At 67.2% G+C, this 115,343-nt stretch carries 94 protein-coding genes and 1 pseudogene (2 of these 95 running past the window's edge); 53 read left to right on the forward strand and 42 right to left on the reverse strand.

All coding sequences use genetic code 11. The features are described 5' to 3' along the window. Nucleotides 1-252 carry the beginning of a phospholipase D-like domain-containing protein gene (locus ACSFA8_RS15320; RefSeq protein ID WP_435480356.1) on the reverse strand. It extends 1,374 nt beyond the left edge of the window, so 252 of the gene's 1,626 nt are visible here — the first part of the coding sequence; its start codon is at nucleotides 250-252; its stop codon lies beyond the left edge, outside the window. A 223-nt stretch (nucleotides 253-475) separates the two neighbouring features. Between ACSFA8_RS15320 and ACSFA8_RS15325 the strand changes: the two genes are divergently transcribed. Genes ACSFA8_RS15325 through ACSFA8_RS15335 form a run of 3 tightly spaced genes read left to right on the forward strand, consistent with a single transcriptional unit; the run spans nucleotide 476 to nucleotide 8,483 of the window. Then, nucleotides 476-1,159 carry a response regulator gene (locus ACSFA8_RS15325; protein WP_286620555.1) on the forward strand — a complete coding sequence of 228 codons (684 nt, stop codon included), beginning with the start codon at nucleotides 476-478 and terminating at the stop codon, nucleotides 1,157-1,159. Beyond that, entirely contained in the window at nucleotides 1,156-2,955 is a 1,800-nt protein-coding gene (locus tag ACSFA8_RS15330; RefSeq protein WP_435480357.1) for an ATP-binding response regulator, read from the forward strand. The genes ACSFA8_RS15325 and ACSFA8_RS15330 overlap by 4 nt, the downstream gene beginning before the upstream one ends. Further along, the gene (locus ACSFA8_RS15335; protein WP_435480358.1) at nucleotides 2,952-8,483 is read left to right on the forward strand and encodes an alpha/beta fold hydrolase; all 5,532 of its coding nucleotides are present in this window, start codon (nucleotides 2,952-2,954) and stop codon (nucleotides 8,481-8,483) included. Before ACSFA8_RS15330 ends, ACSFA8_RS15335 begins: the two co-directional genes overlap by 4 nt. Before the next feature lie 61 nt (nucleotides 8,484-8,544). Here ACSFA8_RS15335 and panE read toward each other — a convergent pair whose 3' ends face one another. Beyond that, entirely contained in the window at nucleotides 8,545-9,489 is a 945-nt protein-coding gene (gene panE / locus ACSFA8_RS15340) for a 2-dehydropantoate 2-reductase (protein WP_435480359.1), read from the reverse strand. A gap of 127 nt (nucleotides 9,490-9,616) precedes the next feature. Next, nucleotides 9,617-10,264 carry an FMN-dependent NADH-azoreductase gene (locus tag ACSFA8_RS15345; RefSeq protein ID WP_435480360.1) on the reverse strand — a complete coding sequence of 216 codons (648 nt, stop codon included), beginning with the start codon at nucleotides 10,262-10,264 and terminating at the stop codon, nucleotides 9,617-9,619. Between the two features lie 129 nt (nucleotides 10,265-10,393). On the opposite strand from ACSFA8_RS15345, the gene ACSFA8_RS15350 reads away from it, so the two are divergent. The 8 genes from ACSFA8_RS15350 (at nucleotide 10,394) to ACSFA8_RS15385 (ending at nucleotide 17,289) form a co-directional block, all read left to right on the forward strand. Beyond that, nucleotides 10,394-11,311 (forward strand): LysR family transcriptional regulator, encoded by a 918-nt coding sequence (locus ACSFA8_RS15350; protein WP_435480361.1) that lies wholly within the window; start codon nucleotides 10,394-10,396, stop codon nucleotides 11,309-11,311. A 104-nt stretch (nucleotides 11,312-11,415) separates the two neighbouring features. Beyond that, nucleotides 11,416-12,057, forward strand: a complete 642-nt coding sequence (locus tag ACSFA8_RS15355; RefSeq protein WP_435480362.1) for a peroxiredoxin — start codon at nucleotides 11,416-11,418, stop codon at nucleotides 12,055-12,057. Nucleotides 12,058-12,139: 82 nt separating this feature from the next. Then, nucleotides 12,140-12,715, forward strand: a complete 576-nt coding sequence (locus ACSFA8_RS15360; protein WP_435480476.1) for an RBBP9/YdeN family alpha/beta hydrolase — start codon at nucleotides 12,140-12,142, stop codon at nucleotides 12,713-12,715. Next, the gene (locus tag ACSFA8_RS15365; protein WP_435480363.1) at nucleotides 12,712-13,716 is read left to right on the forward strand and encodes a sulfate ABC transporter substrate-binding protein; all 1,005 of its coding nucleotides are present in this window, start codon (nucleotides 12,712-12,714) and stop codon (nucleotides 13,714-13,716) included. The genes ACSFA8_RS15360 and ACSFA8_RS15365 overlap by 4 nt, the downstream gene beginning before the upstream one ends. 6 nt (nucleotides 13,717-13,722) lie before the next feature. Beyond that, nucleotides 13,723-14,613 (forward strand): sulfate ABC transporter permease subunit CysT, encoded by an 891-nt coding sequence (gene cysT, locus ACSFA8_RS15370; protein ID WP_435480364.1) that lies wholly within the window; start codon nucleotides 13,723-13,725, stop codon nucleotides 14,611-14,613. A 141-nt stretch (nucleotides 14,614-14,754) separates the two neighbouring features. Beyond that, nucleotides 14,755-15,648, forward strand: coding sequence for a sulfate ABC transporter permease subunit CysW (cysW, locus tag ACSFA8_RS15375; RefSeq protein WP_435480365.1), 894 nt, complete (start codon nucleotides 14,755-14,757; stop codon nucleotides 15,646-15,648). A 13-nt stretch (nucleotides 15,649-15,661) separates the two neighbouring features. Next, nucleotides 15,662-16,759 carry a sulfate/molybdate ABC transporter ATP-binding protein gene (locus ACSFA8_RS15380; RefSeq protein WP_435480366.1) on the forward strand — a complete coding sequence of 366 codons (1,098 nt, stop codon included), beginning with the start codon at nucleotides 15,662-15,664 and terminating at the stop codon, nucleotides 16,757-16,759. Then, nucleotides 16,756-17,289 carry a disulfide bond formation protein B gene (locus ACSFA8_RS15385; RefSeq protein WP_435480367.1) on the forward strand — a complete coding sequence of 178 codons (534 nt, stop codon included), beginning with the start codon at nucleotides 16,756-16,758 and terminating at the stop codon, nucleotides 17,287-17,289. The genes ACSFA8_RS15380 and ACSFA8_RS15385 overlap by 4 nt, the downstream gene beginning before the upstream one ends. Nucleotides 17,290-17,296: 7 nt before the next feature. Here the strand turns inward: ACSFA8_RS15385 and ACSFA8_RS15390 are convergent, their stop codons facing one another. The 4 genes from ACSFA8_RS15390 to ACSFA8_RS15405 are packed head-to-tail and all read right to left on the reverse strand — an operon-like array spanning nucleotide 17,297 to nucleotide 22,308. Beyond that, entirely contained in the window at nucleotides 17,297-18,817 is a 1,521-nt protein-coding gene (locus ACSFA8_RS15390; RefSeq protein WP_435480368.1) for an amidase, read from the reverse strand. Nucleotides 18,818-18,819: 2 nt separating this feature from the next. Next, the gene (locus ACSFA8_RS15395; protein WP_435480369.1) at nucleotides 18,820-19,803 is read right to left on the reverse strand and encodes a Bug family tripartite tricarboxylate transporter substrate binding protein; all 984 of its coding nucleotides are present in this window, start codon (nucleotides 19,801-19,803) and stop codon (nucleotides 18,820-18,822) included. A 34-nt stretch (nucleotides 19,804-19,837) separates the two neighbouring features. Then, nucleotides 19,838-21,163: an aspartate aminotransferase family protein gene (locus ACSFA8_RS15400; RefSeq protein ID WP_435480370.1), complete on the reverse strand. Its 1,326-nt coding sequence runs from the start codon at nucleotides 21,161-21,163 to the stop codon at nucleotides 19,838-19,840. 17 nt (nucleotides 21,164-21,180) lie between these two features. After that, complete coding sequence (locus ACSFA8_RS15405; RefSeq protein ID WP_435480371.1) at nucleotides 21,181-22,308, reverse strand: NAD(P)/FAD-dependent oxidoreductase; 1,128 nt, start codon at nucleotides 22,306-22,308, stop codon at nucleotides 21,181-21,183. A gap of 46 nt (nucleotides 22,309-22,354) precedes the next feature. Here ACSFA8_RS15405 and ACSFA8_RS15410 point away from each other — a divergent pair, with 46 nt between their 5' ends. Then, nucleotides 22,355-22,969, forward strand: a complete 615-nt coding sequence (locus ACSFA8_RS15410; RefSeq protein ID WP_435480372.1) for a helix-turn-helix domain-containing protein — start codon at nucleotides 22,355-22,357, stop codon at nucleotides 22,967-22,969. 3 nt (nucleotides 22,970-22,972) lie between these two features. Here ACSFA8_RS15410 and ACSFA8_RS15415 read toward each other — a convergent pair whose 3' ends face one another. Beyond that, a complete protein-coding gene (locus ACSFA8_RS15415) occupies nucleotides 22,973-23,665 on the reverse strand; it encodes a P-loop NTPase family protein (protein ID WP_435480373.1) in 693 nt (230 codons plus the stop codon). 156 nt (nucleotides 23,666-23,821) lie between these two features. Next, nucleotides 23,822-24,583 carry a hypothetical protein gene (locus tag ACSFA8_RS15420; protein WP_435480374.1) on the reverse strand — a complete coding sequence of 254 codons (762 nt, stop codon included), beginning with the start codon at nucleotides 24,581-24,583 and terminating at the stop codon, nucleotides 23,822-23,824. Between the two features lie 104 nt (nucleotides 24,584-24,687). On the opposite strand from ACSFA8_RS15420, the gene smc reads away from it, so the two are divergent. The 4 genes from smc (at nucleotide 24,688) to def (ending at nucleotide 32,573) form a co-directional block, all read left to right on the forward strand. Continuing rightward, the gene (gene smc, locus ACSFA8_RS15425) at nucleotides 24,688-28,203 is read left to right on the forward strand and encodes a chromosome segregation protein SMC (protein WP_435480375.1); all 3,516 of its coding nucleotides are present in this window, start codon (nucleotides 24,688-24,690) and stop codon (nucleotides 28,201-28,203) included. Nucleotides 28,204-28,264: 61 nt separating this feature from the next. Beyond that, the gene (locus ACSFA8_RS15430; RefSeq protein ID WP_435480376.1) at nucleotides 28,265-29,356 is read left to right on the forward strand and encodes a cell division protein ZipA C-terminal FtsZ-binding domain-containing protein; all 1,092 of its coding nucleotides are present in this window, start codon (nucleotides 28,265-28,267) and stop codon (nucleotides 29,354-29,356) included. 20 nt (nucleotides 29,357-29,376) lie between these two features. Beyond that, the gene (gene ligA, locus ACSFA8_RS15435; protein ID WP_435480377.1) at nucleotides 29,377-31,455 is read left to right on the forward strand and encodes an NAD-dependent DNA ligase LigA; all 2,079 of its coding nucleotides are present in this window, start codon (nucleotides 29,377-29,379) and stop codon (nucleotides 31,453-31,455) included. Nucleotides 31,456-32,033: 578 nt separating this feature from the next. Next, a complete protein-coding gene (gene def / locus ACSFA8_RS15440) occupies nucleotides 32,034-32,573 on the forward strand; it encodes a peptide deformylase (RefSeq protein ID WP_435480378.1) in 540 nt (179 codons plus the stop codon). 12 nt (nucleotides 32,574-32,585) lie between these two features. Here the strand turns inward: def and ACSFA8_RS15445 are convergent, their stop codons facing one another. From ACSFA8_RS15445 to map, 3 genes are all read right to left on the reverse strand, one after another. Continuing rightward, nucleotides 32,586-32,990, reverse strand: coding sequence for a DoxX family protein (locus ACSFA8_RS15445; RefSeq protein WP_435480379.1), 405 nt, complete (start codon nucleotides 32,988-32,990; stop codon nucleotides 32,586-32,588). Nucleotides 32,991-33,101: 111 nt separating this feature from the next. Beyond that, nucleotides 33,102-35,705 carry a [protein-PII] uridylyltransferase gene (locus ACSFA8_RS15450; protein ID WP_435480380.1) on the reverse strand — a complete coding sequence of 868 codons (2,604 nt, stop codon included), beginning with the start codon at nucleotides 35,703-35,705 and terminating at the stop codon, nucleotides 33,102-33,104. Nucleotides 35,706-35,721: 16 nt separating this feature from the next. Continuing rightward, nucleotides 35,722-36,546 (reverse strand): type I methionyl aminopeptidase, encoded by an 825-nt coding sequence (map, locus tag ACSFA8_RS15455; RefSeq protein ID WP_435480381.1) that lies wholly within the window; start codon nucleotides 36,544-36,546, stop codon nucleotides 35,722-35,724. Between the two features lie 164 nt (nucleotides 36,547-36,710). On the opposite strand from map, the gene purL reads away from it, so the two are divergent. Next, a complete protein-coding gene (purL, locus tag ACSFA8_RS15460; RefSeq protein WP_435480382.1) occupies nucleotides 36,711-40,685 on the forward strand; it encodes a phosphoribosylformylglycinamidine synthase in 3,975 nt (1,324 codons plus the stop codon). Then, on the forward strand, nucleotides 40,685-41,587 hold the full coding sequence (gene ygiD / locus ACSFA8_RS15465; RefSeq protein ID WP_435480383.1) for a 4,5-DOPA-extradiol-dioxygenase: 903 nt from the start codon (nucleotides 40,685-40,687) through the stop codon (nucleotides 41,585-41,587). Before purL ends, ygiD begins: the two co-directional genes overlap by 1 nt. A gap of 85 nt (nucleotides 41,588-41,672) precedes the next feature. On the opposite strand, the gene ACSFA8_RS15470 is transcribed toward ygiD, so the two are convergent. After that, nucleotides 41,673-42,485, reverse strand: a complete 813-nt coding sequence (locus ACSFA8_RS15470) for an IclR family transcriptional regulator (protein ID WP_435480384.1) — start codon at nucleotides 42,483-42,485, stop codon at nucleotides 41,673-41,675. A gap of 144 nt (nucleotides 42,486-42,629) precedes the next feature. On the opposite strand from ACSFA8_RS15470, the gene ACSFA8_RS15475 reads away from it, so the two are divergent. The 9 genes from ACSFA8_RS15475 (at nucleotide 42,630) to ACSFA8_RS15515 (ending at nucleotide 52,806) form a co-directional block, all read left to right on the forward strand. After that, complete coding sequence (locus ACSFA8_RS15475; protein WP_435480385.1) at nucleotides 42,630-43,505, forward strand: amidohydrolase family protein; 876 nt, start codon at nucleotides 42,630-42,632, stop codon at nucleotides 43,503-43,505. A gap of 7 nt (nucleotides 43,506-43,512) precedes the next feature. After that, the gene (locus ACSFA8_RS15480; protein ID WP_435480386.1) at nucleotides 43,513-45,024 is read left to right on the forward strand and encodes a sugar ABC transporter ATP-binding protein; all 1,512 of its coding nucleotides are present in this window, start codon (nucleotides 43,513-43,515) and stop codon (nucleotides 45,022-45,024) included. Between the two features lie 17 nt (nucleotides 45,025-45,041). Next, nucleotides 45,042-46,070, forward strand: coding sequence for an ABC transporter permease (locus tag ACSFA8_RS15485; protein ID WP_435480387.1), 1,029 nt, complete (start codon nucleotides 45,042-45,044; stop codon nucleotides 46,068-46,070). A 31-nt stretch (nucleotides 46,071-46,101) separates the two neighbouring features. Continuing rightward, a complete protein-coding gene (locus tag ACSFA8_RS15490) occupies nucleotides 46,102-47,061 on the forward strand; it encodes an ABC transporter substrate-binding protein (protein ID WP_435480388.1) in 960 nt (319 codons plus the stop codon). A gap of 78 nt (nucleotides 47,062-47,139) precedes the next feature. Next, entirely contained in the window at nucleotides 47,140-47,916 is a 777-nt protein-coding gene (locus ACSFA8_RS15495; RefSeq protein WP_435480389.1) for an SDR family oxidoreductase, read from the forward strand. A gap of 45 nt (nucleotides 47,917-47,961) precedes the next feature. Then, nucleotides 47,962-48,291, forward strand: a complete 330-nt coding sequence (locus tag ACSFA8_RS15500) for an L-rhamnose mutarotase (protein WP_435480390.1) — start codon at nucleotides 47,962-47,964, stop codon at nucleotides 48,289-48,291. A 420-nt stretch (nucleotides 48,292-48,711) separates the two neighbouring features. Beyond that, nucleotides 48,712-49,539: an arylamine N-acetyltransferase family protein gene (locus ACSFA8_RS15505; RefSeq protein WP_435480391.1), complete on the forward strand. Its 828-nt coding sequence runs from the start codon at nucleotides 48,712-48,714 to the stop codon at nucleotides 49,537-49,539. A gap of 197 nt (nucleotides 49,540-49,736) precedes the next feature. Then, nucleotides 49,737-51,512 (forward strand): alkaline phosphatase D family protein, encoded by a 1,776-nt coding sequence (locus ACSFA8_RS15510; RefSeq protein ID WP_435480392.1) that lies wholly within the window; start codon nucleotides 49,737-49,739, stop codon nucleotides 51,510-51,512. 19 nt (nucleotides 51,513-51,531) lie between these two features. Further along, complete coding sequence (locus ACSFA8_RS15515; RefSeq protein WP_435480393.1) at nucleotides 51,532-52,806, forward strand: phospholipase D-like domain-containing protein; 1,275 nt, start codon at nucleotides 51,532-51,534, stop codon at nucleotides 52,804-52,806. A gap of 26 nt (nucleotides 52,807-52,832) precedes the next feature. Here the strand turns inward: ACSFA8_RS15515 and ACSFA8_RS15520 are convergent, their stop codons facing one another. Both ACSFA8_RS15520 and ACSFA8_RS15525 read right to left on the reverse strand, forming a co-directional pair. Continuing rightward, a complete protein-coding gene (locus tag ACSFA8_RS15520; RefSeq protein ID WP_435480394.1) occupies nucleotides 52,833-55,169 on the reverse strand; it encodes an ATP-dependent DNA helicase in 2,337 nt (778 codons plus the stop codon). A gap of 85 nt (nucleotides 55,170-55,254) precedes the next feature. Further along, a complete protein-coding gene (locus ACSFA8_RS15525) occupies nucleotides 55,255-56,271 on the reverse strand; it encodes a LacI family DNA-binding transcriptional regulator (RefSeq protein WP_435480395.1) in 1,017 nt (338 codons plus the stop codon). A gap of 190 nt (nucleotides 56,272-56,461) precedes the next feature. Between ACSFA8_RS15525 and ACSFA8_RS15530 the strand changes: the two genes are divergently transcribed. The 8 genes and pseudogenes from ACSFA8_RS15530 to ACSFA8_RS15565 all read left to right on the forward strand — a co-directional run bounded on the left by ACSFA8_RS15530 (nucleotide 56,462) and on the right by ACSFA8_RS15565 (nucleotide 65,342). Further along, nucleotides 56,462-57,775, forward strand: a complete 1,314-nt coding sequence (locus ACSFA8_RS15530; RefSeq protein ID WP_435480396.1) for an MFS transporter — start codon at nucleotides 56,462-56,464, stop codon at nucleotides 57,773-57,775. After that, nucleotides 57,772-58,677 carry an L-threonate dehydrogenase gene (gene ltnD / locus ACSFA8_RS15535; protein ID WP_435480397.1) on the forward strand — a complete coding sequence of 302 codons (906 nt, stop codon included), beginning with the start codon at nucleotides 57,772-57,774 and terminating at the stop codon, nucleotides 58,675-58,677. Before ACSFA8_RS15530 ends, ltnD begins: the two co-directional genes overlap by 4 nt. Further along, nucleotides 58,674-59,990, forward strand: coding sequence for a 3-oxo-tetronate kinase (gene otnK, locus ACSFA8_RS15540; protein WP_435480398.1), 1,317 nt, complete (start codon nucleotides 58,674-58,676; stop codon nucleotides 59,988-59,990). The genes ltnD and otnK overlap by 4 nt, the downstream gene beginning before the upstream one ends. Continuing rightward, a complete protein-coding gene (locus ACSFA8_RS15545; protein ID WP_435480399.1) occupies nucleotides 59,987-60,634 on the forward strand; it encodes a class II aldolase/adducin family protein in 648 nt (215 codons plus the stop codon). Before otnK ends, ACSFA8_RS15545 begins: the two co-directional genes overlap by 4 nt. Nucleotides 60,635-60,680: 46 nt before the next feature. After that, on the forward strand, nucleotides 60,681-61,757 hold the full coding sequence (locus ACSFA8_RS15550; protein ID WP_435480477.1) for an alpha/beta fold hydrolase: 1,077 nt from the start codon (nucleotides 60,681-60,683) through the stop codon (nucleotides 61,755-61,757). Between the two features lie 36 nt (nucleotides 61,758-61,793). Next, the gene (gene otnI / locus ACSFA8_RS15555) at nucleotides 61,794-62,636 is read left to right on the forward strand and encodes a 2-oxo-tetronate isomerase (protein WP_435480400.1); all 843 of its coding nucleotides are present in this window, start codon (nucleotides 61,794-61,796) and stop codon (nucleotides 62,634-62,636) included. A gap of 172 nt (nucleotides 62,637-62,808) precedes the next feature. Then, nucleotides 62,809-63,936 carry an ABC transporter substrate-binding protein gene (locus tag ACSFA8_RS15560; protein ID WP_435480401.1) on the forward strand — a complete coding sequence of 376 codons (1,128 nt, stop codon included), beginning with the start codon at nucleotides 62,809-62,811 and terminating at the stop codon, nucleotides 63,934-63,936. Nucleotides 63,937-64,032: 96 nt separating this feature from the next. Continuing rightward, nucleotides 64,033-65,342: pseudogene (locus ACSFA8_RS15565) on the forward strand (lytic murein transglycosylase). Here ACSFA8_RS15565 and ACSFA8_RS15570 read toward each other — a convergent pair. From ACSFA8_RS15570 to ACSFA8_RS15585, 4 genes are all read right to left on the reverse strand, one after another. Continuing rightward, nucleotides 65,339-66,448, reverse strand: coding sequence for an ATP-binding protein (locus ACSFA8_RS15570; RefSeq protein ID WP_435480402.1), 1,110 nt, complete (start codon nucleotides 66,446-66,448; stop codon nucleotides 65,339-65,341). The pseudogene ACSFA8_RS15565 and the gene ACSFA8_RS15570 overlap by 4 nt on opposite strands. Before the next feature lie 106 nt (nucleotides 66,449-66,554). After that, nucleotides 66,555-69,227 carry a PAS domain S-box protein gene (locus ACSFA8_RS15575; RefSeq protein ID WP_435480403.1) on the reverse strand — a complete coding sequence of 891 codons (2,673 nt, stop codon included), beginning with the start codon at nucleotides 69,225-69,227 and terminating at the stop codon, nucleotides 66,555-66,557. Then, nucleotides 69,224-70,210 (reverse strand): ABC transporter substrate-binding protein, encoded by a 987-nt coding sequence (locus ACSFA8_RS15580; RefSeq protein WP_435480404.1) that lies wholly within the window; start codon nucleotides 70,208-70,210, stop codon nucleotides 69,224-69,226. Before ACSFA8_RS15580 ends, ACSFA8_RS15575 begins: the two co-directional genes overlap by 4 nt. A gap of 4 nt (nucleotides 70,211-70,214) precedes the next feature. Next, on the reverse strand, nucleotides 70,215-70,943 hold the full coding sequence (locus ACSFA8_RS15585) for a response regulator (protein ID WP_435480405.1): 729 nt from the start codon (nucleotides 70,941-70,943) through the stop codon (nucleotides 70,215-70,217). 270 nt (nucleotides 70,944-71,213) lie between these two features. On the opposite strand from ACSFA8_RS15585, the gene ACSFA8_RS15590 reads away from it, so the two are divergent. The 4 genes from ACSFA8_RS15590 to ACSFA8_RS15605 are packed head-to-tail and all read left to right on the forward strand — an operon-like array spanning nucleotide 71,214 to nucleotide 75,860. Beyond that, nucleotides 71,214-72,641 (forward strand): FAD-binding oxidoreductase, encoded by a 1,428-nt coding sequence (locus ACSFA8_RS15590; RefSeq protein ID WP_435480478.1) that lies wholly within the window; start codon nucleotides 71,214-71,216, stop codon nucleotides 72,639-72,641. After that, entirely contained in the window at nucleotides 72,638-73,954 is a 1,317-nt protein-coding gene (locus ACSFA8_RS15595; RefSeq protein WP_435480406.1) for a tetratricopeptide repeat protein, read from the forward strand. Before ACSFA8_RS15590 ends, ACSFA8_RS15595 begins: the two co-directional genes overlap by 4 nt. A 41-nt stretch (nucleotides 73,955-73,995) precedes the next feature. Continuing rightward, on the forward strand, nucleotides 73,996-74,130 hold the full coding sequence (locus tag ACSFA8_RS15600; RefSeq protein ID WP_435480407.1) for a hypothetical protein: 135 nt from the start codon (nucleotides 73,996-73,998) through the stop codon (nucleotides 74,128-74,130). Continuing rightward, a complete protein-coding gene (locus ACSFA8_RS15605) occupies nucleotides 74,127-75,860 on the forward strand; it encodes a phospholipase D-like domain-containing protein (RefSeq protein ID WP_435480408.1) in 1,734 nt (577 codons plus the stop codon). The genes ACSFA8_RS15600 and ACSFA8_RS15605 overlap by 4 nt, the downstream gene beginning before the upstream one ends. Before the next feature lie 13 nt (nucleotides 75,861-75,873). On the opposite strand, the gene ACSFA8_RS15610 is transcribed toward ACSFA8_RS15605, so the two are convergent. From ACSFA8_RS15610 to mltG, 6 genes are read right to left on the reverse strand one after another with little or no spacing between them, the layout of a single operon-like run. After that, nucleotides 75,874-76,539: an ankyrin repeat domain-containing protein gene (locus tag ACSFA8_RS15610; protein ID WP_435480409.1), complete on the reverse strand. Its 666-nt coding sequence runs from the start codon at nucleotides 76,537-76,539 to the stop codon at nucleotides 75,874-75,876. Continuing rightward, on the reverse strand, nucleotides 76,536-77,342 hold the full coding sequence (locus tag ACSFA8_RS15615) for a TatD family hydrolase (RefSeq protein ID WP_435480410.1): 807 nt from the start codon (nucleotides 77,340-77,342) through the stop codon (nucleotides 76,536-76,538). The genes ACSFA8_RS15610 and ACSFA8_RS15615 overlap by 4 nt, the downstream gene beginning before the upstream one ends. 49 nt (nucleotides 77,343-77,391) lie before the next feature. Further along, nucleotides 77,392-77,766: a PilZ domain-containing protein gene (locus ACSFA8_RS15620; RefSeq protein ID WP_286544272.1), complete on the reverse strand. Its 375-nt coding sequence runs from the start codon at nucleotides 77,764-77,766 to the stop codon at nucleotides 77,392-77,394. Continuing rightward, nucleotides 77,763-78,767, reverse strand: a complete 1,005-nt coding sequence (locus ACSFA8_RS15625) for a DNA polymerase III subunit delta' (protein WP_435480411.1) — start codon at nucleotides 78,765-78,767, stop codon at nucleotides 77,763-77,765. Before ACSFA8_RS15625 ends, ACSFA8_RS15620 begins: the two co-directional genes overlap by 4 nt. Further along, complete coding sequence (gene tmk / locus ACSFA8_RS15630) at nucleotides 78,764-79,402, reverse strand: dTMP kinase (protein WP_435480412.1); 639 nt, start codon at nucleotides 79,400-79,402, stop codon at nucleotides 78,764-78,766. Before tmk ends, ACSFA8_RS15625 begins: the two co-directional genes overlap by 4 nt. Continuing rightward, nucleotides 79,399-80,397, reverse strand: a complete 999-nt coding sequence (gene mltG / locus ACSFA8_RS15635; protein ID WP_435480413.1) for an endolytic transglycosylase MltG — start codon at nucleotides 80,395-80,397, stop codon at nucleotides 79,399-79,401. The genes tmk and mltG overlap by 4 nt, the downstream gene beginning before the upstream one ends. A gap of 97 nt (nucleotides 80,398-80,494) precedes the next feature. Here mltG and ygfZ point away from each other — a divergent pair, with 97 nt between their 5' ends. Then, nucleotides 80,495-81,412: a CAF17-like 4Fe-4S cluster assembly/insertion protein YgfZ gene (gene ygfZ / locus ACSFA8_RS15640; protein WP_435480414.1), complete on the forward strand. Its 918-nt coding sequence runs from the start codon at nucleotides 80,495-80,497 to the stop codon at nucleotides 81,410-81,412. Here ygfZ and ACSFA8_RS15645 read toward each other — a convergent pair. Then, complete coding sequence (locus tag ACSFA8_RS15645; RefSeq protein WP_435480415.1) at nucleotides 81,409-82,278, reverse strand: YbgC/FadM family acyl-CoA thioesterase; 870 nt, start codon at nucleotides 82,276-82,278, stop codon at nucleotides 81,409-81,411. The genes ygfZ and ACSFA8_RS15645 overlap by 4 nt on opposite strands. Before the next feature lie 89 nt (nucleotides 82,279-82,367). On the opposite strand from ACSFA8_RS15645, the gene ACSFA8_RS15650 reads away from it, so the two are divergent. After that, nucleotides 82,368-83,477 (forward strand): SMP-30/gluconolactonase/LRE family protein, encoded by a 1,110-nt coding sequence (locus ACSFA8_RS15650; RefSeq protein WP_435480416.1) that lies wholly within the window; start codon nucleotides 82,368-82,370, stop codon nucleotides 83,475-83,477. A 37-nt stretch (nucleotides 83,478-83,514) separates the two neighbouring features. On the opposite strand, the gene ACSFA8_RS15655 is transcribed toward ACSFA8_RS15650, so the two are convergent. After that, a complete protein-coding gene (locus ACSFA8_RS15655) occupies nucleotides 83,515-84,429 on the reverse strand; it encodes a LysR family transcriptional regulator (RefSeq protein WP_435480417.1) in 915 nt (304 codons plus the stop codon). Nucleotides 84,430-84,542: 113 nt separating this feature from the next. On the opposite strand from ACSFA8_RS15655, the gene mdlC reads away from it, so the two are divergent. From mdlC to ACSFA8_RS15685, 6 genes are all read left to right on the forward strand, one after another. After that, nucleotides 84,543-86,159: a benzoylformate decarboxylase gene (gene mdlC, locus ACSFA8_RS15660; RefSeq protein WP_435480418.1), complete on the forward strand. Its 1,617-nt coding sequence runs from the start codon at nucleotides 84,543-84,545 to the stop codon at nucleotides 86,157-86,159. Nucleotides 86,160-86,204: 45 nt separating this feature from the next. Next, the gene (locus tag ACSFA8_RS15665; protein WP_435480419.1) at nucleotides 86,205-87,665 is read left to right on the forward strand and encodes an aldehyde dehydrogenase; all 1,461 of its coding nucleotides are present in this window, start codon (nucleotides 86,205-86,207) and stop codon (nucleotides 87,663-87,665) included. 10 nt (nucleotides 87,666-87,675) lie between these two features. Further along, on the forward strand, nucleotides 87,676-88,623 hold the full coding sequence (locus ACSFA8_RS15670) for a ketopantoate reductase family protein (RefSeq protein WP_435480420.1): 948 nt from the start codon (nucleotides 87,676-87,678) through the stop codon (nucleotides 88,621-88,623). 66 nt (nucleotides 88,624-88,689) lie between these two features. Continuing rightward, complete coding sequence (locus tag ACSFA8_RS15675; protein ID WP_435480421.1) at nucleotides 88,690-89,664, forward strand: Bug family tripartite tricarboxylate transporter substrate binding protein; 975 nt, start codon at nucleotides 88,690-88,692, stop codon at nucleotides 89,662-89,664. Between the two features lie 39 nt (nucleotides 89,665-89,703). Beyond that, nucleotides 89,704-90,852: an alpha-hydroxy acid oxidase gene (locus ACSFA8_RS15680; protein WP_435480422.1), complete on the forward strand. Its 1,149-nt coding sequence runs from the start codon at nucleotides 89,704-89,706 to the stop codon at nucleotides 90,850-90,852. 29 nt (nucleotides 90,853-90,881) lie between these two features. Beyond that, nucleotides 90,882-91,883, forward strand: coding sequence for a Bug family tripartite tricarboxylate transporter substrate binding protein (locus tag ACSFA8_RS15685; protein WP_435480423.1), 1,002 nt, complete (start codon nucleotides 90,882-90,884; stop codon nucleotides 91,881-91,883). An 18-nt stretch (nucleotides 91,884-91,901) separates the two neighbouring features. On the opposite strand, the gene ACSFA8_RS15690 is transcribed toward ACSFA8_RS15685, so the two are convergent. Then, nucleotides 91,902-92,816: an alpha/beta hydrolase gene (locus tag ACSFA8_RS15690; RefSeq protein ID WP_435480479.1), complete on the reverse strand. Its 915-nt coding sequence runs from the start codon at nucleotides 92,814-92,816 to the stop codon at nucleotides 91,902-91,904. A gap of 29 nt (nucleotides 92,817-92,845) precedes the next feature. Then, nucleotides 92,846-93,721 (reverse strand): 2-keto-4-pentenoate hydratase, encoded by an 876-nt coding sequence (locus ACSFA8_RS15695; protein WP_435480424.1) that lies wholly within the window; start codon nucleotides 93,719-93,721, stop codon nucleotides 92,846-92,848. Between the two features lie 67 nt (nucleotides 93,722-93,788). Here ACSFA8_RS15695 and ACSFA8_RS15700 point away from each other — a divergent pair, with 67 nt between their 5' ends. Next, the gene (locus tag ACSFA8_RS15700) at nucleotides 93,789-94,925 is read left to right on the forward strand and encodes an iron-containing alcohol dehydrogenase (RefSeq protein WP_435480425.1); all 1,137 of its coding nucleotides are present in this window, start codon (nucleotides 93,789-93,791) and stop codon (nucleotides 94,923-94,925) included. Nucleotides 94,926-94,929: 4 nt separating this feature from the next. Here the strand turns inward: ACSFA8_RS15700 and ACSFA8_RS15705 are convergent, their stop codons facing one another. From ACSFA8_RS15705 to ACSFA8_RS15720, 4 genes are all read right to left on the reverse strand, one after another. Beyond that, a complete protein-coding gene (locus ACSFA8_RS15705) occupies nucleotides 94,930-95,514 on the reverse strand; it encodes a hemerythrin domain-containing protein (protein ID WP_435480426.1) in 585 nt (194 codons plus the stop codon). Between the two features lie 147 nt (nucleotides 95,515-95,661). Beyond that, nucleotides 95,662-96,408 carry an MHYT domain-containing protein gene (locus tag ACSFA8_RS15710; protein WP_435480427.1) on the reverse strand — a complete coding sequence of 249 codons (747 nt, stop codon included), beginning with the start codon at nucleotides 96,406-96,408 and terminating at the stop codon, nucleotides 95,662-95,664. Nucleotides 96,409-96,566: 158 nt separating this feature from the next. Then, nucleotides 96,567-97,637 (reverse strand): phospholipase, encoded by a 1,071-nt coding sequence (locus ACSFA8_RS15715; RefSeq protein WP_435480428.1) that lies wholly within the window; start codon nucleotides 97,635-97,637, stop codon nucleotides 96,567-96,569. A 62-nt stretch (nucleotides 97,638-97,699) separates the two neighbouring features. After that, a complete protein-coding gene (locus tag ACSFA8_RS15720; protein ID WP_435480429.1) occupies nucleotides 97,700-100,078 on the reverse strand; it encodes a Tex family protein in 2,379 nt (792 codons plus the stop codon). 171 nt (nucleotides 100,079-100,249) lie between these two features. Here ACSFA8_RS15720 and ACSFA8_RS15725 point away from each other — a divergent pair, with 171 nt between their 5' ends. The 5 genes from ACSFA8_RS15725 (at nucleotide 100,250) to ACSFA8_RS15745 (ending at nucleotide 107,332) form a co-directional block, all read left to right on the forward strand. Then, nucleotides 100,250-101,533 carry an OmpA family protein gene (locus ACSFA8_RS15725; protein WP_435480430.1) on the forward strand — a complete coding sequence of 428 codons (1,284 nt, stop codon included), beginning with the start codon at nucleotides 100,250-100,252 and terminating at the stop codon, nucleotides 101,531-101,533. 1 nt (nucleotide 101,534) lies between these two features. Continuing rightward, a complete protein-coding gene (locus tag ACSFA8_RS15730) occupies nucleotides 101,535-104,669 on the forward strand; it encodes a caspase family protein (protein ID WP_435480431.1) in 3,135 nt (1,044 codons plus the stop codon). A gap of 91 nt (nucleotides 104,670-104,760) precedes the next feature. Further along, nucleotides 104,761-105,276 carry a hypothetical protein gene (locus tag ACSFA8_RS15735; RefSeq protein ID WP_435480432.1) on the forward strand — a complete coding sequence of 172 codons (516 nt, stop codon included), beginning with the start codon at nucleotides 104,761-104,763 and terminating at the stop codon, nucleotides 105,274-105,276. Between the two features lie 68 nt (nucleotides 105,277-105,344). Beyond that, nucleotides 105,345-105,908, forward strand: coding sequence for a DUF2239 family protein (locus tag ACSFA8_RS15740; protein ID WP_435480433.1), 564 nt, complete (start codon nucleotides 105,345-105,347; stop codon nucleotides 105,906-105,908). 125 nt (nucleotides 105,909-106,033) lie between these two features. Continuing rightward, nucleotides 106,034-107,332: an MATE family efflux transporter gene (locus ACSFA8_RS15745; RefSeq protein ID WP_435480480.1), complete on the forward strand. Its 1,299-nt coding sequence runs from the start codon at nucleotides 106,034-106,036 to the stop codon at nucleotides 107,330-107,332. A gap of 72 nt (nucleotides 107,333-107,404) precedes the next feature. On the opposite strand, the gene ACSFA8_RS15750 is transcribed toward ACSFA8_RS15745, so the two are convergent. From ACSFA8_RS15750 to ACSFA8_RS15790, 9 genes are all read right to left on the reverse strand, one after another. Next, on the reverse strand, nucleotides 107,405-107,638 hold the full coding sequence (locus ACSFA8_RS15750; RefSeq protein ID WP_435480434.1) for a hypothetical protein: 234 nt from the start codon (nucleotides 107,636-107,638) through the stop codon (nucleotides 107,405-107,407). Then, nucleotides 107,625-107,972: a hypothetical protein gene (locus ACSFA8_RS15755; protein WP_435480435.1), complete on the reverse strand. Its 348-nt coding sequence runs from the start codon at nucleotides 107,970-107,972 to the stop codon at nucleotides 107,625-107,627. Before ACSFA8_RS15755 ends, ACSFA8_RS15750 begins: the two co-directional genes overlap by 14 nt. A gap of 71 nt (nucleotides 107,973-108,043) precedes the next feature. Further along, nucleotides 108,044-109,627 (reverse strand): MFS transporter, encoded by a 1,584-nt coding sequence (locus ACSFA8_RS15760; RefSeq protein ID WP_435480436.1) that lies wholly within the window; start codon nucleotides 109,625-109,627, stop codon nucleotides 108,044-108,046. Between the two features lie 65 nt (nucleotides 109,628-109,692). Continuing rightward, nucleotides 109,693-110,325 (reverse strand): PqiC family protein, encoded by a 633-nt coding sequence (locus ACSFA8_RS15765; protein WP_435480437.1) that lies wholly within the window; start codon nucleotides 110,323-110,325, stop codon nucleotides 109,693-109,695. Continuing rightward, nucleotides 110,322-111,965, reverse strand: a complete 1,644-nt coding sequence (locus tag ACSFA8_RS15770) for a PqiB family protein (RefSeq protein WP_435480438.1) — start codon at nucleotides 111,963-111,965, stop codon at nucleotides 110,322-110,324. Before ACSFA8_RS15770 ends, ACSFA8_RS15765 begins: the two co-directional genes overlap by 4 nt. After that, the gene (locus ACSFA8_RS15775) at nucleotides 111,962-112,648 is read right to left on the reverse strand and encodes a paraquat-inducible protein A (protein ID WP_435480439.1); all 687 of its coding nucleotides are present in this window, start codon (nucleotides 112,646-112,648) and stop codon (nucleotides 111,962-111,964) included. Before ACSFA8_RS15775 ends, ACSFA8_RS15770 begins: the two co-directional genes overlap by 4 nt. Then, nucleotides 112,645-113,262, reverse strand: coding sequence for a paraquat-inducible protein A (locus tag ACSFA8_RS15780; RefSeq protein ID WP_435480440.1), 618 nt, complete (start codon nucleotides 113,260-113,262; stop codon nucleotides 112,645-112,647). Before ACSFA8_RS15780 ends, ACSFA8_RS15775 begins: the two co-directional genes overlap by 4 nt. Beyond that, the gene (locus ACSFA8_RS15785; RefSeq protein WP_435480441.1) at nucleotides 113,255-114,694 is read right to left on the reverse strand and encodes an MFS transporter; all 1,440 of its coding nucleotides are present in this window, start codon (nucleotides 114,692-114,694) and stop codon (nucleotides 113,255-113,257) included. The genes ACSFA8_RS15780 and ACSFA8_RS15785 overlap by 8 nt, the downstream gene beginning before the upstream one ends. Before the next feature lie 14 nt (nucleotides 114,695-114,708). Next, on the reverse strand, nucleotides 114,709-115,343 hold the 3' portion of the coding sequence (locus tag ACSFA8_RS15790; protein ID WP_435480481.1) for a multidrug effflux MFS transporter. 547 nt of this gene lie beyond the right edge of the window; 635 of the gene's 1,182 nt are visible here — the last part of the coding sequence; the start codon falls outside the window, past its right edge; its stop codon occupies nucleotides 114,709-114,711.

The following is a 115,343-nucleotide window of genomic DNA, read 5'->3' on the forward strand; positions in this document are numbered from 1 at the left end:
GCCGGCCGGCAGCAGGCGCAGGGCGGACGACTGCGGTCCGGCCGCCAGCGAGGCGGCGGCGACGCGCGCGAGCGTGCTCTGCTCGACATCCGTGCGGGCCTGCGATGCCGTCCGGAGCACGTCCTGCGGCAGCACGGCGCATCCGGTGAGCAGGGAGGCAAGGAGCAAGGCAAGCGCCAGGATCGCGCCGCAGCACCGGCGCGCGGCGCGGCGCCATGCCATGCAAAAGGGAGAGAGAGGCTTGGTCGTCATGGCGCTGTCCTTGCATCGAATGGCCTGCGTGAGCCGATGCCAGGGAGTCTTCCGCGTTGCCCGCGAAGCAACCATTGCGCGCCACGGCTAGGCGGCGCCGGACATCGCAGCGGCCGTCGGACTAGGCCTTCGGCGTAGGTCGCCGCCATCGCTTGTTCGGCGGCTTTGCGCTAACCTGCCGTTGAAGGCAAGGGGGTTCGCGCTGCGATGTCTGGAGCACCCTATGAAGGTTCTGCTGGTCGATGACCACGAGATCGTTTGGAACGGCACTCGCCTTCTGCTGGAACGGATGGCTGCCGAGATCGAGCCCGGTCGGCCCTTCGTGTTCGACGCCGTGCGCGATGTCGAGGCTGCGTGCAAGCTCGCGGCAACCGACCTCGATCTGGTTCTGCTCGACTACCACCTGCCGCAGCTCTCGGGCGTTGCCGCGCTGCGCGCGATCAAGGCGCAGTACGAGGCCACGCCGGTGTGCATGCAATCGGCCGAGAGTTCGCCGCAGCGCGTGCGCGAAGTGATCGAGGCAGGCGCTGCCGGCTTCGTCCCCAAGTCGTACCGCCTCGAGGACATGGAGGCCGCGTTGCGCGTCGTGCTGCGCCATCGCGTCTACCTGCCGGCGGAGTTCGTGCTGGCCGACGACGTGACGCGGGCCCGTGACCAGGACGAGCTGCCGCGCGAAGACCTCGCCCGCTTCCTGCGGGTCGAGCTTTCGCCGCGCCAGCGCGAGGTGCTGGCGCTGGCGATCCGCGGAACGCCGGTCAAGCTGATCGCAAGGCAGCTGTCGATCGCGGAAGGCACGGTCAAGGTGCACCTGTCGATGGTCTATCGCGCGCTGGGCGCGCGCAACCGCACCGATGCCCTGTGCCGCGTGTTCGACGCGCAGGCCGCCTGGGCGCTCGAGCCGGCATGAACGCCCCGGCCGCGCTGCTCGTAGAGGCGTCCGCCGAGCTGGACGAGCGTCGCCTCCAGGTGGTGGCAGAGCAGGCTGTGGGCTTGCGCTGGCAGATCCTGCTGACTGCGACCGTCGTCGCCGCGATCGCCTGGCAGGCCGTGCCCGCGCCGTTGGTGGCCGGCTGGTTCGTGGCGGTGATCGCGAGCCGGGAGTGGCGCGCCGCTGCGCTGGCGCGCATGGCGCGAGACCGTGCACAGCCGATCGCCCGGCGCCTGCGCGCCACCGTGCACTGGAACGTGCTGATCGGCGCCTGCAACGGGTCGGCGGCGTTCTTCATGGCCTGGCTCGATCCGGCGCTCGACGCGGTGCTCACCATGATTCTCGTTTCCTGGGGCGCGGGTGCCGTGTCCACCAGCGCGACGGTGATGCCGGCTTTCCTCGCCTATGCGGGCTTGCTCTTCGTGCCGACCGCCGCGATGTGGATGCTGGCCGGCGGCTGGCTCGGCTGGCTCGGCTGGGGGGTCGGGGCGCTGGTGCTGATGTTCTTTGGCGTGCAGATCCGTTTCGCGAAGCGCAACCTGCAGACCTTCGACGAGTCGTTCGGCATCCGGCTCGAGAACCAGGCGCTGGCCACCACACTGGAGTTCGAACGGGCGCAACTGGCCATCGCGCGCGATGCCGCGGTGCAGGCCAACAACGACAAGAGCCGCTTCCTGGCTGCCGCCAGCCACGACCTGCGGCAACCGCTGCAGGCGATGGCGCTCAACGTCGGGGCGCTGCGCCATGTGCCCATGGCGCCGGACGCGCAGGCGATCGTCGAGGTCGTGGACATCAGCCTGGAGCAGCTGCGCAGCATGCTCGACGCGCTGCTCGATGTGTCGAAGCTCGACGCCGGCGTGGTGGTTCCCCAGCCGAAGCGGGTGCGGCTGGACCGGCTCGTTGCCGCCGTGACGGGCGGCTTTGGCGCCACCGCGGCAGCACGCCGGATCGAGGTGCAGACAGCATGCCCGGCCGGCCTGGCCGTACAAACCGACCCCGACCTGCTGCGCCGGATGCTCGCCAACCTGGTCGACAACGCGATCAAGTTCACGCCCGAAGGCGGCAAGGTCGAGGTGCAGGTCGACGAGCGCGACGCCGAGGTCGGTGTCACGGTGCGCGACAGTGGTCCGGGCATCGCACCCGAACACCACCGGCTCGTGTTCGAAGACCTGGTTCAGTTGCAGGGCCGTGGCGCTGCCCCGGCCGCGGGGCACGGCCTGGGCCTCGGCATCGTGCGCCGCATGGCAGAGCTGCTGAAGGTGTCGGTCGCGCTCGAATCAAGCCCGGGCATGGGCGCCAGCTTTCGCCTCGGCTTGCCGCGCGCCTCGGGCGCCGACGCGGAGGGCGAAGACGCGCGCCTGCCGTGGAGCCTGGCCGGACGTTGCGTGCTGGTGCTCGAAGACGACCCGATGGTGCGCGGCGCCTACCTCAACGCGCTCGGCGCGATGGGCTGCCGCGTGCTGTCGGCCGCCACGATCGCAGAGGCGCTGCGCCACCTGGGCGAAAGCCGGCCCGACGTTGCGGTGGTCGACCACCGGCTGGGCGAAGGACGCTCTGGCTTCGAGGCGGTCGAGTCGCTGCGCGCGGCGCGGGCCGGGCTGCCGGTGGTCATCGTCACGGCCGACACCGATCAGGCGGTGGTCGAGACGGCCCGGCGGCAGGCGTTGCCGCTGCTGCGGAAGCCCGTCGACGACAACGCGCTGGGCCGTGCACTCGTTGCGGAGATCGATCGGGGCCTGAGGGCGCCCGGCCAACCCGTTGGGAGCTGCGCGTGACAAGCGGCAACGGCCACGCCGATGGTGGGCATCGGTGGATTTCGGAGGCGGCCGAAGTGCTCGTCCAGGAGGTCGAGGCGGCACCACCCGGCGCACTGCATTGCGAGGTGCTGGTGATCGGAAGCGGTTACGGCGGTGCGGTCGCGGCGGCGCGGCTGGCGGGCGCACGTCCCAGCGGCGCCCCGGCCGACGAAACCCCGAAGCCGCCGATCCGGGTCTATGTGCTGGAGCGCGGCAACGAATACCTGCCGGGCGAGTTTCCGGCCACCTTCGGCGAACTGCCGGGGCACGTGCGGTTCAGCCGCGGGGACGGACAACCGGCGCGCGGCAATGCCTCGGGGTTGTTCGACGTCCGGCTTGGTGGCAAGGTCAACGCGCTGCTGGGCAACGGGCTGGGCGGAGGCTCGCTGATCAATGCGGCGGTGATGGAGCGTGCGACCACGGACGCATTCGCCGGATCGGCATGGCCCGCCGGCATCGACCGGGGGTCGCTCGCGCCGCACTATGCCTGCGCCGAAGCCATGCTGGGCATCGAGCAGATTCCCGGCAGCGTCTCCAAGCTGGATTCGCTGCTCGCGGCCGGTCGGCAGATGCGCGCCAGAACCCGGCGCAAGGCATGGGTTGCCATTGCCTTCAAGGAGCACACGCGCACGGCCGCCAACGTGGCGATGCATCCCTGCCTGCAATGCGGCGACTGCGTGAGCGGCTGCAACCACCGGGCCAAGAAGTCGCTCGACACCAACTACCTGGCGCTGGCCCGGGCCCGCGGCGCGCGCCTGTTCTGCGGCGCCACCGTGCACCGGATCCTGCCGCTGCCCGCGGACGGCGGCTACGCGGTCGAGTTCTTCTTCACCGACCGGCGCAAGGCGCGCACCGACAACGCGAAACCCTATGTGCTGCGCGCGCAGTGGGTGATTCTGGCCGCGGGGACGTTGGGCTCCACCGAGATCCTGCTGCGCTCGAACAAGCAGGGCGGCTTGGCCGTCGCCGCAAAGGCGCTCGGCGCGGGTTTCTCGACCAACGGCGACATGATCGCCGTGGCCTGCGACCAGAAGCAGGAGGCGCTGTCGAGCGCGCTGGAGGGCGACGCGCCCGCGGAACGCCACATCGGGCCGACCATTACCGGCCTGTTGCGGACAGCTCCGGCGAAAGGGGAGCGTCCGCTGGTGATCGAAGAGTTCGCGATCCCGGCGCCGCTGCGGCGCCTGCTCGCCGAAGTGGTGGCAACGACCGACGCCCTGCAGGGCCTGGCGCGCATGGATTTCGACCTCCATGCGCCGCACGAGCAGAAGCCCGACCCGCTCTGCGTGGACGACGAGGTTCTGCGCCGCACGCCGGTCTACGGAATGATGGGGGACGACGGTGCCGGTGGCACGATCCACTTCACCGGCGACGACATGCCGATGGCCGATGCGCAGGTTCGCATCGAATGGGACGCGGTCGCGGAGCAGCCGGTGTTCCAGGCACAGATGAACGCCCTGCATGCCGCGCACGACGCCTTTCACGGGCTGGGCGGACGCGTGTTGCCGAATCCGTTGTGGAGCCCGCTGCCGCCGTTCCAGGTGCTGGGCGATCCGCCGCCGGCGGTGGGCGCGGTGACGACGGTTCATCCGTTGGGTGGATGCCGTATGTCGGATTGCCGCGAAACCGGCGTGGTGGATGGCTGGGGCCGTGTCTACAGCAGTGAGGGCGCCACGCAGGCCCTGCTGTGCGGGCTGGCCGTGCTCGACGGCTCGATCGTGCCAGTTTCGCTCGGCATCAACCCTTCGCTGACCATCGCGGCGCTGGCCGAGCGCGCGATCCCGGTGCTGGCTGACGACTGGGGCCTGGAACTGCTCGAGGCGACGCAGCCGGCCGCGTCGGAACGCCCCTTGCGGCGCGACCTGACCCGCCCGCGCGCGCCGGCGAAGACGGTCGTCTCGATGCAGGAGCGAATGACGGGCCGCGTCCGCATCGATGGCAGCGACTTCGATCTTTCCGCCGAGGTTGTCTTCGAGCCGGCCGAGATCCAGTCGCTTCGCACCCTGCCGAGGGCACTGAAGCAGACCGCGGTCGTGCGCTTCGGCCGGGGTGACGACGCGCCCGAGGCGCAGTGCGAAGGCATGGCCTCGATTCTCGTGCGCGAGAAGTGCGACGCCATCGTGCGCATCCTTCGCACGCAGCAACTCGCGCGCAGCAAGCTGGGCAAGCTGATCGGCAACGGCGACCTTTCGGGCGCGAGCACCAGCGACTTGCTTGCGCTGTGCTCGCATCTGGGCGCGGTGCGCCTGATCCAGTACGACTGGACGGTGTTGGCTGCCCCGGACGGCTCGCCGCTGCGGCCAGGCGATCGCCTGCGCCTGACCAAGCGCATCGAATTCGTCGAAGGCGGCAACCCGTGGCGGCAGTTGAGCGAGGGCGAGCTCGAACTGGTACGCCCCGCCGGGCCGGAAAGGCTCGGCCGGCTGGTGCTCGATCCCTCCTATTTCGTCGAGAAGCTGCAACCGCTGCTGCGCGTCGAGCGTCAGGAAGATCAGCCGAACCAACTCGGAGATCTGATCGAACTCGCGCTGTGGGTGCTGCGCACCGTGCTGCAGATCCACCTGCTCGATTTCCTGCCGCCGCTTGACCAGTCCAAGCGCGTTGACCAGCGGCTGCCGGGAGCGGTCGGCGCGGTGGTGCCGGATCGGCTGCCGGTCGAGCCGGCCGCAGCCGCGTACGCCGGTCCGCCGGCGCAGCGCCTGCTGTCGCGCTACCGGCCGCCATCGCGCCGCGCCGGCACCCGGCCCGTGCTGCTGATCCACGGCTACGGCGCGAGCGGCTCGACCTTCGCGCACGAGAGCATCCCGGGCAACCTGGTGGCGGCCCTGCTCGGTGCGGGGCGCGAGGTGTGGGTGCTCGACCTGCGAACCAGCATCGGGTTCACGGGCCCGCGGCGCTACTGGTCGTTCGACGAGGTCGCGATGGCCGACATTCCCGATGCCATCGAGACCCTGCGCCGGGCCTATGCGGATTCCGGCGACGGCAAGGTCGACGTGGTGGCCCATTGCATCGGGGCGGCCATGTTCAGCGTGGCCGTGCTGCGTTCGCCGGATCTGCACCAACGCATCGGCGCGGTCGTGCTCTCGCAGGTCGGGCCGCTGGTTCGGGCGACCGGCTTCAACCGCTTCCGCGGTTTTGTCGCCAGCTACCTGCAGCAGTACATCGGCGTCGAGCAGTTCGACACGCGGCCGGCCGGCCTCGGCGCGTCGATGAGTTTCCTCATCGACGGGTTGCTCGCGACCTTTCCCTATCCCGACGGCGACGGCGAGGCCGAGCGCCTCCAGACCGTGCCCGGCTTCGCCGTCGTGCGGCACCGCGCCGACGCCATCTTCGGCCAGACCATGCGGTTGCGAAACGTCGGCGACGCAACGTTGCAGGCGCTGGACGCGATCTATGGCTTCGTGATGGTGCGGGGTCTGGCGCAGGTGGCCCACTACGCGCGCGAGCAGGTTCTGACCGATGCCGGTGGCCAGAACCAGGCGGTCGCCTTCGAGCGCCTGGGCGAACGCTTCGGTTTTCCGTTGCTGCTGCTGCACGGGCGGCAGAACGCCGTGTTCGACTGGCGCGGTTCGTACGACAGCTTCTGGCTGCTCAAGCGTGTCTTCGGCAAGGACGGCGGCCTGCCCCAGAAGCCGCCCGAGCCGCCCGAGGGCGACCTCGCGCTGGGGCAGGGCACGCCGCGCCAGTTGCTGGTGCTCGGCGAGTACGGCCACCAGGACACGCTGATCGGCGAGAAGGCCTGCGACGACGTGTTCCCGCGCATCGTCGGGTTCCTGGACGAGTTCCGCACGTTGCCCGGCTCCGGCAGCCCGAACCCGCCCGATTGGGTCGCGCGCTTGCCCGCGACCGGCCCCTGGCTCGGCCATGTGGCCCGGCGTGCCGACCAGCCGGGCAAGCTCCACTGCCGGCTGGCGCTGCGTCCGCCGCCGGCCCATGCCACCGCCCGCTGCGTGGTGTTCGTACCGGCACGACGCCAGGGCGAACGATGGAGCTTCGATGCCGCGTCGATGGTGGCGATCGAGACCACGCGTGAGACGCTGCTGCACGAAGCGCTGCAGGTCGAACTGTTCGATGCACGGCTGGGCGACTACCAGGGCTTTGCCGTGCTCACCGCGCACGACGACCTGCCGGTCGATCGCAGCGCGGTCGACATCCTGGGTGCCAGGCTGGCCGGCACGCTGTTCGCGCAGCCGGATCGCGCGCCGATCGACGAGATCCGCGTGCAGGTCGAGCGCACGCTCGCCGGCGCGAACGCGCAGCAGCTTGCGTTTGCGGTGATCCGCCTCGATGCCGCATGGATCGGTGCGGCACAGCCGGCCGAAAGCCCCGCGCAGGCGTCGCTGTGCTTCGCGCTAGCGAGTTGCCAGTACGTGCCCGGGCTGGTCGACCGGCTGCCCGCGCAGGCCTCCATGGCACGGCTGGCCAGGCGGCTTGAGGCCTCGTCCTCGTCGGCAAAGCCGCAACTGCTGCTGCTCGCCGGAGATCAGGTCTACGTGGACCAGACCGCGGGACTGTTCGTGCCTGCAGGCGGCGACGACGTCGGCCAGGCGTATGCACTGAACTTCGGGCTGCAGGCGCTGCGCGAGGTGGCGGCGTCTATGCCTTGCTATCCGCTGCTCGACGACCACGAGGTCATGGACGATTGGGAGCCGGGCGCCGATCCCTACGGCGAGCCCGGAACCGCCGCCGCGCTCGGCGCCTATGCCGCGCAGCAGCACAAGCTCGTGCACGGCGCGAGGCCGGACTCGATCGACCAGCGCCCGTTCGACTACCGGATCGCGCCCGCCGGCTTTCCGTTTTTCATGCTCGACACGCGCAGCCTGCGCGAGCGCCGCGCGCTGCGAGACACGGGCAGCGCAAAGCTGCTGGATCAGGCGGCCATCCGTGCCCCATCCGGCATGGACGACCTCCGGAAGTGGCTGGAGGCGTCGCCTGCGGACTTGCCGAAGTTCGTGGTCTCGCCAGTGGCGTTGTTCCCGCTGCCGCGGGCGGCCGCATTCGGCGACCCCGCGGAACGGCTCGGGCTGGACGACTGGAGCGGCTACCCCGCGTCGCAACAGGCCCTGCTGGAGCTGCTGCGCGACAGCAGCGCGCGCAACGTCGTGATCCTTTCGGGGGATCGGCACATGTCGAGCGTTTCGAGCCTGTGGCTCGAAGGCCCGTCCGGCCCGGTGGAGGTGATCTCGATCGTGTCTTCGGGCCTGTATGCGCCCTGGCCCTTCGTCAACGCGCGGCCCGACGAGTTCTGGCTCGACGGCCCGCTCGAACTGCGCTTCCCGACCGCCACGCTGCAGGCCACGATGGCGACCGCGGCGGTTGGCACGCGGGATGGCTATGCGGTCGTCCTTGTCAACCGTGATCCGGGCGGGCACTGGCAGATCAGCGTCACGCTCGACCTCGACGGCGGCACGACCCGATGCACGCGCAGTCTCGATCCGGCCGGCGATCGAAGCTGGAAAGTCGAGGGGCCTGCCCGTTTTGCGCGCGCGCCATCAGCGCGGCAGTAACGCGCCGCCATCGGCGCGGCCGTGGCGCAACACCTTCACGGGCGCAAGGCGCTCCCGCCCGTCAGGCGGCGCGGGCGGCTTCTTCGCGCGAGCGCCGCGCCTCGTAGGTCTTGAGGTGCGCATACGCAATCCGCAGCATCGGCCGGTCTGGCTGCTCGGCCTGCGCGCCCCGGCTCAGCAGGTCGCCGAGGATGTGGTCGGCTTCGGTCGGCGCGCCGCGCTCGATGTCCTTGAACATCGATGCCGTGAGCGGCGAAGCCGGTGCGCTCACCATCGCGCGGCCCCGCTCGAGCGACGCTGCGCTCGGCGCAAAGCCGTTGTGCGTGGCGATGGCCGCGCATTCGTCCAGCAGCGCCAGCGCCAAGTCTTTGCCGCCCGCGCTCACGATGTCACCGACGCACGAGCGCATCAGGGTCGTGATGCCTGCGAGCGAGGCGATGAACATCCATTTTTCCCACATCGCCTGCAAAATGCTGTCGCTCGCGGTGCTGCTGAAATTGGCGGTGGCAAACGCCGCGGCGATCGCGTCGACACGCGCTGAGCGGCCGCCGTCGAGTTCGCCGAAGTTCAGCGCGTGCATGTCGTTCAGGTGCAAAACGGTGCCGGCATCGTCGAGCACCGCCGAGATCAGGCACAGCCCGCCGAGCACCCGCGCGCGGCCGAAGCGTTCGGCCAGCGCGTCGAGATGTTGCATGCCATTGAGCAGGGGGATGATCACGGTGTCGGGCCCGACGGCGGCGGCAAAGGAGTCGATGGTCTGCGCGAGGTCGTAGGCCTTGCAGCCGACGATGACGACGTCGAAGGGTGCGTCGATGTCGTCGGACAGCACATGGGGCGGCGCGGGGATATGGGCATTGCCCGCGGGGCTCTTGATGACGAGCCCGTTCGCGGCCAGTTGGGCAGCCCGGCGAGGGCGCAGCAGAAAGCTCACGTCCTGCCCGGCCTGCAGCAGGCGGCCGCCGAAGTAGCCACCGAGTGCGCCCGCGCCCACGACAAGAAATCTCATCTTCATTGCTCCTGCGGGCGTTGCGCTGCCCATTCAGTGCCGTTGTAGTCGATCGGCGCGAACGGTGCAGAAGCACCAAGGCAAAAGCCCGCATGCGCGGGCTTTTGCGGGAGCGGGCGGACGACGCTCAGGCGGCGAGGGCGGCCACGTCCTGGTTGGCGGCCTTGTCGACTGCCGCATTGATGTCGCTGCGCGCAGCGGCCAGCGCCGCGGTCTTGGGCGCGTCGCCCATGGACAAGCCTTCAGCGCGCACGAAGCGCACGTCGGTGATGCCGAAGAAGCCGAAGACCACCTGGAGGTAGCTTTCCTGGTGTTCCATCGCACGGCCGCCTTCGCTGGTCGAGTAAGCGCCGCCGCGGGTCGACACCACGATCACTGTCTTGCCGCCGGCCAGGCCGACCGGGCCCTTGTCGGTGTACTTGAAGGTGCGGCCGATCTGGGCCAGGCGGTCGATCCAGGCCTTGAGCTGGCTCGGCACGCTGAAGTTGTAGAGCGGGGCGCCGACCACGATCACGTCGGCCGCGAGGAACTGGGTCACCAGCTTTTCCGACACGCTGTTTTCAAAGCGCTGCGCTTCGGTCGGTTCGGCTTGCACGCCGACCTTGATGCCGAGCGCATCGGCGCTGAAATGGTTGGGGGTGTCGACCGCGAGATCGAGATAGTCGACCGTGGTGTCGGGATGGCTGTTGCGCCATTCGGCGACCACTTCGGCCGTCAGCAGGCGGGAAACGGAATTGGTGCCCAGGACACTGGAATCGACGTGCAGCAGTTTCATGATCTTTCGCTCTCTTTCGATGAAGGTGCCGGCAAAGACGTCGGCTCGGGGTCAATTCTATTTTTGTAGCGATTGATCGATAAGTAGGCAAAAATAGGCCACATCGTTCCACTGATAGGACAACGATCCGTGCAAGATCTCAACGACATGGTTCTTTTTGCCGAAGTCGCCGAGCACGGCGGCTTTGCCGCGGCAGGCCGCTCGCTCGGCGTGCCGAAATCACGCCTCTCGCGCCGTGTGGCCGATCTTGAGGCCCGGCTGGGGGTGCAGCTGCTGCAGCGCAGCACCCGCAGCCTCTCGCTGACGCCGGCCGGCACGATCTATTTACGGCATTGCGCCGCCATGCGCGACGCGGCGCAGGCAGCGGCCGAGGCGGTGGCCCAGATCCAGACGGAGCCGCGCGGCACGGTGCGCATCAGCTGCCCGGTGACGCTCGCGCACAGCAGCGTGGGCCCGATGCTGCCGACCTTCCTGAAACGCTTTCCGCTGGTGCGGCTCGAGATGTGGGTGCTGAACCGGCCGGTCGATCCGATCGAGGAGGGCATCGACATCGCACTGCGGGTGCGGCAAGTCATCGAGGACAGCACAACGCTGGCAGCGCGCAGCTTCGGCGAAAGCCGCGCCCTGCTGGTTGCAAGCCCGGACTTGCTGCGGCGCCACCCGGCGCCTCGGACGGTGGACGATTTGCCCAAGCTCGACACGCTCGCGATGGCCAGCAGCGATGGCACGACCAGCTGGCAGTTGTTCGGCCCCGATGGCGCCACGCACCGGCACGACCATGTACCGCGCTACGTGGCGGACGACCTGCTGAGCCTGCGCTTCGCCGTGTTGCAAGGCGTCGGCGCCTCGATACTGCCCGACTACATGTGCCGCGACGACGTGAAGGCGGGCCGCCTGGTGGAAGTGCTGCCCGGCTGGGGGCCGGCCGCGGCAATCACGCACGCGATGTACCCGCCGCGCCGCGCGCTGGTGCCGGCGGTGCGCCAACTGATCGAGTTTCTGGCCGACAACCTCAACGGAGACGAGCCGCACGACTTCGTGATCTGAAGCCTGCTTATTCGATAAACACCATATTCAAACAATTAGATATTCGTTTGAGTTCCAAGCGCTTGTTCTGACAATGGCTGGCCGTACTGCTATCAGGATCGACCATGGCCACCCTCCGACTCGGCGACACCGCCCCGAATTTCACGCAAGACTCCAGCGAAGGCCCGATCGACTTCTACCAGTGGGCCGGCGACTCGTGGGTGGTGCTGTTCTCGCACCCGGCCGATTTCACGCCGGTGTGCACCACCGAACTGGGCAAGACTGCCGCGCTTTCGACCGAGTTCGCGAAGCGCGGCGTGAAGCCGATCGCCGTGAGCGTCGACCCGGTGGACAAGCACCGCGAATGGATCAACGACATCAACGAGACGCAGAACACCACGGTCAACTTTCCGATCCTGGCCGACGCCGACCGCACGGTGGCGAACCTCTACGACATGATCCACCCGAACGCATCGGCCACCGCCACGGTGCGCAGCGTGTTCATCATCGATTCAAATCACGTGATCCGCACCACGCTGACCTACCCGGCCAGCACCGGCCGCAATTTCGACGAGATCCTGCGCGTGATCGATTCGCTGCAGCTCACCGACAGCCACAAGGTCGCGACGCCGGCCAACTGGAAGGACGGCGACGACGTGGTGATCATTCCGTCGCTGCAGGATCCAGCCGAACTCGCACAGCGCTTCCCCAAGGGATTCAACGCCGTACGGCCGTACCTGCGCTTGACGCCGCAGCCGAACAAGTGATGAGCATCGCGCGGCCGCCTGAAGACGCAGGCTCCCTGGAGAGGGTTGGCGAAGCACACGCAGTGGCAAGCCTGGGGTTGGGCTGGTGACCCGGCTGGTCATCGTTCCGGGCTGGCGCGACTCGGGCCCGGGCCATTGGCAGAGTCTCTGGGCCGAGCAACTGGCAGGTGCCGAGCGTGTGGTGCAGGACGACTGGGTCACGCCATCGCGCGAGGCCTGGATCGGCAACCTCGAAAAGCTCATTCTTTCGCGACCGGAGCCGGTGGTGATCGCGGCGCACAGCCTGGGCTGCATCGCAACCGCACACCTGGGCCACGCGGCCGTGGCGCGCATCGCCGGTGCCCTGCTGGTGGCGCCGGCCGATCCCGAACGGCGCGCGGTGCTCTCGGATTTTGCGCCGGTGCCGTTTGCGAAGCTGCCGTACCGCAGCGTCGTGGTGGCGAGCAGCAACGACCCCTTTTGCCCGGTGCGGCTGGCAGGCGCCTATGCCCGTGCCTGGGGCAGCGAATTCGTCCGCATGCAGAATGCGGGCCACATCAACATCGACTCCGGACACGGCGACTGGCCTTTGGGCCTGGCGCTGCTGCAGTCGCTGACCGACACGCCCGCGCAGCGGCCGGCACGTCGGGATTCCATCGAAACCATGGCCACCCTATGACTTCCAGAACAAAAATCCTTCTCGCCGGCCTTGCCTTGTTCGCCGGCTCCGCCGCCTTTGCGCAGAGCAGCACGCTGCTGAACGTGTCGTACGACGTGGCGCGCGAGTTCTACAAGGACTACAACACCGCGTTCGTCGCCCACTACAAGAAGACCACCGGCAAAGACGTCAAGATCGACCAGTCGCACGCGGGCTCCAGCGCCCAGGCGCGCGCCGTCGCCGACGGCCTCGAGGCCGACGTGGTGACGATGAACACCACCACCGACGTCGAGTTCCTGGCCGAGAAGGGCGTGGTCGCCAAGGACTGGGCCAAGCGTTTCCCCGACAACGCGGCGCCCACCACGTCGACCATGCTGATGCTGGTTCGCAACGGCAACCCGAAGGGCATCAAGGATTGGGACGACCTGGTCAAGCCGGGCGTGCAGGTGGTGATCGTCAACCCCAAGACCGGCGGCAACGGCCGCTACGCCTACCTGGCCGCCTGGGGCTACGTGAAGAAGAAGGGCGGCACCGACGCGCAGGCGGCCGAATTCGTCGGCAAGCTGTTCAAGAACGTGCCGATCCTGGCGCGCGGCGGGCGCGACGCGACCACCGCATTCCTGCAACGCAACATCGGCGACGCGCTGGTCACCTTCGAATCGGAAGTCGTGTCGATCGACCGCGAGTTCGGTGCCGGCAAGGTCGATGCTGTCTACCCGTCGATCAGCGTGCTGGCCGAGAACCCGGTGGCCGTGGTCGAACGCACCACCGCCAAGAAGGGTACCGGCGAACTCGCCAAGGCCTACCTCGACTGGCTCTATTCCGAAGAGGCACAGGAACTCGCCGCGAAGCATGCGCTGCGCCCGCGCTCGCAGGCCATGCTCAAGAAATACGCCGCCACCTTCAAGCCGGTGCAGTTGTTCACCGTCGCGGAACTGTTCGGCAGCCTCAGCGAAGCGCAAAAAATCCACTTCAATGACGGTGGCCAGTTCGACAAACTCTATACGCCCGGCGCCAAGTAACCCATCATGAGTGGAGTCGTTTCTTCGGCGCTGCCGTCCCCGGCAGCGCCGCTTTCGCATGCCGGTGCCACGCGGGCCTCGCGCCGCGTTCTGCCCGGTTTCAATCTGACCCTGGGCTACACGGTTCTGTACCTGAGCCTGATCGTGCTGATCCCGTTGTCGGCGCTGGTGTTCAAGACCTTCACGCTCACCTGGGAGCAGTTCTGGACGGCCGTGAGCGCGCCACGCGTGGTGCACTCCTACAAGCTGACCTTCGGCGCCTCGCTGATCGCGGCGCTGGTGAACCTGGTGTTCGGCCTGCTCGTGGCGTGGGTGCTGGTGCGCTACAAGTTCCCGGGCAAGCGCATCGTCGACGCGCTGGTCGACCTGCCGTTTGCGTTGCCGACCGCGGTCGCCGGCATCTCGTTGACTGCGCTGCTGGCCGGCAACGGCTGGATCGGGCAGTTTCTCGAGCCGCACGGCATCAAGCTCGCGTTCACGCCGGCCGGCATCGTGATTGCGCTGATCTTCATCGGCCTGCCGTTCGTGGTGCGCACGGTGCAGCCGGTGCTCGAAGACACCGAGAAGGAGCTGGAAGAGGCGGCCACCTCGCTCGGCGCCACGCGGCTGCAGACCTTCACCAAGGTGATCTTCCCGTCGATCGCGCCGGCGCTCCTAACCGGCTTTGCGATGGCCTTCGCGCGTGCGATCGGTGAATACGGCTCGGTGATCTTCATCGCCGGCAACATGCCGATGGTGTCCGAGATCACGCCGCTGATCATCATCGGCAAGCTCGAGCAGTACGACTACGCGGGCGCTACGGCGGTCGCGCTGGTGATGCTGTTCTTCTCGTTCGTGCTGCTGCTCGTGATCAACGGATTGCAAGCATGGCAGCGCCGACGGTCGGGAGGTGTGTGACATGAAGTACTCCCCCAGTCTTCGCGCACTTCGTGTCGCTTCGCCAACCCCCTCGCCGGGGGCAACACCTGCAGCCCGGCGAAGCCGGTTCTGCGGTGTTCCGCGCCCGGGCCGCGCATCCGACGCATCGGAGTCACTGAAATGAGTGCGCCTTCCAAAGTGGTTCGCCGTGCAACCTCCGGCACCACCGAATCTGCCTGGGTGCGCTGGACGCTGATCACTGTCGCGCTGCTGTTCATGCTGCTGTTCCTGGTGCTCCCACTGGCGGCCGTGGCGGCAGAAGCGCTGCGCAAGGGCCTGGGCGCCTACATCGAGGCGCTGCAGGAGCCCGATGCCTGGAGCGCGATCGAACTCACGCTGATCACGGCCGCCATTGCGGTGCCGCTGAACCTGGTGTTCGGCGTGGCCGCCGCGTGGGCCATTGCCAAGTACGAGTTCCGCGGCAAGGCCTTTTTGACCACGCTGGTCGATCTGCCGTTCGCGGTGTCGCCGGTGGTGGCGGGCCTGATCTACGTGCTGGTGTTCGGTGCGCAGGGCTGGCTCGGGCCCTGGCTCTCGGAGCACGACATCAAGATCATCTTCGCGGTGCCCGGCATCGTGCTGGCCACCGTGTTCGTGACCTTCCCGTTCATCGCACGCGAACTGATCCCGCTGATGCAGGCCCAGGGCAGCGACGAGGAGCAGGCCGCAATCGTGCTCGGCGCGACCGGCTGGCAGACCTTCTGGCGCGTGACCCTGCCCAACATCAAGTGGGGCCTGCTGTATGGCGTGATCCTGTGCAACGCGCGCGCCATGGGCGAGTTCGGCGCGGTGTCGGTGGTGTCGGGCCACATCCGCGGCCAGACCAACACCATTCCGCTGCATGTGGAAGTGCTCTACAACGAGTACCAGTCGGTGGCGGCCTTCGCCTGTGCGTCGCTGCTGGCGATCCTGGCACTGGTCACGCTGGTGATCAAGTCGGTGATCGAGTGGCGCCACGAGCGCGAAATGAAGGCGATTGCCGCACTGCCGCCCGAACGGCCCCCGGCGGCCTGAAAGAGAGAAGAAGATGAGCATCGAAATCCGCAACATCAGCAAACGCTTCGGCGACTTCCGCGCGCTGAACAACGTCAACCTCGACATCGCCTCGGGCGAACTGGTCGCGCTGCTCGGCCCCTCGGGCTGCGGCAAGACCACGCTGCTGCGCATCATCGCCGGGCTGGAGACGGCCGACGCCGGCAACATCCTGTTCTCGGGCGAAGACACCACCGACGTGCATGTGCGCGAGCGCCAGGTCGGCTTCGTGTTCCAGCATTACGCGCTGTTCCGCCACATGACGGTGTTCGAGAACGTGGCCTTCGGCCTGCGCGTCAAGCCGCGCCGGGAGCGTCCGGGCGAAGCGCAGATCAAGAAGAAGGTGCTGGACCTGCTGAAGCTGGTGCAGCTCGACTGGCTGGCCGACCGCTACCCCTCGCAGCTCTCTGGCGGGCAGCGCCAGCGCATCGCACTGGCACGCGCGCTCGCGGTCGAGCCCAAGGTGCTGCTGCTCGACGAGCCCTTCGGCGCACTGGATGCGAAGGTGCGCAAGGAACTGCGCCGCTGGCTGCGCCGCCTGCACGACGAGCTGCACGTCACCTCGATCTTCGTCACGCACGACCAGGAAGAGGCGCTCGAGGTGGCCGACCGCGTGGTCGTCATCAACAAGGGCCAGATCGAACAGGTCGGCTCGCCGCAGGAGGTGTGGGATCACCCGGCGAGCCCGTTCGTCTACGGTTTTCTGGGCGACGTGAACCTGTTCCACGGCCGCGCGCACGAGGGCGAGGTGCAGGTCGAAGGCATCCGCCTGCATGCGCCCGAGCACAACCTGGTGCAAGACAGCAAGGCGCTGGCCTATGTGCGGCCGCACGATCTGGCGATCACGCGCCATGTGCCCGGCGTCACCAGCGGCATCGTGGCGACGCTCACGCGCGCCATCGTGGTCGGCCCGATCGCGCGGCTGGAACTTGAGCCGGTCGAATCGAATCCAGATAATCCGGGCTCCGGAACCATCATCGAAGCGCAACTCCCTGCGCAACAGTTCCGGGATCTGGGTTTGCGCGAGGGCGACACCGTTGTCGCCACGCCGCGCAAAGCCAGGGTGTTCGTTGAAGACTGGGTTTCCCCTTGATCGATTGGTACTTTGGCGCTCCGCGCCGCGCGTTCGCGCTGATCTGCGTCGCTTGCCTGGCGATGCTCGCCTTCGGCATGTATCTGCAGCATGTGGTCGGGCTCGAGCCCTGCCCGATGTGCGTGGTGCAGCGCTATGCGCTTGTTCTGGTCGCGCTCTTCGCCGGACTGGCGGGCGCTACCGGCAAAAGAAAGTTGCAGATCCCGGCCGCGCTGCTGGCGCTGGTGGCGGCCGCGGGTGGTACCTTCACGGCGGCGCGGCAGAGCTGGCTGCAGTGGAATCCGCCCGAGTTCGTGAGTTGCGGGCGCGACATCTACGGAATGATCGAGACCTTTCCGCTGCAGCGCGCGCTGCCGATGATCTTCAAGGGCAGCGGCGATTGCTCCAAGATCGACTGGACTTTTCTGGGCCTGTCGATCGCCAACTGGTCGTTCATCTCCTTCGTAGTGTTCGGCCTGCTGCTGATCGGCTTGCTGTTCAGCCGCCGCAGCGACGCGCCCGGGTCACTCACCGCCGCCACGGGCGCCTGAGTGCGGCTCAAACGGCATTGAGGCCAGCCGCGCCCGTCGCGCTGCCCTCATTGAGCGGCGGATGGGTCACGATCGATTTCAACTCAGGCCGGGGCACGCTCAACGCCTGCAGATCCGGCCGGGGCCGCGCCAGCGCGGCCGTCGAGGCAAAGGCCTGTTCGAGGCTCCGGGCGGCAGCCAGCAGGGCCGCGTCGCCACGCAGCCGGCCCACCATCTGCAGCCCGAACGGCATGCCGTGCTCGTCGACGCCGCACGGCAGCGACAGCGCGGGGTTGGTGGCGAGCGTCACCACGTAGGTCAGACCGAGCCAGTGGTAGTAGTTGCGCATCGCCTGGTCGTCGATGCGCTCGGCATAGAGTTCCGTCCACGGAAAGGGCGTCACCGGCGTGGTCGGCGCGATGATCAGGTCGAACTGCTCGAACGCGCGTGCGAACTGACGCGCCACGCGGGTCTGTTCCAGATGGGCCCAGGCGCGGTCGGCCAGGGTGATGGCGGCGGCCATCTCGACATTGGCCCGCACGTTCGGGCCCAGCGTTTCGGGTGCTTCGCGATAGGTGTCGGCAAAGGCGGCGACGAAACTCTCGGCACGCAGCGTGTCGAACGCGCGGTCGGCGGCGCCGAGTGCGAGCGCAAGCGGCTCGCAGCGCGCCACGAGCGGGCGGATCGCTTCCACGCGCTGGCGGAACACCCGGCGGATCTCGGGGTCGACGATGCAAAGGCCGAAATCTTCGGTGTAGCCGACGCGCAGTGTCGACAGGTCGACCGACTCGAGCGGCCAGATCGAAGCGCCGTCCACCGGGTAGGAGAGCGGATCGCGCGCATCGAAGCCGACACTCGACGCCAGTTGCAGCGCGACGTCGGCCACGCTGCGCCCCATCGGGCCGAGCACCGAGATGACGGACCAGCCGAGCGGCCTTGCATCGTTGGCCACCAGGCCTGGCGAGGGCCGCAGCCCGACCACGCCGCACAGGGCTGCCGGGATGCGCAGCGACCCGCCCGTGTCCGAGCCGGTGCACAGGGGCAGCATGTCGACCGCCAGCGCCGCCGCCGAGCCGCCCGAAGAACCGCCCGCGTTGCGGGTGGGGTCGAATGGGTTGCCGGTGGCGCCCCACACCGGGTTGCGGGTGTTGGCGCCGGCGCCCATGTCGGGCACGTTGGTCTTGGCGGTGACGATGGCACCCGCGGCCCGGAGCCTGGCCACCAATGCGTTGTCGGCCGCCGGCACATTGCCGCGCAGCCGCACGTTGCCGTAGGTGGTGAGCAGGCCGGCGGTGTCCTGCAGGTCTTTCACGCCCAGCGGCAGGCCGTGCAGCGGGCCCAGCGGTGCACCGCGCATGACCTGCTGCTCGGCCGCACGCGCGCTGTCGAGCGCACGCCCGAAATCGGTGGCGCAGACGGCATTGATGGCCGGATTCAGGGCCTCGATCCGCACGATGCAGGCCTGCATCAGCTCGACGGGCGAAAGCTGGCGGCTGCCGATCAGCCGCCGCAGCTCGACCGCGGAGAGTTCGGGCAGGGCGCTGTCCACGGCTACTCTGCCTTGATCTGCGATTGCTCGGCGATCTTGCGCATGCGTGCCGTATCGGCCGTGACCATGCCGGCCCAGTCGGGAATGGCCTGGTAGCCGGGCTCGAAGCCCGCGTTCTTCATCCTGTCCTGGGTATCGGCCGTTGCCATCGTCGTGGCCAGCGCCTTCTCGAGGTGCGCCTTGACGTCGGCCGGCAGCCCGCGTGGCGCGACCAGGGCGATCCAGGCATTGAGCTCGTAGCCCGGGTAGCCGCTCTCGGCCATGGTGGGAACGTCGGGCATCAGGGCCGAACGCTTGGCGGTGGTGACGGCCAGCACCTTGACCTTGCCGTTCTTGCGCTGCGGTCCGGCCGCCACCACGGTGTCGAAGGACACCGGGATCTGTCCGCCGATCAGGTCGGTCATCAGCGGCGCGCTGCCCTTGTAGGGGATGTGCGTCATCGACAGGCCGGTGCTGGCATTGAACATCGCGCCGGCGAAGTTCGAGCTGGTGCCGTTGCCGAAGCTGCCGTATACGTACTTGTCGGGACTGGCCTTGGCGGCCGCCACCAGTTCCTTCACGCCGTTGGCTGCGACCGAGGGGTTCACCAGCACCGCCAGCGCGACCGAACCGACCATGCCGATCGCGTCGAAGCCCTTGACCGGGTCGTACGACAGCTTGGATTGCAGCGCTGGGTTCAGCGTGAAGGTGGAGTTGGAACTGATGAGCAGTGTGTAGCCGTCGGGCTTGGCATTGGCGACGGCGGCCGCACCGATGGCGGTGCCGGCGCCGGGCTTGTTCTCGACCACCACCGGCTGGCCGAGCTGCTCTTCGAGCTTCTTTGCCAGGATGCGGGCCAGCACGTCGGCCGCGCCGCCGGCCGAGTAGGGCGCCACCAGAACCAGCGGTCGTTCCGGGTAGCCGGCGGCGGACGCGAGCCCGGCGAAGAAGACGAGGCTGCCGGCGAACAGGGTGCGGCGCAATGCCTTGAAGGGAATGTGTTGCATGGTGAGCTCGCTTGATAAAAAGGGTTGGAGAACCTCAGCCGACCGTGGGCAACAGCCCGCGGCGCCCAGCGACGACTGCTTCCAGTGCCGCCACGAATTCATCGGCCTGTGCATCGCCAAACGGCAGCGACAGGGCAACCAGACCGCGGCGCGCCAGAAAGACGCCGCGCTCCAGCAGATCGAAGAACAGCAGTGCCTTGACGCGGTCGTTGGCGCCGGCCAGGTCGGCCGCACTGCGCAACGGACGCGCGGTGGCGTGCAACTGCATCACCGAGCCCAGACCGGTGAACTGCAGATTTACCGCGTGTTGTGCGAACACCGCGTTGAGCCCCTCGCGCAATTGTTCGCCGCGCCGGTTCAGCGCGTCGAGCGCCGCCGGCGTCAACACCTGAGTCAGGCCGGCCAGGCCTGCCGCCATGGTCAACGTGTTGTTGTTGAACGTGCCGGCATGGGCCAGCGCATCCGGCCGACGCGGATCGAAGCGCGACATCACATCGGCGCGCCCGCCGAAGGCGCCGAACGAGAGCCCACCGCCGAAGTACTTGCCAAGCGTGGTGAGGTCGGGCGACAGGCCCAACTGCGCCTGCCGGCCGCCGCTCGACAGCCGCGAGGTCATCACCTCGTCGAGGATCAGCAGGGCGCCGCATTCGTCGGCCAGCGCACGCAAGCCGTGCAGAAACACCGGCTGCCCCGGGATGCAGCCCCCCGCACCCAGCATCGGCTCAACCAGGATCGCGGCCAGATCCGCGCGATGCCTGTGCACCAGTGCCTGTGCGGCCTCCAGGTCGTTGTAGCGCGCGACGAGGAAGTCGTGTGGCACGTTCACCGGCGAGCCACCACCGCCGAAGGACAGTACGCCGCCATGGTAGGCGCCGTCGAACACCAGCACCTTGCGCCGCCCGGTGTGCACGGTGGCTGCGGCCAGCGCCATCAGGTTGGCCTCGGTGCCGGAGTTGGTGAAACGCAGCAGGGCCATGCCGGGAAATCGGCGCTGTATCTCGTGCGCGAGCAGTCCTTCACGCGGCGTGTGCGAAGACAGGCTCAACCCGTCGTGCAAGGCGCTGACGATGGCCTGCTGGATCACCGGGTTCGAGTGGCCGTAGATGCCCGCCGTGAATTCGCCCAACGCATCCAGGTAGCGATGGCCATCGACATCCCACAGATGGCAGCCTTCGCCGCGCGCCATCGCCAGCGGAAAGGGCGTGTGGAACAGCACGCTGCGAGTGTTGCCCGCGGGGAGCACGTCGGCCGCTTCGGCCAGCGCCCTTTCGCTGGCGGGATTGCGGGCGCCATAGCGCGCGGTGGCTTCCGCCAGGGCATCGTCGAGGACTGACGAGCGGGAGGCGGTGGTGTCGTTCATGGCTTGGTGATTCCGGTTCAACGCAGGCGCGCCGGCGACAGCGCTGAAGGCTCGACGCCGTGTCGAAGCAGTTCTTCCGGCAGGGGCACGCCGCGCAACAGCGCATCGGCCAACGCGCTGGCGGCGGCCGCACTCTGAATGCCGTAGCCGCCCTGTGCCGCGAGCCAGAAAAAACCGGGACAGGCGCCATCCTCGCCAATCACCATTTCGCCATCGCGCACGAAAGAGCGCAAGCCTGCCCAGGTGCTGGTCGGGCGGCGAATGCTTAGATTGGAGACGCTTTCGATCTGGTGGATGCCCATCGCGATGTCGATCTCCTCGGGCACCACGTCGTGCGGCACCGTGGGGTCGGCGTTGCCGGGCGAGCCCAGCAATTGGCCGGCATCGGGCTTGAAGTAGTAGCTCTCGTCGACGCCGACCACGGCTGGCCAGCCGGAGGCGTCCGTGCCATCGGGCGCCTTGAAAGTGAAGGCGCTGCGCCGGTGCGGCACCAGGCCGATCGGCGCCGCGCCGAATAGAGCGGCCACTTCGTCGGCCCAGGCGCCCGCCGCATTGACGACGCTGCGTGCTCGAACCGTCTCGCCATCGGGCAACTGCAATTCCCACTGCGTGCCGGATCGCACGGCGGCCTGCGGTTGCACGCCGGTGCGTAGTTCACCACCGAGCTGGCGAAAGCCGCGCAGAAAGCCCTGGTGCAGGGCATGCACGTCGATGTCTTGCGCGCCCGGCTCGAACAGTGCGGCGCACACCATCTCGGGCCGCAGGCAGCCGACCCGGGCCAGCGTCGCGTCGGCATCGAGCACTTCCAGGTCGGGGCAGGCGGGGCCCAGTTCGCTGCGCGTTGCCTGCAACAGGGCCTCCTGGCCGTGGGTGGCGAGGTAGAGCACGCCACGTGGCGTCAACAGGGGTTCGGAGGCGAAGCCGACCGGCGGCTGCTCGTAGAACGCGCGGCTGGCCCGCGTGAGGGCGCGCACCGCGGGCGGGCCGTAGCTTTCCATGAACATCGCCGCCGAACGCCCGGTCGAGTGGTAGCCGGGTTGTGATTCGCGCTCCAGCAGCAGCACGCTGCGGTGCCCGGCCAGGCGGAATGCAGCCGACGCGCCTGCGATGCCGGCGCCGAGGATGATGACGTCAAATTCTCTCATACGAGAATTCTCTCATGCGAGAATCGTGCCACTCATGGGGAAAACGATGCCTGTCAAACCATCCAGCAAGCGTAGTGCGGCGCCGCTGGATCGTGCGCGCATGGGCGAGCGATTGCGCGAGATTCGCAAGGGCCAGCGCTTGACGCTCAAGGCGCTGGCCGAGCGTTCGGGCGTCGCTTTGTCGACGCTGTCAAAGGTCGAACTGGGCCAGATCTCGGTGAGTTACGAGAAGTTCGCGGCAGTGGCGCGGGCGCTCGAGGTGGACATCGCCCAACTGTTCGACCCGCGCGCTCAGGCAGCGTTGGTCGACGGGGGGAAGAGGCCCGTGGTGGTGCGCTCGACGCTGGACGCCGCACCGGGCTATGACAGCCAGAACTACGACTACCGCATGCTCGCGACCGACTTCCCGGGCAAGCGCATGACGCCGCTGCACGGCACCATCGTGGCGCGCGCCTTGAGCCAGTTTCCGGACTTCATCCGCCATGCTGGCCAGGAATTCGTGATGGTGCTGGCGGGCAGCGTGCGCATCCACTTCGAGACGGGCGAAGCGATCGAGCTCAAACGCCAGGAGTCGGCGTACTTCGACAGCGGCGTCGGGCACATCTACCTGTCGACCGGCAAGGCCGATGCGCAGGTGGTGGTCGTGATGGCCGAGCGCTAGGCCTTACAACGGCAGCGTGTCGAACGCGGCGTAAGCGGTTGCCAGCCAGGTCTTGACGCGCTGGCGCTCGAGCAGGCCGAGCGCGTTCGGGCCTTCCTTGTCGTGTACCGCTTTCCAGAAGCTGGTGTTCTGTGCATCGATCTTGCGCATGCTGGCGTCGTGCAGGCGCGGCATCGCGATCACCTGGGCGCCGTTGGCAGTGGCCTTGGCCAGCGACTGCGAGCCAAGCAGCATCGCAAAGTCGCTGCCGCGGCCGTAGTTCTGCACCACGATGTAGTTGGGCCGATCGCCGAAGGTGTCGATCAGGCGGCCGAGCAGGTCGGTCGAGTCGCGGCCATCATCGAGCACGTGCCAGAAGTTGACCGCGATGCCGAGTTCCTTGAACACGTCGAACAAGTCCGATTCCTTGATCCAGCGCGACAGCGGTGCCAGCGTTTGCGCAGCAAGGTCGACGATCACGCTCTGGTGCGGGTTGGTCTCGAAACCGTTCACGATGGTGTCGAGGCCCTCGAAGCTGTCCACCACCACGGGCGAGGCGAAGCCCTCGTAGAAGCGCGTGAAGGAGCTGTGCGACCGGTCGGTGTCGTAGCCCGTGAAGGGACGGCTGCGATCGATGAAGTATTGCGCCAGCACCCGCGCCGTGACCGACTTGCCGACGCCGCCTTTTTCGCCGCCGATGAAATTGATGGAACTCATGAGATGCCCGGAAAGAGTGGAGGGGAGAGGTCGCGGGCATTTTAGGTGCCACGCCGTGCCAGTCCCTGTAAAAAAGGGTGCGCCTGAAGGCGCTTCGACAGCGTGATTTTTCCCTGGGGCAGGCACCGCTTGGGCGCGCCCGGGGGCCCCACTTCGTCAGGGCTTGACCATGGCAAAGAACGGTCCGAGGCTGCCCAGGAACAGGTTCTGGCTGAAATCGAGCGCGGCTCGCCGGTACTTCTCGTCGGCCTGGGCTGCCATCAGGTCGAGCCGGGCCACTACCTTCGACAGCTCGCGGTCGGTCAGCAGGTTGCGCCCGCGATCGCTGATCTCAGTGGCCAGCAGCAGCGGCTGGCCGTCCGGGCCGGTCTTCGAGCTGATCAACCACAGCGAGATCTCGACATTGCGCGCGGCACGGTAGCTGTTCTCGGCATTCACGCCATCGATCATGGTCTGATCCCAGGTGTTGCCGTTGGCCTCCTTGAGCATGCTGGCCCAGCCGACCACGAGCGCGGCGACCCGGTCGCCCTGGAAGGTCTGCGGCCCGGTGTCGAAGGCCATGCGGATCGCGTCGATGCCGACGGCGCCGCGCAACTCCGGCAGCGACGTGCCCTGCATCACCGCATCCCAGGTGCGCTGAATCGCGTCTTCCGGGCTCTTTGCCCATTTGCGCCATTCGCGCGGGTTGCGACGATAGAGCGACAGCTGCACGCGCCGGATCGACTGGAGGTTGTCGCGCAGCGCGAGGTTGGCGATGCGGTTGGCACCCGACTGCAGCCACTCGTTGTTGGCATACGGCTCGGCCCGCTCGGTCGAGTTGATGACGCTGCTGCAACCGGTCAAGCCGAGCAGCCATGCCGCTGCGCCGCACAGCATGGCGGGACGGCTGCTGGAGGGGAAAAGGGGCAAATGGCGCATGGGCCGCACGTTATCATCGTCGCCTCGGATGGCAGCCGCCAGGTTGTGCATTTTTTTCCTTACAAATCAACACCTTGGCAGCAAGCCGAGGGGGCCGACAAGTCGTGCGTCTCAACTCCATCAAGCTCTCCGGCTTCAAATCGTTCGCCGAACCCACCAACTTCCTGCTGCCGGGCCAGCTGGTCGGCGTGGTGGGGCCGAACGGCTGCGGCAAGTCGAACATCATGGACGCCGTGCGCTGGGTGCTCGGCGAATCGCGCGCTTCCGAACTGCGCGGCGAGTCGATGCAGGACGTGATCTTCAACGGCACCACCACGCGCAAGCAGGCGAGCCGCTCCAGCGTCGAGCTTGTGTTCGACAACGCCGACCATCGTGCCGGCGGCCAGTGGAGCCAGTTCACCGAAATTGCGGTCAAGCGGGTGCTCACGCGCGACGGCACCTCAAGCTACTACATCAACAACCAGCCGGTGCGCCGGCGCGATGTGCAGGACGTGTTTCTCGGCACCGGCCTCGGGCCGCGCGCCTACGCCATCATCGGCCAGGGCACGATCAGCCGGATCATCGAATCCAAGCCCGAAGAACTGCGCCTGTTCCTCGAAGAAGCGGCCGGCGTCTCCAAGTACAAGGAGCGCCGTCGCGAGACCGAAAGCCGCCTTGGCGACACGCGCGAAAACCTCACGCGCGTCGAAGACATCCTGCGCGAACTCAACAGCAACCTGGAGCGCCTCGAAAAGCAGGCCGAGGTGGCCGCGCGCTACAACCAGCTGCAGGGCGATGCCACGAAGAAGCAGCACCAGCTCTGGTTCCTGAAGCGCAGCGAGAGCGAAAACGACCAGTCGAAGATCAAGGCCGACGCGGAAAAGGCGATCAACGACCTCGAAAGCAGGACGGCCGACCTGCGTCACATCGAGTCCGAGCTTGAAACCGTGCGCCAGGCGCACTACGCGGCCGGCGATCAGGTGAACCAGGCGCAAGGCAAGCTCTACGAAGCCAGCGCCGAAGTGGGCCGGCTCGAAGGCGAAATCCGCTTCGTGGTTGAAGGGCGCCAGCGTGTCGAACAGCGCCTGGTTCAGTTGCGCGAGCAGGTCGCACAGTGGGGCACGCGCCGCGAAGACGCGGAGGCCGAAATCGAAACGCTGGCCGGGCAGGGCGTGGACGCCGAAGAACAGGCCGTGTTGCTGGCCGCGCAGCTCGAAGAGCACGACGCGCGCATGCCCGAACTCGAAGAGGCGCAGCAACGCGCGCAGGACGAGGCAAACGTGCAGCGCACCGGCGTCGTCCAGGTGCAGCAGCAGATCCAGGTGCTGGCGGCAGACCAGCGCAACATCGACGAGCAGTCGCGCCAGCTGCAGCAGCGCAGCGAGCGCCTGCGCACCGACCAGCGCGCGCTCGACGCCCCCGATGAAGCGCGCCTGGTCGCGCTGCAGGAGCAACTGGCCGCCGGCCAGGAAGCCGCCAGCGAAGCCGACGCGCGGCTGCACGAGCTGCAGGAATCGGTGCCGCAACTCGACGACGACCGCCGTGCGCGGCAACAGGCCGTCAACACCGAGGGCGCGCGCCATGCCGAGCTGTCGGCCAGGCTCGAAGCGCTCAGGGCGCTGCAGGAAAAGGTCAAGACCGACGGCAAGCTGGCCCCCTGGCTGGCCAAGCACGGGCTAGACGGCCTGCAGGGCCTGTGGAGCCGCATCCACATCGAGCAGGGCTGGGAGAACGCGCTCGAATCGGCGCTGCGCGAACGCATGGGCGCGCTCGAAGTCAGCCGGCTCGACATGGTGCGGGCCTTCGGCGCCGATGCGCCGCCGGCCAAGCTGGCGTTCTACACGCCGCCCAGTGCCGGCCCGGTGCAGGGCACGTCCGCCTTGCCGCGGCTTTCGGATCTGCTGCGCCTGAGCGATGCCGGCTTGCAGGCCCTGCTGGTCGAGTGGCTGCATGGCTGCTACACCGCCACCAGCTTCGAGGAGGCGCTGGCGCAACGCGACAAGCTGCAGCCCGGCGAAGTGATCTACGTGCAGAGCGGCCACGCGGTCGCCGCGCACAGCGTGGGCTTCTACGCGCAGGATTCCGAGCAGGCCGGCCTGCTGGCGCGCCAGCAGGAGATGGAAAACCTGGAGCGCCAGTTGCGCGCGCAGGCCCTGATCAGCGACGAGGCGCGCACGGCACTCATGCGCGCCGAGGCGGCGTATGGCGATGCGGCCTCGCGCCTCGTCGGTGCGCGGCGCGAAGCGGCCGACACCCAGTCGCGCGCTCACGAACTGCAGGTCGAAACGCTGCGCCTCACCCAACTCGCCCAACAGACCCGCGCCCGCAGCGAGCAATTGGCCACTGATCTCGGCGAGGTCGATGCGCAACTCGAGGAACTGCAGGAACGCCGCATTGCTGCCGAAGCGCGCTTTGAAGAACTCGACATGCAACTGGCCGACAGCCAGGAGCGGCACGCACAGCTGGACGAACGCGTGATCGAGGCCGGCCGGCTGCTCACGGCCAGCCGCGAGCAGCACCGCAGCCTGGAACGGCAGGCGCAAGAAGCCACCTTCGCCCAGCGCACCCTCGAAGCGCGTCGCGGCGAGCTGAGCCGCGCGATCGAAACCGCGGCGCAGCAATCGGTCGCCCTGGCCGACGAACAAGAGCGTGCCCAGGGCGAGCTCACCCGGCTGTCCGATGCCGCCGCGAAGGCTGGCCTGCAGGACGCGCTGGCGCTCAAGCTCGAGCGCGAAACGACGCTCGGCGCTACGCGCAGCCAGTACGATGACCTCACCATCAAGCTGCGCGCCAACGACGAACGGCGCCTGCAGCTTGAACGGGAACTCGAGCCGCTGCGGCAGCGCATCACCGAATTCCAGCTCAAGGAACAGGCTGCGCGCCTCGGCTTCGAGCAGTACGCGCAGCTGCTGGGCGACGCGAAAGCCGACCTCGAAGCGCTGGCGCTGTCGATCGAAACCGACAAGGTGCGCCTGACCGGCCTGCAGAGCGAGATCGACCGTCTGAACCGTGAAGTGGCATCGCTCGGCGCGGTCAATCTGGCCGCGCTCGACGAGCTTGCCATCGCCAGCGAGCGCAAGACCTTCCTCGACGCCCAGTCCGCCGACCTGAACGAAGCCATCGGCACGCTGGAAGACGCGATCCGCAAGATCGATGGCGAAACGCGCGAGTTGCTGGGCGGCACCTTCAAGATCGTCAACGAACACTTCAGCCGCATGTTCCCCGAGCTGTTCGGTGGCGGCACTGCCAGGCTCATGATGACCGGCGACGAAATTCTGGATTCCGGCGTGCAGGTGATGGCCCAGCCGCCCGGCAAGAAGAACCAGACCATCCACCTGCTGTCGGGTGGCGAAAAGGCCTTGACCGCGATCGCGCTGGTGTTCGCGATTTTCCAGCTCAACCCGGCCCCCTTCTGCCTGCTGGACGAAGTCGACGCGCCGCTGGACGACGCCAACACCGAGCGCTATGCCAAACTCGTGACCGCCATGAGCCGCGAAACCCAGTTCCTCTTCATCAGCCACAACAAGATCGCGATGGAAATGGCCGAGCAGCTCATCGGCGTGACGATGCAGGAGCAGGGCGTTTCGCGCATCGTGGCGGTGGACATGGAGGCCGCGAAGTCGCTGGTTGAGGCCGCATGAGCGCGCCCGAGGGCCGCCCCGGGCAAGCTCGCACCGCAGCGCGCAGCGCGGAGGTTTTTCAATGAGCAGCTTGACCGTTGCACTGGCGATTCTGGGTGGACTCGTCCTTGCGGCGGTCATCGGCTACAACGCATGGATGTCGCGCCGCAACGCGCCGCGTCAGCCCGATGCCACGCAGCCCGCGCCGCTCGAAGCCTCGCCGCCGCCAGACGGCTCGGAGCCGGTGCTGCGCATCGACCCGCACTCGGTGCCCGGCAACGAGCGACATGAGCCGTTGTTCGATCCCGATCTGCCGGCGCCTGCAGCGATGACGGCGCCCACGGGTGACCGCAGAGGCGGCCTCGACCCGCTGATCGACGTGATCGCACCCGTCTCGCTCGACGGCCTGGCCTCGGGCGACGCCGCGCTGGCGGCCATGCCTGCGACCCGCCGCGCCGGCAGCAAGCCGGTGGCGATCGAAGGGCTTAACGAATACACCGGTGAATGGGAGCAGCCCGCTCCCGGCCAGCGCTATGGCGCGTTTCAGGTGGGCGTACAGCTCGCCAACCGCACCGGCGCGCTCAACGAGATCGAATACTCCGAATTCGTCGTCAAGGCGCAGGCCTTCGCGGACACGGTCAACGGCGCGCCCGAGTTCCCCGAGATGCTCGACGAGGTGGGGCGCGCGCGCGAGCTCGACCAGTTCGCCAGCTCGCACGATGCCCAGCTTGGCTTCGTGCTGCGTGCGCTGCACGCCGCCTGGAGCCCGGGCTATGTGCAGCAGAACGCGGCCCGGCACGGTTTCGTTGCCGGCATGATCCCCGGCCGCATGGTGCTGCCGACCGGCGAGCCCGGCATGCCGCCGATCCTGGGCCTGTCGTTCGATACGCAGGCCGCACTGGCCGACGACCCGGCCCAGTCGGCCATCCGCGAACTCACGCTGAGCCTCGACGTGCCGCAGGTCGAACGCGGCGAGCGCCCGTTCGAGCGCATGCGTGAAGTGGCCGCGGCGCTCGCGCGCGAGATGGACGGCGTGGTGACCGACAGCGACGGCCAGTTGCTGCGCGACGAAACCATGGACGTGATCGGCGCCGACCTCGAGCAGCTTTACGACACGCTCGATTCGCGCGACCTGGCGGCCGGCTCGCCGCTGGCGCGCAGGTTGTTCAGCTAACCGCTTTCCGGAGACACCAGATGACGAAGCCGGAAGACGCGGCACGCGAAGCCGCCGCATTGGGCGAGCAGTTGCGGCGCCACGCGCACCTGTATTACGTGCTAGACACGCCCGAGCTGCCCGACGCCGAGTACGACAAGCTGTTCCAGCGCCTGCAGGCGATCGAAGCCGAACATCCCGAACTGCGATCGCCCGATTCGCCGACCCTGCGCGTCGGCGGCAAGGTGCTCGACGGCTTCGTCAAGGTGCGGCACCGGGTGCCGATGCTGTCGATCCGCACCGAAACCGACATCACGGCCAGCGGCGCCAGCGCTTTCGATGCCCGCGTCCGGCGCGAACTGGGACTGGCCGAGGACGCACCGCCGATCGACTACGTATGCGAGCTCAAGTTCGACGGCCTCGCGATGAGCCTGCGTTACGAAGACGGCGTGCTGGTGCAGGCCGCGACGCGCGGCGACGGCGAGATCGGCGAGGAGGTGACGCAGAACATCCGCACCCTGCAGCAAGTCCCGTTGCGGCTCAACGGCAAGGCGCCGCCGGTGGTCGAGGTGCGAGGCGAGGTGTACATGCGGCGCGATCAGTTCGAGGCGCTGAACGAACGCCAGCGCGAGAAGATCGCGGCAGGCCTGAAGAACGAGAAGGTGTTCGTCAACCCGCGCAATGCGGCAGCCGGCGCGGTGCGGCAGCTCGACCCGGCGATCGCGGCGGCGCGGCCGCTGAGCTTCTTTGCCTACGGCCTGGGCGAGGTCACGCCGCCGGAGCAGGGTGGGCCCGACTGCGCGACCCAGTTCGACTGGCTGCAGCAGTTTTCCGCATGGGGATTTCCGGTCGCGGCGCAGACGGCGCGGGCCAGCGGCGCGGCCGAACTGGTTGCCTTCCACGAAGCGATGGGCCACCAGCGCGATGCGCTGCCCTACGACATCGACGGCGTGGTCTACAAGGTCGACAGCATCGCCCTGCAGCGCCAACTCGGCTTCGTGTCGCGCGAGCCGCGCTGGGCCGTGGCGCACAAGTACCCGGCACAGGAGCAGCTCACCGAGGTGCTGGCCATCGAGGTGCAGGTCGGCCGTACCGGCAAGCTCACGCCGGTGGCCAAGCTGGCGCCGGTGTTCGTGGGCGGCGTGACCGTCACCAATGCCACGCTGCACAACGAAGACGAGGCGCGGCGCAAGGACGTCCGCATCGGCGACACGGTGATCGTGCGGCGTGCCGGCGACGTGATTCCCGAAGTGGTTGGCGTGACGCCCGTGAGCCTGGCCAAGGCCGACGATCAACGCGGCCCTCAGTTCACCATGCCGCGCAAGTGCCCGGTCTGCGGTTCCGATGCGGTGCGCGAGGAGGGCGAGGCCGACTACCGCTGCACCGGCGGCCTGTTCTGCGGCGCGCAGCGCAAGGAGGCGATCCTGCACTTCGCGGCGCGCCGCGCGGTGGAGGTCGAAGGCCTCGGCGACAAGCTGGTCGAGCAGTTGGTCGACGCCAACCTGATCCGCACCTTGCCCGACCTCTACAAGCTGGGCTTCACGACCCTTGTCGGGCTGGATCGCATGGCCGAGAAGTCGGCACAGAACATCGTGGCGGCGCTCGAAAAGTCCAAGAAGACGACCTTGCCACGCTTCCTGTTCGGCCTCGGCATCCGGCACGTGGGCGAAAGCACGGCGAAGGATCTGGCCAAGCACTTCGGCAAGCTCGACGCGATCATGGACGCGCCCGAAGAGCAGCTGCTCGAAGTCAATGATGTCGGCCCGGTGGTGGCGCAGAGCCTGCGCACGTTTTTCGACCAGCCGCACAACCGCGAGGTGGTCGAACAATTGCGCGCCTGCGGCCTGCACTGGGAAGAGGGCGAGCCGGCCTTGCGCGCGCCCAAACCGCTCGCGGGTAAGACTTTCGTAATTACCGGCACTCTTCCTACGCTTGGCCGTGACGAAGCGAAGGACAAACTGGAATCGGCCGGTGCCAAGGTGGCCGGCTCTGTGAGCAAGAAGACGAACTATGTCGTGGCAGGCGCCGAAGCCGGCAGCAAGCTCGACAAGGCGCGGGAGCTGGGGGTCGAGGTGATCGACGAGGCACAGATGCTGGCGCTCCTTGCCGCCGCGGACTGACGCTTACCGCAGGTTACGCGGCTTCACACAAGCGCAGTCAACAAGGCCCGCCGTGGGCCGTTTATCAGGGTGACACAGGAGTCTTTGCCATGAACACACTTCGCTCGCTCGGCCTTTTCGCCGCTGTTGGTACCGCAACGGTGCTCACCGGATGCGTGGCTCCCGGCCCGTATTACGGCGACGTCGGCTATTCGCAGCCTTACTACGCCGAACCCGCACCGGTAGTGGTCGGCCCGCCGGTCGTGCTGGGCATCGGCGTCGACTCCGGCCCGCGCTATTGGGGCGGCCGTCCTGGCTACTACGGCCCGGGTTACGGCCCCCGACGGGGTTACGGGCCAGGGCCCGGCTATCGTTCGGGTTACGGGCCAGGACCCGGATATGGTCCGGGTTACGGGCCTGGGCCGCGAGCGGGCCATGGCCCGCACCCAGGTTTCGCCCCGGGTCCGGGCGGGCGATCGGGCCCGGCGGTGCTGCCGCCGCGTTTCGGCGGCCGGCCCAACCTCGGCGACGGCTCCCGCCAGCAGAGGCCCGACGGCCCCTGAGGCCCATTCGATCCAGGCGCTCGCGATAATGGCCGTATGACCCTTCGCGAGATCCTGAGGATGGGCGACCCGCGGCTGCTGCGCATTGCGCAGCCGGTCGCCGCCTTCGACACCGACGAACTGCACATGCTGGTGCGCGACATGTTCGAGACTATGCACGCAGTGAGCGGAGCCGGCCTTGCCGCACCGCAGATCGGCGTCGACCAACAGTTGGTGATCTTCGGCACCGACACCGTCAATCCCCGCTATCCCGACGCGCCGGTCGTGCCGCGCACCGTGCTGCTCAACCCCGTCATCACGCCGCTGGGCGATGAAGAGGAAGAGGGCTGGGAGGGGTGCCTGTCGGTGCCCGGACTGCGCGGCGTGGTGCCGCGCTTTGCGAACATCCGCTACACCGGCTTCGACCCCTATGGCGACCCGATCGACCGTACCGTGGACGGCTTTCATGCCCGCGTGGTGCAGCACGAGGTCGATCATTTGCTCGGCAAGCTGTACCCGATGCGGGTGCGCGATTTCTCGCGCTTCGGCTTCACCGAGGTGCTGTTCCCGGGCCTTGACGCGAGCGCTGACGACTGAGCGTCAGTTGTGTCAGTTGTACTTGCCAGCGGTTCCGCCAACACTGAACCGCCCGGCACCCAGAAAGGCGACTGCCAGCGCGGCGAACAGGAACATGCCCTGCAGCTCGAGCGCCCAGCCCCCGTTCTTGTCGAGCATCGTCAGTTGCTTCATGTGAACCAGTCCGATTGCGAACAGCATGTTGATCACCATGACCCATGCCGCCGGCCGCGTGTAGATGCCGACAATGATCATCACCGGCGCAATGATTTCGCCGATGTAGACCAGGTAGGCCAGCGCAGCGGGCAGGCCGTGCGCCACCAGCTGGCTGGACACGAAGCCGACGCCCGAGCTCAGCTTGGCCACGCCGTGCAACAGGATCAGGATGCCCAGCGCGAGGCGCAGGACGAGTTTGCCGGTGTCATCGGAACGGATCATGAGCAGTACCTTTTTCTGTGAGTTGAAAGAGGCGCGATTGTCCACGAGTCCGCGCACATTTTCCCGATTGGGCGGCCAGCGAATGAGTCTTTGGCCCCCGGGGCGGGGCGCTCAGGGCGCGAGCGCTTCGAGCAGTTCCGTCTCGATCGCCAGTTGCGCGCGCTGCCCCTGCAACTCCGGCCCGCTGATCAGGAACGTGTCTTCCACCCGTTCGCCCAGCGTCGTCACCTTGGCGAGCTGAAGGCTCAGGTTATGTCGCGCCAGCACGCGCGCCACCGAATAGAGCAGGCCCGCACGGTCGCTGGCCGAGATGTTGAGCAGCCAGCGCTGCGCCTTCTCGTCCGGCAGCAGGCTGATGCGCGGCTTGATCGGAAAACTGCGCACCCGGCGCGACACCCGGCCTTTGCTCGGCGCGGGCAGGGCACCGGCCTCGTCGAGCGTCTTGCTCAGGCCCGATTCGACCATGCTGATCAGATCGCGGTAGTGCTCGGGAATGAAGGTGGTGATGACCTGGAAGGTGTCGAGCGCATAGCCGTTGCTCGTGGTGTGCACCTTGGCATCGAGGATGCTGAACGAGGCCTGGTCGAAGTAGCCGCAGATGCGCGCGAACAGTTCGGCCTGGTCGGGCGTGTAGACCACCACCTGCAGGCCTTCGCCGACCGGCGACAGCCGCGCCCGCACCAATGCGGCCGCCTTCGGGTCGATCGGCACGCCCGGCAGCGGCACGCGGCGTGACATCTGCTTGGCATGCCAGGCGATCTCGCCGGCGTCGTGGCGCATGAAGTAGCCGACATCGAGCGTGTCCCACAGCGCCTTGTGTGCGTCGGTCGGCTGTGCGTAGAGCGCCAGCTGTACCAGCGCATCGCGCTTGCGGGCCTCGATCTCGGCGCTGGCGTCGGGCATGCTGCCGCCGAGCGTGCGCAGTGTGGCCTTGTAAAGGTCTTCGAGCAGCTTGCCTTTCCAGGCATTCCAAACGCGCGGGGAGGTGCCGCGGATGTCGGCGATGGTCAGCAGGTACAGCGCGGTCAGATAGCGCTCGCTGCCGACGCGCTTGGCAAACGCGCCGATCACTTCGGGGTCGCTCAGATCCTGCTTCTGCGCCACGGTGCTCATGGTCAGGTGCTCTGCCACCAGGAATTCGATCAGCCGGGTGTCGTCGCGCTCGATCTCGTGCTGGCCGCAGAAGCGCCGCACGTCGAGCGCGCCCAGGCGCGAATGGTCGCCGCCCCGGCCCTTGGCGATGTCGTGGAACAGCGCCGCCACGTACAGGATCCAGGGCTTGTTCCAGCCGGCCGCCAGCTGCGAGCAGAACGGGTATTCGTGCGCGTGCTCGACGATGAAGAATCGCCGCACGTTGCGCAGCACCATCAGGATGTGCTGATCCACCGTGTACACATGGAACAGGTCGTGCTGCATCTGCCCGACGATGCTGCGGAACACGCGCAGGTAGCGACCCAGCACCGAGGTCTCGTTCATGAGCCGGAACGCATGCGTGATGCCGCGTGGCTCCAGCAGTATGCGCATGAAGGTGACGTGGTTCACCCGGTCGTTTCGGAACTTGCTGTCCATCACGTGGCGCGCGTTGTAGAGCGCGCGCAGCGTGCGGGCCGACAGCCCCTTCACGCCGATGGTCTTCTGGTAGAGCAGAAAGGTCTCGAGGATCGCGTGCGGGTCGCGCAGGTACAGGTCGTCGCTTTGCACTTCGATCAGGCCGGCCTTTTCGAAGAAGCGGTCGTTGATGCGCACCGGCTCTTCGCCCAGCGGCTGGAGCCGCTCGGAAATGTTGAGCAGCAGGATGTGGTTGAGCTGGCTCACCGCCTTGGCGGCCCAGTAGTAGCGCCGCATCAGCGCCTCGCTGGCCTTGCGCTGCGATTCGCCCTCGTAGCCGAAGGTGGCGGCCACCGCATTCTGGAGGTCGAACACCAGGCGGTCTTCGCGGCGGTGGGCAATGACGTGCAGCCGTGCGCGGATCAGGCTCAGCAGCGCCTCGTTGCGTTTGATCTGCTGCACCTCGAACGCGGTGGCCAGGCCGTTCTTCGCCAGGTCGTCCCAGCGCTGGCCGAAGCCGGCGGCCTTGGTCATCCACAGGATGGCCTGCAGGTCGCGCAGGCCGCCCGGCGACTCCTTGCAGTTGGGCTCGAGCGCGTACGGCGTGTTGTCGAACTTCTGGTGCCGGTGCCGCATTTCCTGCGACTTGGCGAGGAAGAACGCCTGCGGGTCGATCGCGGCCAGGAAGCGCTTGCGGAACGCGGTGAAGAGTTTCTTGTCGCCAGTGACCAGTCGCGCCTCGAGCAACGACGTTTGCACCGTCACATCCTTTGCGCTTTCGGCCAGGCACTCGTCGACCGTGCGCACGCTGGAGCCGATCTCGAGCCCGGCGTCCCAGCAATGGCCGATGAAGGCCTCGATGCGTTCCGGCGCCACTTCGCCCTGGTGTGGTTCGGGCAGCAGCAGCAGCACGTCGACATCGGAGTACGGAAACAGCTCGCCGCGGCCGAAACCGCCGACCGCCACCAGCGCGAACTGGTTGCCGAAACCGGCGTCGTTCCACAGGGCGCACAGGGTTTCGTCGGCCAGCGCAGCAAGCTGGCGCAGCACCGCATGCACGCTGCGCGTGGGCGCGCGCGCGAAGCGCAGGGTGTCGAACAGCGACATCTTGTGCGCGCGATACGCATCGCGCAGCATCGGAACGTCGACCGTGGCGGCTTCGATCACGACGATGTGTCGCCGGTCAAGTTCGGGTCGCGGTGACGAAAGAGGGCAGGGGCGGGCTGCCGGCCGACAGCGTCAGCACCTCGTAGCCGGTCTCGGTGACCAGCACCGAGTGCTCCCATTGGGCCGACAGCGAGTGGTCGCGCGTGACGATGGTCCAACCGTCGTACTGGCCGCCCTTGGCGTCTTCCTTGATCTCGCGCTTGCCCGCGTTGATCATCGGCTCGATCGTGAAGATCATGCCGGGCTTGAGCTCTTCCATCGTGCCCGGGCGGCCATAGTGCAGCACCTGCGGCTCTTCATGGAAATGGCGGCCGACGCCATGCCCGCAGAACTCGCGCACCACCGAATAGCCGTTGCCTTCCGCGAATTTCTGGATCGCATGGCCGACGTCGCCCAGGTGCGCACCAGGGCGCACCTGCAGGATGCCGTGCCACATCGCCTCGTAGGTGACGCTGCAGAGGCGCTTGGCCGCGATCGAGGCGTCGCCGACGATGTACATGCGGCTGTTGTCGCCGAACCAGCCGTCCTTGATGACGGTGACGTCGACATTGAGGATGTCGCCCTTCTTGAGCGGCTTGTCGTTCGGGATGCCGTGGCATACCACGTGGTTGACCGAGGTGCAGAGCGACTTGGGGTAGGGGGTGCTGCTGGCGCCCATGTAGCCCACCGTGGCCGAGGTGGTGCCCTGCTTGACCATGTATTCGGCGGCCCAGCGGTCGATGTCGTTGGTGGTGACGCCGGGCTTGATCAGCGGCGTCAGGTAGTCCAGCACCTCGGAGGTCAGCCGGCCCACCAGACGCATCGCGGCGATGCCTTCGGCGTCGTTGTAGGTAATGCTCATAGCCCCGAATTATCCCATTGCGCCCGTTTAAAATCGCCGGCTGATGCGGATGGCCCCAGTCAGCGGCCAGTCGCCCCGTTTCCCTTTCAGTCCCATTCCAAACGCGGCCTTCGAGGCCATCCCGACCCGTGACGCAGCCAGTGACTCCGCCCCATCCCCTTGTCGTGACACGTTTCGAGGGCGGCGACGCACTCAGCGATTTCCGGGCGCGCCAGCTGCTGCCGCGGCTGCAGGCGGTCGACGCGCGCATCGACGGCGTTTCGGCGCGTTTCGTGCATCTCGTGGCAACCGACACCGCACCCGACGCAGCCCGGCAAGCCGAACTGCAGGCGCTGCTGAGCTATGGCGAGCCTTTCACCGCGCCGCATGCCGGCGCCTCGCTCGTGGTGGCGCCACGGCTCGGCACCGTCTCGCCCTGGGCCTCCAAGGCCACCGACATCGCCCACAACTGCGGTTTCGCGGTGCGGCGCATCGAGCGCGTCACCGAGTTCCAACTGTCGCTGAAGAAGCCGTTGCTCGGCAAGGCGCCGGCGCTCGACGCGGACGCACTCGTCGGCGTGGCCGCGCTGCTGCACGACCGCATGACCGAATCGGTGCTGCCGACGCTCGATAGCGCCGCCTCGCTGTTCGCCGAGCTGCCGGCCCAGCCGATGGCCCATGTCGACGTGCTGGCCGGCGGCCGCAGCGCACTGGTGGCAGCCAACACCCAGTTCGGGCTGGCGCTGGCCGAGGACGAGATCGACTATCTGGTGGCCGCGTTCACGCGGCTCGGCCGCAACCCGAGTGATGTCGAACTCATGATGTTCGCGCAGGCCAACAGCGAGCATTGCCGCCACAAGATCTTCAACGCCGACTTCGTGGTCGACGGCGTGGCGCAGCCGCAGAGCCTGTTCGGGATGATTCGCCACACCGAGAAGCAGAACCCGCAGCACACGGTGGTGGCCTATGCGGACAACGCGTCGATCATGGAGGGCACGCAAATCGAGCGCTTCGTGGCGCGCGGCGAGGGCGGTTACGCCAAGGAAGAGGCGCTGAGCCATGTGCTGATGAAGGTGGAGACGCACAACCACCCGACCGCGATCTCGCCGTTCCCCGGTGCCTCGACCGGCGCTGGCGGCGAAATCCGGGACGAGGGCGCCACCGGCCGCGGCTCCAAGCCCAAGGCCGGGCTGACCGGCTTCACCGTGTCGAAGCTCTGGCCCGACGAAGGCCACTACGGCAAGCCCGCGCACATCGCGAGCCCGCTGCAGATCATGACCGAAGGCCCGCTCGGCGGCGCCGCGTTCAACAACGAATTCGGCCGTCCGAACCTGCTGGGTTACTTCCGCGAGTACGAGCAGGCGATCGCCAGCGACGTCGACACCGTGCAGCGCGGCTATCACAAGCCGATCATGATCGCTGGCGGCCTTGGCAGCATCGATGCGACGCAGACGAAGAAGATCCTGTTCCCGGCCGGCTCGCTGCTGATCCAGCTCGGCGGCCCCGGCATGCGCATCGGCATGGGTGGCAGCGCCGCCAGCTCGATGGCGACCGGCGCCAACGCGGCCGAACTCGACTTCGACTCGGTGCAACGGGGCAACCCCGAGATCGAGCGCCGTGCGCAGGAGGTCATCAACCATTGCTGGCAGCAGGGCGCGGCGAACCCGATCCTCGCCATTCACGACGTGGGCGCGGGCGGCCTGTCCAACGCGTTCCCCGAGCTGACCAACGACGCAGGGCGCGGCGCGCGCTTCGACCTGCGCGCGGTGCCGCTCGAGGAGTCGGGCATGGCGCCGAAGGAAATCTGGTGCAACGAGAGCCAGGAACGCTATGTGCTCGCGATCGCGCCCGAGTCGCTCGACGAGTTCACCGCGTTCTGCGAGCGCGAGCGCTGCCCGTTTTCGGTGGTCGGCGTGGCGACCGAAGCGCGCCAGCTCGAGGTGGCCGATGCTGGCGCAGAGACGCCGGTCGACATGCCGATGGACGTGCTGCTGGGCAAGCCGCCGAAGATGCTGCGCGACGTGCAGACGGTGGCGCGCCGGTTCAAGCCGCTCGACCTGACCGGTGTGGCGTTGCAGAAGGCTGCGATCGACGTGCTCTCGCACCCGACGGTCGCGTCCAAGCGCTTCCTCATCACCATCGGCGACCGCACCGTGGGCGGCCTGTGCCACCGCGACCAGATGGTCGGCCCGTGGCAGGTGCCGGTGGCCGACTGCGCCGTCACGCTGGCCGACTACAAGGGCTTTGCCGGCGAGGCCATGAGCATGGGCGAGCGCACGCCGCTGGCCGCGCTCGACGCGCCGGCTTCGGGCCGCATGGCGGTGGGCGAGGCCATCACCAACCTGCTGGCCGCGCCGATCGAACTATCGCGCGTCAAGCTGTCGGCCAACTGGATGGCGGCCTGCGGCGAGCCGGGCGAAGACGCGGCGCTGTACGAAACGGTGAAGGCTGTCGGCCTCGAACTCTGCCCGGCGCTTGGCGTGTCGATCCCGGTCGGCAAGGATTCGTTGTCGATGCGCACGCAGTGGTCGGACGGTGCCGAAAAGAAAAAGGTCACCTCGCCGGTGAGCCTGATCGTGACCGCCTTCGCCACGCTGGCCGACGTGCGCGGCACGCTCACGCCGCAACTCGACGCGCTGGAGCCCGACACCACGCTGGTGCTCGTGGATCTCGGCCGCGGCCAACACCGCATGGCCGGCAGCATCCTCGCGCAGACGCTAGGGCAGAGCGGCGACACGGTGCCCGACCTCGACGATCCCGCACAGTTGGTCAGCCTTGTGCAGGCCGTCAACGTGCTGCGCGCCGACGGCAGGATCCTCGCAATGCACGACCGCAGCGACGGCGGCCTGTTCGCCGCGGCCTGCGAAATGGCCTTTGCCGGACACGTCGGCGTGGCACTCAATGTCGACATGCTGGTGACCGAAGGCGACGGCATCTCGGACGGCCGCATGGAAACCGGTGACGCCAAGAACTGGGCGCAGCAGGTCAGCGCGCGGCGCGAAGAACTCACGCTCAAGGCCCTGTTCAACGAAGAGCTCGGCATGCTGCTGCAAGTGCGCACGGCCGAGCGCAACGACGTGATGCAGGTGCTGCGCGCCCATGGCCTGAGCGCCCACAGCCACTTTGTCGGCAAGACGCGGCCGGCGGCGTCGGCCATGGAGGCAGGCAAGGGCAAGGTCGAAGTCTGGCGCGACGCCAAATCGGTGTTCAGCGCGAGCCTGCACGACCTGCACCAGGTCTGGGATTCGGTCAGCTGGAAGATCGCCCGCGAGCGCGACAACCCGGCCTGCGCCGATGCCGAACACGCGGCGGCCGGCCTGCCCGGCGACCCCGGTGCGCACATCGTGCTGGCGCCAGGCGCCGTCGAAACCATGGCGGCGCCCTACCTCAATGCGGCGCGGCCCAAGGTCGCGATCCTGCGCGAGCAGGGCGTCAACTCGCATGTGGAAATGGCCTATGCGTTCACCGAGGCCGGCTTTGAAGCCTTCGACGTGCACATGACCGACCTGCAGACGGGCAGGGCGGATCTGGCCAATTTCCAGGGGCTGGTGGCCTGCGGCGGCTTCAGCTACGGCGACACGCTCGGCGCCGGGATCGGCTGGGCCCGCAGCATCACCTTCAACCCCAGGCTGTCGGCGCAGTTCCAGGCCTTCTTCGGCCGCGGCGACACCTTCGGCCTCGGTGTGTGCAACGGCTGCCAGATGTTCGCCGAACTGGCGGACATCATTCCGGGCGCCGAAGCCTGGCCGCGTTTCACGACCAACCAGAGCGAGCGCTTCGAGGCGCGGCTGTCGATGGTCGAAGTACTCGAATCGCCCAGCATCTTCTTCGGCGGCCTGGCTGGCAGTCGCCTCCCGATCGCGGTGGCGCATGGCGAGGGCTATGCCAACTTCAAGCACCGCGGCGATGCGACGAAAGCCATCGCCGCGATGCGCTACGTCGACAACCACGGCCAGCCGACCGAGCAATACCCGTTCAACCCGAACGGCAGCGCCGGCGGGCTGACCTCCGTGACCACGGCCGACGGCCGCTTCACCGCCGTGATGCCGCACCCCGAGCGCGTCTTCCGCAACATCCAGATGAGCTGGACGTCGGGCGACAAGAGCGATTTCAGCTCGTGGATGCAGATCTGGCGCAACGCGCGGCGTTGGATTGGCTAATGCTGAATCGTCGTCATCTACTTGGCGCAACGCTGGTTGCATCTCTGCCGCTCTCCGACGCGTTTGCCGCCGAGCCGTTCCGGTCGCTGAAGAAGTCGCCGCGGCTGCCGGTGCTGTTCGTCGGGCACGGCAGCCCGATGAACGCGATCGGCGACAACGCCTACCGGCGCAGCTGGCAGGCGCTGGGCGCGGAGTTCGGTGGCAAATACCCGGCGCCGCAATTGATCCTCTGCGTGTCGGCGCACTGGCTCACGCGCGATGGCTGGTATCTCACGGGCATGGCCAAGCCCAGGACGATCCACGACTTCGGCGGCTTTCCGCAGGCGCTGTTCGACCAGCAGTACCCGGCGCCGGGCGCGCCGCAAGCTGCGACGGACATTGCGAAAGCGCTGCGGCAGCCGTTCAGCGGCGCGCCCGTCGGCCTCGACGCGGCCGACTGGGGATATGACCACGGTACCTGGTCGGTGCTGAAACCGATGTTCCCCAAAGCCGAGATTCCGGTGCTGCAGCTCAGCATGGACTACAGCCGCTCGCCGGCCGAGCACTACCAGCTGGGCCAGCAACTCAGGATGCTGCGCGAGCGCGGCGTGCTGGTCGTCGGCAGCGGCAATATCGTGCACAACCTGCGCGTCACGCGGCGCGAGGCGGCACCGCACCAGGCTTACGACTGGGCGATCGAATTCGACCGCGTGGTTGGCGCGCAGATCGAAAAAGGCCAGCTCGCCGCGTTGCCCGACTTCAAGTCGCTCGGCTCGATGGCCGCGCAAGCGCATCCCACGCACGAGCACTACCTGCCGCTGCTCTATGCGGCGGGTGCGGTGCACGCGGGCGAGGCGCCGCGTTTTTTCAACGCCGACTTCCAGTCGGCCTCGATCTCGATGCGCTCCGTACTCTGGAGCTGAACCGGCCGCGTTGCCCGGCGACCGGCCGAGCTGCAGGGCTTTCGCGGAGCACCCGTTCCAGCCTCAGTCTTTCGGGGAGGCCGCGTCAGTCGGCAGTCGCTACCAAGGAAAGGTCGCGGGCAGCCTGCAGCATCAATTCGCGTGCGCGGTCGAGCGACGGGGTTGGATGGCGATCGATGCGTCGAATGTAGGGTGTGGTCAGCACGGCGAGCGCGTAGCCATGCGGGCCAAGGATCGGGCAGGAAATGTCGATCACTCCAAAGTACTGCAGGCTTTCCCGCTGGCGGTAGCCCGTTGTACGGATCGCTTCCAGCATGGTTTCCAGCTCGCTCGGCGGTATCTGGACCTCGCCGTCCAGTGCTACGTGCTCAGCCACCATCCGGGGCCGCCGCTCTTCTGCTTCGCATGCCAGCAGAACCTGGCCAGAACCTGTATCCATCAAATTGACTCGCGTGCCCGGCCGCACCATCAAACTACTGGCAGAAGGGCTGCTGACCTGCGCAATGATCTGCACGTTGCCACGGTCATACACACCCAAATGGCATGACTGCTCGGCGTCCCTGACGAAGCGATCCATGATCGGAAGCGCATGCGCCACCAGCCGGCTGGTTGGCGGATACCGGTGCGCCAAGTCAAACATCTTGAGGCTCAGGCTGTAGCGATCTCCGGCCAGCGATCGCACCACGTAGTGCCGAGCGACCAGCCGCTCCAGCATCCGATAGATCTCGCTGGGGCCGCGCTCCAGCGCTTTGACGATTTCGCCGCGCGTCAAACCATCGGGCTGATCGGCCAGCAACTCGAGGATGTCCAGACCTTTGTCCAGAGCAGGGGCTCGATAGCGATCCCCGTCGTCAGCGGGTGTTGCCGGCGCAATGTCGGAGCGAAGCAATTTGTGCATCCGGATTCAGCAGAAAGTGGGCGAGTTTCCCTCACCAGGAACCACTAGGGGAAAGCCACTATGAAAGTCATGCCCAGCAAGGTAGTTTGCATATGAATAATCAGTGCATTGGTGAATTATGAGGCGGATTGCTGCACAGAGACCATGATCCAGCGCATTGACTCGCATCAGCACTTCTGGCGGCCCGCACGGGGCGACTACGCATGGTTGCGTGCCGATGTGCCCGCCCTCGCGCCGCTGGTGCGCGACTTTCTCCCCGAGCACCTCGCACCGACGCTGCAAACCCACGGCGTCGACCGAACCGTGCTGGTGCAGGCCGCCGAATCGGAAGCCGAGACGGACTTCATGCTGGAACTGGCCACCGCGCACGACCTGATTGGCGGCGTGGTCGGCTGGGTCGACCTGAGCAGCGCCGATGCCGTGGTTTCGCTCGAACGCATGGCGCTGCATCCCAAGTTCAAGGGCGTGCGGCCGATGCTGCAAGACCTCCCCGATGACGACTGGATCGCGCGCATGCCGCGTCCCGATGCGGTTCAGGCGTTGGTGCGCCTGGGCCTGCGCTTCGATGCGCTGGTGAAGCCGCGGCATCTGCCGGCGCTGCTGCGCTTCCTGAAAGACTGGCCGCAACTGCCCGTGGTGATCGACCACGCCGCCAAGCCGCCCGTGGGCGCGCATGACAGCGCGGCCTTCGCAGCCTGGCGCAAGGACATGACTGAGATCGCCGCGCTGCCGCAGGTGTGCTGCAAGTTCTCCGGACTCTGGGGCGAAGCGCCGCCATCAACACATGGCGATGTCAATGCGGCGGTGCGTGCCGTGCGCCCCGTGTGGGATCAATTGCTCGAAAGCTTCGGCCCCGCGCGCCTGATGTGGGGCAGCGACTGGCCCGTGCTCACGCTGGCCGGTGACTACGCGGGCTGGGTCGCGGTCAGCGAGGCTTGCATCGGCCGCCTGTCGGCCGGGGAGCAGTCGCAAATCTGGCGCGGCACCGCGCAAGGCTTCTACGGGATCTCGACGGGCTGAACGCGCCATGCAACCCATCGTCACCATCCGCGACCTCTGCAAGTCCTTCGCCGGCGTGCGTGCGCTCGACAAAGCGCAGTTCGATCTGCTTCCCGGCGAGGTGCATGCGCTGATGGGCGAGAACGGCGCGGGCAAATCCACGTTGATGAAAGTGCTCGCAGGCGTCTATCGCAAGGACGCCGGCGAGGTGATGTTCGACGGCCAGCCCGTCGATATCGCGAGCCCGCGCGCGGCGCAGGCCCTGGGCATCGGGATCGTCCATCAGGAGCTGAACCTGATGAACCACCTGAGCGCCGCGCAGAACATCTTCATCGGCCGCGAGCCGCGCGGGCGCTTCGGCGTTTTCATCGACGAGGACGCGATGCGCACCGAGGCACAGCGCATCTTCGAGCGCATGCACCTGCGGCTCGACCCGAACACGCCCGTGGGCGAACTCACGGTGGCCAAGCAGCAGATGGTGGAGATCGCCAAGGCGCTCTCGTTCGACTCGCGCGTGCTCATCATGGACGAACCCACCGCCGCGCTGAACATCGAAGAGGTGGCCGACCTGTTCCGCATCATCGGCCAGCTCAAGTCGCAGGGCGTGGCCATCGTCTACATCTCACACAAGATGGATGAGCTCAAGCGCATTGCCGACCGCGTGACCGTGATGCGCGATGGCCAGTACATCGCCACCGTGCCCATGGCCAACACGCCGATGGACACCTTGATCGCCATGATGGTGGGGCGCCAGCTCACTGAGGTGGAGAACGATTTTCCGGACACCTCGGGCAACGAAATCGTGCTCGAGGCCCGGGGCATCAACCGCGGCGCGATGGTGCGGGATGCGAGCTTCGTCTTGCGCCGGGGCGAGATCCTGGGCTTTGCCGGGCTCATGGGCGCGGGCCGCACCGAGCTTGCGCGCGCCGTGTTCGGTGCCGATGCCATCGATTCGGGCGAGGTTCGCGTGCGCGGCAAGAAGGTGTCGATCAAATCGCCCGAAGATGCCGTGTCGCACGGCATCGGCTATCTCTCCGAAGACCGCAAGCACTTCGGCCTGGCCACCGGCATGGACGTGGAAACCAACATCACGCTGCCGAGCATGAAGAAGTTCCTGTCGATGGGCGTCTTCGTCGACCAGTCTGCCATCGAGGCGGCCGCCGAGCGCTATGTGAAGCAGCTCAACATCAAGACGCCCTCGGTGCGCCAACAGGTGCGGTTGCTCTCGGGCGGCAACCAGCAGAAGATCGTCATCGCCAAATGGCTGCTGCGCGACTGCAGCGTGCTCTTCTTCGACGAGCCCACGCGCGGCATCGACGTCGGGGCCAAGGCAGAGATCTACCGCCTGCTGAATGCGCTGGCCGAGCAGGGCAAGGCCATCGTGATCATCTCTTCGGAGCTGCCCGAAATCCTGCGCATAAGCCACCGCGTGCTCGTGATGTGCGAAGGCCGCATCACCGGCGAACTGGCGGGGCGCGAAGCCTCGCAGGAAAAGATCATGCAGCTTGCCACCCGGCGCGAGGCTGCCCCCGCAACATGACGACTGGAGACGACCCTTTGACGACCCGCACCGCCACCGCACCCGCACCCGCACCCGGCTTCTCGCTGAAGGCGCGGCTCTTCAGGCCCGCCACGCGGCAGAAGGTGCTGGCCTTTGCCAGCCTGATCGCGCTGATGGTGTTCTTCAGCTTCGCGTCGCCGCAGTTCCTGCGGGCTGACAACCTCGTGAGCATCCTGCAATCGACCGCGGTGAACGGCGTGCTGGCCATTGCCTGCACCTTCGTCATCATCACCGCGGGCATTGATCTTTCGGTGGGCACGCTGATGACCTTCTGCGCCGTCATGGCCGGCGTGGTGCTCACATACATGGGCATGCCGCTCGCGCTGGGCATCGCGGCTGCGATCTTGTTCGGTGCGTTGGCCGGCTTCGTCTCGGGCGTGCTGATCGCCAAGCTCAAGATCCCGCCCTTCATCGCCACGCTCGGCATGATGATGCTGCTCAAGGGCCTGTCGCTCGTGATCTCGGGCACCAAGCCGATCTACTTCAACGACACGCCAGACTTTCCGGCGATCTCGCAGGACTCGCTGATCGGCTACTTCATTCCCTCGCTGCCGATTCCGAATGCGGTGCTGATCCTGTTCCTGGTGGCGATTGCCGCGAGCATCGTGCTCAACAAGACCATCCTGGGCCGCTACACCTTCGCGCTCGGCAGCAACGAGGAGGCCGTGCGCCTCTCGGGTGTGAACACCGATTTCTGGAAAGTCGTGGTCTACACGGTGAGCGGCGGCATCTGCGGTATCGCGGGCCTGCTGATCGCCTCGCGCCTGAACTCCGCGCAGCCCGCGCTGGGGCAGGGCTACGAGCTCGACGCGATTGCGGCGGTGGTGATCGGCGGCACCTCGCTAAGCGGCGGGACGGGCACCATCGTCGGCACGATCATCGGCGCCTTCATCATGAGCGTGCTGACAAACGGCCTGCGCATCCTCTCGGTCGCGCAAGAGTGGCAGACGGTGGTCACAGGCGTGATCATCATCCTCGCCGTGTACGCGGACATCCTGCGCCGGCGCAGCGGCAGCAAGCACTGATTCGATTTCTACAACCAACAGGAGACATCGCATGATCCAGAGAAGAGCAGTCACAACCACGATCGGTGCAGCCCTCGTCGGCCTGTCGGGTGTTGCGCAGGCGCAGGCACAGCAGACGCAGGAGATCTACATACCGCTCGTGTCCAAGGGCTTCCAGCACCAGTTCTGGCAGGCCGTGAAGTCGGGTGCCGAGCAGGCCGCGAAAGACCTCAAGGTGAAGGTCACTTTTGAAGGCCCGGAAACGGAGGCGATGGTCGACAAGCAGATCGACATGCTCGCCGCAGCGCTTGCGAAGAAACCCCAAGCCATCGGCTTCGCTGCGCTCGACAGCCAGGCCGCCATCCCGCTACTGAAGAAGGCGAAGGCCGCGAAGATCCCCGTGGTGGCTTTCGACTCGGGTGTGGACAGCGACATTCCCGTGACCACCACCACGACCAATAACAAGGCCGCCGCCGCGCTCGCCGCCGACAGGATGGCCGACATGATCGGCAAGGCAGGCGAAGTCGCGCTGGTGGTACACGACCAGACCAGCCGTACCGGTGTGGATCGGCGTGACGGCTTCGTCAACCGCATCAAGGCGGCCCACCCGAACATCAAGATCGTGAGCGTGCAGTACGGGGGTGGCGACCAGTTGAAGTCCACCGAGATCACCAAGTCGATCCTGCAGGCCTACCCGAACCTGAAAGGCATCTTCGGCGCCAACGAAGGCTCCGCCATCGGCGTGGTCAACGGGGTGAAGGAGATGAAGCGCAACGGCAAGGTCGTGATCATCGGCTACGACTCCGGCAAGCAGCAGAAGAACGCGATCATCGACGGCAGCATGGCCGGCGCCATCACGCAGAACCCGGTCGGCATGGGCTACAAGACAGTGGAGATGGCGGTGAAGGCGATCAAGGGCGAGAGGCTGCCCAAGGTGGTCGATACCGGGTACTTCTGGTACGACAAGACCAACATTGCCGATCCGCAGATCGCTGCTGTGCTGTATGACTGACCTCCGCAGCACCTCTCGATGCCCGAATCGCTCGAGCGCTATCGCTTTCGTGGTTAAAGAAAAAAGGCATCGCACAACATGGATCTGAATCTGAAGGACAAGGTGGTGCTGGTCACCGGCGGTGGCAGCGGCATTGGCGCGGCTATTTCGCTCACGCTCGCGCGCGAGGGAGCGGTGCCAGTGGTCTGCGGCAAGAATCCGCTCGATGCGTCGTTCGAGGAGGAACTGCGCGCATTGCAGCCGCGGGCGCGATTCCTTCAGTTCGAGCTGATGGAAGAAGCGGCGTGCGCCAAAGCCATCGAGAGCACTGTTGCGGAGTTCGGTCGCATCGACGGTCTCGTCAACAACGCAGGTGTGAACGACAGCGTCGGCCTCGAAGCGGGGCGCGAGGCCTTCATCGCATCGCTGGATCGCAATCTCATCCACTACTACGTGATGGCGCATTTCAGCTTGCCGCACCTGAAGGCCAGCCGCGGCGCCATCGTCAACATCTCGTCGAAGACCGCGCTGACAGGGCAGGGCAACACCAGCGGCTATTGCGCCGCCAAGGGCGCCCAGTTGGCATTGACGCGCGAGTGGGCCGCAGCGCTCGCGCCGGACGGCGTGCGCGTCAATGCCGTGATACCGGCCGAGGTCATGACGCCGCTGTACCAGCGCTGGATATCGGCATTCGACGAACCCGACCAGAAGCTGGCCGCCATCACCGACAAGATCCCGCTCGGCCGCCGCATGACCACGCCACAGGAGATTGCGAGCACGGTTGTGTTTCTGCTGTCCGAGCAGGCCACTCACACGACGGGGCAGTGGGTGTTCGTGGATGGGGGGTATACGCATCTGGATCGGGCGCTGACCTGATCTTCCACTTTTCCTCTCTCTCATCACTACTGGATCGAACGACCCATGCGCCACTGCCTTGCCCTTGATCTGAAAGACGACCCGACGCTGATCGCGCAGTACGAGGCGTATCACCGCAACATCTGGCTCGAGGTGCGCACGCACCTGTATGCGCACGGCGTGACGGGAATGGAGATCTATCGGCTCGGCACGCGGATGGTGATGCTGATGGAGACGGACGACGCGTCGTACGACGCCGAGGCGATGGCGGCTGCGGCGCGGGACGATCCGAAGATTCGGGAGTGGGAAGAATTGATGTGGAAATTCCAGGCGCCGACGCCTTGGACGCCCGAGGGGGAGAAGTGGGTGGGGATGAGTCGGATATTCGAGTTGTAGGAAGACAGGCCTAGGACAGATCACTCCGCGATGAGCGGCGGGCGCTGACGGCCTGGCCGACTTCGGACATTCGCTCTCAATATCTAGCTTATGCCGACTCGTTGATTTGATTTAACATAATATACATTGTATAACTACAACGTGTAGGCCCCAAACAGTGATGTCCCGTTTGGCCCGAATAGAAATGTCGCATCGTTGCCCCGATCCAGCTCCTGGGTCCGAGGCACAGCGATGGCAGCACCGGCGGCAACTATCACCATGTCGACCTCAGTCGACGGCAGCTTGAGCGTCTGATCCAGGGGTTGTCGTCTCAAACCTGCATGTTGCGTGAGGGCTTGGATCATGCGTGTCCACCCCGATGCCGGATTGAACTCATGCTGACACCGCCGGATTGCTTCCCTTGGGCGAAAGGACTTCTCGATGAACGAAACGGAACCGGAGGATATTTCCATCTACTTGCGGCGGCTGGGCTATGGCGCGCCGCCGCCGCCGACGCTGGAAACACTGCGCGCACTGCAAGCCCGCCACACCAGCACATTCCCCTTCGAGACGCTGTCGACGATGCTGCGCGCTCCCGTTCCGATCGACCTTCCGTCCCTTGCGAAGAAGATGCTGCACGATGGGCGCGGCGGCTACTGCTACGAGCTCAACCGCCTGTATCTGGCGCTGCTTCGACGCCTGGGATTCGATGCGCGGGGCATCACCGGACGCGTCGTGATGGGCGGCCCCGAGGACGCATCGACGCCACGCACTCACATGCTCGTGACGGTTTTGCTCGACGGCAGTCGCTACATCACCGATGTCGGTTTCGGAGGCATGGTGCCCACAGGACCTCTGCGCGTGGACACCGAAGAAGAACAGGCCACTGCGCATGAACCCTATCGCTTGACCCACCACGAGGGCAGCTACACCCTTCGGGCACTGGTCGCCGGCAGCTGGCGCGCCATGTATGTATTCGACCTGCAGCCGCAGACCGACATCGACTACGTCGTGGGCAACTGGTACGTGTCGACGCACGAGGACTCCCCATTCCTCGGCCACCTGGTGGCGGCTCGCACCGGGCCCGGGCTTCGCCGGACGCTCGGCAATGGCAGCTACGCCATCCACCGATTGGGTGTGGCCAGCGAGCGACGGCAACTCACCGAGGTCGACGCCGTCATCGACGTGCTGCAAAGCGACTTCGGCATTCGCATGCCTCAGCATCCGGATCTGCGGGACATCGTTGCGCGGCTTATCGCAGACCCTTGAGGCGTCCGCGCGCATAGAAATGCCGCATCGTTCCCACGATTCAGTTCTGGATCTGAGTCGGAATGGGGCAATTCGCCGACCTCGCTCCCTGACGCCGGCCTACGAGGGATCCGCTTCGCCCGGCTTGCAATGCCGCCACCCCACCGACACGAAGAAGTGCGCGACGTGCGGCTGCCGTGTTGGGCAAGGAGCGAGACATGCGCGACGCCAATGACGCTGACCAACCCGAACCCGACGCGGATTCAGAACGGCGACCCCCCTTCGGATCAGAGCCCTCCCGTCGCTCGCTCATACGGGGCGCGATTCTCTATGCGATGTTCGTGGGCACCGGCGTCAGCGTGTCCGGCTGTGGCGGCGGTGGCGGGGACGGCGGCGGTTTCGGCGGTGGCGGGGGTGGCGGGGGTGGCGGTGGCGGGCCGCCCGGCGCAACCACGAGCCCGTTTGTGCACGGGGTGGCAAGCGGCGACCCCCTGCCCGACCGTGTCATCCTGTGGACCCGCGTCACCGTGGCGAGTCCCGGCACGCTGAGCCTCGGCTGGGAAGTCGCGAGCGATGCGAACTTCGGCGCCATCGTGGCGCGCGGCACCGTCAGCACGGGCCCCGACCAGGACTACACCGTCAAGGTCGACGCCACCGGCCTGCTGGCCGCCAGCGTGTATTACTACCGCTTCTACGTCGGCTCGGAGCCGTCGCCAACCGGCCGCACGAAGACCTTGCCCGTGGGCAATGTGCCGCTAATGCGGCTGGGGGTGGTTTCCTGCTCGAACTTCCCGGCCGGCTACTTCAACGTGTACGCGGAATTGGCCAAGCGCCCGGATGTCGATCTGGTGCTGCACTTGGGTGACTACATCTACGAGTACGGGCCGTTGGGCTTCGCGTCGCAGCTCGCGATTGCGATCGACCGCGAATCGCAGCCGCCGAATGAGTTGTTGACGCTCGACGACTACCGGCGGCGCCATGCGCAGTACCGCACCGACGCGGACCTGGTCGCGCTGCACGCGAAGATGCCGGTGATCGCCGTGTGGGACGACCATGATGTGGCCAACAACGCGTGGTCTGGCGGCGCTGCCAACCACGATCCGGCCACCGAAGGCAGCTTCGCTGCCCGACGTGCCGCGGCCATCCAAGCCTATCGCGAATGGCTTCCCGTACGGATGCCCGACCCCGCCAATCCGTTGAAGATCTACCGCTCCTTCGACTTCGGTACGCTCGCGTCGCTGCACATGCTGGACACACGGCTGTTCGGACGTGACCAGCAGGTCACGCTGGACCAGTACCTCGACGGCGCAGCCAGCAGCGCATCGCGTCAGCTCCTGGGCACCGAGCAATCGGATTGGTTGTCGGCGCGAATGGCCGCCTCCGGCGCCACCTGGCAGGTGCTCGGGCAGCAAGTCCTGATGGCACGCATGGAGATACCGCTGAGCGTTGCGAGCGCGTTCACGGCGGAGACGGTGGGCGAATTCCTGCTGGCGCAATCAACGCCGGAGCCCTTGCGCAGCGACAGCCAGCGCGCCCTGCTGGCACAGCAGCGGGTGCCCTACAACCTCGATGCATGGGATGGCTATCCCGCCGCGCGCGAGACCGTGCTGGCCGGCGCCCGCTCGATGGGCAAGAACCTCGTCGCACTGGCCGGCGATACGCACAACGCATGGGCCAGCAACTTGACCGATGTCACCGGCCAGCGTGTCGGAGTCGAGTTTGCGTGCGCCTCGATCAGCTCGCCCGGCCTCGAAATTCTGCTGCCACTGATTTCCGGCCCGGCCTTGACGGAGGCGTTTCCCAAGATGGTGAAGGACCTGCGCTATGCGGAAACCAACAAGCGTGGTTACCTGGTGTTGACGCTCACGCCCTCCGAAGCCCGTGCCGACTGGACGGAGGTCAGCACCGTATTCAGCCGCTCCTACACTGCGCGCGTCGCGAAGAGCCTGCACGCCTTGCCGGGTGCGGCCAATCTCGACGTACTGCCTGTGTGAGCATCACCCGCCTTGCCACGTGAGCAAACAACTCAAGACCGCCGTCTGGACCTTCCTGCTGAGCGTCGCGGCGACGCTGCTGGTGCTCAACTTCACCAGCGGCGAAAAGAAGCTCGACGAGCAGATCAAGCGCGAGTACGGGCTGCACGATGCCCAGTATCAGCGCGCCCTCGGTGTGCTGCTCGGCCCGCCGATCCTGCAAGGCAATCGCTTCGAAGCTCTGCACAATGGCGACCAGATTTTCCCCCCCATGCTGGCGGCCATCCGCAGCGCCAAGCAGTCCATCACTTTCGAAACCTATATCTATTGGTCGGGCGAGATCGGCAAGTCGTTCGCCGATGCACTGTCCGAGCGCGCCCGCGCCGGCGTCAAGGTTCACGTGCTGCTTGACTGGGTGGGCAGTTCGAAGATCGAGCAGGCGTTTCTCACCGAGATGGAATCGGCCGGTGTCGAGATCCGCAAGTTCCACAAGCCGAGCTGGTATGACATTACGCGCCTGAACAATCGCACTCACCGCAAGCTGCTCGTCGTCGACGGGCGCATCGGCTTCACCGGCGGCGTCGGCATCGCCCCCGAATGGACCGGCCGCGCGGAGGACCCGCAGCACTGGCGCGATTCGCACTTCCTGCTCGAGGGACCTGCAGTGGCGCAGATGCAGGCCGTTTTCATGGACAACTGGATCAAGGCGTCTGGCGACGTGCTGCACGGAGAGCGCTATTTTCCGGCCTTGGCCGAAGCGGGCCAGGGACGCGCCCAGATATTCAGCAGCTCGCCTTCAGGCGGTAGCGAAAGCATGCGCCTGATGTACCTGCTGTCAATCGCTGCAGCCACCAAGAGCATTGACTTGTCGAGCGCCTACTTCGTGCCCGACGACCTGACCGTCGACACTCTCGTCGCCGCCATGCGCCGCGGTGTACGCGTTCGCATCATCACACCGGGACCGATCATTGACTCGAAGACCGTGCGGGCGGCCTCACGCGCCAGTTGGGGGCCCCTGCTCGCAGCCGGGGCGCAGATAAGCGAATATCAACCGACGATGTTCCATTGCAAGGTGTTTACGGTCGACGGACTGCTGGTGTCAGTGGGCTCCACGAACTTCGACAACCGCTCTTTCCGTCTGAACGACGAGGCGAACCTGAACATCTACGACGCGGATTTCGCCGCGGCGCAGACCGCGCAGTTCGAAGCCGACCTCAGGCAGTCAAAACGCGTCACTCTAGAGGATTGGCAGAAGCGCCCCCTGCGCGAAAAGGCCATGGAGCGGCTGGCCTCGCTGTTTGCCATGCAACTCTGACGGCGCGGAACGGGAACCAAGTTCGTTCACTGCTGCAGATCTCGAGGCGGCGATCCGGGTGATCGGGCGCCCCGCCCTGCCCCTCCAGTCTCGACGCGCCACCACGCTGGCAGCAGGCGGCGAATCTCGGGCCGCGCAAAGCGATCGTCCATCAGATGAACCACGCCCGCATCGTGTTCTGTCCGGATGACGCGACCTGCGGCCTGTACGACCTTGCGCAACCCCGGAAACAGGTAGGTGTAGTCGTAGCCAGCGCCGAACAACACCTCCATTCGGGCGCACATCACCTCGTTCATGGCGTCGTGCTCGGGCAGACCGAGACTGGCGATGAATGCCCCGATCAACCGGTCACCGGGCAGATCCAGCCCCTCCCCGAAAGCACCGCCCAGCACGGCGAAGCCGATGCCTTGGCCACCCGCGACGAACCGTGCGGCGAACGTCTCCCGATCCGCTTCCGGCATGCCGCTCGACTGTGCCCAGGTCGCGACGTCGGGGTGGTGTCGCCTGAACAAGGTGTGGGCCTGTTCCAGGTAGGCGAAGCTGCTGAAGAACGCGAGGTAGTTGCCGGGCTGTTTGCGGAATTGCGATCCGATCAAGGCGGTCAGGGCGTGCAGCGAGCGAGCCCGGTCGCCGAACCGAGTGGACAGGTCCAACGCGACGCGCACATGCAACTGATCCGCCCGGAAAGGTGAAACCACATCGAGTTCAGCGCTGCCGTCCGGCAGGCCGAGAACGTCGCGATAGAAGCCGAACGGCGCGATGGTGGCGGAGAAGCAGACGGTCGTGATCGACGCGGCGAATCTGCTCTTGAGAAACGGTGCCGGCACCAGGTTGCGCAGCGAAAGCGTGCCCTCCCCCTCGGATCCCAGCGCGCTCTCGAACACCGAATGCAGGCCGAAGGATTCAGCCATGCGTGCGAAATGCAGCATGTCGAAAAAGATGCGCAGCAGCGATCCTTCCGTTGGAGGCGGAACAACCGCGAGGTGTTCGGCGATCGTGCTCACGGCAGCTTCGAGCGAACGATGGAATCGCTCGGGTATCGCCTCACGCGCTTCGTAAGCGCACTGCTGGGAATTCTGGACACCCTGCCACTCGCGCTGCACCGCCGCCAGTATGCGCTTGATGGGGCCCGGGGCTGCTCGCTGCGCGCCTGCGAGCAGCCCCTCATTCAGCGTCGCCGAATACATGCCACGCGCGCGTTCGAGCAGGTTGTGCGCCTCGTCCACCAGAACCGCCACGCGCCACTCTTCCTGTTGCGCGAGTGCGTACAACAGCGCGCTGCTGTCAAAGTAGTAGTTGTAGTCCGCGACCACCACGTCGCTCCAGCGCACCATCTCCTGGGCCAGGTAGTACGGGCACACCGAATGCGCCAGCGCAATCTCGCGCAGGCGCGCACGATCCAGCCGGCGCGCAGTTGCTGCCGTCTCGCGCGCGGCCGCCAGCCGGTCGTAGAAACCACGCGCCAAGGGGCAGGACTCGCCGCTGCAGGCGCGGCCCGGGTACTCGCAGGCCTTGTCGCGAGCGGTGAGTTCGAGCACCCGCAGCGCACCGGAGCCGGCGCCGATCAGGTCGAGCGCCTGCAGCGCTACCGCGCGGCCGGGTGTCTTCGCGGTGAGGTAGAAGATCTTGTCGGTCTTGTGGGTCGACCATCCTCGCAGCAGTGGGTAGAGGGTCGCGACTGTTTTGCCGATGCCCGTGGGCGCCTGTGCGATCAGGCAGCGCTGTGCGCTCGCCGCGCGGTAGACACCCTGCGCCAGTTCGCGTTGGCCTGCGCGAAAGCCGGCGTGCGGGAAGGCCAGCGTATCCAGCTGCGCGATCAGCGCGGCGCGCCGGGTCTCCTCTTGCCTGGCCCATCCCATGAACTTCGCGCACAGCGCCTCGAAGTCGGCACGCAGCGCCTCGCGCGTGCAGCGTGCCTCGAGCACCGTCTCTTCGCCCGTCGCGATCTCAAGATAGACCAGCGCGACCGTGATCGAGGCCAGCGACTCCTGCTCGCACAGCATCCAGCCATAGCACCGGGCCTGCGCCCAGTGCAGCGCGCGGTGGTTCGAACGCATGGCCTCGAAGTCGCCGCGGAAGGTCTTGATTTCTTCCACACGGCCCCTGTCCGCATCAAACCCATCGGCACGCCCCCTCACCTGCAGCGAATCGCAGCGACTGGTCAGCGCCACTTCCTTCTGATAGCCAGGACCGCGTCGGGCCTGAACCAGCCTGTGGCCTGCCATTCCCTCCAGCGCGCTCGGCGCAGGCACGAAACGGATGTCCAGATCGCCAGCCTTGGCTGCGAATGCGCAAAGCGTGCGAACCGACACCGTCATGGCGGCGACAAAGGGCCCGGCCGAGGGCACCAAGGCTGTATGCATATCCAGTCATTGTGCCAGCGCATGAAGGCTGAGACGCCCCCGCAGAATTGCACGCCTTGCTTTGGCAACCAACGCCGGCCCGACGCTATGTCGTCTGTCCGGCAATGAACTCGTACCCCAAGTCCAGCCGGAGTGGTGGAACTTTCCCGGCCAACCTGGCAAGGATGTGCTCGGCTGCGAGTTGCCCAATGCGATACCGCGGCGACCTGATGGTCGTCAGCCGCTGTGGCAGGGTTTCGCCTATTTCCAGTCCGTTGAATCCCGCGAGCGCCAGGCGCCCGGGCACCTCCACGCCCTCGACCATGCAATGCATCAGCCCACCGACAGCCATGTCGTCGTTCGAGAAGTAAACGGCATCCAAGTCCGGATGGCGTTCGAGCAGTTGCGCCAAACCGGATCGCCCGAGCAGGAACGACGAGGCCTGCTGCGCCGTGAAGCGGGCCTTCAGTTCCAAGCCGTTTTCTGCCAGTGCTTGTTCAAAGCCCTTTAGCCGCTTGGCGGCGCGCAGGTCTCCACTCAGATCACCGCCTGCGTAACCGACTCGGCGGCGCCCCGTATCGGCAAGAAACTGTCCCATATCGCGGCCCGCTTGGGTGTTCGAGAACCCGACGGACATGTCAATCGGCTCTCCGTCAGAGTCCATCACCTCAACCACTGGACCGCGAACCTCGCGCAACATCTGCTGGGCACGGGGCGTGTGCTCGAGCCCGGCAAGAATCCAGCCTGACGGACGCCAGGCCTGCATCGCGGCAATGATCCGTTCTTCCTTCTCGAGGTCGTAGTCCGAAACACCGATGACAGCCTGGTAGCCAGCGGCTACGAAGCACTCGTTGGCGCCTCGAAGCACTTCCGGAAAGACGATGTTGCTGAGTGACGGGACTATCACTGCAATCAACCGCGTCTTCGCCGTGGTCAGCGCGCCAGCCAAGCGATTTGGCACGTAGCCGAGGGCGGTCACTGCGGCCTGAACCTTTGCTCGGGTCTGCTCGGAGACGTTGACGTGGTCTTGCAGCACGCGCGACACCGTCATGCCGCTGACGCCGGCGAGGCGCGCCACATCCTCCAGAGTGATCGAGGGAGTCGGTTCGGATTGCTCTTTCATTGTTCTCCTGGGTCCTTATTGCTCTAGGCAAGCATAGCGGCCGCATCGGATCAGCCCTTCAGCCTCCTGGATTGATTTCAGGGTTCATACCTATTTGTTTGCGTAAACAATACCACCAAAATGCATTGTTTGCGCAAACAAATGATGTGGTTGCGTAAACAAACTGATGAAACACACACAAGGAGACCCTATGACCGCATTGACCGCAACCTCCGGCAAGGAGGCTGCCCTCGTCGCCGAAACCGACCAAACCTACGCCAAAGTGTTTTGGCGCATCGTTCCGTTGCTCATGCTCTGCTACGTGGTTGCGTACCTCGATCGTGTCAATGTGGGTTTCGCAAAGCTGCAGATGTCTCAGGACCTGGCCTTCAGCGAAACCGTCTTCGGTCTGGGGGCCGGCCTGTTCTTCATCGGTTACTTCCTGTTTGAAGTGCCGAGCAACATCCTCTTGCACCGTCTGGGCGCGCGAGTGTGGATCGCCCGAATCATGATTACCTGGGGGTTGATGTCGGCCGCCTTCGCGTGGGTGCAAACACCAACCACCTTCTACGTGATGCGCTTTCTGCTCGGGATTGCCGAGGCAGGCTTCTACCCCGGCGTGATCCTCTACCTGACGTACTGGTACCCGGCCCAGCGCCGCGCAAAGATCATTGCCCTGTTCATGTCCGCGATTCCCGTGGCGGGCATTTTCGGCAACCCGCTGTCTGGCTGGATCATGGATTTCTTTCAAGGCGCCAGCGGCTTCCACGGCTGGCAGTGGATGTTCATCATCGAGGCCCTGCCTGCGCTGGTGATGGGACTGGTCGTGCTGGCCTGTCTTGACAACGGCATTCGCAGCGCGAAGTGGCTCGATGAGCGCGAAAAGCAACTGCTCGAGCGCGAGATCGCCGCCGATCAGAAGGGCACCGAAAGCAAGCACTCCATTGGCGCCATCTTCAGCGACCGGCGCGTTTGGCTGATGTGCCTGATCTACTTCTGCTTCGTGATGGGCCAATACGGCCTGACGTTCTGGATGCCGACGCTGATCAAAGCCACCGGCGTCACCGGCAACCTCAACATCGGGCTCTTCAGCGCGATTCCTTTTGGCTGCGCCATCGTGGCCATGAATCTGATCGGTCGCAGCGCTGATGCCCGCCGCGAACGCCGTTGGCACCTGGTTGTGCCGGCCTTGTTCGGCGCGCTTGGCTTCGTCATCGCGGCTTCGTTCGTGCACAACACCGTCATCTCCGTCGCGGCACTCTCGTTGGCCGCCGCGGGCGTACTGACCTGTGCGCCGCTCTTTTGGTCGCTGCCGACTTCGTTTCTTTCGGGTGCAGCCGCTGCCGTAGGCATCGCGGCGATCAATTCGGTGGGCAATCTGGCCGGCTTTGTGAGTCCCTACCTGATCGGCTTGCTGAAGGATGCAACGCAAAGCACGCAAAGCGGCATGTATGTGCTGGCTGGCATGTTGGTTGTCGGAGCCGTCGCGGTACTGCGGACGCCGGCCAAGTTGGTAAATCGTTGAGGAGAGAGTACGTGAGCAATATCGGAGTCATCGGTCTTGGCGCCATGGGTTCGGGCATGGCGAAATCATTGCGGCGTGCGGGGCACACCGTGCATGTGTGCGATGCGCGACCGGGTGCGGCCGCGGCATTCGCCCGCGAAGGCGGCGTCGCATGTGCCTCGCCCGCCGAGGTCGCCCGGGCCTGCACGGTCGTGGTGTCGGTGGTCGTCAACGCGCAGCAAACAGAAGCTGTGCTGTTTGGTCCCGACGGCGCGGCCGCGGCCATGGCCGCCGGCAGTCTGTTCGTGATGTGCTCCACGGTGGATCCCAATATGTCGATTGCCTTCGAAGCACGACTCGAGGCCCTGGGTCTGCACTATCTGGATGCGCCCATCTCCGGCGGCGCCGCCAAGGCGGCCTCCGGTGACATGACGATGATGACCTCTGGAAAGCCCGCTGCCTATGCTTGCTGCGAGGGACTGCTGGAAGCGATGGCCGCCAAGGTTTACCGGCTGGGCGACACGGCAGGCAACGGCAGCAAGGTCAAGATCATCAACCAGTTGCTGGCCGGTGTTCATATCGCCGCGGCGGCCGAAGCAATGGCTCTTGGCTTGCGTGAAGGCGTGAATGCCGCAGCCCTGTACGAGGTCATCACGAACAGCGCGGGCAACAGCTGGATGTTCGAGAACCGGATGGCCCACGTCCTGAAGGCCGACTACACGCCGCTCTCCGCCGTCGACATCTTCGTCAAGGATCTCGGACTGGTGCTCGATACCGCGCGCGCCAGCAAATTCCCGCTGCCGCTCGCGAGCACGGCGCACCAGATGTTCATGCAGGCATCGACGGCCGGCTATGCGAAGGAAGACGATTCGGCGGTGATCAAGATCTTCCCCGGCATCGAACTGCCGAAAGGCGAGGAATGAACGAGCGCCAACGAAAACCCTTGCTCGGCTGCATTGCCGACGACTTTACCGGCGCCACGGATCTGGCCAACAACCTGGTGCGGGGCGGCATGCGCACCGTACAGATCATCGGCGTGCCCGAGGACGAAGCGGCAGCGGTCGAAGCCGATGCGATCGTGGTCGCGCTGAAATCGCGCACCGTTGCGCCCGCCGACGCAGTGGCCCAATCGCTGGCCGCGCTGCGCTGGCTGCGTGCTCAGGGCGTGCAGCAGGTCTACTTCAAGTACTGCTCGACCTTCGACTCCACGCCCGAGGGCAACATCGGTCCCGTCACCGATGCGCTGCTGGATGCATTGTCCGATTTGCAGGAAGGCGGCTTCACTATCGCCTGCCCGGCATTTCCGGAGAACCAGCGCACCGTCTTCAAGGGCCATCTGTTCGTCGGCGACCAACTGCTCAGCGACAGCGGCATGCGCAACCATCCGCTGACGCCGATGACGGATGCCAACCTGGTGCGCGTGCTTCAGTTGCAGACTAAGCACAAGGTCGGCCTGGTGGCCTATGACGTGGTCGCGCAGGGTGCGCACGCCATTCGCGAGCGCTTTGCGGCGCTGCAGGCTGAAGGGGTTCGGATTGCGGTCGTCGATGCGGTCTCGAACGCGGACCTGATGCACATCGGCGCGGCGTTGCAAGGCATGCCCCTGCTGACCGCCGGTTCCGGCGTGGCGATCGGTCTGCCGCAGAACTGGCCTTCCGTTAGGCGGGATGCTGCGGGCGCACGGGCCGACACGCTGCCGCCGGCTGCTGGTTTTCGGGCGGTCGTATCGGGGAGCTGCTCGCAGACGACGAACGCGCAGGTGCTGCACTTCAAGCGCAGTGGGCGGCCGAGCTTTGCGGTCGACCCGCTGGCGATAGCTGCCGGCGATGACGTGGTCGGCGAGGCTTTGGTCTGGGCCGCCCGGCATGTGTCCGAGGGGCCGGTGCTGGTGTATGCCACCGCCGAGTCGGCTGCGGTCAAGGACGTGCAGGTGCAACTCGGTGTCGCCCGGGCCGGCGAGATGGTCGAACAGACTCTGTCGAGCATCGCGCTGGGCCTGGTCGGGCGCGGCGTGCGGCAACTGGTTGTGGCCGGCGGCGAGACGTCGGGCGCCGTGGTGCGCGAGCTCAAGGTCCGCCAGATGAGCATCGGCCCGCAGATCGACCCGGGCGTGCCGTGGACGGCCGTGCAGTCGCCGGCTTGTGCTGGCGAGACGCTGCATGTGGCATTGAAGTCCGGCAACTTCGGAACCACGGACTTTTTCACCAAGGCCTTCGATCGGCTGGAGGCGGCATGACCAGCGCCCTGCGCGAGGAAATCTGCCGCGTCGGCGCATCGCTGTTCGCTCGTGGATACGTGCATGCCACGGCGGGCAACATCAGTGTGCGCATCGACAGCGGCTTCCTGATCACGCCGACCGACGCCTGCCTGGGCAGCCTGGACCCAGCGCGATTGGCGGAGGTCAACCACGATGGCGTGCAGACAGGCGGCGACCGCGCATCCAAGACGCTGACGCTGCATCGCCGCATCTATGCGGCCGATCCAGATGCGCGCTGCGTGATCCACACCCACTCGACCCATCTGGTTGCACTGACGCTTGCGGGCGTCAGCAATGCGGATGACGTGGTTCCTCCCATCACGCCCTACTTTGTGATGAAGGTTGGCCACGTCCCGCTGATCCCCTACTGCCGGCCAGGCGACCCTGCGATGGGTGACGAGGTGGCCCGGCGCATCGAGCACATGCGTGCGGCCGGCACGCCAATCCGCGCCGTGATGATGGAGCGCCTCGGTCCCAACGTGTGGCACTCCGATCCGGCGCAGGCCAGCGCGGTACTCGAAGAACTCGAGGAGACCGCGCGGCTTTGGCTGATGACGCGCCCCACACCCCTGACAGGCACGCAGATAAATGAACTGCGCAGCCACTTCGGCGCGCAGTGGTGAGCACGCCCTGCCCCGCGACTTATAGGAGAACGACGAGATGAAATCGATGACTTTTTGGCGCAGCCGGATCGCACGACTGGGCTGTGGCTTGTTGCTGGGGCTGACGGCCCTGAGCGGCAACGCCGCCGACTTCCCCACGCCCCGCGAGGGGCATTGGGTGGCTCGGGACTTCCGCTTCCAAAACGGCGAGGTGTTGCCCGAACTGCGTCTGGCCTATACGACTGTGGGTGACCCGAGCGGCGAGCCAGTGTTGATCCTGCACGGCACCACCGGGTCTGCAGGCAGCTCGCTTGCGCCGGACTTCGCGGGTGAGCTCTTCGGTCCGGGTCAGCCCCTTGATGCGGCAAAGTACTTCATCATCCTGCCCGATGCCATCGGCACCGGGGCGTCGTCCAAGCCCTCCGACGGGTTGCGGACCGCGTTTCCGCACTACAACTACGACGACATGGTGACGGCCCAATACCGACTGCTCACCGAACACCTCGGCGTGCGGCATCTCAGGCTGGTCCTCGGCAACTCCATGGGCGGCATGCAGACCTGGATCTGGGCTCAAAAGTACCCAGGCTTCATGGACGCGGCCGTTCCGATGGCGTCATTGCCCACAGAGATGTCCGGTCGAAACTGGATGATGCGGCGCTTGATCATCGACTCTGTCCGCAACGATCCGGCCTGGAAAAATGGTCAGTACACCGAGCAGCCCCCCAGTCTGCGGTTTGCTTCCGTTTTCTTCGCCATCGGCACCAATGGGGGCGATCAGGGCTTGTACAAGTTGGCGCCTTCCCGCGAGAAGGCAGATGCGGTGCTTGACCAGCGGCTGAAGGCGCCGTTTCGCGGTGACGCCAACGACCACCTTTATCAGTGGGAGGCGTCGCGCGACTACAACCCGTCGGCCGGCCTGGAACGCATCGAGGCCGCCCTGCTGGCGATCAACTCGACCGACGACGAACGGAACCCGCCGGCGCTCGGCGTGCTTGAGCGTGAGATCCGACGCGTCAAGAATGGCCGTGCCCTGTGGATTCCGGGCACTCCCGACACCTTTGGCCACGGCACTACGGCGCGGGCCAGGTTCTGGAAGCAGGAATTCGAGGCGTGGCTGCGCGCCGTGCCCCGCGCCACGCGCTGAAGCAGGCGTCCCATCTTTTTATACCGGAGTTCACCGATGCCACGTTTTGCCGCCAATCTCAGCATGCTGTATCCCGAGGTCGCCTTTCTCGACCGTTTCCGGGCGGCCGCCCAGGACGGCTTTACCGCGGTTGAGTACCTGTTTCCCTATGCCTTCCCGGCAGAAGTTCTGGCTCGGCAACTGGCCGACCACGGATTGCAGCAGGTTCTGTTCAATGCCCCGCCCGGCGACTGGGATGCTGGCGAGCGCGGCACGGCCTGCCTGCCTGGTCGCGAGGCCGAATTTCGCGCGGGATTTGCACAGGCGCTTGAATATGCGCAGGTGCTGGCCTGCCCTCGCGTCCATGTGATGGCAGGGCTTGCGCCGGCCGGCGAGGAGCGGGCGCGGCTCCAGGCGACCTACGAGGCCAACCTGGCTTGGGCTGCCGAGTTGGCCGCGAGCGCCGGCTGCGATGTTCTGATCGAGCCGATCAACCCGCGCGACATTCCTGGCTTCTTCCTGAACCGGCAAGACGACGCCCACCGCGTCGTGCAAGCGGTGGGCGCGCGCAACCTAAAGGTGCAGATGGATCTGTACCACTGCCAGATAGTTGAAGGTGACGTCGCGATGAAGCTGCGCCAGTACCTGCCGACCGGGCGGGTCGGCCATCTGCAGCTTGCCGGCGTACCCGAACGCCACGAGCCTGATCTCGGCGAACTGAACTACGACTACCTGTTCGACGTGATCGATGAACTCGGATTCGACGGATGGGTCGGGTGTGAGTACAGGCCCAAGGAAAACACCTCGGCGGGCTTGCGTTGGCTCACTCATCGGCTCGAACGCAGCTCCTTGAATTCTCCGGCGCCCGCTCCCCGAGCCGGCGCGATGCCGAACACTTGAGAGGGATTCTTGAGCCTCCAGAACACGACGACGACCGGAGAACAAGCCGGGGAAAAGAAGCTAAATGCAAGCCTACGTGCATTTCTACACAGTCGCATCCCCGCCGTGACCGAGCAGCGATTCTTGCAAGGAAGGTTCGCGCTTTAAGATGAATCTGCAACCTTTTATTACCATGAGACACAAAAAGATTCATCTTCTGGCTTCGGCCCTCACCGCTTTCGTCTTCGGATTTTCGGCGGCGGCATCGGCGCAAACCCAGCCGCTCGTGATCGGGCAAACCTACGTGCAGACCGGCCCCTTGGCGTCATTGTCGACCGAGCCCCTGGTCGGCATCCGTGCCATGTTCACGACGCTGAATGCGAATGGAGGCATCAACGGCCGGCCGGTCGAGCTGCGCCAGCTCGACGACGCCTACGACCCTGCGAAGGGCTCCGAGAACGTCAAGACCTTCGTCAAGGATGGCGCCGTCGGCATCCTGATGCCCATTGGCACATCGTCGACGGCCGGCGCCCTGAAGGCGGCCAACGAACTCAAGGTGCCCGTCATCGGCCCTTACACCGGCGCGGGCCCGGTGGTGAAGTTCTCCGAATACGGCTTCCCGGTGCGCATCAGCTTCGACGAGGAGTACAGCCGCATCGTGAACCACCTGTTCACGATCGGCATCTCAAGCATCGCCTTCGCGGCAAACGACAACCCCGGCGCCCGCTCGGCGAGGGACAGTACGGAAAAGTTCATTGCCGAGCGCGGCGAGAAAATGGTCGGCAGCGTGGCAATCAAGAACGACGGCTCCGACGCCGCCGAGCGCGCCGCGGAGTTGGTCAAGCTCAAGCCCAAGGCGGTGGTGCTGGCGGCAACCAACGAAGTGGCGGCGAAGTTCATCACCGCCTACCGCGCGGCTGGCGGCCAAACGGCCTTCTATTCGTTCTCTTTCCTGAACGGGCAGAAGCTGTTCCAGGATATCCAGAAGGACGTGGCCGGCGTGGTCATCTCCCAGGTCGTGCCCTCCCCATGGAACAGCGCGATGCCGGTGATTGCCGAGTACCAGGCGGCCATGAAGAAGATCGGCGCGGCCGAGTTCAGCTATGCCAGCCTGGAGGGCTATGTAGCGGCCAAGGTCATGGTCGAGGGGCTGAAGCGGGCCGGACCGAAACCGACCGCGGAGTCGCTGCAGAAGGGCCTCGAGTCGTTCAAGACGCTCGACATCGGTGGCATTGCGGTGTCGTACCGGCCCGGGGAGCACCGCGGCCTGACATTCTCCGAACTGTCGATGCTCAAGGCCGACGGGCGCTACCTTCGCTGAGCCCTTGCGGGTTCGAGACCCGACGATCAGGGCGATGACACGGGGCATGGCGCGGCTTGGGGAACCGCGCCCGGCGCGAGGGCCAAAATCCCGGAGATGCACCAAGCCAGCACCCCATCCCTGCGTTCCTCCGGCCTTGGCGTCATGACGCTCGCCGTCGCTCTCCTCGCGGGCTGCGCGTCTGCGCCGTCAATGGCACCCTCACAGCCGCCCGGTTCAGGTTCGGGCTCCCGACCTGCAGCAACCCCCTCCACGCCGCCGTCCGCTGGTACCGACGAAGCAGAGCTCCAGCAGCGGTTTGCAAAGTGGATTGCCGACTTCCGCGCCGCCGCGCGCGCAGGCGGCATCAGCGAGGCGACGCTGCGCGTTGCCTTGGACGACGTCCAGTACCTGCCGCGCGTCATCGAACTGGATCGTGCGCAGCCCGAGTTCACGCGCACGGTCTGGGGCTACCTCGACAACAGTGTGACGCCCCAGCGCGTTGCGATCGGCCAGGACAAGCTCCTGCAGGTTCGCGGCGAAGCCGACGCAGCCGCCGCGCGCTACGGCGTTCCGCCGAACATCGTGGTCGCCATCTGGGGCATGGAAAGCAACTACGGCAGCAACTTCGGCAGCACCCCGACCATCGACGCGCTGGCGACGCTGGGCTTCGAGGGCCGCCGCGAGGCCTGGGCGCGCCGCGAGTTGCTGGCCGCGCTGAAGATCCTCGACAACGGCGACATCGACCGCCAGCACATGGTCGGCTCCTGGGCGGGTGCCATGGGCCAGACCCAGTTTCTGCCATCGAACTTCCTGGCGTACGCAGTGGCGCCGACGGTGATGGCCGGCGCGACATCTGGGGCAGCATGGCCGACGTGATCGCCTCGACGGCGAACTTTCTCGCTCGCGCAGGCTGGCAGGCGGGCAAGCCCTGGGGCGCCGAGGTTCGGCTGCCGGCCGGCTTCGACTACGGTCGCGCCGACACCGTCGTGCAGCCTACCGCGCAATGGGCCGCCGAGGGGTTGCGAGCCGTCGATGGCCAGCCGCTGCCGGAGTTTGACGACGGCACGATCCTGCTGCCTGCAGGCGCCCGCGGGCCGGCGTTCCTGGTGGGGCCGAACTTCCGCGCGCTCTTGCGCTACAACAACTCCACCAGCTACGCGCTCGCGGTCAGCCTTCTGGCGCAGCGCCTCGGCGGCGGCCCCGACGTGCAGACGCCCTGGCCGCGGGATCTGGCCGCCCTCCCCCGCAGCCAGATCATCGAGTTGCAAACCGCGCTGAACAAGCGTGGCTTCGATGCCGGAGCCCCCGACGGCGTGCTGGGGCCAGCTACCCGTGACGGGTTGCGGCGTTACCAGCGCAGCGCCGGCTTGCCCGCAGATGGCTATCCGAGTGCTGAGTTGATCCAGCGGCTGCAACAGCCTTAGCCCGGCAGTTGATGTTTCCGGAGATATTCGGCGAGCAACGGATCGTCCACCGCGACCGGCGCGTTGGGCATCCTGCTCACCAGGTTGATGCGCAGCAGCCGATCGATGGCCGAGCGCACCTTGGCCACGGTGGCCGGCCCCGCGCCGAGTTGTCCGAGGAGCTCGAGCGTTTCGCGGCCCATCGGAGGCAGGCCGCGCGCGATCACCACCAGCACCGCGCGATCGAATGCGTCCAGGGGCTGCAGCAAAGCATTCCAGATCGTCGCCTGCGCGGCGAGAAACTGGTTCACGCCGACCTCGACATCGACCTCTCCCTCGGCGGACATGCCCTTCACCACGTCCTTCAGGAGGCCCGGCTTGTGGCCGATGCGGACGTACAGCTTTCGAAGCGCCTCGATCGGCAGGATCTTGCCGGGATGGATGCTGCCGAAGTGATCGACCAGCAGCTGGAGGTACTCGTCGCCCAGCGGCGGAAAGTCGAGCAGTTGCGCGAACTGGTACATGGGCGCGCCTGCCGTCGAGAACATGCGCGCGAGTCCTTCCTGTGAAGAGCCGGTGAACACGGACTTGAGGGCGTCTCGCCGCTTGTGCAGCACCGCCCGCAGTGCGGCAATGGCGCTATCGCCCCCTTCTGCATCGCCCAGGGTCTGCACCTCGTCGAGCATCAGCAGAACGGGGCGTTCGGCAGCGTCGACCAGACGCATGACCAGCGCGTCGAGCCGCAACTGGGGCACCGTCGGCAGCGCGCGACGTGCTGGCGCGTCGCCGAGATCGAGCGACGCGCCGATCAGGCCGATCTTCTTGACCGGAGTTTTGCCGAGGCGCGCGACCCGGCCCTTGGGCACGTTCAGGTCGTCGAGTGCCTCTTCGAGAGCGTGATTGATGGCTTCCAGCGGGCTGGCCTTATGGTTCCAGAGATCCGCATAGACCGGCAGCAGGCGGTGTTGCACCGCGGCCGGCGTGAGGTCGTGGTCCAGGAAGTGCGTCTTGCCGATGCGGCGGGCCGCGAACATTGCCAGCGGGCGGCCGGGCTGCGCATCGAGCAGCGCGAGGTAGCTTCTGGCCAGTTCGGGCCGACGCACCTGAAGGTCGTCAAACGTCGCCATTGTTGCTCGTTGTCGTAAAAGCAGCAATTGTCGCATTTGCAGCAATCGCCAACAACGAGGTTCGCGTAGCGCAGACCTGCCGAACTCAACCTTCCGCCCGGCCTATTCAATCCGCAAACTCCACAACAACCCGCCGCACCTCGCTTGGCAGAAACGGCTTCTCGATCAGCGGTCGACCGCTGCATGCAACAAATTCGCGCAATGCGGTCGTCAACATGTCGCCGGTGACGAAGACGACGCGCTCGGCTTGGTGCGGCCAGCGCTTTTCGATTTCGCGGTAGAGCGCACGGCCGTCGAGGTCGGGCATTCGCATGTCGGCAAAGATGACGTCGTAGCGCTGCAAGGCCATGCGCTCGAGTGCCTCGCGCCCCGAGGCCGCAGTGACGACGCGATGGCGCGCGCCTGCCAATATCTCTGCCAGTGTCTCGCGAACCTCTTCCTGGTCGTCGACGACCAGGATCGTGCGCGCCTGCGCGATAGGGTGTGCGGGCGGATCCTCTGCAGGGCCGCCCGTGCCGGCTTCGCCGACCGGCAGCGAGATCAGGAACGCGGCGCCGGTTTCTTTCGATTCCAGCGTGAGCGTGCCGCCGTGCGCTTCGACGAAGGCTAGGCTGACCGCAAGCCCGACGCCGGTGCCGACGCCGGTGGGCTTGGTGGTGAAGTACGGCTCGAACACGCGCGCGCGTGCCGACTCAGGAATGCCCGGCCCGTTGTCGGCCACGGCAATCAAGACCCGGTGCGTCGCGCGGTCGAAGCGGCCGGAGATGTCGATGCAGCGTGGCCCCTTGAGGTCTTGCAGCGATTGCTGCGCGTTCAGGATCAGGTTGAGCAGCACCTGATGAAGCTGGTCGGCATCTGCGTCGATCATCGGGATGTCGGCGGCCAATTCGATGGTCACCTTGATGCCGGTGGCGCGGACGGCATAGCCCGCGATGTCGAGCGCCGCGGTGATCACGTCTTCGATGGCGACCGGGCCTCGCTGTGGCGGCTCCTGCCGCGCCATGGCGAGGAAGGTGCGCACGATGCGCGCACAGCGCTCGGCCGCTGCACGGATCTTGGCCGCGGCGACCTGCGTATCCGGGTTGCCCTGTTCCTCGAGCAGCACCGCGCGCGCGACGACCACCGACAGGGGATTGTTGAGCTCGTGGGCAACGCCGGCCAGCAGCGAGCCCAGCGCGGCGAGCTTCTCTCGCTCATACGAAGACTCGCGCTCGCGCACGAGGTCGGCCTGCGCACGCTTCTTGTCAGTGATATCCCGCGCAAGTGCGAGTACCCGGTCGCGGCCATCGATCGTGACGCGCTTGCCATACAACTCGTGCCAGCGCAGCTTGCCCGAGCGGGTTCGGCACTGCCACTCGACGTGCATCGGCTCGCCGGCGACCACGCGCTCGAAATGAATCATGGCCTGTTCCTGCGTGTACGGGTAGTTCCCGGCACTGAGCGCGCCGATCGACAGCTTCCTGAATTCCTCGCGCGTGTAGCCAAAATCCGCGCAGGCCCTGGCGTTGACGTCGACGATCGCTGCGGTCTCCAGGTCATGGATGAAGATCGCGTCCTCGGTGGCGTCGAAGATCGCCCGGTAGCTTGCCTCCGAAGCGCGCAGCGCCTCGTCGGCGCGCTTGCGCTCGGTGATGTCGGTGGCGATCCCGCAAACGCCGTGGGCCCGGCCCTCGGCATCGTGCAGCGGGAACTTGATCGAGATATAGGTGTGCAGCCCGTCCTCGCGCGGCAGGGTCTCCTCGAACTCCATCGTCATGTTGCAGTCGATGACCAGTTTGTCGTGGGCGCGGTACGCCCGCGCGCGTTCCTCGCCACGCACGTCGCAGTCCAGGCGTCCGACCACGTCGGCCGATTTGAGGCCGAACACCCTTTCCCACTGCCGATTGACGAACAGGAAGCGGCCCTCGGCGTCGCGGGCGAAGATCACGGCTGTCGAGTTGTTCAAGATCTGCTGCAGCCGCTCGTCCATGGCTTCCAGCTCGCGCTGCACCTGCGCCCGCACAGCGATGTCATCGCGCAGCCGGGTCTGGGTCTGGGCGACCTGCAGCGCCATGGAATCGAACGCGCGGCCGAGCCGTCCGAGCTCGTCGTTGCCGCGCAGCCCGCTGCTCGCATCGAGGCGCCCGGCCGCCAGTTGTTCGGCGGCGCGCATGAGCCGCGCGGTGCGGCGCGTCAGCAGAAAGTGGAATACCGCCCACATCGCGAACGCGAGCATGGTCACCCAGCCGGCCCAGTACAGCGACTGCTGGATCACCTGCTCGCGTGCTTCCGCCTTGTAGCGTGCCAGGTCGTAGGCCACCAGCAGACTGCCGCTGCGCGACGGGCGCAGCGTATCGCCCTCGCTGCCGACCAGCACTGCGGCGTGCCCGATCAGCGAATTGCCGCCGGGCCCGATATCGATGCCCCAGCGGCCTTCGCGCAGCGCGCCGGCCACCTGTTCGAGCCCTTCCTGCGGGAGCACCTCGCCGATCGGCCGCCCGAGCCATGCGCGACGCGTCGCGGTGATCACCCGGCTGTGATCGTCGGTCAGCGCGGCGACGATGACGTCGTGGTTGTGGGCCAACACCGAGATCTGGTGCTGCGCCGAGGCGAGATCTCCCTTGAGCAGCAGATACTCCAGCGTGCTCTGGAGTCGCGACATCTCCTGCGCGAGGCGCTTGCGGCTGTCTTCCTGCGCCACCTGCTCGGCCTGCGGCACGTGGTAGAGCAGGTTCACCGTTGACAGCACCGCCGCAAACACCAGCAGGATCAGCGGTACCGTCACTTTCAGCGAGGTCATGGCAACAGCTTCGACAACGGCTCCGGAGCAAGCAGGCTCTCGACGTCCACGGGCGCCCGCAGGAGCTTCGCTTCGAGCATCAAATTCATCAGACGGCGGCCGCTCTGGGCCAGGGTCGGTGCCGAGCCGCCGAGCATGGCCAGATTCTCGGCCTGGTTCGGTATGCGCAGGCCCTGCAGCGCCTGCAGGAATTGATCGGCGCCGGTCTGCATTCGGATGCCCATGCGTCGCGCGGCGTCCTTCGGGTCATTGCGCATGAAATCGACCGCCGCGAACCAGCCGGTCAGAAGCGCTGCAATCGCGGGCGCGCGCTCCTGCAGCAGGCTCTTGCGCACCGCCACCAGGTCGACAATCTCGCCCGGGATCTGCGTGCTGTCGAACAGCGTGTGGCCGCCGGCACGCAGCATCTGGACGCGGTAGGGATCAAACGTCACCGCTGCATCGACCTGGCCCTTCTCGAACGCGGCGGGCTGCTCATTCGATTCCAGGTGCACCACCTGCACGTCGCCGGGCTGCATGCCCGACAGGGCGAGCGCGCGGCTGAGCACGTACGCGCCGAGCGCGCCGCCTTCCACTGCCACCGACTTGCCGGCCAGATCGCGCATCGATTTCATGCCGGCGCGGCCGATCACCGCATCGGCGCCGTGCGAGATGTCGACCACCAGCACTGCCCGCGCATCGAAACCGGCAGCGGCGAGGCCGAACAACTCGTCAAGGCTGATCACCATGCCATCGATCGCCTGGTTGCGAAATGCGCGCAGGACTTCGCTGGCCGAGGGGTACTCGACAAGCTGCACATGCGCCGGGTCGAGCCTGCCCAGCTCGCGCGCGAGGTAGAGCGGTTCGCAGCCGATCCAGACATTGGTGCCGATGCGCAGCCCGGGCTGCGCCGGGCGAGTGCAGCCACCGAGGGCGGCCAGTGTCATCCAACCGGCGCCAGCGAGCGTCCAGCGGCGGCGCGCAAGGTCGAGCGGGTCGTCCATCACATCAGTTCCCTTCGGGCACGAAAACATAGCCCTCGTTGCGCACCGTGCGGATGAAGCGCGGGTGGTCAGGATCGGGCTCGACCTTCTTGCGCAGGCGCATGACGCGCAGGTCAACACTGCGGTCGAACGGATCCCACTCGCGCGGCCTTCCCAGGTTCAGGATGCGTTCGCGCGACAAAGGACGATTCGGGTGCTGCGCCAAGGCCTTCAGCAGGTCGAACTCGAGCGGAGACATCGCGACCTCGGCACCGGCCTCGTCCGTAAGCCGGTGCGCGGCCACATCGAGCACGCAGCGCCCGATGCGCACCCGCTCGGCGCCGATCTCGGCACGGTGTGCCGCGGCGGTGCGCCGCAGCACGCTCTTGACGCGGGCTACCAGTTCGCGCGGGTCGAAAGGCTTGGGCACGTAGTCGTCTGCCCCGACCTCAAGCCCCACCACGCGGTCGACCACGGTCGCCGCGGAAGTGAGCATGATGATGGCGATCGCGGCATAGCGCTCGCGCAGATGGCGCGCGAGACTGAGACCGTCCTCGCCAGGCATGTGAATGTCGATCAGCGCGAGGTCGACCGCGCGCTCTGCCGCGTGCGTTCGCGCAGCCGCCGCGCAATCAGCACCGATGGTCGCGTAACCGTGGGCGGCGAAGTACTCCTCCAGCACCTCACGCACATCGGGCTCGTCGTCAACGATCAGGATCGTGGGCTTCGCGGGTTCTGCGGCTTGCATCTGCATGACGTCTCCTCGCTCTCCTGAAGCATATGCCTGCGCGACGCGGCCGAAAAGGTGCGCACTCTCTAGCGAAACGAAAGAAACAAAACGCCCGGGCGCCGGCCGCCCCCATCGACGGCGCTTGAAACACAAGAAACACGAGGCGTGGCCCGGCGAAATGCGGTTGCTACACGGTCTGCCTAGATTCACCAGACCCCCCAACAACCCGAGGAGCCCGTCATGAACACCGCAACCTTGCCGCAAACCATTTCCTACACCACGCTCAACCAGGACATCGGGCAAATGCCGGCATCCGATGCCCAGGCATTCGCCGCGCAGATCACGGGCGAAGTGCTCGTGCCTGGCGACGAGGCCTACGAGGAAGCACGCAGGGTGTGGAACGCAACGGTCGATCGGCGGCCAGCGCTGATCGCTCGCTGCCTGTCGGTGCGCGATGTGCAGGCCGCCGTGCGCTTTGCAGCGGCGCATCGCATGCTGCTCAGTGTCCGTGGCGGCGGCCACCACATCGCCGGCCATGCGGTGGCCGACGGCGGCCTGATGATCGATCTGTCGGGCCTGCGCGAGGTTCGTGTCGACCCGGCGGCGCGCACGGCCCGCGTGGACGCCGGCGCGCTGCTGGGTGATTTCGACCGCGCTGCGCAGGCGCACGGCCTTGCCACGCCGCTGGGCATCAACTCAACCACCGGTGTGGCCGGCCTCGCGCTGGGCGGGGGCTTCGGATGGCTGACCCGTCGCCATGGCATGACCGCCGACAACCTGGTCGGTGCCACCGTGGTCACCGCGGATGGGCGTGCGCGCACCGTGTCGGCCGAATCGGAGCCGGATCTGTTCTGGGCCCTGCGCGGCGGCGGCGGCAACTTCGGCGTCGTCACCTCCTTCGAGTTCCGGCTGCATCCGGTGGGCCCGCAGGTGTACGCCGGCCTGGTCGTCTACCCGTTCTCGCAGGCCACGAAGGTGCTGCGGGCCTGGCGTGATTTCTGCGCCAGCGCGCCCGACGAACTGAGTGTGTGGGCGGTCCTGCGAAAGGCACCTCCCCTGCCGTTCCTGCCGGCCTCCGTGCACGGCAGCGAAGTGGTGATCTTCCCGCTGGTGCACTGCGGAGCGACCGACGCCGGCGAGCGTGCGGTGGCGCCTGTGCTCGCGTTCGGCGAGCCGATTGCCGCGGCGCTGGGCCCACAGCCGTACAGCGCGTTCCAGACCGCGTTCGACCCGCTTCTTGCGCCGGGAGGCCGCAACTACTGGAAGTCGAACAACTTCAGCCGGCTCGACGACGCTGCGCTCGACGTGCTGGTGGACGCTGCCGGCCACCTGCCGGGGCCGGAGTGCGAGATTTTTGTGGCCCAGCTCGGCGGCGCGATGTCACGCGTGGATGCGGCCGCAACGCCCTTCGTCGGCCGGGATGCGCAGTTCATCATGAACGTGCATGGCCGCTGGTCGGATCCCCGCGACGACGAGCGGGTGCGTTCATGGGCGCGCCGTACCTTTGAAGCGGCGGCGCCCCATGCCACTGGAAGCGGCTACGTCAACTTCCTCACCGAAGACGAAGCCGAAAGGGTGAGCGCGAGCTACGGCGCCAACTACGCCCGGCTGCAGGCGTTGAAGCACCGCTATGACCCGGCCAACCTGTTCCGCATGAACCTGAACATCACTCCGCGGCACATGACGCAGGGCGCCGCGGTGCCCTGGAAGGCAACGCCATGACCCCCTTCGACTCCCGCGGCTGTCAGCTGTCCGGCGCCACGCCGGCCGCGCTCGCGGCCTACGAACTCGCGCTCTCGGATTTCCTGTCCTGGCGCAGCGGCGCCGCCGAGCCGCTTGATCTGGCCTTGGCGGAAGCGCCCGGGTTCGTGATGGCGCGGGTGCTCCAGGCCTACATGCGGCTGGGCAGCCGCGACCCGCGGCGCGTGCGCGAGGCGGGGCCGCTGCTCGCGGCGACCGCCGGGCTGCCGGCCAACGAGCACGAGCAGCGCCATCTTGCGGTCATCGCGCGCGTGCTCGCCGACGACTACCGCGGCGCCGTGGGCCTGCTGGACGAGGCGCTCGCGGCCCAGCCGCGCGACCTCCTCGCGCTGGCGGTAGGCCATGGCTTCGACTACCTGAGCGGTGAGACCGCGCACCTGCGCGACCGTATCGAAAGCGTCCTGCCGGCCTGGCCCACCGACCTGCCGGGCTATCACAGCGTGCGGGCGATGCACGCCTTCGGGCTGGCCGAATGCGGAGACTACGAACACGCCGAAGAAGCGGCATGCGCCGCGCTGGTTCTGAACGAGAACGACGCACGCGCCCACCACGCGATGGCGCACGTGTTCGAGATGACCGATAGACCCGACGCAGGCGTGCGCTGGCTGAACGCGCACGCGCAGCGCTGGAGCGTGGCGACGGTCGTGGCGACGCACGGCTGGTGGCACCTGGCCCTGTTTCACCTGGCGTGCGGCGAGGCCAAGAGCGCAATGGCCTTGTATGACGGCCGCATCCGGGCCGGCGGCTCGTTCGACGTGGCCGATCTGATCGACGCAACCGCGTTGTTGTGGCGCCTGCATTTGCGCGGTGTGGATACCGGCACGCGCTGGAACGAACTGAGCACGGCCTGGGAGCCGCACATTGACGATGGCTTCTGCAGCTTCAGCGACCTGCATGCGATGCTGGCCTTCGTCGGCGCCCGCGACTGGACGCGGGCGCAGCGCCTCGAGCATGCGCTGACGCGCGCCCAATCGAAGCCGACGCGCTACGGCGAGACCACGCGCCAACTCGGCCTGGCGGGGTGCCGCGGACTCATCGCTTTCGGCCGCGACGACCATCCGATGGCCATCGCGCTGCTGGCCAGCCTGCCCGGCCAGGTTCATCGCCTGGGCGGGAGCCACGCTCAACGCGACGTGCTGCACCTCACGCTGCTGCAGGCGATCGATTGCATTCGCCGTCCAGCGCGCCGGCCGTCGACGCTGCGATTCCAGAGCGCAACACATGAAACAAGACTGGCTGCTTCGCGAAATGAGGCGGCGACACCCGCGCCCTAAATTCGTTCCTACCCCTTGCTTACCGATCTGAAAGCCCTGCCATGAAGCTCCACCCAATTCTCCTCACGCTCTCGACACTCGTCGTCGCACTCGCATCTGCTGTGCTGCTGGTCACCGCCCAATCCGGGGTGATCGGCATGCAGATCCTCGCCGTTGCCCACTTCAGCGACTCATGACCGCCCATCGCTCAGTCTCCCTTTTTGAGGCTTCTCTTCCAACCGCCAATCCTTTGGCGTGGCGCATCATGTTGGAACGATTCGTTTACCCACTCTGGCGGCAGATCTCGATAACCCTGTGGGGTATTGGATCCGCCCCGGTACTGCCAGGGCGCTGGGTCTGCGCTGTTGCATGCCTGGTCGGTGTGCTGCTGGGCGGTTGCGCAAGCCTTCCGGATCAGGTGGTTCGGCGGTACTCCGAGGCGCATCGGGATGTTGCCGATTCCGCGCTGGCGCGTATTGCTGCTGCGACGCTGGCCGAAACGGGCGACCCGTCGACGCCAGCGGAGCCCAGTGCGGTGTCTGGCCTGCGCTTGCTCCCGGACGGCGATGACGCGTTCGAGGCCAGACTTGCGCTTGTGAGCGCGGCCGAGAAGAGCATCGACGCGCAGTATTACCTGGTGGCCGACGACCGCTCAGGCCGCCAGTTCCTGCGCGGTTTGGGTGATGCGGCCGCGCGCGGCGTGCGCGTGCGGCTACTTGTCGACGACCTCAACGCCGGTGCCACCAAGGGATTGCTTGCGCAACTTGCAAGCCTCAACAACGTCGAGTTGCGCATGTTCAACCCGCTGCCGGTGCGCACGGGCTCATTGCACTCCCGGGTGCTGCTGTCGTTGCACAAGCTCGACCAGGTCAACCGGCGCATGCACAACAAGCTGCTTTTGGCAGACAACAGCTTCGCCATCACCGGCGGCCGCAACATTGCCGATGAGTACTTCGGCCGCAGCAAGCCCGCCAACTTCATCGACATGGACGTGCTGATCGCCGGCTCGGCTGTGCGTGAGCTCTCCGATGTGTTCGACACCTACTGGAACAGCGCGTTGGCCTATCCGTTGCAAAGCCTCATCGATGTGGAAGGAATAGCGAAGAAGCGCACCGCCGTGCAGGCGGGCCAGCCCATGGAGTTCGTCCCGCGCGCCGCGCAGGACGACATGGAACGCGACGGCCTCGGCGCGCAACTCGCGCGGCAGCACGTCCCATTGCAGGCAGCGCGCGTGCGCGTGATTGCCGACACGGCCGCTCATCCGGAGCCAGGAACCCCGGTCGTTGCCATGCGAGAGGGCTCCGTCATGCGCGCCAACCTGGAACTGTTGCAGTCAGCGCGCCAGGAGGTACTTGTGGTTTCGCCCTACCTGATTCCGATGCCGAGCATGCTGGATGCGTTCAACGCCGCAAGCGCGGGCGGCGCCCGGATTTCGGTGGTAACCAATTCACTGGCCACGACGGACGAGCCGCTCGCGCACTATGGCTACGCACGCTATCGCGAAAAGCTCGTGCGGATGGGCATCGCGCTTTACGAGTTGATGCCGGTGAACGATCCGCGCATCGACAACTACAGCGGTACGCATCAGGGATCGCTGGCCCGCCTCCACGCAAAACTGGCAGTGGTGGACCGGCGTTGGTTCTACGTCGGTTCCATGAACATGGACAGGCGCTCGGCCCACTGCAACACGGAGTTGGGCTTGGTCGTCGAGAGCACTGCCATGGCGGGCGACCTTGTCGACATGATCCACCGCGAGCACTTCGGCGGGAGCTACAGCGTGCGCCAGCGGTTGGAGACTGGTGGAATCGAATGGGCAGCCCCCGATGGTGGGCAAGAACTCCGGATGACGCGCGATCCGGTGATCGGCTGGGCACGGCGGTTCGGCTGGTCCCTGCTTTCGTCGTTGATCGACGAAGACTATTTGTAGGCGTGCCTCACGCTCACCACTTGCCGTCCTTGGGCAGCTTCTTTTGCATGGCCGCCCCGATCAGGGTGGCCGCATCGGTGCGGTTGGCACGCCGCGCGAAATCGACGGCGGTCAGGCCTTGCTCGTTCTTCATCATCGGATCGGCGCCTTCGTCGAGCAGCAGCTTGACGCTGTCGAGCGAGCCGTACATCGCGGCCATCATCAGCGGCGTCGTGCCGTTCGGCGACTGGGCATCGATGAAGGCGAATTTATCGAGCAGCAACTTCATGATCGCGACCTGGCCGCTGGTGGCTGCGTAATGCAGCGGCGCCCAGCCGGTCTTGTTGACGTCGGCATCGCGTGCCAGCAGGCGCACCACGATGTCCTGTTGGCCCTTGATCGCGGCCAGCATCAGCGGGCTTTCGTCCTGGCTGGTGCGCGCTTCGACATTGGTTTGGGGCGAATCGAGCAGCACCTGGATCACCTTGGGTGACGGCTCGCGCAAGGCGATCAGCAGCCCGGTCTGGTTGTGCTCGTCGGGCGTGTTCGGATCGAATCCGCGCGCGATCAGGTCGCGCACCGCACCGGCGTTGTCGCCCCGCACTGCGCGAAAGAAGTCGTCATACGTTCCCGCATTCACCGCGAAAGAAACCAGAGCAAAAACAAATAGATACGAGATCTTTTTAAACAAATACTTCATGTATTGACGGCGCTGAAAAGGGTTTCGAAATTGCGGCTGGTGGCCTCGGCCACGGCCTCGACTGGCATGTGCCGCAGTTCGGCGATCTGCCTCGCCACGAAAGGCACATAGGACGGGTTGTTGGTCTTGCCGCGGTAAGGCACCGGCGCCAGATACGGGCTGTCTGTTTCGATCAGCATCCGATCCATCGGCACGAAGGCTGCCACATCACGCAGATCCTGGGCCTTCTTGAAGGTCAGGATGCCCGAAAACGAGATGTAGAACCCCAGATCGAGCGCTGCGCGTGCCACCTCGGCGGTTTCGGTAAAGCAGTGGAACACGCCACCGGCCGCATTGCCGGCGCCGGTCTCGCCCTCCTCCCTGAGGATCGCCAGCGTGTCGGCCGAGGCTTCGCGCGTATGGATGATCAGCGGCTTGCGCGTCTGCTGCGCAGCGCGGATGTGCACGCGAAAGCGGTCGCGCTGCCATTCCATGTCGGCCACGCTGCGGCCGCCCTTGCGCTCTTCCATCTGGTAATAGTCGAGGCCGGTTTCGCCGATCGCCACCACCTTGGGCAGCGCTGCGCGGCGCACCAGGTCGTCGACGCTGGGCTCCAGGATGTCTTCGTTGTCGGGATGCACGCCGACGCTGGCCCAGAAGTTGTCGTACTGCGCGGCCAGTGAGTGCACCGCATCGAATTCCTCGAGCTTGGTGCAGATGCAAAGGGCCCGGTCAACCTGCGCGGCGGCCATCGCGGCACGGATCTGCGGCAGGTCTTCGATCAGTTCAGGAAAAGTGAGGTGGCAATGGGAGTCGGTGAACATGCCCCATTGTCGCCAACTCCGCAGACCCGGCCGGGCGTGCGGACGAGCCTCAGATGGTCTGCGTGGGCCGGTCGGAAGCCATCGTGCTGCCGAGAGCTTCTTCGATGCGCGCCTTCAGCTGGCGCGATTTTTCATCGGACGGAAAGCGGATGCCGACACCCGGCGCCCGGTTTCCGGCGGCGCGCGCCGGCGTGATCCAGGCAACCTTGCCAGCCACCGGGTAACGCTGCGGATCGTCCGGCAGCGTGAGCAGCACGTAGACGTCGTCGCCCAACCGGTACTCGCGCGAGGTCGGGATGAAGATGCCACCTTCGGCAAACAGCGGAATGTAGGCCGCGTAGAGCGCGCCCTTTTCCTTGATGGCCAGCTGGATCACGCTGGGCCGCGGGGCATTGGGAGCTTGGGGTGCGGTGGTGGTGTTCATGGACGGCGTGGGGACGAGTGTAGGGTGGTTCGCGCCTCGCTCACAAGCGCCTCCAGCATCAGGCCTGCGTTGAACGGATGCTCCGCAGTTCTGGCCGCGTTCGCGAGTGACTTGGACCAGCGAGCAAGCGCCATGCCGGTCGGTGCCGGTGGCAGATCGGCCGGCTCGAAAAAGCGCGGCGCTGCGCCCTGGCCCACCGCCATCAGGTCGTGGCAGAGCTTTTGCAGTGCATCGATGGCCCGGGCCGGCGCCTGGTCGGCCAGTGCCGCCACGTCGCCGCGCGCCATGGCTTTGGGCAGCAGCGACCACGCCTTGGGCGAGCCACCGGCGCGCGCCTGGCGCAGCGCGTCGCTGGGCCGGCCGCCGGCAGCCCGCAGCAGGGCGCTCGCATCGTTCGCGGCAACGCCCTGCTCCACCAGCCAGGCCTGGCCTTGCTCGGCTGCGGGCCAGGGCAGCGTGAAGCCGATGCAGCGGCTGCGAATGGTCGGCAGCAACTGCCAGGCCGCTTCGCTGGCGAGCACGAAGCGCACGTCGCCGACCGGTTCTTCAAGGGTCTTGAGAAGTGCGTTGGCCGTGATCGCGTTCATGCGTTCGGCTGGGTACACCAGTACGACCTTGCCGCGGTCGCGCGCGCTCGTGCGCTGGGCAAAGCCAACCGCCTCGCGCATGGCCTCGACGCGGATCTCCTTGCTGGGCTTGCGCTTCTTGTCGTCGATGTCGGCCTGCGATTTCTCGTCCAGCGGCCAGCCCAGTTCCATCATGGCGACCTCGGGCATCAACACGCAGAGGTCGGCATGGGTGCGCACGTCGATCGCATGACAACTGCCGCAATGGCCACAGGCGCCTTGCTCCGTTGGCTGTTCGCAAAGCCAGGTGGCGGCGAGCGCAAGCGCCAGTTCGTACTGGCCCAGCCCTGACGGGCCCTGCAGCAGCCAGGCGTGGCCGCGCTGGCGCAGCAGTTCGACCAGCGGTGGATGCAGCCATGGCGACAGGTTGCTCATGCCAAGCCCCGTGTCGCAAGGGTGGCTTCGATCTGCTGCCACACCTGTTCGCGTGGGCGGTTCGCATCGATGCGCGCAAAGCGCACGGCGCCGGCCGCGCGATCGGCATAGCCCTGCGCCACGCGGCGGAAAAACTCCACCGGCTGCGACTCGAACTTGTCCGGCAGGCGTGCGCCGGCAAGCCGTTCGGCCGCGATTTCGGGCGGAAGGTCAAACCACAAGGTGAGCGCAGGTTGCAGCAGCGCATCGGGCTCCGGTGCCCGCCCTGCCTGCACCCAATGCTCGAGCGTCGACAGCACATCGAGCTCGAAGCCGCGCCCCGCGCCCTGGTACGCGAAGGTCGCATCGGTAAACCGGTCGCACAGCACGACGTCGCCGCGCGCCAGGGCCGGCTCGATCACCTGCAGTACATGCTCGCGCCGCGCGGCAAACACCAGCAGCGATTCGGTCAGCGCGTCCATCGGCTGCGTGAGCACCAGCGTGCGCAGGGTTTCGCCGAGCGGCGTACCGCCCGGTTCACGGGTGCGCGTCACCGCGCGGCCGCGGGCCCGGAACAGCGCCTCGAGTGCATCGATATGGCTCGACTTGCCGGCACCGTCGATGCCTTCAAGCGTCAGGAACAGGCCTCGGGTCATTGACGGTTGCGCTGGTAGCGGTTGACTGCGTTGTTGTGTTCTTCGAGCGAATTGCTGAACTGGCTGGTGCCGTCGCCACGGGACACGAAGTACAGCGACTTGCCCTGCGCCGGCTGCACAGCGGCCAGCAGCGCGGCCTTGCCGGGCATCGCGATCGGCGTCGGCGGCAGGCCGCTGCGGGTGTAGGTGTTCCAGGGCGTATCGGTCTGCAGGTCTTTCTTGCGCAGGTTGCCGTCGAAGCGCGTGCCGAGGCCATAGATGACGGTCGGATCGGTTTGCAGCGGCATGCCGACGCGCAGGCGGTTCGCGAATACCGAGGCGATCTGGGCCCGCTCGCTGGCCTTGCCTGTCTCCTTTTCGACAATGCTGGCCAGAACCAGCACCTCATCGGCCGATTTCAGCGGCAGATCGGAAGCCCGGGCGGCCCAGGCGGCTTCGAGCTTGCGATCCATCGCCCGCATGGCGCGCTGCAACAGCGCCAGATCGGTGGAGTTCTTGGAGTAGGTGTAGGTGTCCGGGAAAAAGCGGCCCTCGGGATGCTGGCCCGAACGGCCGAGCTTTTCCATGAGTGCCTGGTCGCTGAGTCCGACCGTTTCCGGCTTGAGCTGGTCGGCCTTGGCCAGCGCCGCGCGCACCTGCCGGATGTTCCAGCCTTCCACCAGCACCAGGCTGCGGGTGGCTTCCTCGCCGCGCACCAGCACGTTAAGCAGCGTGCGCGGCGTGATGCCGCGTTCCAGTTCATAGCTGCCGGCACGGATCTGCCTATCCTGCCCTGAGAACCGGAACCACCAGTAGAGCAACTGCGGCTGCACGGCCGTGCCCGTTTCGGCCACCGCCTGCGCAATGGCGCGCGGCGTGCTGCCGGGCTCGATCGACAGATCCACACTCGGGGCCGGCAGCTTGAGCGGCTGGTTCACCCACCAGAGCCCGAACGCGCCCGCGCCGAGCGCGGTCAGTGAAACGAGCAGGAACAGGGTTAGAAAGAAGCGGCGCACGGTGGAGGATGGAAAGCGGCTGGAGCGGCTCGATTGCAGACCCCGACAAGGTAGCCCTGCAAGCCGAAAGGAACGAGGCGACCATGATAATTCAGCGATGAGCTCCCCCGTCCTCCAAGGTGTCACCCCCCTCCTCTCCCATCTCGGCGTGATCCGCGCCGAGGGGCCCGACGCAGCCAGCTTCCTGCACGGCCAGCTGACGCAGGACTTCGCGCTGCTGGGTGCCGGCGAAGCCCGGCTCGCGGCGCTCTGCACGGCCAAGGGCCGCATGATCGCCAGCTTCATCGGCATCCGGCCCGAACCCGATCGCGTGCTGCTGGTCTGCAGCAAGGACATCCTGCCGGCAACGCTGAAGCGCTTGTCGATGTTCGTGCTGCGCGCCAAGCTCAAGCTCAGCGACGCGAGTGCCGAGTTCTCGCTGTACGGCCTGGCCGGCAGCGCATTGACCGCGAACGGCGTCGACGCGATGGCCGCGCCGGGCCAACGCACTGCCGTTGGCGACGCCAGCGTCGTCGCGCTCTATCCCGCCGACGGCGTGCCCCGCGCCCTGTGGATCGCACCGGCCGGCAGCGCAGCCCCGACCGGTACCACGCTCGACGCCGCCCTCTGGCAATGGAGCGAGGTGCGCAGCGGCATCGTGACGCTGACCACGCCGGTGGTCGAAGCCTTCGTCCCGCAGATGCTCAACTACGAGTCGGTCGGCGGCGTCAATTTCAAGAAGGGTTGCTATCCGGGCCAGGAGATCGTCGCGCGCAGCCAGTTTCGCGGCACGCTGAAGCGCCGGGCCTACCTGGTGACGGCAGCAGCGCCGCTGAGCACGGGCCAGGAGGTGTTCGCCCTCAACGACGCCGAGCAGCCGGTCGGCACTGTTGCGCAAGCGGCCCCCGGCCCCGATGGCCAATGGGCCGCGCTGGTGTCGATGCAGATCGCCGCACTCGACGCGGGCGGCCTGCAGGCCGGCGGCAGCGCGCTCACGCTGGAGCCGCTGCCCTATCCACTGCTCGAAGACATCTAGGCTGGATTGGCCAGCGACCGGCGCATTTCCTGGTGCGCAATGCCGGCCTCTTCGAACGGTGCCCCATGCGGCAGATAGCCCAGCCGCGCATAGAAGCGCTCGGCCGAACGCTGGGCGTGCAGCATCACCGCGGTGTCGCCGCGCGCAGCCGCCGAAGCTTCAAGCGCACGCAGAACCGCTTCGCCATGCCCGCCGCTGCGCAGTGCGCGATGCACCGCCATTCGCCCGACCCGCGCCAGCCCCGGCGCCTCGCTGACCAGGCGTCCGGTCGCGATCACCTGCCCCAACCTGTTGCGCGCAACCGCATGCACGGCCGTCAGATCGTGCTCGTCCCATTCGAGCTCGGCCGGGATGCGCTGCTCTTCAATGAACACCGCGCGCCGCAGCGCGCCGGCATCTTCGCCCAACGCGGCCCAGTCGCCGGTGGTGACATCGCGCAGGGTTTCGCCGGCCTCGTAGGCCGCGAAGATCTCGCGCAGCGCGGCGGGCACCGGCCTGGAGGTCTGCGTGGCCGGATCGGCGAACACGTAGACCAGCTCACAGCTCACGAGTAGCTCGTCGCCCCGGAACAGGCCGCCGTGGAACACGATGGACGAATTGCCCACGCGCATGGACTTCATGCCGACATCGAGCACATCGTCGACGCGTGCCGAGGCGGCGAACTCGATCGTGGCCTTGCGCACGTAGAGGTCGCCGCCCAGGCTCTCCATGGCATCCTGGTAGGGCAAGGCCAGCGCACGCCAGTAGTCGCTGATGGCGGTGTCGAAGTACATGAGGTAGTGCGCGTTGAACACGATCTTCTGCATGTCGACTTCGGCCCAGCGCACGCGCAGGCGGTGGAAAAAACGGAAATCACTGCGGGGCATCGATGTCTCCAGAGGCTCGGGGTTGTGGCAAATCGCGGCCGATTTTCGTCGAGACCACAATCGGCGGCACGACCAAGGAGACTACCCACATGCTGAAGAAGACCATGGCCGCGCTCGGCCTGCTGTTGCTGGCTGCCATTGCCTATCTCGCGCTGTGGCCGGTGCCCGTGAAGCCTGTCGCTTGGGTTGCGCCTGCTGCGCCGGGCTATGTGGGCGTGCATGCCGTCAACGACCGGCTGGCGCATCTCAACATGATCGATCTGGGCCGCGAGGAAGGCCCGGAGCACATCGTGATCGGCCCCGACGGCAAGCTCTACACCACGGTGGCCAGCGGCAACATCCTGCGTATGAACACCGACGGCAGCGCGCAGGAGGTGTTCGTCAACACCGGCGGCCGCGTGCTGGGTTTCGACTTCGACGCTGCGGGCAACCTGGTTGCCGCCGACGCCGTCAAGGGCTTGCTCTCGGTGAGCCCGGCAAGGCAGGTCACGGTGCTGGCCGACAAGGTGAATGGCCAGCCGATCCGCTATGCCGACGGCGTCGTGGTGGCGCGCAACGCGGGCGGCAAGATGTATTTCAGCGACGCGTCGACGCGTTTTGCGCCGGCCGACTGGGGTGGCACTTTCGAGGCGAGCGTGCTCGACATCGTCGAACAGGCCGCCACCGGCCGCGTTCTCGAATACGACCCGGCCACCAAGGCCACGCGCATCGTGGCCCGCGGCCTGGCGTTCGCCAACGGCGTGGCGCTGAGCGCCGACGAAAAGAGCGTGTTCGTTGCCGAAACCGGCAAGTACCGCATCTGGAAGATCAACCTCCAAGCCCGCGACCTCGACCTCGGCGCCGGCACCAGTCCTCAAGCCGTTGTGCTGCTCGACAACCTGCCCGGCTACCCCGACAACCTGATGCGCGGCCTGGACGGAAAAATCTGGGCCGGCCTGGTGAAACCGCGCAACCCGACCATCGACGGGATGGCCGACAAGCCCTTCCTGCGCAGCATGACCTTGCGCCTGCCGCGCGCGCTGTGGCCCGTACCCAAGGCGTATGGCCATGTGATCGCGTTCAACGAAGACGGCCGCGTCGTGGCCGATCTGCAGGACGCGACCGGCGCCTACCCCGAGACCACTGCCGTCACGGAAACGCGCGAGCGGCTCTACGTGCAGAGCCTGCATGCCAAGGGGCTGGGCTGGTTGAAGCGCTAGACATGACGGTCGTTCGATCGGCGATTGAGCAGGCCGGTCAACCTTGCGCAAAAATTCTCACCAGGGTCTGACGCAGCCAGCGGTTGCCCGGGTCTGACTCGAAGCGCCGGCTTGAATGCAGCGCCACGCTGAAATCCCGCAGCGGGAATGGCGGCTGGATGATGGCGTAGCCGCCCTGCTCTGCAAACCCCATGGCAATGTTGTACGGCATCACCACCGCGAGGTCGGTGGCCCGCACGATGGCGGGCAGCACCATGAAATGCTCCGTCGTCAGGCGCAGCCGGCTCTCCAGCTTCAGCATTTGCAGGATACGCAGCGTGTCGGAATGGCTGCGCACCGCCACGAATTCCAACTGATGCAGGGACTCGAGCAGTGCGGCGGGCGGGCGCTTGCGGCGGTTGAACTCCAGCGCGAACGGGTGCTTTTCGCGCAGCAGCACGATGTAGCGGTCGGTCAGCAAATGCTGGCGCTGCGTGTCCTTGACGGTGGGCAGAAAGCCGAACGCGAAGTCGATGCGGCCGCGATCCAGCGCGTCGGCAATGTCATCGGCGGGCACGGGGCTGGTCTGGATGTGTACACCTGGGGCCAGAGTGCGCAGCGCCGACATCAGTTCAGGCAGGAAGCGCGCCTCGCCGATGTCGCTCATGTGGATGCGGAAAGTCCGCTGGGACGCCAGGGGATCAAATTCCGCCAACTCGTTGAGCGCCTGCTCCAGCGTGGCCAGCGCATTGCGCACCGCGTCGGCCAGCCGCTGCGCCATGGGCGTGGGTGCCACGCCGCCGCTGGCGCGCACGAACAGCGGATCGTGCAGCAGTGCGCGCAGGCGCGTCAGCCCCTGGCTCGCCGCGGGCTGGGTCAGCTCCAATTGTTCGGCGGCCCGGCTCACGCTGTTGCAGCGGTAGACCGCATCGAACAGACGCAGCAAGTTCAGGTCAATGTCTTTGATATGCATTGTGCGCATATTACATAGTCATCTCATCTAATTGATTTATGGCCTGAGAGCGCTGAAGATGCGACCGCATTGAAACGGTGCACCGACAAATCGGGGCGCCACAGGAGACACCTATGAGCCTCAACCTCACCACCAGCGGCCAGATCACCGTGCGCGCTGCGGTACTCGACCTGCTGCGCGCCTTCGGCATGACCACCATGTTCGGCAACCCCGGCTCCACCGAACTCGCCCTGTTCCGTGACTTCCCTGCCGATTTCCGCTACGTGCTGGGCCTGCAGGAATCGGTGGTGGTGGGCATGGCCGATGGCTACGCGCAGGCCACGCACAACGCCAGCTTCGTGAACCTGCACTCGGCCGCCGGCGTGGGCCATGCGATGGGCAACATCTTCACCGCACACAAGAACCAGACGCCGATGGTGGTCACCGCCGGCCAGCAGTCACGTTCCATCCTGCCGTTCGACCCCTTCCTGTTCTCGGGCCAGGCGACGGAACTGCCCAAGCCCTACGTCAAATGGAGCGTGGAGCCGGCCCGCGCCGAAGACGTGCCGCTGGCTCTCGCACGCGCCTACTACATCGCCATGCAGGAGCCGCGCGGTCCGGTGCTGGTGTCGATTCCCGCCGATGACTGGGACTGCCTCACCGAGCCGGTGCTGCCGCGTGTGGTGAGCACCGAGTTCCGGCCCGAGCCCGTGGTGCTTGGCCAGATCGGCGACGCGCTGGACGCGAGCCGCCGCCCGGCCTTCGTGGTGGGCACGGCGGTGGATCGCTGCCAGGCCTGGGATGCGGTGGTGGCCCTGGCCGAACGGCACAACGCCAGCGTATGGGTGGCGCCGATGTCGGGGCGCTGCGGCTTCCCCGAAGACCACCGCCTGTTCGCCGGCTTCCTGCCGGCCATGCGCGAGAAGATCGTGGAGTTGCTCGGCGGGCACGACTACATCTTCGCGGTCGGCGCGCCCGCCTTTATCTACCACGTGGAAGGCCATGGGCCGCACGTGCCCGCCGGCGCCACGCTGGGCCAGCTGATCGACGATCCGACCATCGCCGCCTGGACCCCGATGGGCACCTCCGCCGTGGGCAACATCCGCCTGGGCGTGCTGGATCTGCTGGCCCGACCCGCCCCCGCGCTACGCGCCCTGCCCGCCCCGCGCGCCGCCCGGCCCCTGGCCACCGCGCCCGAGAGCGGCGAATTGATGTCGGTCGCCTATGTGCTCCAGACGCTGGCCGGCCTGCGCGCGCGCGACAGCATCGTGGTCGAGGAGGCACCCACGGCGCGCTCGGTGATGCATGCGTACCTGCCGATGCTCGAAAGCGGCGGCTTCTACACCATGTGCAGTGGCGGGCTGGGCCACAGCATGCCTGCCGCGGTGGGCGTGGCACTGGCCGAGGCACAGGCGAACAGCGGGCGAAAGGTGATCGCCGTGATCGGCGACGGCTCCAGCATGTACTCCATCCAGGCGCTCTGGAGCGCGGCTCAGCTGAACCTGCCGATCACCTTTGTGATTTTGAAGAACGGCCGCTACGCCGCCTTGCAAGACTTCGCGCCGGTGTTCGGCTTCCAGCCCGGCGAGGTCCTGCAGGGCACCGACCTGCCCGGCATGGATTTCGTCGCGCTGGCGCGTGGTCAGGGCTGCGAGGCGGTGGCGGTGCGCGACGCCGGCCAGCTCGCCGACGTCCTGCGCGCAGCCCTTGCCGCGACGCGTCCCACGCTGGTCGAGGTGGAGGTGGCCTGACGGCTGCCCCAGTTTTCTTTCAACTGACAACCGAGACAAACAAAGATGACCGCCATCCGGCTAATGATCAACGGCGAAGCCACCGCCGCTCGCAACGGCGCTACCTTCGAGCGCCGCAACCCGTTGGACGGCAGTGTGGCCACCGTTGCGCCAGCTGCCACCGTGCAGGACGCGGTGGCCGCCGTGGAGGCCGCTGCCAAGGCATTCCCAGCCTGGTCGGCCAAGGGCCCCGGTGAACGCCGTGCGTTGCTGGCCAAGGCCGCACACGCGCTCGAAGCCAAGGCCCCGGCCTTCATCGCCGCCATGGCCGCCGAAACCGGCGCCTCCGGCCTCTGGGCCGGCTTCAACGTGCACCTGGCCGCGGGCATCCTGCAGGAAGCCGCTGCGCTGACCACCCAGATCAATGGCGAGGTGATTCCCTCCGACGTGCCAGGCAGCCTGTCCATGGGCGTCCGCCAGGCCGCTGGCGTGGTGCTGGGCATGGCGCCGTGGAACGCGCCGGTGATTCTGGCCACGCGCGCCATCGCCGTACCGCTGGCCTGCGGCAACACCGTGGTGCTGAAAGCCTCGGAACTCTGCCCCGCCACCCACGGCCTGATCATCGAGGCGCTTCAGGAAGCCGGTCTGCCTCCGGGCGTGGTCAACTTCATCACCAACGCCCCGGCCGACGCTGCGGCCGTGGTCGAGGCCATGATCGCCCACCCGGCGGTGCGCCGCGTCAACTTCACCGGCTCCACCCACGTGGGCCGCATCATCGCTGGCACCTGCGCCAAATACCTCAAGCCGGTAGTGCTGGAACTCGGCGGCAAGGCCCCGCTGCTGGTACTGGACGACGCCGACCTCGACGCCGCAGTGAACGGCGCGGCCTTCGGCGCCTTCGCCAACTCGGGCCAGATCTGCATGTCCACCGAGCGCATCATCGTTGACGCCCGGATCGCCGATGCCTTTGTCGCCAAGCTTGCAGCCAAGGCCTCCGGGCTGCCGCTGGGCGATCCGCGAGACAGCTCCAAAGGCCCTGTCGTGCTCGGCTCGGTGGTCGACATGACCACCGTGCAGCGCTGCAACGCGCTGATCGACGACGCGCTGGCCAAGGGCGCGAAGCTGCTGTGCGGCGGCAAGGCCGACAACACGTTGATGCCCGCCACGCTGCTCGACCACGTCACGCCGGAGATGAAGATCTACAGCGAGGAATCCTTCGGCCCCGTGAAAGGCATCGTGCGCGTCAATGGCGTGGACGAAGCCGTGGCCTGCGCCAACGACAACGCATATGGCTTGTCCAGCGCAGTGTTCGGTCGCGACGTGGCGCGTGCGCTGCAAGTGGCGGGCCGCATCCAGTCGGGCATCTGCCACGTCAACGGCCCCACCGTGCACGACGAGCCGCAGATGCCGTTCGGCGGCGTCAAGGCCAGCGGCATCGGCAGTTTCGGCGGCAGGGCCGGCATCGAGGCCTTCACCGATCTGCGCTGGATCACGGTGCAGACCACGCCTCGCCATTACCCGTTCTGAGACCTGCCCGGTGCCCGCTTCCACCAACCCACGCCGGATCGGGATCCTTGGCGCCGGCGCCATGGGCACGCTGTTCGGCGCGCGCCTGGCCAGCGCCGGTTTTGCGGTGACCCTGGTCGACGTGAACGACACGCTGCTCGCCACGCTGCGCCGCGAGGGCGCACGCTGCACCACCGACGACGGCCTGCTGCGCGCGCCGGTCGAGGCACTGCGCGCCGATCAGCTCGAGGCCGGCCCCGCGCTGTGGCTGGTGTTCACCAAATCAGCCCACACCCGCGCGGCACTGCAGAGCATCGCCCACCTGGTCGATCCCGGCACGCATTTCCTGAGCCTGCAGAACGGCATCGGGCACGCCGAGGTGCTGCAGGATTTTGCTGCCACCAACCGCATCGCCGTGGGCGTCACCACCTGGCCGGCACGCCTGCTGGGGCACGGCGAGGTCAGTTCGCTGGGCCAGGGCGGCATCCGCTTCATGCCCTCCGACGGCCAGCCCAGCGCCGTGTTCGCGCAACTCGCCGCCGACCTCAATCTGGCCGGTCTGAACAGCCGGCTCGACCCGCAGGTGCGGGAAGCCATCTGGGAAAAGCTGGCCTTCAACGCCGCCTTCAACGGCGTTTGCGGCGTCACGCGCCAGACCGTGGACGGCCTGGCCAACCCAATGGGCCAGGGCTTGCTGGACAGCGTGCTCGACGAGGTGCTGGCGGTGGCCCAGGCCCATGGCGTGGCTGCCAGCGCCGAACGCGTGCGCGCCGCGGTGCAGGATGCCCTGATCCACCATCAGGGCCACCAGCCCTCGATGCTGCAGGATCTGCTGGCCGGCCGCGCCACCGAGGTTGGCGCCATCCACGGCGCCGTGCTGCAGGTGGCCGAGCGCCTGGGCATCGCCGTGCCGGTGACGCGCACCCTGTACCAGCTCGTGAGCCTGTGCGAGCGCGCGCCGCCGCGCCCGGGCGGCTGAGCCGCTTCCGTGCCCGCTTTTTCCCGACAGCAGATTCGCATCAGCAACCCCCAAGGAGACAAAGAAATGCGCAGAAACCTACTGAAAGCCGGCTTGGCGCTGGGCGTGCAACTGGCGCTGGGCGGCGGGGCCGCCCTGGCCCAGGGCTCGGACAAACCCATCGAATGGGTGGTCGGCTTCGCCGCCGGCGGTGGTTCCGACGCGGTCGCCCGCTCCGTGGCCGAGGCCATGGGCAAATCGCTCGGCCGCGGCATCATCGTCACCAACAAGCCAGGCGCTGGCACCAACATCGCCGCCGAATACGCGGCGCATTCGCGCGACTTGGGCAACATCGTCTTTACCGCCGACTTCGCCACCCTGGCGGCGAATCCGCATCTGTTCAGCAAGCTCGCCTACAACGCGGAGAAAGACTTCGTACCAGTCGGTCTGCTGGCGCGTTTTCCGCTGTTCCTGGCGGTCAACAACCAGTTGCCAGTGCAGAATTTCAAGGATTTTCTGGCCTGGGCCAAGGCCAACCCCACCCAACTCAACTACGCCAGCCCTGGCCTGGGTACGCCGCACCACCTTGCCACCGAACTGCTGGCCCAGCGCCTGGGCCTGAAGATGTCGCACGTGCCCTACCGCGGCGGCGCACCGGCCATCCTGGACGTGATCGGCGGGCAAGTGCCGTTCATGCTGATCGACAGCGCCAGCGTCGTGCAGCACATGGCAGCGGGCAAGGTGCGCGTGATCGGCGTGGCCAATGCCCAGCGGCTCAAGGGCTACCCGCAGATTCCGACCCTGGCCGAGCAGGGCGTCAGCGACTTCGAAGCCTATGCCTGGCAGGGCCTGGTCGCGCCCACCGGCACCGCGTCCGAGACCGTCAACACCTGGTCGCAGGCGCTGCAAACGGCGCTGAAGTCACCGGCGGTGCTTGCCCGCTTCGACGCGCTGGCGCTGGAGCCCCTGCCCGGCACCCCGGCACAGATGCTGGCCTACTGGCGCAGCGAGCGCAGCAAGTGGGGCCAGCTCATCCAGAGCGTCGGCATCAAGCTCGACTGATGCGCGCCTGCGGGCACCCTGACCGGCACGACCACCCCCATGCTGCTGAACACCCACGACTACCACCGCCTGGCGCGGCGCCGGCTGCCGCGCTTCGTCTACGAGTACCTGGCCGGTGGCGCCGAGGATGAACACTGCCTGCGCCGCAACAGCGAAGACCTGGCGCGGCTCCAGCTGCTGCCCACCTGCCTGCGCGACACCAGCAGCGTCGACACAACGATCGAGCTCTTCGGCCAGCGCTGGCAGGCGCCGTTCGCGCTCGCTCCGATCGGCCTGTGCGGCCTGGTGCGCCCCGGCGGCGACCGCATGATGGCCCGGGCCGCCGCGGGCGCGGGGGTACCGCACATCCTTTCCACCGCGTCCAACGCGCGGCTCGAAGCACTGCACGACGGCCCGGCACCGGCGCTGCAGTGGATGCAGCTCTATGTGATGTCCGAACGCAGCATCGCCGCGCAGATCGTGCGCCGCGCCAAGGCCGCAGGCTTTGGCGCACTGGTGCTCACGGTCGATGTCCCCGTCAGTGGCGCGCGAGAGCGCGACGCACGCAACCATTTCAAATTGCCGTTCCGGCCCACGCCGGGCCTGGTGCTCGACATCCTGCGCCACCCCGGCTGGCTGTGGCGCCTGGCGTGCGGCGGCGCGCCGAGCTTCGTCAACATGTCGGCCGACGGCGCCCCGGGTTCGACGGAGGCGCAGGCCGCGCTGCTGGCGCGCGAGATGGATCGCCGTCTGGACTGGGACAGCCTGCATTGGCTGCGCCGGCTGTGGGACGGTCCGCTGCTGCTCAAGGGTGTGCTGCATCCGGCCGACGCGCGGCGTGCCCTGGCGCAGGGGGTGGACGGTTTGATCGTCTCGAACCACGGCGGCCGCCAGTTCGATGCGGCGCCTTCCAGCATCACTGCGTTGCCCGCCGTCCTGGATGCCGTGGGCGCACGCATGCCCGTGCTCGTGGACGGCGGTTTTCGCCGCGGCAGCGACGTGGTCAAGGCGCTGGCCTTGGGGGCCAAGGCTGTGCTCCTGGGACGCCCTCCGGTTTATGGCCTGGCCAGTGGCGGCGAACAAGGCGTTGCGGCGGTGCTGGCTCTGCTGCGGCAAGAGATCGAACGCAGCATGGTGCTTCTTGGCGCAGCGTCCATTGGCGATGTGGGCCACCATCACATGATGGCAGCGATCCCGTCACACACCTGAAACCGCATTCCCCCGACAAGGAGACTTCCATGTACAAGGCCCTTTCCCAACCTCGCCGCACACTGGCCGTGGCCGTTGTTGCACTGCTTGCCGCCGCCTTGGGCGCAGGGGTGCACACCGCGGCCATCGCTGACACCTGGCCCACCAAGCCGGTACGCCTGATCGTCAACTTCCCCGCGGGCGGCGCGGCCGACCAGATCGCGCGAGCCATCTCGCTGCCCTTGCAGGAGGCGCTGGGCCAACCCGTGCTGGTCGACAACCGCGGCGGCGCGGGCGGCAACCTGGGCGGCGACATCGCGGCCAAGGCACCGGCCGACGGCTACACGCTGCTGATGAGTTCCGGCGGCATGGTCTCGGTCAATCCCCACATCTACGCCAAGATGCCGTTCGACCCGGCCAAGGATCTGATTCCCGTGGCAGCCGCCGCTCGTGTGCTGGTGTTCCTGGAGACACGCAGCGACCTGCCGGCCAGAACCGTGAAGGAGTTCATGGCCTATCTGAAGGCCAACCCCGGCAAGCTGTCCTATGGGTCGCCGGGCAACGGCAGCTCGCCGCATTTGGCGGGGGAGCTTTTCAAGGACATGGCTGGTCTCTACGCCGTCCATGTTCCCTACCGTGGCGCCGCGCCCGCCATGCAGGATCTGCTGGGCGGCCAGATCGACTTCATGTTCGACCCGGGCATCGGCCTGAGCCAGGTTCGCGCCGGGAAGCTCAAGCTGCTGGCCGTGGGCAGCCTCAAGCGCTCGCCGCTCTTCCCCGACGTTCCCACGCTCGATGAAGTGGGTCTCAAGGGATTCGACGCCGACACGCTGTTCGGGGTCTATGCTCCGGCAGGCACCTCCCCCGAGATCGTCAGCCGGCTCAATCGCGAGATCAACAAGATCCTGGCGTCACCTGCCTTCAAGGACCGCATCAGCGCGATGGGCGGTGCCCCAGCCCCGATGAGCCCGGCCGAGTTCGGTGCACGCGCTGCAGAAGATGGCGTGCGCTTCGGCAGCCTGATCAAGGCGCGTGGAATCCGTGGCGATTGATCTGATCAAGCTCGACAGCTAAGGCGCGAGCGCCTCGCGCAGCGCTCGCGCCGCGTGGGCCTGCGCGGTCAGCGCCTCGGGAATGGCGCGGCCCATCTTGACGAACTCGTGGATCACGCCGCGGTAGATCTCGATGTCGACCGGCACACCGGCCGCGCGCAGCTTGTCGGCATAGGCAATGCCTTCGTCGACCAGCGGATCGCATTCGGCCAGGCCGATCCAGGCCGGCGCGACGCCCTCCACATCGTCTGCATGGAGCGGCGCGAAGCGCCAGTCTTCGCGGTCGGCCCGGCTGCGCACATAGCCGGCGAAGAAGTAGCTGATCAGCGCTTCGGTCAGCAGCGGGCCGTTGGCAAAGAGGCGGTGCGAGCGGGTGTCCTGGTGCGCTGCCAGGCCCGGGTAGAGCAGCAGTTGCAGCGCGACCGGCAACCCGGTATCGCGCGCCATGATCGCCCCCGCCGCGGCGAGCGTTCCGCCGGCACTGTCGCCGCCCAGCGCAAGCCGGCGGCTGTCGACGCCGAGCTTTGCGCCCTGCTTCGCGATGAACTGCACCGCATCCCACGCATCGTCCGACGCGGTCGGAAACTTGTGTGCCGGCGCAAGCCGGTAGTCGACCGAGACCACGGCACAGCCGCTGTCGCGGCTCAACACGCGGCACAGCGTGTCGTGCGTGCGGATGCTGCCCACCGTGAAGCCGCCACCATGGAAGTACACCAGCACGGGGAGCACGGCGCGTGAAGGCGCATAGAGCCGGGCCGGAATCGCGTGGCCGTCGCGCGCCGCGATGCTGAAATCGTCGACCCGATCCAGCGCGGGCTTCGGAACCTCGAGCACGCCCGCGCCCTTCTCGTATGCCGCCTTGGCCTGGTCGGGCGTGAGTGCGTCGAGCGGCGGATGGCCGGCGCGCGCCATGCGCTCGACCACGCCCGCCATCTTCGGCGTCAGCGGCGGAATGCGGCCGCTCACCTGAAATTCACCGCCACCGGTTGCGCGCCCGGCAGGCCGTCGTAGGTGGCCTGCACGCTGAGGCCGGGCCTGGGCGGCGTGAGCGGCGAGAACGAGCCCAGGCTGATCAGGTCGCCCGGCTTCATCGCCAGGCCCTCCTTGCCCAGCGCGTCGGCCAGCCACACCACGGCGTTGAGCGGATGGTCGAGGATGTCGGAGCCTTTGCCGCGCGAAATCTCGGCGCCGCTCTTGCCGTCGGTCAGGCGCACCGTCATGTCGCGCAGCGCATCGAGCAGAAAGGCCTGCGCGAAATCGGCCTGCGGCACCAGGATCGGCAGCCCCTTCACGCCGAGCCGCGCGCCGACGTTGATGGCTGCCACGCCCGGGCCGTTGAGCTTGGGCGGCGCCTGCACGACGAGATCCGGCAGCTCGATGAAGGGAATGATCTGGTCGATCGCGGCCAGCACCTCGGCCGATGTCCTGGCGCGGTTGATCGCTTCGCTTTTCACGCGCACCAGCAGGTCTGCCTCGAACAGCGGCCGCGCGCCGAAGCCGGCATCGACCACCGCGCCGGTGTCGAGCAGCATGCCCTGGTAGAGCACGCCCCAGACCGGCTTGTCGTAGTTGAAGCGCTTCTGCACGGCAGGGTTCGTGAGCCCGGCCTTGTAGCCGATCACGGCGCCGTAGCGCGCTGCCAGCAGCTTGTTGAGCTTGGCGCGCGTGCAGGTCGCGTCGGCCTCGCTGAAATCTTCGGGCGGGTTGGCGGCCGGCGTCTTTGCAGCCATGGACGCCGCCAGCTCGCCCACCGCGGCATCGCTCAGGCACTCGGCCCGGGCGCCGGCGGCAAGAAGTGTTCCGAGCGCGACAGCGGCAAGGGTATGTTTCGGGTTCACGCCAGCCTCCTCTTTGTTAGATTGGACGGCCCGCATCGTACCGTTCGGCTCCTCCCCCGCATTCCCCATGGCCCTCATCCAGTACCTCACCCAGATCCAGTTCGAATTCGGCGCCATCAAGCTGCTGTCGTCCGAATGCGCCCGCATCGGCATCAACCGGCCGATGATCGTGACCGACGCCGGCGTGCGTGCAGCGGGCGTCCTGCAAAAAGCGCTCGATGCGCTGGGCGATCTCGAGGTGGCGGTGTTCGACCAGACGCCCTCGAACCCGACCGAAGCCGCAGTGCGCGCGGCGGTCGAGTTGTACCGCAGCCAGCGCTGCGACGGGCTGATCGCGGTCGGGGGCGGCTCGGCCATCGACTGTGCCAAGGGCGTGGCGATCGCGGCCACGCACGAAGGCCCGCTCACCACCTACGCCACCATCGAAGGCGGCTCCCCGAAGATCACCGAGCGCGTGGCCCCGCTGATCGCCGTGCCAACCACCAGCGGCACCGGCAGCGAGGTGGCGCGTGGCGCCATCATCATCGTGGACGACCACCGCAAGCTGGGCTTCCACAGCTGGTTCCTGATGCCCAAGGCCGCCATCTGCGACCCCGAACTCACGCTCGGCCTGCCGCCCCGGCTGACCGCCGCCACCGGCATGGACGCGATTGCGCACTGCATGGAAACCTTCATGTCGGCCGCCTTCAACCCGCCGGCCGACGGCATCGGCCTCGACGGCCTCGAGCGCGCCTGGCTGCACATCGAGCGCGCCACCAAGGACGGCAGCGACCGCGAGGCGCGCATGAACCTCATGAGCGCCTCGATGCAAGGCGCGATGGCGTTCCAGAAGGGTCTGGGCTGCGTGCACTCGCTGAGCCACAGCCTCGGCGGCGTCGACCCGCGCCTGCACCACGGCACGCTGAACGCCCTCTTCCTGCCTGCGGTGATCCACTTCAACTCGGGCGCCGAGTCGGTGCAGAAAGAACAGCGCCTGCAGCGCATGGCACAGGCGATGCACCTCGACTCGGCGGGCGATCTGGGCGACGCCATCCGCGACATGAACGCGCGGCTCGGCTTGCCCGGCGGGCTGGCCGAGGTCGGCGTGACCAGCGACCTGTTCGAGAAGGTGATCGACGGCGCGATGGCCGACCACTGCCACAAGACCAATCCGCGCCTCGCGACGCGCGACGACTACCGGCAAATGCTGGAAGCGTCGATGTAGCCGATCAGGCGGCCACCCCGAGGCCGATCGGCGCCGGCACCATGTTCACGATGCGCGTGAAGAGCGCGCGATAGTCGGTTTCAGGTTCGCAGCCGGTCATCGGATCCCGGTTGGCAAGGAACGCGGCGTCGACCTCCGACCAGTCCGCATCCGTCAGCACGCGCTCGGCCAGCGGCAGGATCTCGCGCTCTTCCAGCGCCATGTGGGCGAGGTAGAAATCGGTGTAGCGCTCCATCGCTTCTTCGAACTCCGCGCGGCGCGGCTCCCCGAGCATCTCGAAGCCCAGCAAGGCGTGTTCGACGTTGCGGATCTTGCGCTCGCCGCGTGCGTGGTCATCGTCCAGGCGGTCGAGCAACTCGCGCGAGAGCGGCGTGCGCGCGCGCAGCTTCGGAAACAGCAGTTCCGACTCCTTGCGGTGATGGCGTTTCTCGGGAAATTCGTCGACATAGAACAGCATGGCCCGCAGCGCAGCGAAGTCGGGCAGCGTGCCTTGCCGGCGATGCTGGGCCAGCAGCAGCAGGATGGAACGCAGCATCGCCGCCAGGGCGGCATGCTCCTCTCGGATGATGGTTGTAGCGCGATGGGTCATGGCGGGTCTCCGGGTGTAGAGCACAGCCTCGCAGATCCGCCGCCGCCCGGTACTGCGGTAGATCAACAAATGAGCTTGTGGCCGGATACAAAAGCCGGCGTGTTCCAAGACACTGTCGATGGCGAGTATTCGACCGTGGTTGCCGCTTTAGGCGGCCCGGCGCACTGCACGAATCGGCGCATCGGACGCGCGGCCCGTGATCACCCAGAAAATCAGGAGCAGCACCGCGCCCGACATCCCGAACACGCCCAGCGCGATGTTCGAGCCGCCGATGACGAAGGGGTTGACCGGGGCCTGCGCGGTGCAGACCATGTCGGCCGCCATCATCCCGACGTAGTGCATCGAGCACACAGCCACGCCCATGACGGCGGCGGCGACCACCTGGTCGATCACCTTCGTGAGGTTGAAAGCCAGCCACAACGCAGCGCCAGCCGCGCCGACGGCGATGACCGCCGAGCCCGCGACGATCATCGGGTCGAGCGTCATGGTCGCCCGCATGTTCATGGCGAACATGCCCATGTAGTGCATCACGCACACGCCCACCCCGGCCAGCAGGCTGCCGAACAGCCAGCCCTTGTGCCGCCCGACGCCATGGCCCGACGCCAGGTACAGCGCGATGCCGGAAATGACGATCGCCGCCACCAGCGACAAGGCGGTCAGCGGGATGTCGTACGCGATCGAGATGGGCAAGCGGTACGCGACCATGCCGATGAAGTGCATCGACCAGATGCCGATGCCGCCCAGGGACACGGCGGCGCACGCCAGCATGCCCTTGTCGAGCGATCCGTCGCTGCGCACCAGCCGGTGCGCGCACAGCAGCGCCACCAGCGACCCGAAGAACGAGATCACGTACGAGAGAACCGACGTCCCGATGGAATATTGGGGTGTCAACACTTGACCGATGAGCGAGTCCACAGGCGTTCCTTTCGAGGGTGGCAGAAGCTAGGCAAAGCCAGTCTGTAACACTTGTAAATGAAAGGCAATTAAGCCGTTGGAACTCATACCGGCGCCAATGTGTGACGTATTCCTCGCTTTTGCGGGCGCCCCGCGCTTTACAGCGGAAGAACTTCCCCGATGTCGTTGCCTTGCAGGCGCTGCGCGAGTTCGTCGGCGAGCCGCTGGGCCTCGCGCGTGGCACGCGCCCAGGCGCTGATTCGCGCGCCGGTGTCGTTTGCGAAGCGGATGAAGTCGTTGCGATCCGGCAGCTTTCCGTTGGGCAAGGTGCGGATCCATTCGGGGTCGGGCGCGAGCACCACCATACGGTTCAGGAAACCGGTGGAGCGGTGCCGCCATTTCAGGCCCTTGTCGAGCCAGCCGGGCACCACGGCCTTCTGGAAGTGCGGGTAGAGCACGATGCCGTCGGCGTTGTCGTAGTCCAGGTGCAGGTGGTAGTCGGTGATGCCGCCATCCCAATAGGCACCGGGCGGCGCACCCGGGATGTCGTGCACGGCTTCGAGCATGAACGGGATCGAGCACGACGCCTGCAGCGCCGGCTCAAAGTTGGCTTCCTGCAAGGCAACCTGCCGCGTGCGGAAGTCGTTGGTGCCGAACGGCAGCGCTGCGCCGGGGCTGGAAAACACCACGCGCTCCAGCCAGGCGCCGAGGCTGCGGCGGTGCACGCTGTTGGTGGCGAACGCGCCGAGGTAGCCCACCGGCGTGCGCACCCTGCCCTCGCGTCCGAGGATGTGGCGCCCGCGCGAGGCGATCACATGCAGGCGAAAGCGCGGGTGGCTCAGCACCTCGGCGGCGCGGCCGCCGTAGAAGCTGCGCAGCCCTTCGCCAAACTGCAGGCTCACCTGCCTGGCCGTCATGCGCTTCTGGCCCGCCGGCACCTCGAAGTGCTGGCGGATGTAGCCATGTTCGAACTGCTCGAACGCGGTCTTCGCATCGTTCAGGCAGGCATTGGCCAGCCGCCACGCACCAATGGATGCGCCCACCAGGTGGACAGGCTGCGTCGATTGCGGCAGCCACTCACCGAACAGGAAGCGGTCGATCGGCCCGAGGATCAGGCCCTTGGGCCCACCTGCCGCACCGGGAATGGTGCGCACGTGTTGCGGCAGCAGGCCGTGCCGGGCGATGTGCTCGCGGGCCAGTGGGCCGGCGTAGATGCGGAGCGCTTTCATGCGAATCTTCTAGCAAGAAACGGCCGCAGTGTCGCGTTCACCGATCCGGGCCGGCCGTAGCGCTACTTGCGCAGCCTTTGCAGCTTCGCGAACGCACTCGCCATCTGCCCCGCGGGCGGCGGCGCATTGTCGCGGCGCGAACCGTGCTGCTGCTGGCCGCGGCCCGCGCCTTCGAAGCGATTGTCGCGCGGGCCGTCGCGGCGGGCCGGCGTGGCGTCGAGCTTCATCGACAGGCCGATGCGCTTGCGCGCCACGTCGACCTCCATCACCTTGACGCGCACGATGTCGCCGGTCTTGACGATCTCGCGCGCGTCTTCGACGAACTTGTTGGCGAGCTGGCTCACATGCACCAGACCATCCTGGTGCACGCCGATGTCGATGAAGGCGCCGAACTGGGCGACGTTGCTCACCGTGCCTTCGAGCACCATGCCTTCGACCAGATCCTTGATGTCTTCGACGCCGTCGTTGAAGCGCGCCACCTTGAAGTCGGGACGCGGATCGCGGCCGGGCTTTTCGAGTTCGCCGAGGATGTCCTTGACCGTGACGACGCCGAACTTCTCGTTGGCGAACAGCTCCGGCTTGAGTGTCTTCAGCATGTCGGCGCGGCCCATCAGCTCGGAGATCGGCTTGCCGGTCTTGACGATGATCTGCTCGACGAGCGGATAGGTTTCGGGGTGCACACCGGTGACGTCGAGCGGATCGGCGCCGCCGCGGATGCGCAGGAAGCCGGCACTCTGCTCGAAGGCCTTGGGGCCGAAGCCGGTGACGTCGAGCAACTGCTTGCGCGTGGCGAAGGCGCCGTTGGCCTCGCGCCAGCGCACCACGGCTTTCGCCACGCTGCCCGACAGGCCGGAAACCCGGCTCAGCAGCGGCACGCTGGCCGTGTTGAGGTCGACGCCGACCGAGTTCACGCAATCCTCGACCACCGCGTGCAACGTGCGGGCCAGTTCGCTCTGGTTGACGTCGTGCTGGTACTGCCCGACGCCGATGCTCTTCGGGTCGATCTTCACCAGTTCTGCCAGCGGATCCTGCAGGCGGCGCGCGATGCTCGCGGCGCCGCGCAGGCTCACGTCCACGTCGGGCATTTCCTGCGAGGCGAACTCGCTGGCCGAGTACACCGAAGCGCCGGCCTCACTCACCACCACCTTGTCGATCTTCATCTCGGGCGCGCCGGCCTGCGCGGCCATCTTGCCGAGCAGCTTGATCAGGTCGCCGGCCAGCTTGTCGGTTTCGCGGCTTGCGGTGCCGTTGCCGATCGCGATCAGGTTCACGCCGTGTTTGGCGCACAGCTTGCCCAGCGTGTGCAGCGAACCCTCCCAGTCCTTGCGCGGCTCGTGCGGAAAGACGGTGGAAGTCTCGACCAGCTTGCCGGTGCCGTCCACCACCGCCACCTTGACGCCGGTGCGAATGCCCGGATCGAGCCCGAGCACGACGCGCGGGCCGGCTGGCGCAGCCAGCAACAGGTCGCGCAGGTTGTCGGCGAACACCTTGATCGCCACCTTCTCGGCGTCTTCGCGCAGCCGCGTGAACAGGTCGCGCTCGGTCGAGAGCGACAGCTTCACGCGCCAGGTCCAGGCCACTGCCTTGCGGATCAGGTCGTCGGCCGGCCGTGCCGCGTGGCTCCAGCCCAGGTGCAGCGCGATCTTGCCTTCGGCGATCGACGGCTTGCCCGGCTCGGGCTCGACCGGCAGCACCAGCTTGGCGTCGAGGATCTCGAGCGTGCGCCCGCGGAACACTGCCAGCGCCCGGTGCGACGGCACGCGGCCGATCGGCTCGTCGTAGTCGAAGTAGTCGCGGAACTTGGACACGTCGGCGTTGTTCTCGTCCTTGCCGGCCATCAGGGTGGACTTGAGCAGGCCTTCGTTCCAGAGCCACTGGCGCAGGCTTTGCACCAGTGCAGCGTCTTCGGCCCAGCGCTCCGAGAGGATGTCGCGCACGCCGTCGAGCACGGCCGGCACTGTCGAGAAATCGGGGCCTGGCTTGCCGTCGTCCAGAGTGGTGGCCGGCTTCAGGAAGGCCTGGGCCTCGGCAGCCGGGTCGAGCGTCGGGTCGGCCAGCAGCTTGTCGGCCAGCGGCTCGATGCCGAACTCGCGCGCGATCTGGCCCTTGGTGCGGCGCTTCTGCTTGAACGGCAGGTACAGGTCTTCCAGCTCCTGCTTGGTCGGCGCGAACTCGATCGCGGCGCGCAGTTCGGGCGTGAGCTTGCCCTGCTCATCGATGCTCTTCAGAACCGCGGCGCGCCGGTCTTCGAGCTCGCGCAGGTACGACAGGCGCGCCTCGAGCTCACGGAGCTGGATGTCGTCGAGGCCGTCGGTGGCCTCCTTGCGATAGCGGGCAATGAACGGAACCGTGGCGCCGCCGTCGAGCAGGTCGATGGCGGCCTTCACCTGGTGCTCGCCGACCTTGATCTCGGCCGCGAGCTGGCGAATGATTTTCTGCATGTCTGAGGCGTGTCCCTGGGCGCGCGCCGCCAAGCGCAGCGCGGGTAAAGCGTGGAAGTTTGCCATAGCCATCCTGCTCGGCGGCCGCTCCCTGTTCGGGGTATGAATGAGTTCACCGGCAACCGCTTCCGAGCGCTAAAGTGTTCGTCCGACCTTGTGAAGGAGCGCGCAATGAGCAGGATGATCGGCCTTCGTGGCGAGCGTGTGGCTGCATGGGTTGGCACCGGCGCATTCGTGGCGCTGCTCGCGCTGGCGGGGTGCGCGGCCAAAAAGCCTCCGCCGCCGGTGGCACCCCCGCCGCCAGTGGCCGCTGTGGTCACGGTCGCGCCGCCGCCTGCGACGCCAGCCGCCCCGCCGCCCCCGGTCGCGGTGGCTTATGAGCAGGCGGTCGCGCAGGCGGCCCGCGAGGTCTTCGGAAACGCGCAGCTAGCACCGGGCCAGACCTACACCGTCGTGGTCGATCCACTGGTCGACGGCACCACCGGCATGCAGACCGTGGGCACCGCGGCGATGGAGAAACGCGTGGCGGCCATCGTCGCGAGCGACTATCCCCGCTACGAGATGAAGGCCTTCAATGCGGCCAACGTGGCTGCCGCGCCGCTGATCTTCATCGGCACCTTCACGCCGATCAACCTGCTGGGCAAGAGCGACGGCGAGAAGGATGCCTACCGCATCTGCTTTGCGCTGGCGGATCTCAAGAGCGGCAAGATCGTCAGCAAGGGCTTCGCACGCTCGCAGACGGCGGGGGTGGATGCCACGCCGCTGCCCTACTTCAAGGATGCGCCGGTCTGGGTGGCCGACAAGATCGTCGAAGGCTATGTCAAGACCTGCCAGGGCACCAAGGCAGGCGACCCGATCAATGCGGCCTACTACGACAAGATCAGCGCCGCGACGGCCATCGACGGCGCCATCTCGGCCTACAACAGCAGGCAGTACCGCGAGTCGCTCGCGCTGTTCACCGCGCTGTTGCGCAACCCGGCCGGCGACCAGCCGCGCGTGCACACCGGCCTGTATCTCAGCAACTACCGGCTGGCCCGGCGCGAGCCGGCCATGCGCTCGTTCTCGCGGCTGGTCGAGTACGGCGTCGTCAACAACCGGTTTGCGGTGAATTTCAACTTCGAGGCCGGTGCGGCCAGCTTTGCGCGCGACCGTGTGCCCTATGACAGCTGGCTGCGCGAAGTGGCCCGCCAGACGACACGGTCCACCCCGAGCTGCTACGAAATTGCGGGCCACACCAGCCGCACGGGTTCGGCGGAACTGAACCAGCGCCTTTCCCTGCAGCGCGCCGAGTACGTCAAGCAGCGCCTGGTGCGCGAGCGCAGGGATCTTGCGACGCGCTTCTACGCACAGGGCTATGGCTCGCGGCAACCGTTGGTGGGCACCGGCAAGGACGATGGCTCGGATCTGCTGGATCGCCGCACCGAGTTCAAGCCGCAACCGTGCACAGCGACATGACGTGACTCACATTGCCTCGAAGTCATCCCGGTTCCGCCATTGGCTGGCCGGCGCATGGCTGGCCGGCACGGTAGCCGTCGGCCTGGCGCAGACGGGCAGCAGCGCCGGGGCACCGCCCCAATTGCGCATCGAGACCGGCGCCCATTCGGGCGCCATCCGGGCCATCGCTTCCGACGCCGCCGGGCGCTACGTGGTGACCGCGGGCGAAGACAAGACAGCCCGCGTCTGGGAGAGCGAAACCGGGCGCCTGCTGCGAACCCTGAGACCGACGTCGGCGGCGGGCAACGACGGCAAGCTCTTTGCCGCAGCCATCGCGCCGGATGCGCGCGTGGTCGCGGTGGGCGGCTGGTCGGCCACCAACGATGTGTATGTGTTCGATCGCGGCTCGGGCGCGCTGGTGCAGCGCATCACCGGGCTGCCGGACGTGGTGACCCGCCTTGTCTTCGCACCGGACGGGCGCGCACTGGCCATCAGCCTGTGGGGCCGCAATGGCGTGCGCCTGTATTCGAGCACGGACGGTTGGCGCACCAGCCGCGAAACGGCCAGCGACGCCGGCTACGGCGCTGAATCCTATGGCAGCGCGTTTTCCGCCGATGGCCGCCAGTTCGCCACCACCAGCTTCGACGGCCAGGTGCGCAGCTATGCCGTCTCGGGTGGTGCCGAGCGACGCCTGGCCCTGGTCAAGGCGGTGCGGGTCGAAGGCGGCATGCAACCTTTCGGGATCGCGTTTTCGCCAGACGGCCAGAGCCTTGCGCTTGGCTTCGGCGACGCGCCGGCCGTGCGGCTGCTGGCGTCATCGACCCTGGCCCCGCTGCCGCCTCCTTCTGCCGCCGGCAGCGCCGAGGGAAACGCCGGCGGCGCGCTGAGCACGGTGGCTTGGTCGGCCGACGGCCGCACGCTTTACGCGGCCGGCACCTGGAAGCGTGGCGATGGCCGGCATTTGCTGCGACGCTGGCCGGTGGCCGGCGCGGGTGCGTTCGGCGCGCCGGCCGACACACTGATTGCGCGGGATTCGGTGGCCGGCCTCGCGCCGCTGCCGAACGGACGCATCGCATTCGCGGCGACGGACGCGTCCTGGGGCCTGCTGGGCGGCGCCGGCGAGCCTGTCGCGTTCCAGACGGCAACTGCTCCTGCCGGCGCCACGCCGCAGGCGGGCACGGTGGCGAGCGGCCTGACCGATCTACGCGGCCCGCGCTCGGGCTTTCGCATCGCCCGCGACGGCGGTGCCCTCGCGTTCCCGGTCGGCACTGCGGGTACGCGCGCCTTCGACCTGCGCAATGCCGAATGGTCCGAAACCGATCCGCAATGGAGTTCGCCACAGGCCAGCGCGCGCGGCGTTACTCTCGAGCAGTGGTTCGAAAGCCAGCAGCCCATGGTGAACCGCAAGCCGCTGCCGCTGGCCGACAACGAGCTCTCGCTGAGTGCCACAGTGGCGGGCGACGGCAGCGCCTTTGCCCTGGGCACAAGCTTCTTCCTGCGCTACTACCGGGCCGACGGCACGCTGCAGTGGCGCACCCCTGCGCCCGGCAGCACCTGGCAGGTCAACCTCAGCGCCGACGGGCGCTGGGTGGTCGCGGGCTTCGCGGACGGGACTGTGCGCTGGTATCGCACCAGCGACGGCAGCGAGCAGCTGGCGCTGCTGCCGCACGCCGACGGCAAGCGCTGGGTCGCATGGACGCCGCGCGGCTTCTATGCCGCCAGCCCGGGCGGTGAGGATCTGTTCGGCTGGCAGGTAGACAACGGCCCGTCGCGTGCCGCCGATTTCTTTCCGGGCTCGCGCTTCCGGGCGAGCTACTTTCGGCCCGACGTGATCGCACGGGTGATCAGCACCAGCGATGCGCAGACCGCGGTCGCCGCTGCCAACCAGGAGGCTGGCCGCAAGCAACCCGTGGCGGTCGCGCAGACGCCGGTGGCCGAGGTGCCACCTGTAGTGACGGTGCTGGCGCCGGGCGACGGCGGCGTGTTCAACAGCCGCGAAGTCATGCTGCGCGTGGAGGTGCGCACCGTGCCCGGCGCGCCGGTGCTGGAGCTCGCTGCGCGGCGCAATGGCCAGATCTTCAAACTGCCGGAAGCGAGTGCTGCGGGCTGGCTCGACAAGGCCGTCGATGGCGATGCACTGCTGCGACGCTACGAACAGCGCATCGTGCTGCCGCCCGAAGACGCCGAGCTCATGCTGTTCGCCGAGAACCGCAACGGGTTCTCGACCCCCGCGACCGTGCGCCTGCGCTGGAGCGGTGCGCGCGCACCGGCCGAGCCGGTTGCCAGTGCCGCGCCGCCGGCGGCGGTGGCGGTGGCGCCTCCCGCTGCAACTCCCGTTGCACCTTCTCCTGCTGCACCGCCGCCCCCGCGTGTCGCACCGTCCGGCGACGGCGACCTGCGGCCGGCGCTCTACGTGCTGGCCATCGGCGTCAGCAAGTACGCCAGCCCCGACTATCAGCTCGACTACGCGGCGAAGGACGCAACCGATTTCAGCCGCGTGTTCCAGCAGCAGGAAGCCCAGCTGTACCGCAAGGTGGAAGTGCGCCTGCTTACCGACGGCAAGGCGAAACGCGACGATGTGCTGGAAGGCCTGGAGTGGATCCGCCGACAGGCCACGGCGCGAGACGTGGCGGTGGTGTTCCTGGCCGGGCACGGCGTGAACGACGACGACGGCGTCTACTACTACCTGCCGCAGGACGCCGATGCGGATCGGCTCAAGCGCACCGGCGTCATCTTCACCGAGATCCGCAACACCGTCACGGCGCTGCCGGGCAAGGTGCTGTTCTTCATCGACACCTGTCACGCGGGCAATGTCTTCGGCACGGCCCGGCGCGCGATGCCGCGCGATCTGACGGCGATGGTCAATGAGCTCTCGAGCGCCGAGAACGGCGTCATCGTGTTCGCCGCCTCCACCGGCCGGCAGTTCGCGCAGGAGTCCACGCGCTGGGGCAACGGCGCCTTCACGCTCGCAGTGGTCGAAGGCATGAACGGCAAGGCCGACTTCGCCGGCTCCGGCCGCGTCACCCACAAGATGCTCGACCTCTACGTGTCCGAGCGAGTGAAGGAGATGACCCGCGGCAAGCAGTCTCCAGTGACCATCGTGCCGCAGGGCGTGCCGGACTTTCCGGTGGCGGCGGTGCGGCCTCGCGCAGGCTAGCGGCTTGCCTTCGAGGCTTTTGCGCACCCCCTCGATATCAACGTGCACCTCGGGCCGAATCCGTAGGCTGCGGCGCAGCTAAGCTGCCTCCATGGAACCCTCGCCCCGCTCGCCGCTTCGCAGCTTGCTGCGCGCCGTGCTCACTGCCCTGCTGGTGCCGGTGCTGCTGTTCGAGGAATGGGGCTGGGCACCCTTGGCTGCCTTGGTGGGGCAGCTCGCGCGGTTGCCGCTGTGGGCCCGGCTCGAGCGCAAGGTGGCCGGGCTGCCGCCCTGGGGCGCGCTGCTGGTGTTCGTTGCGCCGGTGGTCGCGCTGTTTCCGGTCAAGCTGCTGGCGCTCTACCTGTTTGGCCGCGGCCACTACACCAGCGGCTTGGTGCTGTTGATCGGCGCCAAGCTCGCAGGCACCGCGGTGGTGGCGCGGCTGTTTCAGCTCACGCTGCCTGCGCTGATGCAGATTCCGCTGTTCGCGCGCTGGTATCCGCGCTGGAAAAACTGGAAGGACAGCGTACTGACCGCCGTTCGCCAAAGTGCGCCCTGGCGCGCGGTGCGGGCGCTCAAGGCTGGTGTGCGGCGTTGGTGGCGCGTGTTGCTCGGGCGCACCAACTGAATCAAGGCTGCATTTAGTTTTACCCGGGTAGATTGAAAATCACGTTTTGCCCGGGTAAAATTCGGCGGATGTTGATCGAACCCCCTTCCCCCACCCTCACCGCCTTCGCAGATTTCCACCGCATTGCCGCCGGAACGCGCGCCGAGGTGATCACCCAACTGCGGCACCGCGCCGACACGATGCCGGTGTTCGTCTTCGATGACACCACCGGTGAACCGCTCGATCTCGATCTGCGAGACGACGCGCCTGCTGTGGCAGCCGACAGCGCCGAGCCCTCTGCCCGTGCGGTCGGCCGGCCCAAGCTGGGCGTGGTGCCGCGCGAGGTCACCCTGCTCCCGCGCCATTGGGACTGGCTGAATCGCCAACCCGGCGGCGCCTCGGTCGCGCTGCGTAAGCTGGTCGAAGATGCACGCCGCGTCCACGCCGACCGCGACACGGTGCGTGCCTCGCGCGAAGCCACCTACCGCTTCATGAGCGCCATCGCGGGCCACCTGCCGGGTTTCGAGGAAGCCTCGCGGGCCCTGTTCGCCGGGCAACACGAACGCTTCGACGCGCTCGTTGCCGACTGGCCGGACGACGTGCGAACGCATCTGAACAAGCTCTCGGCCGCCGCCTGGGGCGAAACCGCATGAAGCGCCGCGACGAACTCGAGCCCGCCGACCTACGCGTTGCCGGAAAAATCGCCGAGCAGCCACGCAGCCGTGGCGACGTGCCCGGTCGTCCGCTCTGGAAGACCTTTCTGGTGTTCCTGGCGCCGATGCTGGTCAGCAACATCCTGCAGTCGCTTTCGGGCACGCTGAACAACGTCTACGTCGGCCAGATGATCGGCATCGGCGCGCTGGCGGCGGTGTCGAGCTTCTTTCCGGTGATGTTCTTCTTCATCGCCTTCACGATCGGCCTTGGCGCCGGCGCGTCGGTGCTGATCGGCCAGGCCTGGGGCGCACGCGATACCGCCAAGGTCAAGGTCGTGGCCGGCACCACGCTCTCGGTCGGCATCGCCTTCGGCCTGCTGGTGGCAGTGTTCGGCGGCGCCTTCACCACCCCCTTGCTTGCCGCGCTCGGCACCCCGCCCGACATCCTGGCCGACGCGACGCTCTACGCCCGCATCATGCTGATCGCGATGCCGGGGTTGTTCGTGTTCCTGCTGTCGACGGCCATGCTGCGCGGCGTGGGCGACACGGTCACGCCGCTTTTCACGCTGCTCATCTCCACCTGCATCGGGCTGCTGCTGACGCCGGCGCTGATCCAGGGCTGGGGCGGTTTGCCCCGGCTCGGTGTGGCGAGCGGCGCGGCAGCGACGGTCGTTTCGTTCGTGGTCGCGACCACTTGGCTGGGCTTTCGGCTGCGCGCCAGAAAGAGCCCGCTTGCGCCCGATGCCGAGTTTGCGCGGCACCTGCGCATCGATCCGAAGATCCTCAAGACAGTGCTCAAGGTCGGCGTGCCGACCGGCGTGCAGATGATCGTGATCTCGCTGGCGGAAGTGGCGCTGCTCTCGCTGGTGAACAGCTACGGCTCGAACGCCACGGCGGCCTACGGCGCGGTCAACCAGGTGGTGGCGTATGTGCAGTTTCCGGCGATTTCGATCGCGATCACCGCGTCGATCGTCGGCGCGCAGGCGATCGGTGCGGGCCGTGCCGACAAACTCGGTGCCATCGCGCGCACCGGCTTGATGATGAACCTGGTGCTGACCGGCGGGCTGGTACTGCTCGGCTACCTGTTCTCACGCCACCTGATGGCTTTCTTCATCACCAGCGAGCCGGTGATCGAAGTGGCGCAGACGCTGCTGCACATCATGCTGTGGGGCACCGTCGTGTTCGGCATGGCCTCGGTGCTCTCGGGGATCATGCGGGCGAGCGGCTCGGTGCTGGTGCCGACGGCCATCGCGATCTTCTGCATCGCCTTCGTCGAGGTGCCGGTGGCCTGGTTCGCCAGCCACCGCATCGGCCTGAACGGCATCTGGGTGGCCTACCCGGCCGCGTTCGTGGCGATGCTGGCACTACAGACCGCCTACTACCGGCTGGTGTGGCGCAAGAAGGCGATCCAGAAATTGGTGTAACGACGGCAAAGCGAGTGAGCCCCATGAAAAAAGCCGCTGACAGCGGCTTTTCTCGCGGGGTCGGCGGACGGATCAGCCCTTGATGGCTTCGTCCAGCGCCTTGCACGAGGGGGAGCACACCGCCTGCGACTTGCCAAGCAGGCGCTTCATCTGCAGCGATGCGCGCGCACGGTGCTTGCCGCACATGTAGCACGACATGGTGCTGCCGCCGAAGGACGAAACCTCGGCATAGGGCGAGCCCGAAGGCTTGGATTTGTAGCGCAGGCCGCCTTCGACCACGGCCGTCTTCGTTTCAGCTTTGGCCATTGGTGGCTCCCGGGTTCAGGGGACGCATTGCGCGGGCAATGGCTTCCCTGGCTTTCAATTCAGCGCCAAGCGCCACGTCCAGCCCGCTGCGGCAGAGGCCCGCGTGCTGGTAATTCAGGTTTTCGTACACCTCGGCCGCAGCCGGGTGGGTGTCGAGCAGCACGCCCAACGCCGGGTCCGGCGTGACGTCGTTGAACTCGTGCACCAGATGCGTCACCACCGCGCGGTACTGCTCGGCGGCGACCGGTACGGCGCTGTGCTCCAGTCGCTCGAGCAGGTCGGCGAGCGTGACCAGGTTCGTCATGTGCGCGGCGGTGGTGTGGGATGCGTTCATGCGGGGGAGTTGGGGCCGATTGGCGAGATTCCAAGCGGCGAACCTACGATTGTAACCGGGCTGCTATCGTTTTAAGAGCGCGGCGGGTCTGCGCGGCGTATCCACCACCAGGCACTGAGTGCGCTGAGCAGCGCCAATACCGCGCTGATGCCCATGATCCAGCGAAAGCCCGCCACGAAGGCGCCCTGCACCACCTGCCGCAATTGCGCTGCCGTCGCCGCGTCGGTGCCCGGCGGCAATTCGATGCCAGCCAGCTGGCTGCGCCGGGCCTGCAGGTAGCCAATGGTCTCGGGTGTTGCGCCCACCGCCTGCAGGCCTTCGGCCAGCCGCGCATCGAAGGCCCAGGCCATGACCACTCCGAACACTGCGATCGCCAGCACCGCAGCCGCCCGCGACACCGCGTTGTTGACGCCCGAGGCCGTGCCGGCGAGCTCCGGCCCGACCGCGTTCATGACCGTGGTGGTGAGCGGCGCCACCGTCACGGTCATGCCGAAACCGAGCACCACCACACCCGGCAGAAACCCAGTCCAGTAGTTGACCTGCAAGCCCGGCAGCGCCAGCAGTGCGAACCCGACGCCCGCGACCGCCGGCCCGACCACCAGCGGCAGCCGCGGCCCGAACCGGTCGACCAGCTGGCCGGCCCAGCCCGAGAGCAGGAACATGAGCAGGATGAACGGCAGCAGCGCCGCGCCGGCCACGGTGGCCGAGTAGCCCTGCACCTGGATCAGGTTCAGCGGCAGAAAGTAGAGCCCGCCGCCCAGCGCCGCGTAGAGCAGCAAGGTCAGCAGGTTGGCCGCGCCGAAGTTTGCCAGGCGGAACAGGCCGAGCGGCAGCATCGGCGCCCGGCTGCGCCGCTCCACGGCCACGAACGCCGCACTGGCCACAAGGCCAAGCAGCCCTGCACCCGCCACGAGTGGGGCGCCCCAACCCTGCGTCGGCGCCTCGATGAAGGCATAGACGATGCCGCCGAGCGCCAGCGTCGCCAGCACGGCGCCTCGCCAGTCGAGCGGGCTCGATGTGTCGGGGCCATGGCTTTCCGGCACATGGCGCCAAACGATGCCCAGCACCAGCAAGGCCATCGGCACATTGACCAGAAAGGCCCAGATCCACGAATAGTGGTCGACCAGCCAGCCACCAAGCACCGGCCCAATCGCGGCCGTGATGCCGCTGAAGCCCGACCAGGTGCCGATCGCCTTGCCGCGCTCCTTCTCCGGAAAGGCCGCGCTGATCAGCGCCAGGCTGCCCGGCACCAGCAACGCCGCACCGACGCCCTGCACTGCCCGCGCCGCGATCAGGTGCTGCACCTCGGTGGCGAGTGCGCAGCCGGCCGAGGCCAGCGCGAACAACGCAACGCCGGCCGCAAAAACGCGCCGCCGCCCGAAGCGGTCGCCGAGCGAACCGCCGACCAGCAGCAGCGCCGCCAGAAACAGCGCATACGCCTCGACCACCCACTGCGCCTGGAAGGCGGTCGCATGCAGATCACGCTGGATCGCCGGCAGCGCCACATTGACCACGGTGCCGTCGATGAAAGCCATGCTGGAGCCGACGATCGCGGCGGCCAGCACCCAGCGCTTGGAGCCCTCCGGGCAAGGCGTCGCCGGGGCCGCGTGCTGGATCAGCGTGTTGTCGCAGGGCGCCTTGCCAATCCCGATCATGCTGGCCCGCTATCGAATTGATAGCCGCCAACGCCCGGCACGCGGGCGTTGGCGGCGCAGATTGCTTAAATCGGACACGCTGCGTCCGGATTCTGCTGCAGCGCGGCCACGCTGCGCGCGATGGCCGCCGAGACGTTGGCCGTGAGCCGCTGCGCGCCCTGCGCGACGGCATCGATGCCCGTGCCGACGACCGGCTCGCTAAGGCTGATCCGGCACACCATCGAGCGCGGCTGCTCGGCGCGCCGCAGCGTCCAGCCAAGGTCGGCCTCGACCTTGCTGCCTTCGACCGCGTCGAACTGCCGCACCTGCACCGCGATGCGCGTAACCGGCGCTGCGGCCGGCCGGCCCCCGCGGGTGCCGTCGAGCGCGCCCAGCCGTGCAGCGATGCCGCTGGCCAGCGCATCGCGCAATTCGTTCTCGAACGACGAGGCCCAGCGGTGCTGCTCCAGAATCTCGACCTCCGCCCGGCTGCCGTCGCCGGCCGGGCGCACCACGAGTTGCGGCCGGGCCAGCCGCTCGGGCATGCCCAGTGGCGCGAGCTCGATCCACAGCGGCGCGGCTGCGGCAGCCGGCGCAGCCGGCACCACCGCCGGCAAGGGAGCAGCCAGCGTGTAGTAGCGCGTCGGCGGGCTCGCGCAGCCGGCCAGCACCAGCGTCGCCATGGCCGCGCAAAAGGCGGTGGTGGTGATGAACTTCATTTCTTCTTGTCGTCCGGTTTGCCGCGCAGCAGCGACTCGGGGTGGCGCTCGAGGTAGTCGGTCAGCACGCGCACCGAACCGGCCGCGCGGGTGAGTTCCTGCAAGGTCTGGCGCATGTCCTGCTGCAGCGGCGAATCTTCCGACAGCGTGCGGTTGGCGCTGTCGACGGTCTTGCGCACGTCCTTGAGTGCCGCCGTGATTTCGGGCGATACATCGTTGTTCAGCGTCTTCGCCAGTTGCTCGGCACCCGTCAGCGTCTTGTTGAGCGTGGCGAGCGACACGCGCATGTCCTTGCCCAGTTCCTCGAACGGAATCTTGTTGACCTTGGCCGCGATCTCCTGCACCTGCGTCTGCAGGTCTTCCAGGCTGCCCGGGATCGTCGGCAGCTCGACCGGGGTCTTCGACACGTCGACCTTGACCGGCGGCGCCTTCGGAAAGAAGTCGAGTGCCACATACATCTGGCCGGTCAGCAGGTTGCCATTGCGCAGTTGGGCGCGCAGGCCCTTGCCGATCAAGAACTGCAGGCGCTGCTCCTGCGAGTGGCGCGATTCGGGTGCCGTGTCGCCCGCGCGGCGCCGCAGCCGGTCGGGGTAGATCTGCACCAGCACCGGCATGCGGAACTCGCGCTCGCTCCGGTCGAACTCGACGCCGATCGACTTGACCTCGCCGATCACCACGCCGCGGAAGTCGACTGCCGCACCCGGCGTGAGGCCGCGCAGCGACTCATTGAAGTACATCAACGTGGGCTGCGAAGGCCCGTCCGGCGGCTTCATGGCCAGCGACTCGTCCTCTGCCAGCGTGTACGCGGTGTTTTCCTTGGCGACCGGGCCCATCGCGTCCTCGGGCGCCTGGAATGCGATGCCGCCGAGCAGGATGGTGGCGAGCGACTGGGTGCGCAGCTTCACGCCGCTGGCGGTGACCGACGCATCGAGCCCGCTGGCATGCCAGAAGCGCGTGTTGACGCCGACGAACTTGTCGTACGGCGCGTTGACGAACACCCGCAGCGTCACGCCGCGCCCGTCGCCATCGAGCCCGTAGGCCGCGACCTGCCCGACCTTGATGCGGCGGAAATACACCGGCGAGCCGACGTCGAGCGAGCCGATGTCGGTGGCGCGCAGCAGGTACTGCTGGCCGGAGGCGTCGCGCGTGACGATCGGCGGCACCTCGAGGCCGGTGAATTCGCTGGCGCTGTCTTCCGAGGTGCCGGCATCGGCGCCGATGTAGGCGCCCGACAGCAGCGTGCTGAGGCCCGAGATACCCGAGGTGTCGAGCCGCGGCCGCACCACCCAGTAGCGCGTGTCGGCGGCGGTGAAGCCGTCGGCCTCCTTGGTGAGCTGCACCGTCACGCGCACGTGCGAACGGTCGCGCGCGAGCCGCAGCGACTGCACGATGCCGATCTGCACGTCCTTGTACTTGACGGCGGTCTTGCCGGCCTCGAGGCCTTCGGCGGTCTTGAAGGTGAGCACGATCTCGGGGCCGCGCTGCATCAGGATGCGCGCGACCAGCGCCACGCCGACCAGCGCGGCAACGATCGGGATCAGCCAGATCAGCGAGGGCAGCCAGTCGCGCCGGCGCACCACCTTCGGTGCGGGCGGTGCGCTCGGTTCAGGGGGCGGAGGTGGCGTGGTTGGTTCACTCATGCAGTTGCGGTTTTCTTCTTTTCAACTTCATTGTCACCGGCTGGTGTTACTGGCTTGTCGTCCCAGGTGAGCCGCGGGTCGAAGCTGATCGACGCCAGCATGGTCAGCACCACCACCGCGCCGAAGGCCGCGATGCCGACGCCGGCCGTGATCACTGCAAAACCCTGGATCTGCACCAGCCCTGTGAGCAGCGACACGACGAACACATCGAGCATCGACCAGCGGCCGATGATTTCGATGATGTGATAGAGCCTGGCCCGCTCGGGGCGGCGCCAGTCGGTGCGGCGCTGCGCCGTGATCAGCAGCAGCATGAGCGCAGTGAGCTTGAACAGCGGCACCAGGAAACTCGCGACGAACACGATCGCCGCAAGCCCGTACGCGCCCGACACCCAGAAGTAGATGACGCCGCTCAGGATGGTGTCGTTCTGCGTGCCGAACAGCGTCTTGGTGATCATCACCGGCAGCAGGTTGGCCGGTATGTACATGAGGCAGGCCGCGACCAGCAGCGCCCAGGTGCGGTTGAGGCTGTCGGGCTTGCGCCGTTGCAGGTGCGTGCCGCAGCGGCCGCAGGCGGCGCCCTCCTCCGCCTGCGCCCACACCGTGCCGCAATGGTGGCACGCCAGCAGGCCAAGGCCGGCCGCGGTCGGCACGGGGGCTTCTTCAGGGTGGCCGTGGGGGTTCATGCGCCCTCCTGCCGCTGGAACACCAATTCCCAGAAACCGCGCGGGTCGAACGACAGCACCGACGTCAGCAACACCGTGAGCGCCATGAACGCATAGAGCGCCGGCCCGGCCACCACCGTGGCCATGCTCGACAGCTTGACGATCGCGACCAGCACGCCGAGCAGGAACACCTCGATCATTCCCCACGGCCGCAGCGACTGCATTGCGCGCACCAGCCAGGCGAAGCCGGGCGCCTGCCGGTCGCGTGCCAGCGGCACCAGCAGCCACACCAGGATGCAGAGCTGCAGCAGCGGAAACAGCAGCGTCGTGGCCAGCACCAGCATGGCCACCACCGACATGCCCTCGGCCATCAGCGCCATCACGGCACCGGCCAGCGTGGTCTGGCTGCGCAGGCCCTGCAGCTCGATCTCGACGATCGGAAACAGGTTGGCAATGGCGAACATGATCAGGCTGGCCACCGCGAGCGGCAGGATGCGGCGGCGCTGGTTGCCGGCATGGCGCTCGAGCTCGGAACCGCAGCGCGGGCAGCGTGCCACGTCGCGCGGCTGCAGCGGTGCGCGCCGGTACACGGCGTCGCAGCCTTCGCAGACGATGGTGTCGGGCACCTCACGCACGGTGCTGCGGCACTGCGGGTGCCGTCGTCCGGAGGCGCAACGTGCTGAACACTGCAGCCGCACCGGCGCAGCAGGCCGCCAGTACCAGCGCGATGACCGGGCCCGTGCCGCTCAGCGGACTCCAGACACTGAATACCGCCGCCACCATCACCGCGCCCGCGGTCTGGCCGGTGAGCCGAGCGGTGCCCAGCATGCCGCTCGCAGCGCCGCTGCGGTGCGCCGGCGGCGCGGTCACGATGGTGTGGTTGTTGGGCGACTGGAACAGGCCGAAGCCGAGCCCGCACAGCGCCATGCGCCAGACGATGTCGGCATTGGCCGGGTGCGGGGGCATGGCCGCCAGCAGCGCAAGCCCGCTGGCCAGCAGGCCGAGGCCGATGCCGCCGAGCAACCCGTCCGGGTAGCGGCCGATCAGGCGCCCCGCCACCGGTGCCATCACCACGATGGCCAGCGGCCAGGCGGTAATCAGCAGGCCGGCCTCGATGTGGCTGCGGCCATAGGTGTCGAGCAGCAGGAACGGCAGCGCGATGTACGACAGCATCTGCGCCGCGAAGGCGGCGACCGAGGCGCCCATCGACAGCGCGAACACCGGGATGCGCAGCAGATCAACCGGGAACAGCGGCAGTGCCAGCTTGCGCTGCCGCCGGATGAACACAAAGCCCACCGCGATGCCAGCCAGCAGCAGGCCCCAGGCCATCGGCGACGTGCCCTGCGCGGCCTGCTGCTCCTCGCGCACGCCGAGCCGGTCGACGCCCACGAAGATCAGCGAGAACATCAGGATGTTGAGCACCACGTCGACGAGCGAGAACCGTGCCCCGGCCGGCGGCGGTGCGCTGTTGGCCGGCAGGGAGCGCGTGGCCAGCGCCAGCACGACGATGCCCAGCGGCACATTGAGCGCGAACAGCCACGGCCACGAGGCCACCGACAGGATCGCCGCTGCTACCGATGGCCCCGCCACCGCCGAGGTGGCGACCACCATCGAATTGAGGGCCATGCCGCGCCCGAGCTGCGCCCTTGGGTAGATCAGGCGCACCAGCGCCGAGTTGACGCTCATGATGCCGGCCGCGCCCAGGCCCTGCAGCGCGCGTGCCGCGATCAAGGTGCCGAGCGAGTTGGAGAAGGTTGCGGCTAGCGAGGCCACCGTGAACAGCGCGATGCCCGCGATATAGATGCGCCGGTAGCCGACGATGTCGCCCAGCGTCGCCAGCGGCAGCAGCATCACGAGCGTGGCGATCTGGTAGGCATTGACCACCCAGATCGAGTGCGAGGCCGTGGCCTGCAGCTCGCGCGCGATGCCGGGCAGCGCGAGGTTGACGATGGTGCCGTCGAGCACCGCCACCGTGATGCCGAGGATGATGACCGCCATCGCACGGCCGCGTGCCGGCCACGGCAGGCCATCGACGGCCACGGGAAGTACGGAAGAAGGAGGCGCCATGTTCTGCAGCGAGCCTAGCGTGCCAGAGAAGGCTCGGCACGCCGGCCGCCGAGCGTGAGCCACGTCAGCGCCAGCGCCACCAGCGCGCCGGCCGCCATGCCGACCACCATCGGCAACGGCCGCCCGTCGGTGAACAGGCCCACCAGCGCCATCATCAGCGCACCGGTGAGCATCTGCAGCGTGCCCATCAGCGCCGATGCAGTGCCGGCGATGGCGCCATGCTGCTCCAGCGCGAGCACGCCGGTGGTCGGAATCACCAGGCCCATGAAGCCGCTGGCAATGAAGTACAGCACGATCAGCACCGCCAGGCGGTCGCCGCCCATCGCGTAGTAGGCGAGCATGACCAGCATCACCACACTGCTGGCCAGCACGCCGAACTGCACCAGCCGCACCAGCCCGTAGCGTTCGCCCAGCGTGCCGGTGAGCTGCGCAGCGGCAAAGAACGCCGCCGCGTTGACGCCGAAGGCCACGCTGTACATCGTGGGCGACAGCCCGTAATGGTCGATCAGGACGAACGACGAGTTGGCCAGGTAGGTGAAGAAGCCGGCCATCGCGAACGCGCCGATGAACACCAGCCCGAGATAGTGCCCGTCGCGCAGCAACAGCCAGTAGCCGGCCAGCGCGCTGCGCAGGCCGCTGTCGACCCGCT

The organism is Variovorax nitratireducens, assembly GCF_051216545.1.
Lineage (GTDB): Bacteria > Pseudomonadota > Gammaproteobacteria > Burkholderiales > Burkholderiaceae_C > Variovorax.

Coding starts and splice junctions, on each gene's coding strand:
- panE (WP_435480359.1), bottom strand. CDS start 9,489: ATGAGATTTCTTGTCGTGGGCGCGGGCGCACTCGGTGGCTACTTCGGC.
- ACSFA8_RS15470 (WP_435480384.1), bottom strand. CDS start 42,485: ATGCACAAATTGCTTCGCTCCGACATTGCGCCGGCAACACCCGCTGAC.
- ACSFA8_RS15645 (WP_435480415.1), bottom strand. CDS start 82,278: ATGCCCCGCAGTGATTTCCGTTTTTTCCACCGCCTGCGCGTGCGCTGG.
- ACSFA8_RS15605 (WP_435480408.1), top strand. CDS start 74,127: ATGACCGCCCATCGCTCAGTCTCCCTTTTTGAGGCTTCTCTTCCAACC.
- ACSFA8_RS15665 (WP_435480419.1), top strand. CDS start 86,205: ATGACCGCCATCCGGCTAATGATCAACGGCGAAGCCACCGCCGCTCGC.
- ACSFA8_RS15420 (WP_435480374.1), bottom strand. CDS start 24,583: ATGCGCCATTTGCCCCTTTTCCCCTCCAGCAGCCGTCCCGCCATGCTG.
- ACSFA8_RS15500 (WP_435480390.1), top strand. CDS start 47,962: ATGCGCCACTGCCTTGCCCTTGATCTGAAAGACGACCCGACGCTGATC.
- ACSFA8_RS15740 (WP_435480433.1), top strand. CDS start 105,345: ATGTTGATCGAACCCCCTTCCCCCACCCTCACCGCCTTCGCAGATTTC.
- ACSFA8_RS15530 (WP_435480396.1), top strand. CDS start 56,462: ATGACCGCATTGACCGCAACCTCCGGCAAGGAGGCTGCCCTCGTCGCC.
- cysT (WP_435480364.1), top strand. CDS start 13,723: ATGAGTGGAGTCGTTTCTTCGGCGCTGCCGTCCCCGGCAGCGCCGCTT.
- ACSFA8_RS15510 (WP_435480392.1), top strand. CDS start 49,737: ATGCGCGACGCCAATGACGCTGACCAACCCGAACCCGACGCGGATTCA.
- ACSFA8_RS15415 (WP_435480373.1), bottom strand. CDS start 23,665: ATGAGTTCCATCAATTTCATCGGCGGCGAAAAAGGCGGCGTCGGCAAG.
- otnI (WP_435480400.1), top strand. CDS start 61,794: ATGCCACGTTTTGCCGCCAATCTCAGCATGCTGTATCCCGAGGTCGCC.
- ACSFA8_RS15545 (WP_435480399.1), top strand. CDS start 59,987: ATGACCAGCGCCCTGCGCGAGGAAATCTGCCGCGTCGGCGCATCGCTG.
- ACSFA8_RS15680 (WP_435480422.1), top strand. CDS start 89,704: ATGCTGCTGAACACCCACGACTACCACCGCCTGGCGCGGCGCCGGCTG.
- ACSFA8_RS15675 (WP_435480421.1), top strand. CDS start 88,690: ATGCGCAGAAACCTACTGAAAGCCGGCTTGGCGCTGGGCGTGCAACTG.
- ACSFA8_RS15585 (WP_435480405.1), bottom strand. CDS start 70,943: ATGCAGATGCAAGCCGCAGAACCCGCGAAGCCCACGATCCTGATCGTT.
- ACSFA8_RS15760 (WP_435480436.1), bottom strand. CDS start 109,627: ATGATCGGGATTGGCAAGGCGCCCTGCGACAACACGCTGATCCAGCAC.
- ACSFA8_RS15505 (WP_435480391.1), top strand. CDS start 48,712: ATGAACGAAACGGAACCGGAGGATATTTCCATCTACTTGCGGCGGCTG.
- ACSFA8_RS15745 (WP_435480480.1), top strand. CDS start 106,034: ATGCTGGTCAGCAACATCCTGCAGTCGCTTTCGGGCACGCTGAACAAC.
- ACSFA8_RS15765 (WP_435480437.1), bottom strand. CDS start 110,325: ATGAAGTTCATCACCACCACCGCCTTTTGCGCGGCCATGGCGACGCTG.
- ACSFA8_RS15445 (WP_435480379.1), bottom strand. CDS start 32,990: ATGATCCGTTCCGATGACACCGGCAAACTCGTCCTGCGCCTCGCGCTG.
- ACSFA8_RS15755 (WP_435480435.1), bottom strand. CDS start 107,972: ATGAACGCATCCCACACCACCGCCGCGCACATGACGAACCTGGTCACG.
- ACSFA8_RS15655 (WP_435480417.1), bottom strand. CDS start 84,429: ATGCATATCAAAGACATTGACCTGAACTTGCTGCGTCTGTTCGATGCG.
- ACSFA8_RS15380 (WP_435480366.1), top strand. CDS start 15,662: ATGAGCATCGAAATCCGCAACATCAGCAAACGCTTCGGCGACTTCCGC.
- ACSFA8_RS15600 (WP_435480407.1), top strand. CDS start 73,996: ATGAAGCTCCACCCAATTCTCCTCACGCTCTCGACACTCGTCGTCGCA.
- ACSFA8_RS15365 (WP_435480363.1), top strand. CDS start 12,712: ATGACTTCCAGAACAAAAATCCTTCTCGCCGGCCTTGCCTTGTTCGCC.
- ACSFA8_RS15705 (WP_435480426.1), bottom strand. CDS start 95,514: ATGACCCATCGCGCTACAACCATCATCCGAGAGGAGCATGCCGCCCTG.
- ligA (WP_435480377.1), top strand. CDS start 29,377: ATGACGAAGCCGGAAGACGCGGCACGCGAAGCCGCCGCATTGGGCGAG.
- ACSFA8_RS15410 (WP_435480372.1), top strand. CDS start 22,355: ATGCCTGTCAAACCATCCAGCAAGCGTAGTGCGGCGCCGCTGGATCGT.
- def (WP_435480378.1), top strand. CDS start 32,034: ATGACCCTTCGCGAGATCCTGAGGATGGGCGACCCGCGGCTGCTGCGC.
- ACSFA8_RS15330 (WP_435480357.1), top strand. CDS start 1,156: ATGAACGCCCCGGCCGCGCTGCTCGTAGAGGCGTCCGCCGAGCTGGAC.
- ACSFA8_RS15690 (WP_435480479.1), bottom strand. CDS start 92,816: ATGGCGGGCGTGGTCGAGCGCATGGCGCGCGCCGGCCATCCGCCGCTC.
- ACSFA8_RS15685 (WP_435480423.1), top strand. CDS start 90,882: ATGTACAAGGCCCTTTCCCAACCTCGCCGCACACTGGCCGTGGCCGTT.
- ygiD (WP_435480383.1), top strand. CDS start 40,685: ATGCTGAATCGTCGTCATCTACTTGGCGCAACGCTGGTTGCATCTCTG.
- ACSFA8_RS15520 (WP_435480394.1), bottom strand. CDS start 55,169: ATGCATACAGCCTTGGTGCCCTCGGCCGGGCCCTTTGTCGCCGCCATG.
- ACSFA8_RS15580 (WP_435480404.1), bottom strand. CDS start 70,210: ATGGACGACCCGCTCGACCTTGCGCGCCGCCGCTGGACGCTCGCTGGC.
- ACSFA8_RS15770 (WP_435480438.1), bottom strand. CDS start 111,965: ATGAGTGAACCAACCACGCCACCTCCGCCCCCTGAACCGAGCGCACCG.
- ACSFA8_RS15355 (WP_435480362.1), top strand. CDS start 11,416: ATGGCCACCCTCCGACTCGGCGACACCGCCCCGAATTTCACGCAAGAC.
- ACSFA8_RS15700 (WP_435480425.1), top strand. CDS start 93,789: ATGGCCCTCATCCAGTACCTCACCCAGATCCAGTTCGAATTCGGCGCC.
- ACSFA8_RS15610 (WP_435480409.1), bottom strand. CDS start 76,539: ATGAAGTATTTGTTTAAAAAGATCTCGTATCTATTTGTTTTTGCTCTG.
- ACSFA8_RS15575 (WP_435480403.1), bottom strand. CDS start 69,227: ATGACCTCGCTGAAAGTGACGGTACCGCTGATCCTGCTGGTGTTTGCG.
- ACSFA8_RS15405 (WP_435480371.1), bottom strand. CDS start 22,308: ATGAGAGAATTTGACGTCATCATCCTCGGCGCCGGCATCGCAGGCGCG.
- ygfZ (WP_435480414.1), top strand. CDS start 80,495: ATGAGCTCCCCCGTCCTCCAAGGTGTCACCCCCCTCCTCTCCCATCTC.
- ACSFA8_RS15570 (WP_435480402.1), bottom strand. CDS start 66,448: ATGGCGACGTTTGACGACCTTCAGGTGCGTCGGCCCGAACTGGCCAGA.
- ACSFA8_RS15615 (WP_435480410.1), bottom strand. CDS start 77,342: ATGTTCACCGACTCCCATTGCCACCTCACTTTTCCTGAACTGATCGAA.
- tmk (WP_435480412.1), bottom strand. CDS start 79,402: ATGACCCGAGGCCTGTTCCTGACGCTTGAAGGCATCGACGGTGCCGGC.
- ACSFA8_RS15345 (WP_435480360.1), bottom strand. CDS start 10,264: ATGAAACTGCTGCACGTCGATTCCAGTGTCCTGGGCACCAATTCCGTT.
- ACSFA8_RS15750 (WP_435480434.1), bottom strand. CDS start 107,638: ATGGCCAAAGCTGAAACGAAGACGGCCGTGGTCGAAGGCGGCCTGCGC.
- cysW (WP_435480365.1), top strand. CDS start 14,755: ATGAGTGCGCCTTCCAAAGTGGTTCGCCGTGCAACCTCCGGCACCACC.
- otnK (WP_435480398.1), top strand. CDS start 58,674: ATGAACGAGCGCCAACGAAAACCCTTGCTCGGCTGCATTGCCGACGAC.
- ACSFA8_RS15430 (WP_435480376.1), top strand. CDS start 28,265: ATGAGCAGCTTGACCGTTGCACTGGCGATTCTGGGTGGACTCGTCCTT.
- ACSFA8_RS15490 (WP_435480388.1), top strand. CDS start 46,102: ATGATCCAGAGAAGAGCAGTCACAACCACGATCGGTGCAGCCCTCGTC.
- ACSFA8_RS15395 (WP_435480369.1), bottom strand. CDS start 19,803: ATGCAACACATTCCCTTCAAGGCATTGCGCCGCACCCTGTTCGCCGGC.
- ACSFA8_RS15715 (WP_435480428.1), bottom strand. CDS start 97,637: ATGAAAGCGCTCCGCATCTACGCCGGCCCACTGGCCCGCGAGCACATC.
- ACSFA8_RS15475 (WP_435480385.1), top strand. CDS start 42,630: ATGATCCAGCGCATTGACTCGCATCAGCACTTCTGGCGGCCCGCACGG.
- ACSFA8_RS15550 (WP_435480477.1), top strand. CDS start 60,681: ATGACTTTTTGGCGCAGCCGGATCGCACGACTGGGCTGTGGCTTGTTG.
- ACSFA8_RS15325 (WP_286620555.1), top strand. CDS start 476: ATGAAGGTTCTGCTGGTCGATGACCACGAGATCGTTTGGAACGGCACT.
- ACSFA8_RS15625 (WP_435480411.1), bottom strand. CDS start 78,767: ATGAGCAACCTGTCGCCATGGCTGCATCCACCGCTGGTCGAACTGCTG.
- ACSFA8_RS15735 (WP_435480432.1), top strand. CDS start 104,761: ATGGAACCCTCGCCCCGCTCGCCGCTTCGCAGCTTGCTGCGCGCCGTG.
- ACSFA8_RS15495 (WP_435480389.1), top strand. CDS start 47,140: ATGGATCTGAATCTGAAGGACAAGGTGGTGCTGGTCACCGGCGGTGGC.
- ACSFA8_RS15775 (WP_435480439.1), bottom strand. CDS start 112,648: ATGAACCCCCACGGCCACCCTGAAGAAGCCCCCGTGCCGACCGCGGCC.
- ACSFA8_RS15620 (WP_286544272.1), bottom strand. CDS start 77,766: ATGAACACCACCACCGCACCCCAAGCTCCCAATGCCCCGCGGCCCAGC.
- ACSFA8_RS15720 (WP_435480429.1), bottom strand. CDS start 100,078: ATGCAGAAAATCATTCGCCAGCTCGCGGCCGAGATCAAGGTCGGCGAG.
- ACSFA8_RS15480 (WP_435480386.1), top strand. CDS start 43,513: ATGCAACCCATCGTCACCATCCGCGACCTCTGCAAGTCCTTCGCCGGC.
- ACSFA8_RS15785 (WP_435480441.1), bottom strand. CDS start 114,694: ATGGCGCCTCCTTCTTCCGTACTTCCCGTGGCCGTCGATGGCCTGCCG.
- map (WP_435480381.1), bottom strand. CDS start 36,546: ATGAGCATTACCTACAACGACGCCGAAGGCATCGCCGCGATGCGTCTG.
- mdlC (WP_435480418.1), top strand. CDS start 84,543: ATGAGCCTCAACCTCACCACCAGCGGCCAGATCACCGTGCGCGCTGCG.
- ACSFA8_RS15650 (WP_435480416.1), top strand. CDS start 82,368: ATGCTGAAGAAGACCATGGCCGCGCTCGGCCTGCTGTTGCTGGCTGCC.
- ACSFA8_RS15400 (WP_435480370.1), bottom strand. CDS start 21,163: ATGAACGACACCACCGCCTCCCGCTCGTCAGTCCTCGACGATGCCCTG.
- ACSFA8_RS15560 (WP_435480401.1), top strand. CDS start 62,809: ATGAGACACAAAAAGATTCATCTTCTGGCTTCGGCCCTCACCGCTTTC.
- ACSFA8_RS15525 (WP_435480395.1), bottom strand. CDS start 56,271: ATGAAAGAGCAATCCGAACCGACTCCCTCGATCACTCTGGAGGATGTG.
- ACSFA8_RS15725 (WP_435480430.1), top strand. CDS start 100,250: ATGAGCAGGATGATCGGCCTTCGTGGCGAGCGTGTGGCTGCATGGGTT.
- ACSFA8_RS15595 (WP_435480406.1), top strand. CDS start 72,638: ATGACCCCCTTCGACTCCCGCGGCTGTCAGCTGTCCGGCGCCACGCCG.